At 63.3% G+C, this 114212-nt stretch carries 105 protein-coding genes (1 of these 105 only partly in view); 61 read left to right on the top strand and 44 right to left on the bottom strand.

The genetic code is table 11. From position 1 onward, the window contains the following. Positions 1-40: 40 nt before the first annotated feature. The 3 genes from NL532_RS12705 to NL532_RS12715 form a co-directional block, all read right to left on the bottom strand. Entirely contained in the window at positions 41-550 is a 510-nt protein-coding gene (locus NL532_RS12705; protein ID WP_023829157.1) for a hypothetical protein, read from the bottom strand. Between the two features lie 452 nt (positions 551-1002). Beyond that, positions 1003-1983 (bottom strand): cell division protein FtsZ, encoded by a 981-nt coding sequence (gene ftsZ, locus NL532_RS12710; RefSeq protein WP_031198409.1) that lies wholly within the window; start codon positions 1981-1983, stop codon positions 1003-1005. A gap of 229 nt (positions 1984-2212) precedes the next feature. Continuing rightward, entirely contained in the window at positions 2213-3244 is a 1032-nt protein-coding gene (locus NL532_RS12715; protein WP_081730987.1) for a LysR family transcriptional regulator, read from the bottom strand. A 74-nt stretch (positions 3245-3318) separates the two neighbouring features. Between NL532_RS12715 and NL532_RS32200 the strand changes: the two genes are divergently transcribed. Next, positions 3319-3474, top strand: a complete 156-nt coding sequence (locus tag NL532_RS32200) for a YjiS-like domain-containing protein (RefSeq protein ID WP_081730988.1) — start codon at positions 3319-3321, stop codon at positions 3472-3474. Positions 3475-3583: 109 nt separating this feature from the next. Beyond that, the gene (locus NL532_RS12720) at positions 3584-4723 is read left to right on the top strand and encodes a DUF930 domain-containing protein (protein ID WP_286488119.1); all 1140 of its coding nucleotides are present in this window, start codon (positions 3584-3586) and stop codon (positions 4721-4723) included. Between the two features lie 83 nt (positions 4724-4806). Here the strand turns inward: NL532_RS12720 and NL532_RS12725 are convergent, their stop codons facing one another. The 6 genes from NL532_RS12725 to NL532_RS12750 form a co-directional block, all read right to left on the bottom strand. After that, on the bottom strand, positions 4807-5550 hold the full coding sequence (locus tag NL532_RS12725; protein ID WP_023829162.1) for a ribonuclease activity regulator RraA: 744 nt from the start codon (positions 5548-5550) through the stop codon (positions 4807-4809). Positions 5551-5573: 23 nt separating this feature from the next. Beyond that, on the bottom strand, positions 5574-6737 hold the full coding sequence (locus tag NL532_RS12730; protein ID WP_023829163.1) for a mandelate racemase/muconate lactonizing enzyme family protein: 1164 nt from the start codon (positions 6735-6737) through the stop codon (positions 5574-5576). Between the two features lie 31 nt (positions 6738-6768). Next, positions 6769-7866, bottom strand: coding sequence for an ABC transporter ATP-binding protein (locus NL532_RS12735; RefSeq protein ID WP_023829164.1), 1098 nt, complete (start codon positions 7864-7866; stop codon positions 6769-6771). Between the two features lie 124 nt (positions 7867-7990). Beyond that, positions 7991-8881, bottom strand: coding sequence for a carbohydrate ABC transporter permease (locus NL532_RS12740; protein WP_031203174.1), 891 nt, complete (start codon positions 8879-8881; stop codon positions 7991-7993). Then, positions 8878-9837, bottom strand: a complete 960-nt coding sequence (locus NL532_RS12745) for a carbohydrate ABC transporter permease (RefSeq protein ID WP_031203176.1) — start codon at positions 9835-9837, stop codon at positions 8878-8880. Before NL532_RS12745 ends, NL532_RS12740 begins: the two co-directional genes overlap by 4 nt. An 81-nt stretch (positions 9838-9918) precedes the next feature. Next, positions 9919-11397: an ABC transporter substrate-binding protein gene (locus NL532_RS12750; RefSeq protein ID WP_023712166.1), complete on the bottom strand. Its 1479-nt coding sequence runs from the start codon at positions 11395-11397 to the stop codon at positions 9919-9921. Between the two features lie 205 nt (positions 11398-11602). Here NL532_RS12750 and NL532_RS12755 point away from each other — a divergent pair, with 205 nt between their 5' ends. The 5 genes from NL532_RS12755 to NL532_RS12775 are packed head-to-tail and all read left to right on the top strand — an operon-like array spanning position 11603 to position 16534. Then, positions 11603-12313, top strand: coding sequence for a GntR family transcriptional regulator (locus NL532_RS12755; protein WP_023739522.1), 711 nt, complete (start codon positions 11603-11605; stop codon positions 12311-12313). Between the two features lie 54 nt (positions 12314-12367). Further along, complete coding sequence (locus NL532_RS12760) at positions 12368-13534, top strand: mandelate racemase/muconate lactonizing enzyme family protein (protein WP_023739521.1); 1167 nt, start codon at positions 12368-12370, stop codon at positions 13532-13534. Between the two features lie 56 nt (positions 13535-13590). Next, on the top strand, positions 13591-14949 hold the full coding sequence (locus tag NL532_RS12765) for a mandelate racemase/muconate lactonizing enzyme family protein (RefSeq protein WP_286488120.1): 1359 nt from the start codon (positions 13591-13593) through the stop codon (positions 14947-14949). Between the two features lie 47 nt (positions 14950-14996). After that, positions 14997-15323, top strand: a complete 327-nt coding sequence (locus tag NL532_RS12770) for an NIPSNAP family protein (RefSeq protein WP_023704650.1) — start codon at positions 14997-14999, stop codon at positions 15321-15323. A gap of 8 nt (positions 15324-15331) precedes the next feature. After that, positions 15332-16534, top strand: a complete 1203-nt coding sequence (locus NL532_RS12775; RefSeq protein WP_023754434.1) for a mandelate racemase/muconate lactonizing enzyme family protein — start codon at positions 15332-15334, stop codon at positions 16532-16534. Between the two features lie 74 nt (positions 16535-16608). Here NL532_RS12775 and NL532_RS12780 read toward each other — a convergent pair whose 3' ends face one another. Then, the gene (locus NL532_RS12780; RefSeq protein WP_023829168.1) at positions 16609-17247 is read right to left on the bottom strand and encodes a MarR family winged helix-turn-helix transcriptional regulator; all 639 of its coding nucleotides are present in this window, start codon (positions 17245-17247) and stop codon (positions 16609-16611) included. Between the two features lie 116 nt (positions 17248-17363). Here NL532_RS12780 and NL532_RS12785 point away from each other — a divergent pair, with 116 nt between their 5' ends. Continuing rightward, on the top strand, positions 17364-18893 hold the full coding sequence (locus NL532_RS12785; RefSeq protein ID WP_023829169.1) for an MDR family MFS transporter: 1530 nt from the start codon (positions 17364-17366) through the stop codon (positions 18891-18893). Between the two features lie 67 nt (positions 18894-18960). Beyond that, on the top strand, positions 18961-19797 hold the full coding sequence (locus NL532_RS12790; protein WP_286488121.1) for an amidohydrolase family protein: 837 nt from the start codon (positions 18961-18963) through the stop codon (positions 19795-19797). 49 nt (positions 19798-19846) lie between these two features. Here NL532_RS12790 and NL532_RS12795 read toward each other — a convergent pair whose 3' ends face one another. Beyond that, positions 19847-20632, bottom strand: a complete 786-nt coding sequence (locus tag NL532_RS12795; protein ID WP_023691366.1) for an SDR family NAD(P)-dependent oxidoreductase — start codon at positions 20630-20632, stop codon at positions 19847-19849. A gap of 82 nt (positions 20633-20714) precedes the next feature. Between NL532_RS12795 and uxuA the strand changes: the two genes are divergently transcribed. The 5 genes from uxuA to NL532_RS12820 all read left to right on the top strand — a co-directional run bounded on the left by uxuA (position 20715) and on the right by NL532_RS12820 (position 28732). Next, complete coding sequence (uxuA, locus tag NL532_RS12800) at positions 20715-21899, top strand: mannonate dehydratase (RefSeq protein WP_023687892.1); 1185 nt, start codon at positions 20715-20717, stop codon at positions 21897-21899. Positions 21900-22779: 880 nt separating this feature from the next. Further along, a complete protein-coding gene (locus NL532_RS12805; RefSeq protein ID WP_023754429.1) occupies positions 22780-24069 on the top strand; it encodes a D-arabinono-1,4-lactone oxidase in 1290 nt (429 codons plus the stop codon). Continuing rightward, the gene (locus tag NL532_RS12810) at positions 24066-25238 is read left to right on the top strand and encodes an alanine racemase (protein ID WP_023829171.1); all 1173 of its coding nucleotides are present in this window, start codon (positions 24066-24068) and stop codon (positions 25236-25238) included. Before NL532_RS12805 ends, NL532_RS12810 begins: the two co-directional genes overlap by 4 nt. A gap of 79 nt (positions 25239-25317) precedes the next feature. Continuing rightward, positions 25318-27030: an aldehyde dehydrogenase family protein gene (locus tag NL532_RS12815; RefSeq protein ID WP_286488122.1), complete on the top strand. Its 1713-nt coding sequence runs from the start codon at positions 25318-25320 to the stop codon at positions 27028-27030. A gap of 49 nt (positions 27031-27079) precedes the next feature. After that, on the top strand, positions 27080-28732 hold the full coding sequence (locus tag NL532_RS12820) for an FAD-binding dehydrogenase (protein WP_023754426.1): 1653 nt from the start codon (positions 27080-27082) through the stop codon (positions 28730-28732). Positions 28733-28971: 239 nt separating this feature from the next. Here NL532_RS12820 and dgoD read toward each other — a convergent pair whose 3' ends face one another. Together dgoD and NL532_RS12830 are read right to left on the bottom strand one after the other, a co-directional pair. After that, a complete protein-coding gene (dgoD, locus tag NL532_RS12825) occupies positions 28972-30120 on the bottom strand; it encodes a galactonate dehydratase (RefSeq protein ID WP_023754425.1) in 1149 nt (382 codons plus the stop codon). A gap of 8 nt (positions 30121-30128) precedes the next feature. Then, a complete protein-coding gene (locus NL532_RS12830) occupies positions 30129-30818 on the bottom strand; it encodes a FadR/GntR family transcriptional regulator (RefSeq protein ID WP_245259915.1) in 690 nt (229 codons plus the stop codon). Positions 30819-31063: 245 nt separating this feature from the next. Between NL532_RS12830 and NL532_RS12835 the strand changes: the two genes are divergently transcribed. The 4 genes from NL532_RS12835 (at position 31064) to NL532_RS12850 (ending at position 35402) form a co-directional block, all read left to right on the top strand. Further along, positions 31064-32053 (top strand): arabinose ABC transporter substrate-binding protein, encoded by a 990-nt coding sequence (locus tag NL532_RS12835; protein WP_023829173.1) that lies wholly within the window; start codon positions 31064-31066, stop codon positions 32051-32053. Between the two features lie 70 nt (positions 32054-32123). Continuing rightward, complete coding sequence (gene araG, locus NL532_RS12840; RefSeq protein WP_023712137.1) at positions 32124-33635, top strand: L-arabinose ABC transporter ATP-binding protein AraG; 1512 nt, start codon at positions 32124-32126, stop codon at positions 33633-33635. 11 nt (positions 33636-33646) lie between these two features. Further along, entirely contained in the window at positions 33647-34597 is a 951-nt protein-coding gene (gene araH / locus NL532_RS12845) for an L-arabinose ABC transporter permease AraH (protein WP_023687901.1), read from the top strand. A 25-nt stretch (positions 34598-34622) separates the two neighbouring features. Then, the gene (locus NL532_RS12850) at positions 34623-35402 is read left to right on the top strand and encodes an SDR family oxidoreductase (protein WP_023829174.1); all 780 of its coding nucleotides are present in this window, start codon (positions 34623-34625) and stop codon (positions 35400-35402) included. A 62-nt stretch (positions 35403-35464) separates the two neighbouring features. Here NL532_RS12850 and NL532_RS12855 read toward each other — a convergent pair whose 3' ends face one another. Then, entirely contained in the window at positions 35465-36412 is a 948-nt protein-coding gene (locus NL532_RS12855) for a GlxA family transcriptional regulator (protein WP_023685300.1), read from the bottom strand. 86 nt (positions 36413-36498) lie between these two features. On the opposite strand from NL532_RS12855, the gene NL532_RS12860 reads away from it, so the two are divergent. The 7 genes from NL532_RS12860 to NL532_RS12890 all read left to right on the top strand — a co-directional run bounded on the left by NL532_RS12860 (position 36499) and on the right by NL532_RS12890 (position 43669). After that, a complete protein-coding gene (locus NL532_RS12860) occupies positions 36499-37206 on the top strand; it encodes a DJ-1/PfpI family protein (RefSeq protein WP_023691357.1) in 708 nt (235 codons plus the stop codon). A gap of 121 nt (positions 37207-37327) precedes the next feature. Then, positions 37328-38062, top strand: coding sequence for a FadR/GntR family transcriptional regulator (locus NL532_RS12865; RefSeq protein WP_023691356.1), 735 nt, complete (start codon positions 37328-37330; stop codon positions 38060-38062). Continuing rightward, on the top strand, positions 38059-39255 hold the full coding sequence (locus tag NL532_RS12870) for a PLP-dependent transferase (RefSeq protein WP_023691355.1): 1197 nt from the start codon (positions 38059-38061) through the stop codon (positions 39253-39255). The genes NL532_RS12865 and NL532_RS12870 overlap by 4 nt, the downstream gene beginning before the upstream one ends. 25 nt (positions 39256-39280) lie before the next feature. Next, entirely contained in the window at positions 39281-40558 is a 1278-nt protein-coding gene (locus NL532_RS12875; protein ID WP_023687906.1) for an ABC transporter substrate-binding protein, read from the top strand. 268 nt (positions 40559-40826) lie between these two features. Continuing rightward, positions 40827-41750 carry a carbohydrate ABC transporter permease gene (locus NL532_RS12880; RefSeq protein WP_023829175.1) on the top strand — a complete coding sequence of 308 codons (924 nt, stop codon included), beginning with the start codon at positions 40827-40829 and terminating at the stop codon, positions 41748-41750. Then, a complete protein-coding gene (locus NL532_RS12885; RefSeq protein WP_023687908.1) occupies positions 41750-42598 on the top strand; it encodes a carbohydrate ABC transporter permease in 849 nt (282 codons plus the stop codon). Before NL532_RS12880 ends, NL532_RS12885 begins: the two co-directional genes overlap by 1 nt. 3 nt (positions 42599-42601) lie before the next feature. Next, entirely contained in the window at positions 42602-43669 is a 1068-nt protein-coding gene (locus tag NL532_RS12890) for an ABC transporter ATP-binding protein (RefSeq protein ID WP_023687909.1), read from the top strand. A 2-nt stretch (positions 43670-43671) separates the two neighbouring features. On the opposite strand, the gene NL532_RS12895 is transcribed toward NL532_RS12890, so the two are convergent. Beyond that, complete coding sequence (locus NL532_RS12895; RefSeq protein ID WP_081725414.1) at positions 43672-44514, bottom strand: AraC family ligand binding domain-containing protein; 843 nt, start codon at positions 44512-44514, stop codon at positions 43672-43674. A 246-nt stretch (positions 44515-44760) separates the two neighbouring features. Here NL532_RS12895 and NL532_RS12900 point away from each other — a divergent pair, with 246 nt between their 5' ends. The 6 genes from NL532_RS12900 (at position 44761) to NL532_RS12925 (ending at position 53751) form a co-directional block, all read left to right on the top strand. Further along, positions 44761-46227 (top strand): alpha-glucosidase/alpha-galactosidase, encoded by a 1467-nt coding sequence (locus tag NL532_RS12900; RefSeq protein ID WP_023687911.1) that lies wholly within the window; start codon positions 44761-44763, stop codon positions 46225-46227. 98 nt (positions 46228-46325) lie between these two features. Further along, complete coding sequence (locus NL532_RS12905; protein ID WP_023725460.1) at positions 46326-48437, top strand: ABC transporter substrate-binding protein; 2112 nt, start codon at positions 46326-46328, stop codon at positions 48435-48437. 99 nt (positions 48438-48536) lie between these two features. Further along, positions 48537-49544 (top strand): ABC transporter permease, encoded by a 1008-nt coding sequence (locus tag NL532_RS12910; protein WP_023668135.1) that lies wholly within the window; start codon positions 48537-48539, stop codon positions 49542-49544. After that, complete coding sequence (locus tag NL532_RS12915; protein WP_023687914.1) at positions 49545-50681, top strand: ABC transporter permease; 1137 nt, start codon at positions 49545-49547, stop codon at positions 50679-50681. Positions 50682-50691: 10 nt separating this feature from the next. Further along, complete coding sequence (locus tag NL532_RS12920) at positions 50692-52359, top strand: ABC transporter ATP-binding protein (RefSeq protein WP_031203182.1); 1668 nt, start codon at positions 50692-50694, stop codon at positions 52357-52359. A 21-nt stretch (positions 52360-52380) separates the two neighbouring features. Further along, positions 52381-53751: an alpha-glucosidase/alpha-galactosidase gene (locus NL532_RS12925; protein WP_031203183.1), complete on the top strand. Its 1371-nt coding sequence runs from the start codon at positions 52381-52383 to the stop codon at positions 53749-53751. Positions 53752-53780: 29 nt separating this feature from the next. On the opposite strand, the gene NL532_RS12930 is transcribed toward NL532_RS12925, so the two are convergent. Both NL532_RS12930 and NL532_RS12935 read right to left on the bottom strand, forming a co-directional pair. After that, entirely contained in the window at positions 53781-55427 is a 1647-nt protein-coding gene (locus NL532_RS12930) for an acetolactate synthase large subunit (RefSeq protein ID WP_023829178.1), read from the bottom strand. Between the two features lie 107 nt (positions 55428-55534). Continuing rightward, entirely contained in the window at positions 55535-56422 is an 888-nt protein-coding gene (locus tag NL532_RS12935) for an AraC family transcriptional regulator (protein ID WP_023704666.1), read from the bottom strand. 147 nt (positions 56423-56569) lie between these two features. Here NL532_RS12935 and NL532_RS12940 point away from each other — a divergent pair, with 147 nt between their 5' ends. Together NL532_RS12940 and msuE are read left to right on the top strand one after the other, a co-directional pair. After that, on the top strand, positions 56570-57226 hold the full coding sequence (locus NL532_RS12940) for a glutathione S-transferase family protein (protein ID WP_031203184.1): 657 nt from the start codon (positions 56570-56572) through the stop codon (positions 57224-57226). A gap of 134 nt (positions 57227-57360) precedes the next feature. Next, a complete protein-coding gene (msuE, locus tag NL532_RS12945) occupies positions 57361-57921 on the top strand; it encodes an FMN reductase (protein ID WP_023685284.1) in 561 nt (186 codons plus the stop codon). 297 nt (positions 57922-58218) lie between these two features. Here the strand turns inward: msuE and NL532_RS12950 are convergent, their stop codons facing one another. The 9 genes from NL532_RS12950 to pcaQ all read right to left on the bottom strand — a co-directional run bounded on the left by NL532_RS12950 (position 58219) and on the right by pcaQ (position 67770). Beyond that, a complete protein-coding gene (locus NL532_RS12950) occupies positions 58219-59250 on the bottom strand; it encodes a hydroxyacid dehydrogenase (RefSeq protein ID WP_023829181.1) in 1032 nt (343 codons plus the stop codon). Between the two features lie 256 nt (positions 59251-59506). Then, positions 59507-60952 (bottom strand): aldehyde dehydrogenase, encoded by a 1446-nt coding sequence (locus NL532_RS12955; protein ID WP_023829182.1) that lies wholly within the window; start codon positions 60950-60952, stop codon positions 59507-59509. Positions 60953-61046: 94 nt separating this feature from the next. Continuing rightward, positions 61047-61832 (bottom strand): coniferyl-alcohol dehydrogenase, encoded by a 786-nt coding sequence (locus NL532_RS12960; protein ID WP_023833950.1) that lies wholly within the window; start codon positions 61830-61832, stop codon positions 61047-61049. Between the two features lie 2 nt (positions 61833-61834). After that, positions 61835-62899: a branched-chain amino acid ABC transporter permease gene (locus NL532_RS12965; RefSeq protein ID WP_023829184.1), complete on the bottom strand. Its 1065-nt coding sequence runs from the start codon at positions 62897-62899 to the stop codon at positions 61835-61837. Continuing rightward, the gene (locus NL532_RS12970; protein WP_023829185.1) at positions 62896-63792 is read right to left on the bottom strand and encodes a branched-chain amino acid ABC transporter permease; all 897 of its coding nucleotides are present in this window, start codon (positions 63790-63792) and stop codon (positions 62896-62898) included. The genes NL532_RS12965 and NL532_RS12970 overlap by 4 nt, the downstream gene beginning before the upstream one ends. Then, positions 63789-64517, bottom strand: coding sequence for an ABC transporter ATP-binding protein (locus tag NL532_RS12975; protein ID WP_023696244.1), 729 nt, complete (start codon positions 64515-64517; stop codon positions 63789-63791). Before NL532_RS12975 ends, NL532_RS12970 begins: the two co-directional genes overlap by 4 nt. Next, positions 64514-65188, bottom strand: a complete 675-nt coding sequence (locus NL532_RS12980; protein WP_444848975.1) for an ABC transporter ATP-binding protein — start codon at positions 65186-65188, stop codon at positions 64514-64516. The genes NL532_RS12975 and NL532_RS12980 overlap by 4 nt, the downstream gene beginning before the upstream one ends. An 89-nt stretch (positions 65189-65277) precedes the next feature. After that, positions 65278-66576 (bottom strand): ABC transporter substrate-binding protein, encoded by a 1299-nt coding sequence (locus NL532_RS12985; protein ID WP_023739488.1) that lies wholly within the window; start codon positions 66574-66576, stop codon positions 65278-65280. Between the two features lie 276 nt (positions 66577-66852). Next, a complete protein-coding gene (gene pcaQ / locus NL532_RS12990) occupies positions 66853-67770 on the bottom strand; it encodes a pca operon transcription factor PcaQ (protein ID WP_023685275.1) in 918 nt (305 codons plus the stop codon). 92 nt (positions 67771-67862) lie between these two features. Between pcaQ and pcaD the strand changes: the two genes are divergently transcribed. The 6 genes from pcaD to pobA are packed head-to-tail and all read left to right on the top strand — an operon-like array spanning position 67863 to position 72681. After that, the gene (gene pcaD, locus NL532_RS12995; RefSeq protein WP_023687922.1) at positions 67863-68672 is read left to right on the top strand and encodes a 3-oxoadipate enol-lactonase; all 810 of its coding nucleotides are present in this window, start codon (positions 67863-67865) and stop codon (positions 68670-68672) included. Beyond that, the gene (gene pcaC, locus NL532_RS13000; protein WP_023685273.1) at positions 68665-69078 is read left to right on the top strand and encodes a 4-carboxymuconolactone decarboxylase; all 414 of its coding nucleotides are present in this window, start codon (positions 68665-68667) and stop codon (positions 69076-69078) included. The genes pcaD and pcaC overlap by 8 nt, the downstream gene beginning before the upstream one ends. After that, positions 69068-69823 carry a protocatechuate 3,4-dioxygenase subunit beta gene (gene pcaH / locus NL532_RS13005; protein ID WP_023685272.1) on the top strand — a complete coding sequence of 252 codons (756 nt, stop codon included), beginning with the start codon at positions 69068-69070 and terminating at the stop codon, positions 69821-69823. Before pcaC ends, pcaH begins: the two co-directional genes overlap by 11 nt. Next, entirely contained in the window at positions 69823-70437 is a 615-nt protein-coding gene (gene pcaG / locus NL532_RS13010) for a protocatechuate 3,4-dioxygenase subunit alpha (protein WP_023685271.1), read from the top strand. The genes pcaH and pcaG overlap by 1 nt, the downstream gene beginning before the upstream one ends. Before the next feature lie 19 nt (positions 70438-70456). Then, positions 70457-71509: a 3-carboxy-cis,cis-muconate cycloisomerase gene (locus NL532_RS13015; protein WP_023685270.1), complete on the top strand. Its 1053-nt coding sequence runs from the start codon at positions 70457-70459 to the stop codon at positions 71507-71509. Further along, a complete protein-coding gene (pobA, locus tag NL532_RS13020; RefSeq protein ID WP_023829188.1) occupies positions 71509-72681 on the top strand; it encodes a 4-hydroxybenzoate 3-monooxygenase in 1173 nt (390 codons plus the stop codon). The genes NL532_RS13015 and pobA overlap by 1 nt, the downstream gene beginning before the upstream one ends. A gap of 13 nt (positions 72682-72694) precedes the next feature. On the opposite strand, the gene pcaF is transcribed toward pobA, so the two are convergent. From pcaF to NL532_RS13035, 3 genes are read right to left on the bottom strand one after another with little or no spacing between them, the layout of a single operon-like run. Then, the gene (pcaF, locus tag NL532_RS13025) at positions 72695-73900 is read right to left on the bottom strand and encodes a 3-oxoadipyl-CoA thiolase (RefSeq protein ID WP_023687925.1); all 1206 of its coding nucleotides are present in this window, start codon (positions 73898-73900) and stop codon (positions 72695-72697) included. Between the two features lies 1 nt (position 73901). Further along, positions 73902-74690: a CoA-transferase subunit beta gene (locus tag NL532_RS13030; RefSeq protein ID WP_023685267.1), complete on the bottom strand. Its 789-nt coding sequence runs from the start codon at positions 74688-74690 to the stop codon at positions 73902-73904. After that, the gene (locus tag NL532_RS13035) at positions 74687-75544 is read right to left on the bottom strand and encodes a CoA transferase subunit A (RefSeq protein ID WP_023829189.1); all 858 of its coding nucleotides are present in this window, start codon (positions 75542-75544) and stop codon (positions 74687-74689) included. Before NL532_RS13035 ends, NL532_RS13030 begins: the two co-directional genes overlap by 4 nt. A 116-nt stretch (positions 75545-75660) precedes the next feature. On the opposite strand from NL532_RS13035, the gene NL532_RS13040 reads away from it, so the two are divergent. The 12 genes from NL532_RS13040 to NL532_RS13095 all read left to right on the top strand — a co-directional run bounded on the left by NL532_RS13040 (position 75661) and on the right by NL532_RS13095 (position 87420). Beyond that, positions 75661-76431, top strand: a complete 771-nt coding sequence (locus NL532_RS13040) for an IclR family transcriptional regulator domain-containing protein (RefSeq protein ID WP_023829190.1) — start codon at positions 75661-75663, stop codon at positions 76429-76431. 209 nt (positions 76432-76640) lie between these two features. Then, positions 76641-77366 (top strand): GntR family transcriptional regulator, encoded by a 726-nt coding sequence (locus tag NL532_RS13045; protein WP_023687928.1) that lies wholly within the window; start codon positions 76641-76643, stop codon positions 77364-77366. Between the two features lie 3 nt (positions 77367-77369). Further along, positions 77370-78404 (top strand): ADP-ribosylglycohydrolase family protein, encoded by a 1035-nt coding sequence (locus tag NL532_RS13050; RefSeq protein WP_023829191.1) that lies wholly within the window; start codon positions 77370-77372, stop codon positions 78402-78404. Continuing rightward, positions 78401-79375, top strand: a complete 975-nt coding sequence (locus NL532_RS13055) for a PfkB family carbohydrate kinase (RefSeq protein ID WP_023829192.1) — start codon at positions 78401-78403, stop codon at positions 79373-79375. The genes NL532_RS13050 and NL532_RS13055 overlap by 4 nt, the downstream gene beginning before the upstream one ends. A gap of 33 nt (positions 79376-79408) precedes the next feature. Beyond that, positions 79409-80470, top strand: coding sequence for an ABC transporter substrate-binding protein (locus tag NL532_RS13060; protein ID WP_023687931.1), 1062 nt, complete (start codon positions 79409-79411; stop codon positions 80468-80470). 66 nt (positions 80471-80536) lie between these two features. Beyond that, a complete protein-coding gene (locus NL532_RS13065) occupies positions 80537-81406 on the top strand; it encodes an ABC transporter permease (RefSeq protein ID WP_023702159.1) in 870 nt (289 codons plus the stop codon). Further along, positions 81406-82194: an ABC transporter permease gene (locus tag NL532_RS13070; protein WP_023687933.1), complete on the top strand. Its 789-nt coding sequence runs from the start codon at positions 81406-81408 to the stop codon at positions 82192-82194. Before NL532_RS13065 ends, NL532_RS13070 begins: the two co-directional genes overlap by 1 nt. Beyond that, on the top strand, positions 82194-83261 hold the full coding sequence (locus tag NL532_RS13075; RefSeq protein WP_023829193.1) for an ABC transporter ATP-binding protein: 1068 nt from the start codon (positions 82194-82196) through the stop codon (positions 83259-83261). Before NL532_RS13070 ends, NL532_RS13075 begins: the two co-directional genes overlap by 1 nt. Before the next feature lie 101 nt (positions 83262-83362). Beyond that, complete coding sequence (locus tag NL532_RS13080; RefSeq protein WP_286488123.1) at positions 83363-84451, top strand: Gfo/Idh/MocA family protein; 1089 nt, start codon at positions 83363-83365, stop codon at positions 84449-84451. Between the two features lie 54 nt (positions 84452-84505). Then, positions 84506-85420 carry a sugar phosphate isomerase/epimerase family protein gene (locus tag NL532_RS13085; protein ID WP_023705643.1) on the top strand — a complete coding sequence of 305 codons (915 nt, stop codon included), beginning with the start codon at positions 84506-84508 and terminating at the stop codon, positions 85418-85420. 16 nt (positions 85421-85436) lie between these two features. Further along, on the top strand, positions 85437-86531 hold the full coding sequence (locus NL532_RS13090) for a fatty acid desaturase family protein (RefSeq protein ID WP_286488124.1): 1095 nt from the start codon (positions 85437-85439) through the stop codon (positions 86529-86531). Positions 86532-86616: 85 nt separating this feature from the next. Next, entirely contained in the window at positions 86617-87420 is an 804-nt protein-coding gene (locus NL532_RS13095) for a 3-methyl-2-oxobutanoate hydroxymethyltransferase (protein ID WP_023682254.1), read from the top strand. On the opposite strand, the gene NL532_RS13100 is transcribed toward NL532_RS13095, so the two are convergent. Beyond that, positions 87421-88929: an HAL/PAL/TAL family ammonia-lyase gene (locus NL532_RS13100; protein ID WP_023829196.1), complete on the bottom strand. Its 1509-nt coding sequence runs from the start codon at positions 88927-88929 to the stop codon at positions 87421-87423. It lies immediately after the preceding gene. Continuing rightward, positions 88926-89927: an ornithine cyclodeaminase family protein gene (locus NL532_RS13105; protein ID WP_023829197.1), complete on the bottom strand. Its 1002-nt coding sequence runs from the start codon at positions 89925-89927 to the stop codon at positions 88926-88928. The genes NL532_RS13100 and NL532_RS13105 overlap by 4 nt, the downstream gene beginning before the upstream one ends. Before the next feature lie 109 nt (positions 89928-90036). Here NL532_RS13105 and NL532_RS13110 point away from each other — a divergent pair, with 109 nt between their 5' ends. The 7 genes from NL532_RS13110 (at position 90037) to NL532_RS13140 (ending at position 99214) form a co-directional block, all read left to right on the top strand. After that, the gene (locus NL532_RS13110) at positions 90037-91470 is read left to right on the top strand and encodes a DHA2 family efflux MFS transporter permease subunit (protein WP_023829198.1); all 1434 of its coding nucleotides are present in this window, start codon (positions 90037-90039) and stop codon (positions 91468-91470) included. Positions 91471-91742: 272 nt separating this feature from the next. Further along, positions 91743-92729: an ABC transporter permease gene (locus tag NL532_RS13115; RefSeq protein ID WP_023668176.1), complete on the top strand. Its 987-nt coding sequence runs from the start codon at positions 91743-91745 to the stop codon at positions 92727-92729. 60 nt (positions 92730-92789) lie between these two features. Further along, positions 92790-93815, top strand: a complete 1026-nt coding sequence (locus tag NL532_RS13120; protein ID WP_023668177.1) for a sugar ABC transporter substrate-binding protein — start codon at positions 92790-92792, stop codon at positions 93813-93815. An 80-nt stretch (positions 93816-93895) separates the two neighbouring features. After that, positions 93896-96019, top strand: coding sequence for an ABC transporter permease (locus tag NL532_RS13125; protein ID WP_023829199.1), 2124 nt, complete (start codon positions 93896-93898; stop codon positions 96017-96019). After that, a complete protein-coding gene (locus NL532_RS13130; protein ID WP_023829200.1) occupies positions 96016-97065 on the top strand; it encodes an SMP-30/gluconolactonase/LRE family protein in 1050 nt (349 codons plus the stop codon). The genes NL532_RS13125 and NL532_RS13130 overlap by 4 nt, the downstream gene beginning before the upstream one ends. Beyond that, entirely contained in the window at positions 97065-98561 is a 1497-nt protein-coding gene (locus NL532_RS13135; protein ID WP_023741755.1) for a sugar ABC transporter ATP-binding protein, read from the top strand. Before NL532_RS13130 ends, NL532_RS13135 begins: the two co-directional genes overlap by 1 nt. Positions 98562-98806: 245 nt before the next feature. After that, positions 98807-99214 (top strand): carboxymuconolactone decarboxylase family protein, encoded by a 408-nt coding sequence (locus NL532_RS13140; RefSeq protein ID WP_023823204.1) that lies wholly within the window; start codon positions 98807-98809, stop codon positions 99212-99214. 45 nt (positions 99215-99259) lie between these two features. On the opposite strand, the gene NL532_RS13145 is transcribed toward NL532_RS13140, so the two are convergent. From NL532_RS13145 to NL532_RS13200, 12 genes are all read right to left on the bottom strand, one after another. Further along, on the bottom strand, positions 99260-100147 hold the full coding sequence (locus NL532_RS13145; RefSeq protein ID WP_023829201.1) for an amidohydrolase family protein: 888 nt from the start codon (positions 100145-100147) through the stop codon (positions 99260-99262). After that, positions 100147-101283 carry a vWA domain-containing protein gene (locus NL532_RS13150; protein ID WP_023829202.1) on the bottom strand — a complete coding sequence of 379 codons (1137 nt, stop codon included), beginning with the start codon at positions 101281-101283 and terminating at the stop codon, positions 100147-100149. The genes NL532_RS13145 and NL532_RS13150 overlap by 1 nt, the downstream gene beginning before the upstream one ends. A 234-nt stretch (positions 101284-101517) precedes the next feature. After that, the gene (locus tag NL532_RS13155; protein WP_023829203.1) at positions 101518-102399 is read right to left on the bottom strand and encodes an AAA family ATPase; all 882 of its coding nucleotides are present in this window, start codon (positions 102397-102399) and stop codon (positions 101518-101520) included. Between the two features lie 7 nt (positions 102400-102406). Further along, the gene (locus tag NL532_RS13160; protein WP_023829204.1) at positions 102407-103411 is read right to left on the bottom strand and encodes a xanthine dehydrogenase family protein molybdopterin-binding subunit; all 1005 of its coding nucleotides are present in this window, start codon (positions 103409-103411) and stop codon (positions 102407-102409) included. Between the two features lies 1 nt (position 103412). Next, positions 103413-104780: a xanthine dehydrogenase family protein molybdopterin-binding subunit gene (locus NL532_RS13165; protein ID WP_023829205.1), complete on the bottom strand. Its 1368-nt coding sequence runs from the start codon at positions 104778-104780 to the stop codon at positions 103413-103415. 11 nt (positions 104781-104791) lie between these two features. After that, positions 104792-105274, bottom strand: coding sequence for a (2Fe-2S)-binding protein (locus NL532_RS13170; protein WP_023746979.1), 483 nt, complete (start codon positions 105272-105274; stop codon positions 104792-104794). A 60-nt stretch (positions 105275-105334) separates the two neighbouring features. Beyond that, positions 105335-106129: an FAD binding domain-containing protein gene (locus NL532_RS13175; RefSeq protein WP_023753578.1), complete on the bottom strand. Its 795-nt coding sequence runs from the start codon at positions 106127-106129 to the stop codon at positions 105335-105337. Between the two features lie 16 nt (positions 106130-106145). Next, positions 106146-106589: an SRPBCC family protein gene (locus NL532_RS13180; RefSeq protein WP_023753577.1), complete on the bottom strand. Its 444-nt coding sequence runs from the start codon at positions 106587-106589 to the stop codon at positions 106146-106148. A 113-nt stretch (positions 106590-106702) separates the two neighbouring features. Then, the gene (locus NL532_RS13185; RefSeq protein WP_023829206.1) at positions 106703-107530 is read right to left on the bottom strand and encodes an AraC family transcriptional regulator; all 828 of its coding nucleotides are present in this window, start codon (positions 107528-107530) and stop codon (positions 106703-106705) included. A 176-nt stretch (positions 107531-107706) separates the two neighbouring features. Beyond that, positions 107707-108477: an SDR family oxidoreductase gene (locus tag NL532_RS13190; RefSeq protein ID WP_023829207.1), complete on the bottom strand. Its 771-nt coding sequence runs from the start codon at positions 108475-108477 to the stop codon at positions 107707-107709. Between the two features lie 39 nt (positions 108478-108516). Beyond that, positions 108517-109515: an ABC transporter permease gene (locus NL532_RS13195; RefSeq protein ID WP_023673048.1), complete on the bottom strand. Its 999-nt coding sequence runs from the start codon at positions 109513-109515 to the stop codon at positions 108517-108519. Between the two features lie 41 nt (positions 109516-109556). Then, a complete protein-coding gene (locus NL532_RS13200; protein WP_023682237.1) occupies positions 109557-110297 on the bottom strand; it encodes an ATP-binding cassette domain-containing protein in 741 nt (246 codons plus the stop codon). A gap of 466 nt (positions 110298-110763) precedes the next feature. Between NL532_RS13200 and NL532_RS13205 the strand changes: the two genes are divergently transcribed. Both NL532_RS13205 and NL532_RS13210 read left to right on the top strand, forming a co-directional pair. Then, on the top strand, positions 110764-111753 hold the full coding sequence (locus tag NL532_RS13205) for a sugar-binding protein (protein ID WP_023673050.1): 990 nt from the start codon (positions 110764-110766) through the stop codon (positions 111751-111753). 179 nt (positions 111754-111932) lie between these two features. Beyond that, entirely contained in the window at positions 111933-112715 is a 783-nt protein-coding gene (locus tag NL532_RS13210) for a FadR/GntR family transcriptional regulator (protein ID WP_023712091.1), read from the top strand. Positions 112716-112733: 18 nt separating this feature from the next. Here NL532_RS13210 and NL532_RS13215 read toward each other — a convergent pair whose 3' ends face one another. Then, positions 112734-113672 (bottom strand): NAD(P)-dependent oxidoreductase, encoded by a 939-nt coding sequence (locus tag NL532_RS13215; RefSeq protein WP_023682235.1) that lies wholly within the window; start codon positions 113670-113672, stop codon positions 112734-112736. Positions 113673-113789: 117 nt separating this feature from the next. Here NL532_RS13215 and NL532_RS13220 point away from each other — a divergent pair, with 117 nt between their 5' ends. After that, on the top strand, positions 113790-114212 hold the start of the coding sequence (locus NL532_RS13220) for an NAD-dependent epimerase/dehydratase family protein (RefSeq protein WP_023712090.1). It continues 468 nt past the right edge of the window; only the first 423 of its 891 coding nucleotides appear in the window; its start codon is at positions 113790-113792; its stop codon lies off the right edge, out of view.

Consider the following 114212-nt stretch of genomic DNA (forward strand, 5'->3'; position numbering starts at 1 on the left):
ACAAACACCACATTCATTACCCGCTCAAAGCACGCTCTTTTCAGAACCATAGGGTTTGAAACGCAAGCAGAGTAACGCCGGCCGCAGCGACGATGGCATTTATGAATGCGATCATAGTCGCTGCAGTGGTCAGGTACGCCAGGAGAGGCCCAGTACGAAGAGAAGGTTCGGCGTCATTTTCGGGCCAGCGACCGAATTCCTTGGAAAACTGGAAGGCAGCCTCGTCGCCCAAAGTTCGATAGTAGGCTCTGATCCGGGCAATGCCGATATGGGCCTGCATGTTCTCAGCGGCGATGTCGACCAACCTCAAGACGGTAAAGGCACCCAGTAAAAAGACCGATGGCAGCACAACCGCGACAAACGGCAGGAAGAACTCGGAGGACTGCGTAACAAAGCCCGTTGCCACCAGAGCGCTCGACAGAGACATAATGTAGATGGTCGTTCGCGACGCCATTTCACTTATGGACGTGCTGATCGCTGTCTGCTGCACGAAATGCTCTGTCGTCAGGGCCGCGAGAAACGAAGCATCGGGTGTCGGCGTGTCGGCCATGGAGTATGCTCCTGTCGGGTCGACCTGAGTTTTTCTTCGATATAGTGCTTGCGAGGCTGGCCGCCACTGGATGCTCCCGACGTCTGACCCATGCCGGTTTTATTGTGCCATATCCAGCGAGCCCGCATCACCGATCAAAAAGGGCCGATCATGTGGTCAGCAGATGCTGGCCATATCGCAGGCGAAATGTCTGCCGTGGTCAATCTGTGTGGCCTTTTGGGGATCCGGGTCGAAGCGCATTCGCGGCGCGGTTGCAGTTGGGAGCGGTTCCGCGGCGGCGCTGATGCGAATTCGCGCATTCGTGGCAGCGGCCTCGAAACAAATTCGGTCCCTAGGCCGGCAACGCGAATTCACCGGCAGGTTCAATGGTGCGGGCTTGCGGGCCAAACTTTTCGGTGGCGAAGCCCATGACCACGTCCACCAGACTCATAAATCAGCAGCCCGGATCCTGCCTACTGCGGCATCTCCAGTCCCTGCCGCAATCCTGTCGCCACGACTGAGACCCTGAACTTTCCGGCGAGTGCCCGGTCGAATATGGCGCCGACGATGATGTCGGCGTCGGCGTCGACCTCCTCGCGGATGCGGGTGGCGGCCTCATCGACTTCGAACAGCGTCATGTCCATGCCGCCCGAGATCGAGACCAGGACGCCCTTGGCGCCGATCATCGAGGCTTCGTCGAGAAGCGGGTTTGCTATCGCCGCTTCGGCGGCCTTCCTGGCGCGGTCCTCGCCCGTGGCTTCCCCGGTACCCATCATTGCGCGGCCCATGTCGCGCATCACCGACTTCACGTCGGCGAAGTCGAGATTGATCAGCCCCTCCTTGACGATGAGATCGGTTATGCAGCCGACGCCGGAATAAAGGACGCGATCAGCCATGGCGAAGGCGTCCGCGAAAGTCGTCTTTGCGTCGGCGATCCTGAAGAGGTTCTGGTTCGGAATAACGATCACGGTATCGGCGCATTCGCGAAGCTGCTCAATGCCCTCTTCGGCGGCTTGCATGCGGCGCTTCCCTTCGAAGGTGAACGGCTTGGTGACGACCGCCACCGTCAGGATGCCGGCTGCCCGTGCAGCGTTCGCTATGACAGGCGCGGCACCGGTTCCAGTTCCGCCTCCCATGCCGGCGGTCACGAAGCACATATGGGTTCCCGCAAGGTGGTCCCTGATCTCGTCGATCGATTCCTCGGCTGCCGCGCGGCCGACCGCGGGCAGCGACCCGGCGCCCAGGCCTTCCGTGACATGGGCGCCCAGCTGGATCAGCCGCGATGCTTTCGACATGGTCAGTGCCTGGGCATCGGTGTTGGCGACGATGAACTCCGCACCCTGCAGATTTTCGGCAATCATGTTGTTGACCGCGTTGCCGCCGCCACCGCCGACACCAATAACGGTTATCTTCGGCCGCATTTCAGAGATGACGGGCCTTGCCGCGGTGCTCATCGTCTTGTTCTCCTTGGAATTGGTCGACAAAAGGTTCCCGGAACGCGCCGCTTGAACACGCCAGGTGCAAGAATCAGGTTCTATCGCCTTGGCACAGGGAATCAGAGGGTGAACTTTGCGGCAAGACAAGATGTGGGACTTGTACCATATACGCCTGCACGAACCGACCTTTTGAATGGGTCTCCAGTCCGATGTTCCGGAATTCGCTCGGCCGATCGACTCCTGAGACTTACCGGATCGGCATCTTGCCGCCAAACAATGGCTGATGGGCCCGCATCAGGGCGGCAATCCGGTCGGCAACCTTTCGTACCGGCGGGGAGTGGCGTTCCTCATGATGGGTGACAATCCACTGGTCGGTTTCGAGTTCGGGGATAGGCTGAGCGACGCGAACCAACCGCGGATCGCTGTCACCGACAAAGCACGGAAAGACGGAAAGGCCGGCGCCGGCGGCCACCAGTTCGCGCACTGAATGGGTGTTGTTGCCGCGCACGGCGATGCGATCGCCGTGATGGGCTTGCAGCCAGCGCGCCGAGGCAATGTTTGCCCCTTCGCCGGTGACGCCGACGAACAAGCCGGCGGCGATGCCGTTGATCAGGTGGCGTCCGGAATAGATGGCATAGGCGACCTTGCCGCTCTGGCGGCCGGCCAGCCACTGTTCGGTTGGGCGCTCGCTGCGGATGCCGATATCGGCGGCGCGGCGACCGATGTCGACCCGGTCGGTGGTGGTGACGAGTTCCACCCTGATGCCGTCATCGACGGTCCAGATTTCGCCGATATGGGCCGAAACGAAGGCCGAGGTCCAAGGCCCGGCCGAGACGCGGACAATGCGGTCGGGCAGGTTTCCCTCGCGCCAGCGGGTTAGCGACTGCATTGCTGCTTCGACGTCTTCGGCGCGCCGCAGCAGTTCTTCACCGACCGGGGTTAGTCGGTAGCCGGTCTGCTGACGTACGAACAGCGCTTCGCCGATCTGCTTTTCGAGCGCGGTGACGCGTCGTCCGAGTGTGGCTGCGCTGAGGCGCGTGGTTGCCGTAGCCGCGCTCAGGCCACCCAGCCGCGCAACGTGGAGAAACAACCTCAGATCGTCCCAGCCAATATCCATTTTGCAGAAATGAAAAACTCCTTGCGACCGTGGCTGTAGCGCGAAGCGGACATCATGCGCAAGTATGCAGCCATTGGAGGGTTGGATAATCCTGCCCTGGCAGGAAAATGACAGGCACGCCTCGGTGGCCAGGAAGTCAGCCCAATCCGTTCGATCGTGCATACGCTTTGCGCGATTGCTTTGCGTTTTCGACCAACTCAAGAGCGTGAGGTATTTCGCTCACCAAGGAGACGATCATGTTGCATGCACTTCGACACCGTTTCGCCCGATGGCTTGCCTATCGCCAGACGCTTGCGAGCTTGAGGCGGCTTCCAGACAGCATATTGGCGGATGCGGGCCTTCCTCGCGAAGAGATCCGCGAGCGTGCCCGCGACGCCAGCCTGCGTCGCTGAGATTGGAGGCGGGCATGCAGAGAATGGAGCCGGCGGCGAGAAGCAATCAGGCGTCGTCTCCTCACTGCTGAGCTGCGGCTGAATTGTGCCAATGCAGTGGCCATGCTTGATGCGGCCGCAGTTTCGCTCCACATCGAAAGGGATGAAGACCGAGACATCCGAGCGGCGGCGGACTTTGCTGTGGGCCTTGCCCGCATCGCTGGTCCTGCACGCGCTTATCACTGCGTTCCTGGTCTACGGCCTGCCCATTCCTCCCGAGCAGCCGCAGGAGGAGCAACCGGTGAACGTCGCGCTCGTGCCGCCGCCCGAACCACCTGAAGCGCAAAAGCAACCGGAATCGAAAGTAGAAGAGCCTGTAGCGGAAAAGCCGCCGGCGCTCGAGGTGCTGAAACCTGTATTCCAGTTCGGCGACAAGGATACCGGCCCCAGGAAATCCCTGGATGGAGCCAGCGCGCAGGATAATTCGCCGACACCGGTCAAGGACAAGGATACGAAGCCGCCAGGTGAGGCGAAGGACGTCGAGAGCAAACCCGCCGCGTCGCCAGACTCCGGGGAGCCGGCGGGTACGACCAAGACCGAGGAGAAGCCGGCAACCGCAGCCTCCGAGCCGACCCAGGAGAAGCAGGCAACCGAGGACGCGAGCAAGCAGGGCGCAGACAAACAAGAGCCGCAAGATGCTGACAAGCAGGCAGCCGCGACGCCGTTGGCCGCCCCCGGCGACGATGGTGAGATCGAGCTTCCTGCATCAGCCCAGGCGCCGAAGGCCAGGCCCGAAAACGCGCCGAAGCGCAGCCCTGCAAAGGTCTCGAAGCCTGGAAGCGGAGGCGCCAGGAAGCCTAGCTCCACGGAGGTGGCCTCAGCCGGGGCTTACTCGGGCCTTCCGGGCGTCCGCGAGCTCTTCTCGCACGGCGCTACCGGCAATGCATTCGGCACCACCGCGACTGACGGCATGTCTCGCGGTGAGCGCGTTGCCACACTTTGCGCCAACGTGTTGGCCGAGGAGCTGAAGGGCGCCGAGTTTTCTCCCGAGTGGCTACCAATGAGACCGCTGAAGTCGGGCAATATTGTTATAGATCCGGATGCGGCCTTTCGCGCAACGATCGGATGGTACCATGTGAGCTTCCGGTGTGAGGTCGACACCGACGCGACGCGAGTGTTGTCCTTCGACTCCCGTGTCGGGTCTGCCGCCTCGCCAGCCGAAAGCGCTCAGCTTGAACAGGAACTTCGCCGGCAGCATTCGGGGGGATAGCCTGCGCGTTATCATGCCCACGCGCTGGGCGACTGGTTTATGTAACACCAAGGCGCTGTGATTGGGTGCCTCGTGGTTGCATCTCAATCCGCCGGGCGGTTGGCCTTGCGCCACTCCTCATATTCGCCGCGGGCATCGTCATGCAGCGGATAGTAGCGCTGCAGCGGTGCGCCCTGCATCAGCTTCTCTCGCGAGAACTCTTCCCAATCATGATGCTTCTGGGATTCTTCGATCACCTTTGCGGCCATTGCGACGGGAAGCACAACCGCCCCGTCGTCGTCCGCCACTATGATGTCGCCGGGGATCACCGTGACACCGCCGCAGGCGATCGGAACGTTGACGGCGTTCGGATAGATGCTGGTTTGCACATGGTAGTTGGGCGTCCAGCCGCGCAGCCATAGCGGCAGATCGAGCTTTTCCACATTCGGCCGGTCGCGCATGCATCCATCAATGACGATGCCCGCGCCGCCTCTGCCCTTGAAATATGTCGACATCATATCGCCGAAGACGCCCGAGCTCATGTCACCGCGCGCGTCGACGACGACCACATCGCCTTCCTGCGCGTGATAGAGCACGTGCCGGTGCAGTTGCGTTTCCGGGTCGGCGTATTCTCCCTCGCTGAAGAGGTCCGGCCGCTGCGGCAGGAACTGCAGCGTCAGCGCCGGCCCGACGATCGACTTCCCACGGTTCTGCGCCACCGGACCGACCATGTGGGGATTGCGGAAACCCATATGGCCAAGCGTGCCGGCAACCGTCGCGGCGCCGATTTCCCTCAGGGCGTCAATGAGGTCTTTGGGCGGCCGCGTGATGTCAGGGGTATGCGTCATTGTGGACTCCGGATGAAAGGGGACTACCAGTTCGTAACAGACCCGTCGCGGCGCTTCAGGTGAGGCGCTTCCCAGAAACGAAAAGCCTCCGCCTGGACCGCCGCTTCGTTGACCTCGACGCCAAGCCCCGGCAGGTCGCTGACCGGATAGTAGGCGCCATCGAGCCGTGGCTGCACGGGGAAGAAGTCGGAATTGTCGAAGCCCAGCTTCGTCTCGGGTTCCCTGGTCTCGAGCCACGCGAAGTTGGGTACCGCGGCGGCGAGATGCAGGGTCGCGGCCGTGCACACCGGACCAAGCGGATTGTGCGGCATCAGGTCGACATAGTGCGCCTCGCTCCAGCCGGCGACTTTCATCGCCTCGGTGAGCCCGCCGACATTGCAGACATCGAGACGGTTGAACTGATGGATGCCGCGCTCGATGTAGGGCAGGAACTGCCACTTGCTGGCAAATTCCTCGCCGATGGCAAAGGGAATGTCGGTCATCCTGCGCAGGGATTCGTAGGCTTCAGGTGTCTCGTCGCGGATCGGCTCCTCGAGAAAATCAAGCACGCCGCGGCCGAGCTTGTTGCAGAAGCTCGCCGCCTCTGCCACCGACAGCCGATGATGATAGTCGATGCCGAGGACGACGTCGTCGCCCAGCGCCTCGCGCGCCTTGTTCAGCATGCTCGCGGTAGCGCCGATCGACTCTCGGGGTTCGAAGATGTCCCTGCTGCTTTGCCCTGCGGGGAAGAAGCGGATCGCCTGCCACCCCCGTGCGCGCAGCTCCCGGGCTCGTTCGATGGCGACGTCGCCCTCGGCCTCGTCTCCGGTCGAGGCGAAGGTGGGGATGCGGTCGCGCTGCTTGCCGCCCAGCAATTCGTAGACAGGCACCCCCAGCGCCTTGCCCTTGATGTCGTGCAGGGCGACGTCAATGGCGGAAATCGCCGCCTGCAGAACGCGCCCGCCTTCGAAGTACTGGCTGCGATATGCCTCCTGCCAGATCCGCCCGATCTGCATGGGGTCGCGGCCGATGAGAAACTCACGATAATGCTCGACCGCGCCGGCAACGGCCTTTTCGCGCCCGCTCAAGCCGCTCTCGCCCCAGCCGAAGACGCCTTGGTCGGTCTCGATCTTGACGAGCATCTGATTACGCGTTCCAACCCATACAGGATAGGGTTTGATCGCGGTGATCTTAAGCTTTTCAGTCATCCCCAACGTTCCCAATGAACCCCGTCTTGTCTCAGCCGGCCTTGAGGGCCAGTTCAGTTTCGCCATCGAACAGATGCAGCCGCTCCTGGTCGAACTCGAGCCAGATCTGCTCGTCAGGTGCGACGGCGATGTTGGGGGACACGCTGATGTTGACGATGGCGCCTGACAGCAACGCCTGCACGAAGGTGACGTCTCCGGTCGGCTCCACTGTATAGGCCTTGGCCGGGACGCTGCCTGACACCGCGCTCTTGTGGAGCCTGATGGTCGAGTGACGTGCGCCGAGCACGACTTTCCTCGACGTTGCCCCCGCAACCTTCCGGGCGTTGAGCGGCGAGAGCTCAAGGCTCCAGCCCTCCGCGCCGGTCAACGCAGTGTTGCCGTTTGCTGTCGATGCCTCCAGTGGAACAAGGCTCATCGCCGGGCTGCCGATGAAGCTGGCGACGAACATGTTCACCGGATGGGCAAAGACCTGCGCCGGAGAATCGTATTGCAACAGGTAGCCGCCGTTCATCACCGCCATCTTGTCGGCCATGGTCACGGCTTCGAGCTGGTCGTGCGTGACATAGATGATGGTCGCCTTGAGGTCCTGGTGGAAGCGCTTGATCTCCGAGCGCATCTGGACGCGCAGTTTGGCGTCGAGGTTGGAGAGCGGCTCGTCCATGAGGAAAACGGCAGGGTCGCGGACGAGGGCGCGCCCCAAGGCGACACGTTGCTGCTGCCCGCCTGAAAGTTCGCGCGGCTTGCGCTCGAGAAGGTGCGTCATGTCGAGCACGCGCGCCGCTTCCTTGACCTTCCTGTCGATCTCGTCCCTGGGCAGCTTGCGCATCTGCAGCGGGAACGCCAGGTTCTTGTAGACCGATTTCTGCGGGTAGAGCGCGTAGTTCTGGAACACCATCGCGATGTCCCGGTCCTTGGGGTCGAGGTCGTTGACCACGCGGTCGCCGATGACGATGTCGCCCGATGTGACCGGGATCAATCCCGCGACAAGATTGAGCGTGGTTGTCTTGCCGCAGCCCGAAGGGCCGACGAGCGCAACGAACTCGCCGTCATTGACCGTCAGCGAAACGTCGTTGACAGCTTTGAAGCCGCCATAGGTCTTGACGAGATCTCTCAGGACCACGTGGGCCATCGGCAACTCCCTACGGCATGATGCCGAAAAGTGTGAAGCGGTTTTCGGACGACATCATGCTCTATCTCTTTGATTTAGAGGCGGATTCAGATTTCAGGTCGAACAGACCTGACATCATCCGGCTCTAGTGTTTGACCGCGCCTTCTGTAAGGGCGCGTACGAAGTATCGTTGCAGGAGGAGGAACAGCACCACGACGGGCACGCTCATCATGAAGCTGGCCGCCATCAGGCCCGGAAAGTCCGTCGTATTCTCCGAGAAGAAACGCTGTATGCCGACCGGCAGGGTCAACTGCTCGTTCTTGGAAAGGAAGGTGTAGGCATAGATGTACTCGTTCCAGGCGCCAATGAAGGAATAGATCGCGGTGGCGATGATTCCGGGCGTCGAGAGAGGCATCACGATCAGGATGAAGGCCTGGAACCGGGTCGCCCCATCGATCCGCGCCGCCTGCTCGAGCTGCACCGGAATGTTGTCGTAAAAGCCCTTGAGCAGCCAGATCGCCAGCGGCAGGCCGAAGGTGAGATAGGTGAGAATGAGCGAGCCATGCGTGTTCACCAGCCCGATCGCGCGCATCAGGATGAAGAGCGGCACGAGAAAGATCACCGCCGGGAACATGTTGCGCAAAAGCACGGTGAAGAACAGGAAGTTTCGACCGGGGAAACGAAAGCGCGAAAAGGCGTAGGCCGCAGGAACGGCCACGATCACCGAAAGGATTGTGGTGACCGTCGACACGTAGAGGCTGTTCCAGAAAAAACGCAGGAAGTCTTGGCCGACGCTGTTTTGCGGATCGAGCAGCTTCTGGTAGCTGGCCAGGGTAGGCTCTTCCGGCCACCATTGCGGCGGGAACTGCATCGCCGCGAAGCCGGACTTGATCGAGGTGATCAGCATCCAGATCATCGGCAACGCGGTGTAAAGCAGCATGAACACGAGGAAGATGCGCCCGGCCCAACGCCATCCGTCGATGCGCATGCGGCGCCGGGCCGGACGTTGAGGGACTGTCCCGACGATCGTGCTCATGCGCTCCCCTCGTTGCGCTCGTTGCCGGCCAGCGCACGGACGTAGAAGTAGCCCAGCACCATCAGCATGAGGAACAGGAGTACCGAATAGGCCGATGCGACGCCCCATCGCTGCCGGCCGAAGGCGAGCTCATAAATGTGGGTGATCCAGATGTGCGAAGCGTTCGACGGCCCGCCACCGGTCATGATCCACGGGATGATGAAGGAATTGAAATTGGCCACTGCGAGCAGCAGGATCGTCACCGTCGAGACGTTGCGCAGATGCGGGAAGGTGACGTGCCAGAAACGCTGCCATGCATTGGCCCCGTCGACTTCCGCGGCGCGCAGCAACTGGTCGGGGACCGTCTGCAAACCGGCCATCATCATGATCATGGCAAACGGAAACTCGCGCCAGATATTGACGACGATCAAGGAGGGCAGCACCGTGCTGACGTTGTCGATGAAGTTCGGCGGCCGGTCGGCCAATCCGAGGCCGACCAGCACCGCGCCGATGATGCCGAAGTCCGAATGGTAGATCCACTTCCAGATATAGGAGGCGGCAACCGCGCTGATGACCCAGGGAATGATCAGGATAGCGCGCAGGACACCCCGGCCGATAAACTCGCGGTGGAGGGCCAGCGCAGCGGCAAATCCCAAGGCAAAGGCAACGAAGGTGGATGCGATCGTCCAGATCAGGGTGTTCAAGGTGACTTTCCAGAACACCTGACTGGTGAGGATGGCCGTGTAGTTGTCCAATCCGATGAAGGTCTTGTCGCGGAGCTGCAGGCCAGGCGGCGTTTTAAAGAACGACAGCTCGACCGTGTAGTAGATCGGATAGGCGATGACGATGAGCATCACGGCGATCGCTGGAAGCACGTAAGCGTAGTCGGCGCGATGCTCCCAGATATTCCGCAGCACGCCGGAGCTACCTGGTTGCAATCTTCGGCGAGCCTCGGCCTTGCCGGTCACGATCGTCACGATGGCGTGCCCTTGTTGTTAGGAGCAAACCGGCTGCACGCACTGTCGGCGCAGCCGGTCGGATCGCAGGTCAGGCCCGGACTAGAGTCCGTCCATCAGGTTCTTCACCTTCTCGGCCGCGTCGTCCGCTGCCTGGTCGACGGTCATCGCTCCGGTCAGGGCGTTCTGCAGCATGTCCGGGACGATGATATTCATGATCTCGGGGGATTGCGGCAGCGCCGGGAACGGAATGCCATATGGCAACATCGAGGTGGTGACATCGAGGAACTTGATGTTGTCCAGACGTTCCTTCATCCATTTGGTCTTGAAGCCGTTGAGGTTGCCCGGGTTCGAGCCGGCATACGCCATCTTCAGCGACCATTCAGGGCTCGTCCACATGCAGATGATGGCCTTTGCAGCCGGCTCGTCCACCTTGCCGCCCTCGACATATTCGGGCTTCAGGATGTGAATGTTCGAGCCGCCAAACACGACGGCGCGCTTGCCGTCGGGGCCGGTCGGGATCAGGCCGTAGCGCATGTTGTCGATGACGGTCTGCGCCTTCTCCTTGTCGGCGCCCGTTGCCTTCTTCTGCAGGTCGAGCATGACGTTATAGTCGGACGGGTGCGAGACCATCATGCCGAGTTGGCCGGCGACGAACAGGGGCTGGTTATCGGCCTGCTGGTTGGTGAGGGCCGAAACCGGAACCGACTTGTCGCGAACATACATGTCGTAGGAGGCTTGCAACGCCGCCTTGCTCTGCGGGCTATTGAGCTCGACCTCCTTATAGGTCGGGTTCGCGGAGGCTTCGTCGAAGACACCGCCGCCATAGGCCCATAGTTGCGGCATGAAGCGGTACGGCGTGTTGCCGGCGTTCTTTCGCGCCACGAGGCCGTAGCCGGCAATGCCGAGCTTGTCATGGATCTGCTTGGAATATTTGACGACGTCGTCCCAGGTCGCCGGAGCCTTGTCCGGATCGAGGCCCGCACGCTTGAAGATGTCGGCGTTCCAGATGAACGCCATCGTCTCATTGTTGGTGGGAATGCCGTAGGTCACGCCATCCCAGGTTACCGCCTTCATGGCGCCGGGCCAGAAATCCTCCGTGGGATAGCCCACATCTTCCGGCTTGAGCGGCTGCAGATAACCCTTCGAGGCGAACTCGGTTCCACCCAGGATTTGCAGGCGGACCGCCATCGGCGCGGCATTGCCCAGCAGCGCCGTGCGGAACTTGTCGAGAAGGTCGTTGTAGGTGAGGGCCTGATCCTCGAGCTGGATGTTCGGATAGGTCTTGCGGAAGGTCTCGAAGAAATCCTTGTAGTACTGACGCAGCAGGTCGGGGTCGCCCTCGAACACGCCCTGATACCAGAACGTCAGTCGCCCCTTGTAGTCGAGCGGAGTGACCTTGCCGCAATCGGCGGCCGTGTCGAAATCCTGTGTGCCGGCGATGGAGCGCACATATTCCGGCGACCACTTGCTCAAATCGACTGGCGGCGAACCCAGCGCCGATCCCGACATGAGCGACGCCATCAAAGCAGTGGCGACAGTGCCGCGCAGGACGGCACCGCCGAGTGTAATCCTCGTCATAGTATCCTCCCAGATTCTCCCATGCCGCTGTGCGCCAAGGGGCTCGTCCGACCGTGCGGGATGCGTCCTTCTGCTCAATGTATCCCTTCGATCATCTGGTACGTTTTCAGATCGTGGATTGCCTGTCAACGCACCCGATCGTACATTGTTTGCAAAACGCGTGTATGATATCGAGCATGCGATGTACTAATCGGGGGAGCCGGCTTTGGCCGAAACAAGTGATTTCAAAGCAGAGCCACCCGTGGGGATTGATCCCATCGGGGCGTCCAGCGAGGGCGCCTCGCTTTATGAGCTGATCCGGGAAGACATCATCGAGGGACGGCTCGCCGCCAACGAACGGCTTGTGGTCACCGATCTCGCCCGGCGTCACGGCACCTCGACCAACCCCGTACGCGAGGCGCTGCAGCTGTTGCGAGGGGAGGGCTTCGTCACCTTTGTCGCCAACCGTGGCGCGCGCGTCCGGCCCATAGACCAGGATTTTGTCCGGGATATCTACGAGATCGGAGTCCTGATCGAGCCGGCCCTGACGCGATGGTTCGTGAACATGGCGACCGGCGAGGACATCGCCGAACTCGAACGCATCCAGGCTCTGATCGAAGAGAACAACTTCACCGACACATTGCGGCACAGTGAACTGGATACCGCCTTCCACACCGTGATGTACCAGCGCCACTACAACCGCCATGCCGCCGAGCTTTGGTGGAAGCATCGCGAAGTGCTGCGAGCCGTGAGCCGGCGTTTCAATTTCACGCTCGCGCGGCGGGCCGCCATTATGCGTGAACACCGCGAGCTCATCGCGCATATCAGAGCGGGAAATGCCGACGAGGCGGCCGAACTCATTTCCCGCCATGTCGAGGGTTCCGGTCGGCACGTCCTCGAACAGATGCGTGCGCGCAATGCCGCTCGGGCCGGATAGAGTTTCCAGCCCAGAACATCATTGGTCCAGCCATCAGACAGAGGTAGTTGAGAGATGAAAATCACGAGCGTTCGGCCGTGGCTGATCAAGTCCGATGCTTCCTATTGGGGAGAGTTCCTGTTCGTCGAGGTGACGACCGACGAAGGGGTGAGTGGCTGGGGGGAAATCACCACCACCACAAGGCTCGCCAACCGCGCGCTGTGCACGATCCTGCGGCAGATCGGTGTTGCCGTCACAGGTGAGGATCCGGCGCGCATCGAGCATCTCTGGCACAAGATTTTCCGCAGCTTCACCTATATGGGCAGCCGCGGCGCCGCAGTCGAATGCGTGAGCGCTATCGACATAGCGCTCTGGGACATTCGCGGCAAAGTTCTAGGCAAGCCGATCTACGAGCTGCTGGGCGGACCGGTGCGCGATGAAATCGCGCTCTATACCCATCCCAACCAGGCCAAGTTTACCAGCAAGGAGGCTGTGGTCCGCGAAATTCGAGACATCGTCGAATCCGGACACACCGGGCTGAAGTTCGATCCTTTCCCCCACCAAGGCCGCATCGCCGATGGCTTGGCGCGCGAACAGCGGGACGGCTACCTCGATGGCAGCATGACCCGCAAGGACGAGCGCGAGGCTGCCGAACTAACGGCTTTGATCCGTGAAACGGCGGGGCCCGGTGTCGACATTCTCATCGACGCGCATGGCCGCTTCGACGTCCCCACCGCCATTCGCCTCTGCCGAAGCCTCGAGGAAGCCGGCCAGATCGACTGGTTCGAGGAGCCATGCCCGCCAGAAAGCCTCAATGCTCTCAAGCAAGTGCGTGAGAAGGTCAGTGCCGCCATCTCGTGGGGCGAGCGCGGCCACACCAAATGGGATTTCGTGCCGGTGCTCGAGAACAGGCTTGCGGACTACATCATGCCGGACGTTACCTGGACCGGCGGCATTACCGAACTGAAGAAGATTTCCGCCCTGTGCGAAGCCTACTACATCCCGGTCTCGCCCCATGACGCCGCGGGACCGATCAATGTGGTTGCGGGAGCGCAGGTGATGATGACGGTTCCCAACTTCTACAAGCTCGAAACGTCGGAGTGGAACCTGGACAAATATAATCACCTCATCGACGAGCCACTCGATGTCTCGAACGGCAGCCTCAAGCTGGCGTCGAAGCCGGGTCTCGGTGTCGAGATGAACCGAGACTACCTGCAGGCCCACGAGATAGAGCTTGGCTAGCAACGCTTATGCAGGCCGGGGGTGCGGGGCGCCACCAATCAGAACGAGGATAAGCCATGGCAAAGACGGGTAGCGCCGGCGAGGCGCTCAATCGGGTAAATACGAACTCCAGGCCGAGCGACCTGCGCATCACCGACCTGCGCGTTGCCGAGATCGTCGGCGCGCCGTTCACCTCCGCGCTGGTCAAGATCTACACCAACCAGGGCATTGTCGGCCTGGGCGAAGTGCGCGACGGCGCCAGCGCGACCTATGCGCTGATGCTGAAGAGCCGGTTGCTGGGCGAGAACCCTTGCGACGTCGACCGGCTGTTCCGCCGCATCAAGCAATTTGGCGGCCATGGGCGGCAAGGTGGCGGTGTCTCGGCAATCGAGATCGCGCTTTGGGACCTCGCCGGCAAGGCGTATGGCGTGCCGATCTACCAGATGCTGGGAGGACGGTTTCGCGACAAGGTGCGTGTCTATTGCGACACCGACGCGGACAAGCCCAGCGGCACCGAGACCGGAAAGCGGCTCAAGGCGCGGATGGATCTCGGTTTCACCTTCCTCAAGATGGATCTCGGTCTGGCGCAGATTTTGCACATATCGGGCGCAGTGGTGGCGCCGGCCGGCGTGCTCGACGGTTTCCGCAGCCATGCCGCGCGCGGTCCGGCACGCACGCTGGACGAGCGCCGGGCGCGTAATGCCGCCTATGATGCGCAGAACGTGCCGCATCCCTTCACCAGCCTCCATTTCACCGAAAAGGGCCTCGACCTGCTCGATCAATATATTCACGAGGTCCGCGAGGTGATCGGCTACGAGGTCCCGCTCGCCATCGACCATGTCGGCCACATCTCGCTGCAGGACGGCATCCGTCTGGCCCGGCGGATCGAGAAGTATGCACCGGCCTGGCTCGAGGACGTGATCCCCTGGCAGTACACCGAGCAGTATCGGCAGTTGCAGCAGGCGACCTCGGTGCCGATCTGCACGGGTGAGGACATCTACCTCAAGGAAGGCTTCGAGCCGCTGCTCAACGCCGGCATCTCGGTCATCCATCCGGATCTGCTGACCACCGGCGGCATTCTCGAGACCAAGAAGATCGGCGACGCGGCGCAGGAGCATGGCGTCGCCATGGCCATTCACATGGCGGAAAGCCCGATCGCGGCAATGGCCGCCGCGCATGTCGCGGTGGCGACGGAAAACTTCATGGCGCTCGAATATCACAGCGTCGAAGTCGACTGGTGGGACGATATCGTCACCGGCCTGCCCAAGCCGCTGGTCAAGGACGGCTTCATCACCGTGCCCGACAAGCCTGGTCTGGGCATCGACGACATCGTCGACGAAGTGATCAGCCAGCACCTGCAGCCCGGCGTCACCGGCATCTGGCAACCGACCGATCACTGGGACGACGAATACTCCTGGGACCGCACCTGGAGCTGACTCTACACTTCTCTCCTCGGAGGGAGAGGTGAACAGAAGGATGGACCATGATCTACGAACTTCGCATTTACGACTGCGTGCCGGGCCGGCTGCCGGCGCTGCTCAAGCGTTTCAACGACCATACCTTGGCGCTGTGGGATAGACACGGCATCCGCCAGGCCGGGTTCTTCACCACGGTGGTCGGCGAAAACAGCAATCGACTGATCTATTTCGTCGCCTGGGAATCCCTTGCCGAGCGCGAAGTGAGATGGAAGGCCTTCACCACCGATCCGGCATGGCTCAAGGCCCGCGACGAGTCCGAGCGCGATGGCCCGATCCTAGCCAATATTTCCAGCCAGTTTCTCGCGCCAACCGCCTTCTCGTCGGTGAAATAGAGGACATCATGAAGATCACCGATCTCAGGTGCGCCGTCATCGGCAGGCACCCCATCGTGCGCATCGTCACCGACGAAGGCCTCCATGGCCTCGGCGAGGTCGAGTACACCAAGCCTTATCTGAAACCCTGGGTGCTGCATTTCCGCGACGCGCTGATCGGCGAGGACCCGACCGATGTCGAACGCGTGATGTTGAAAATCCGCCAGCGCGGCTCGTTCAAGCCCTACGGCGCCGCCGTTAGCGCTATCGAGCATGCTCTGTGGGACATCGCCGGCAAGGCGGCAGGCGTTCCGGTCTACAAGCTGCTCGGCGGCAAGGTGCGCGACAAGGTGCGGGTCTATAACGGTTCCATCCGCAAGAAGCGCACCGGCGACAGGCCGGAGGATTACGCGGCCGACGTCAAATGGATGATGGAGCGGCCGGAAGGTTTCTTCATGGTCAAGCAAGGCATCAGCTTTCATTCCAACATGAAGACCAGCGTCCCCGACTTCCACTACGGCGTGCGTCAGCCGCCGACCTATCACGGCGCGATGGACCAGGGGCAGATCAGCGAGCGCGGCATGGCGCATATGATCGAATGCGTCATCGCCATGAAGGATGTGCTCGGCGACACGGTCTCGCTGGCGTTGGATTGCGGCCCCGGGTGGTTCCTGCCGGACGCCATCCGCTTCGCTCAGGCGGTGGAAAAATACAATCTGATGTGGCTGGAGGACATGCTGACCGGCGACTACGTGCCATGGGTCAATCCGCAGGCCTACCGCGAACTCACGACATCGACGTCCACCCCCATCCACACCGGCGAGCAGATCTACCTGCGCCATAACTTCAAGGAACTGATCGAGACGCAGGCGGTTCGCGTCATCGGTCCGGATCCCGCCGACATCGGCGGCATCGCCGAGCTCAAATGGGTGGCCGAGCACGCATACATGCACTCGATCATGATGGCGCCGCACGGCACGGCGAACGGTCTGCTGGGCCTCGGTGCGCTGATCAATGTCTGCGCCACGCTGCCGGCCAACTACATCGCCTTCGAATATCCCAGCGCCTCCGACCCGTGGTGGGAGGACATCGTCATCGGCCTGCCCAAGGGGCAGATCGTCAGGGAAAGTATGGTGGACCTGCTCGAAGCTCCGGGACTCGGCCTCGACATCGACGCCAAGGCAGCGAAGAAATACCTGGCGGAAGAGGACGCCGGTTTCTTCGACCGATAACGATCCGACGCGACCTGAGCGTCAAGGGCTATCGAACGGCTCGCACACATGGGTGAGCGTCCACGCCGTGCCGCCTATTTCGTTTCGGGCAGCATCTCGTCCATCAACTGCTTGACGGCCTTGGCGGATCTTTTCATCCCGGCTTCGTCCATGGCCCAACCGGCGAAGCGTTCCAGCAAGGTGGCGAACCTTACTAGGTCCTGCTCATCCCACTGTGCCAGCGATCCGGCGAAAATCCGCCATTTGGTCTGGCGCACCGCCGCCACGAGGCGCTCACCCTTGGCGGTGAGTTTGAGGCAGATGCGGCGGGCATCGCGTTGCGATGCGACACGGCAGGCATAGCCGCGTTCGACGAGGTCGGCCGCGATGCGGCTGGCGCGCGACGGATCGATCTCGAGGCGCTCGGCGATGACGCCAACCGTCACCTCATCCTGCTGGGTAGCGCTGAAAAACGGATTGTTCGCGATGGCGCTGATCGCATCGAGATGGCTCACTTCCAGCGAAGGGTCTACGCGCGCCAGGATCATGCGGCCGAAGTCGCGGCGCTTGATCGAGCGGCGCACCTTGCTCATTACCGCATCGATGGCGGCCACGGCCTCGGCCGCCGGTTCGGACAGGCCGCTGCCGCGCGCCAGATCGGCGAGATCCCGGTCGCCGCTTGTCTGGAACAGGGCTGGAAATCGGTCCGGACTGCCGGATGCGTTGCTGCTCATCCATAGCGCGTTAGCAAGAATATATGCTGATGTCAATTATATGCTACGCGCACATATCTGATTGACACCTCTTGGTTGTGGGGACATAAATCGCGCCCCAAGCTACGGAGACACCGATGACTGTCGAGCAGACGCTGCCGGACACAGCGCCCGTGGAGGCCCAAGTCAGGCCCGACCTTACGACCTTGATCGTCTATTTCGGCGCGCTGATCGCCATGTTCATGGCAACCATCGACATGCAGATCGTCGTCACCGCCTTGCCCACCATTGCCGGCGAACTCGGCAATCTGCATTTGTTCGGCTGGGTCGGTGCCGCCTACCTGCTCTCGACCGCCGCGGTCTCGCCATTCTACGGCAAGCTTGGCGACATGTATGGCCGCAAGAATGTCGTGCTGACGGCGATCGGCCTGTTCCTGCTGGGCTCGCTGGTCTGCGGCATGGCATGGTCGATGGAGAGCTTGATCGCCGCGCGCGTGCTGCAGGGTATCGGCGGGGGTGGGTTGATGGTTTCGGCCTTCGCCATGATCGGCGAACTGTTTTCGCCGCGCGACCGCGCCAAATATCAGGGCTACAGTTCGGCGGTGTTCGCGCTGTCGTCGGTGCTCGGCCCGCTGGCCGGCGGCTACATCACCAGCGTGTTCGGCTGGCGTTGGGTGTTCCTGGTCAATTTGCCGATAGGGATCATCGTGCTGGCGGTGCTGGCCTTCGCCATGCGCAGCCGGTTCAACGAAAAGCGGCACCGCATCGACTATCTCGGCGGCGTGCTGCTCGCCACCGGCACGACGGCGATCGTTTATTGGGGCTACCACGTGCTCGACCCCAGCGGACCGGACCTCATCACCTTCGCGCTGCCGCTGCTGGCACTAGTCGCCATCACCTTGTTCGTCATGGTCGAGCGCCGGGCCGAAGAGCCGATCGTACCTCTGCGGCTGTTCGGCAATTCGACGGTCAGCATCGTCTCGGGCGTGTCGCTGGTCGCCGGAACGGTGACGCTGGGCATGTTCTTCTATTTCGCCCTCTACATGCAGACGCTGACGGGTCTCAGCCCGGCCGAAGTCGGCTTCCTGTTCCTGCCGGCGTCACTGACATCGATGGTCATCTCGATCGTCGCCGGGCGGGTAATTGCCGCAACCGGACGCTACAAATGGATGCCGGTTGTGGCGATGGGCATTGGCGGGCTCCTGATGCTGGGCTTCGTCCTCACCAGCCAGCACACGCCGATCTGGGTGCTGGCGACGATGATGGCTGTGTTCGGGATCAGCATGGGTCTTCAGTTCCAGGTGCTGATTGTGGCGATCCAGGCGGCGGCACCCCTGCAGGATATCGGCGCGGTGACATCGCTGATCACCCAGGCGCGGACGCTCGGAGCATCGCTCGGACTGGCGCTGAACGGCGCGGTGATGATCTGGGCGCTGAACCGGCAGACAGCCGAGCTTCCCACTGAGGCCGCCGTATTGTTGCCACAGGGCCTGAATGGATTGACCCCGCACCTCGCATCGAGCCTGCCGGACGCGATCCGTGAGGTGGTGCTCGACCACTACTCCAGTGGCTTCAACGTGATGTTCATCTGGGTGGCGGCGCTCTATTTCGTCGCCATGGGGCTGACGCTGCTGCTCGAGGACAAAGAGATCCCGAAGCGGGCCTGAGCCAGAGTATGTCATGCGCTGGGTTTAGGCATTTGGCGATGATCTGAAATCACCGAGGAGGACAGCCATGATCATCGACACTCATCTGCACCTGATCGACCTGTCGGCGCTGCGCTATCCCTGGCTCAGCCGCGAGCCGGCGCTCAACCGCGATTTCCCGCACGCAGAATATGCGATCCAGGCCCGCCGGGCCGGCATCGAGGCCGCGCTGCATATGGAGGTCGACGTCGATGAAGCCGACATCCAGGCCGAGACCAGCCATGTGAAGGCGCAGTCGCTGGAGAAGGGCAGTCTGTTGCGCGGGGCGATCGCCTCCTGCCGCCCGGAGGAGGCCGGTTTCGCCGCCTATCTCGAGCGCCAGCAGGCCGATCCCTTCGTCAAGGGGTTCCGTCGCGTGCTGCATGTCATGCCGGACGAGCTTTCGGACAGCGCGCTGTTTCGCGAAAACATCGAGCGGCTTGCCGGCACCGGCCTGACCTTCGACCTCGTCGTCCTGCCGCATCAGATTCCAAGGGCGGTTGCGCTCGCCGATCTGGCGCCGGATGTGCAGTTCGTGCTCGACCATTGCGGCGTGCCCGACATCAAGGCCAGTGCGGAACATCCGTGGCGCGAGCATATGACCGAGATCGCGCGGCGTCCCAATGTTATCGGCAAGATCTCCGGTGTCGTCGCCTATGCCGATGCCGGCTCATGGACCGTCGAGACCTTGCGCCCCTATGTCGAGCACACGATCGGCATTTTCGGCTGGGACCGCGTCGTGTGGGGCAGCGACTGGCCGGTGTGCACGCTTGGCGGTGGCCTTGCGACCTGGGTGGCGGCGACGCATGCGTTGATTGCGGGAGCCAGCCCTGAGGAGAGGACGAAATTGCTGTCGGGCAATGCCAAGCGGATGTGGAAGCTGTAGCGCGGTCGGACACCGATTGCCTGCAAGCGCGCAGAACGCCATCATAGCGCTACTTCACGCCAATACCTGCCGTCAGGCCGCCATCGATCCTGTAGTCCGCGCCGGTGCAGAAGCCGGCCTTCGACGAGCAAAGGAAGGCGATGAGTTCCGCCACTTCCTCCGGTTCGCCGATGCGGCCGAGCGGATGCGCCGCGCCGAAGCGCTTGTAGGCCTCTTCGACATCGGCATCGCTGCCGCCGTCACCGCGCGCAGCCTTCTCCAGGATCGGCGTGCGGATCGAGCCCGGGCTGACCGAATTGACGCGGATGCCTGATGCCGCGTAGTCGAGCGCCAGCGAGCGCGTCAGCGTGTGGATGGCGCCCTTGGTCGTGGCATAGGCGGCGACGTTCTGCTGGCAGGCAAAGCCCTGCACCGAGGCGACGTTGACGATGGCGCCGCCTCCGCGCTTGATCATTTCCGGAATGCCGAAATGCGCGGTCAGGTAGATCGAGCCGACATTGACCGTCATCGTTCGGTTCCAGGTTTCCCAGTCGGTGGTCGTCGCCGTGCCATAGGGATGGACGGCGGCCGAGTTGACGATGACATCCAGGCCGCCGAACTTCGCGACGCCAGCCGCGACCGCGTCGCGCACCTGATCGGAGACGGACACATCGGTGTCGATGACCAGCACCGCGGCACCAGCACTTTCCAGTTGCGCTTTCATCGCCGCGTTGGCGGCGCGGTCGATGCCGCAGGCGATGATTGCGGCGCCACCGGCCGCAAGGCGTGTGGCGGTTGCCAGGCCGATTCCGGTCGTCCCGGTCACCAGGGCGACCTTGCCGTCGAAATCCGTCATTTCTAAAAACTCCTCCATTTTCTATCGACTCCCATCGGGGTCCAACAATAAGTTGCCAACCTGTCGCAGAAGGAAAGCCGAAATGGAACAATGCTGGCGCTGGTATGGGCCCGATGATCCGGTGACGCTCGATCATGTCAAGCAGGCGGGCGCCACCGGCGTGGTCTCGGCGCTCCACCATATCTATGACGGCCGGGCGTGGCCTGAGGCCGAAGTGCTGGAGCGCAAGCGCATTATCCAGGAAGCAGGACTGACCTGGTCGGTCGTCGAGAGCATTCCGGTCCACAATTCCTTCAAGATCGGCGCGCAGGAACGCGAGCGCTATGCCGGCTATTACCGCGATTCGATCCGCGCGCTGGCCAGGGCCGGCATCGCCACGATCTGCTACAATTTCATGCCGGTGGTGGACTGGACCCGCACCGATCTAGCCTACCGTCTGCCGACGACAGGCTACGCCCTGCGTTTTGATGCCGTTGATTTCGCCGCCTACGATCTGTTCGTGCTGAAGCGCAAGAACGGTGCTGACAGCTATACGCCGGCGCGTATTGCGCAAGCGGAAGCGCGGCTGAAGGAATTGTCGCCAGAGAAGATGGACCAGATCGAGCGCAATCTGATCGCCGGCCTGCCGGCTACAGAGCGCAAGTATGACCGCGACAGTTTTCGCGAGGCGCTTGCGGACTATGACGGAATCGGGCCGAAGGAGTTGCGCGGCAACCTCGCGTGGTTCCTGCGCGAGATCATTCCGGTGGCGGAAGAGGAGGGGGTGCGCATGTGTATCCACCCCGACGATCCGCCGTTTTCGCTCTACGGCCTGCCGCGCGTCGTTTCGACCGCCGAGGATGCGCGTTTCATTCTCAATGCCGTCGACAGCCAGGCCAATGGGCTGACGTTCTGCACCGGGTCCTACGGCACGCGCGCCGACAACGACATCGTCGCCATGGTCAAGGAATTCGGCGACCGCATCCACTTCGCCCATCTGCGCAACATCACCATCGAGGATGACGGCTCGTTCTACGAGGCCGAGCATCTCGAAGGCGGCACCGACATGGCGCATGTCATCCTGGCGCTGATGCAGGAGGAGGCGCGCCGCCGCAAGGAGGGCCGCGCCGACTGGCAAATCCCGATGCGGCCGGACCATGGCCACCTGCTCGCCGACGATATCGGCAAGACAAGGATCAATCCCGGCTACTCGCTGATCGGCCGCCTGAAGGGTTTGGCCGAATTGCGCGGCATCATGCGGGCCGTGGAAACGTTTGGGCTGGCTTGAAGGGGCAACGAACTGCGTTCAATGCCGACGCCGGCTCAGCGTGCGTCGCTGTAGATAATGCGGCCGGCGCGGAATGTCGTCCGATGACAATCAGATACCACGCTCGATCACGATCGCCCGGTCGCGGTGAGGCTCGTGATACAGCCGGTTGCCCTCATGGATTTGCACGGCCCTTAGTACGGCGCGCGGCTCGCTGACGGACGAGGAACCTAGCCGTTCGCCCCACGACCTGGCGGCGTGCTATTGTGTAGTGAAGTTCCGTTGCCCCGAGGTGAGCTAGAGGGGTACTCGGAAATCAAGTATGAATCATGAATAATGCAGTATTGATTTACGTTCGTGCAAGCAAAGGAACTGTAGTGATGGATGGGCACGACGGTCGTCGGAATGCGTTAAAGAAACTATACGTTTTCTCGATGCTTTTCGTTTTATTCACTTCAACATTGGTTATTTACGGAATTGGCGGATGGGTGGTTGCGTTTGGCAGCAGTGACTTCCGAGAAAGCCATGGTAGGAGGGTATTTTTTTGGTTTTTTGTTAGCATGCTGCATGTTTTATGGATATATAAGGTATGACGAACATGAAACAAAAATCAGAATAAAACGGGATGAGCGCAAAGCTCTTGTGGTGAGATTTAAGCAGATTGTTTTAATTATATTTGTGTCCTTGTTTGTCCTTTTAATTGCCTAGAGATAATCTCACTATCGGAATGCGAACAATCACGGCGAAAGCCATGCACTTGAACACGGGACCACACAAGACACCTCCGATTGCCAGGTTGACAGAAAGCTGACAATGTATCATATCCGAAAAGCTGAGTATGTATCATATTATTCAGCGCTAGGAGAAAGACCGGCAAAGCCGGCGTCCCAGGGAGGCAATTTTGGGAGAGGCTATCAGCCAGTGGAGCAATTGGTCGGGCTATGTCACGGCCACGCCGCAGGCTTTTGCCGAACCGCAGAGTCTCGATGAGCTGAGTGGTGCCATTCGCAACGCGCCGGGACCAGTTCGATTCGCTGGCACGGGCCATTCCTTCACGCCGCTGGTCAAGAATGACGGCACCATCCTGTCGCTCGACCGCTTCGAGGGCCTGAGGTCGCACGATCCCGAAAAACTGACGGCGCGGGTCGGCGCCGGCACCAAGATCGGCGCGCTGGCAAAGCTGTTGCACGGCGTCGGCCAGGCGCTGCCGAACATGGGCGACATCGACAAGCAGGCGTTCGGCGGGGCGCTGGGCACCGCCACCCACGGCTCGGGCATCACGCTCGGCGCTTACCATACCCAGCTCGAGGCGATGCAGATCGTCGACGGGCGTGGCGCCGTGAAAGAGTTCGACCGTGCCAAGAGCCCCGACATGATCGAAGCCATGGGCGCTTCGCTCGGCGCTTTCGGCGCCGTCACCGAAGTGACGATCCGCAACGTGGCGAGTTACCGGATGCGGCACCGCCGCTGGACGGCGCCGATTGCCGATGTGCTTGCGCAATTCGAAAGCACCATGACGGCGCATCGTTCGGCCGAGTTCTACTATGTGCCGTTTTCCGGCCAGGCGCTGCTGATTGCCAGCGACATCACCGAGGCGCCGGCGACGGTGCGTCCGCCGACGGAAGACGACGATGCGGTGACGACGCTGAGAAAACTGCGCGACTATCTCAGCTGGCTCCCTTGGCTGCGCCGCCGTCTCATCGGCTCGGCCTTCGCCAAGGTGCCGGCCGAGGATTATGTCGAGGAGTGGCTGAAGGTCTTCACCTCCGAGCGCAACGTCAAGTTCAACGAGATGGAATACCACCTGCCGTTCGAGGAAGGGGCGCCCGCACTCAGCGAAATCATTGCGCTGCTCGAGACGCGGTTTCCAGAGGTCTATTTTCCGATGGAGGTGCGCGTCGTCGCGCCCGACAATGTCTGGCTCAGCCCCTTCTACAAGCGCCCAACCTGTTCCATCGCCATCCATCACGGCGTCGAGCGCGATCCGATGGCGTTCTTCAACGCCGCCGAGCCGATCTTCAGGAAGCGCGGCGGCCGCCCGCATTGGGGCAAGATGCACAGCCTGACATCAAGGGAATTGAGCGCGCTCTATCCGCGCTGGAACGATGCGATGGCGGTCCGCCGCGAGATGGACCCGGACAACCGCTTCGTGTCGCCCTATATTGCCAAGCTGCTCGGCGTCGCGGCATGAGCCTGACCGACACCTATTTCGCGGAAATGTCGGGCGCGCTCAGGGCAGCCGGGATCTTTCAGCCTTGCCTGGTGCTCGATCTCGACCGGCTCGATCACAACATCGCTGCGATCAAGGCGAAGTTCGCCACGGGCCTCGATCTGCGCCTCGTCGACAAGTCGCTGCCATGCCTGCCGCTGATCGACTATATCCGCGCGGCGTTTGCGACCGACAGGCTGATGACCTTTCATCTGCCGATCAGCGCCGAGATGCTGAAAGTGTTTCCCCAAGTCGATCTCCTGTTGGGCAAGCCGATGCCGGTTGCCGGCGCCAGGCACGCGCTGACGAAGGGCGATCTCGCCGGGCTCGGCGAAGCTACGTCGCGCATCGTCTGGCTGATCGATACCGAGGAGCGGCTGGCCGCCTATGGCTCGCTTGCCGCCGAGCTCGACCGCGAGCTGCGCGTCTGCTTCGAGGTCGATGTCGGCCTTCATCGCGGCGGTATCAGCGATCCCGACTCACTGGCCCGGGCAGTTTCCGCGTTGGCGAATTACCCGCGGCTGAAATGCGAAGGCGTCATGGCCTACGAGGCGCATATCGGCCATATCCCCAAACTGCTGGGAGGACCGGCCAAGGCGCGCGTCAAGGCGATCAGCCTGTTTCGCCAGTATGTCGCTTGCCTTGCCGCCGACCAGCGCAAGATCCTCAATCTTGGCGGCAGCAGCACCGCATTGCTCTATGACAGCTGGGTCGGCGCCAATGAATTGTCCATCGGATCGGCTTTTATGCTGCCGACCGATTTCGATGTGCCGAGCCTCAGCCAATTGCGGCCTGCCGCATTCATCGCGACGCCGATCCTGAAAGTGGTCGATGTCCAGGCGCCGGGCCTCGACCAGCGCTCCTGGCTGCTGCAGAAGCTCGGGCTGTTGCCGCGGCGCGGCTGTTTTCTCTATGGCGGAAAATGGATGGCGAAGCCCGTCCATCCCGTGGGGATGAAGACCGACAAGACGTTCGGCTTTTCGACCAATCAGCAATTCATGGCGCTGCCCGACAACGTCAATGTCGGGCCTGACGACTACGCCTTCCTGCGTCCGACGCAGAGCGAATTCGTGCTACAGCAGTTCGGTTCGATCCAGGTCTATTCCGGCGGGAAATTCGTCGAGCAATGGGCCGCACTGCCGTTTTCGTAGAGCAATTCCAGGAAAAGTGTGAAGCGGTTTTCCCACAGGAATTGCGTCAAACAAAGAGATCGAAGTGGAGGAGGATAGGATGGTTGCCAAGGCAGTCAAAACCCAGCCCGTGCAGCCTGAATGGGCAGCCGAACTCGACCTCGCGCTCACCGATCTCGACGCCAGGAAGGACGACTGGGCGCAGACCTCGAATGGCGAGCGGATCGCCTTGCTGCGGCAGGTCAAGGATCACATCCGCGAGGTCGCCGAGGCGTGGGTCAAAACCGCGACGCGCAAGAAGGGCATCCCGACCGGCTCGCCGCTGGAAGGTGAGGAATGGCTGGCTGGCCCGGCGGCGCTGATGGATGGCTGCAACCAGTTCATCCACACGCTCAGCCTGATGGAGGGCAAGAAGTTCCTCGACAGACTGCCGGTCCGCACCTTGCCTAGCGGACAGGTGGCGGTGACGGTGGTTCCGAATTCGCTTTGGGACAAGGTGCTGTTCACCGGGCTGAAGGCAGAGATCTGGATGCAGCCCGGCGTGACCAAGGCGAACCTCGCCGCAAACACCGCATCGGCCTATGACGCGCCGCGCACCAGCCGCAAGGGCAAGATCGGGCTCGTGCTCGGCGCCGGCAACGTCGCCTCGATCGCGCCGCTCGACTGCCTGCACAAGCTGCTCGTCGAACATCAGGTCGTCCTGCTCAAGATGAACCCGGTCAATGATTACCTCGTTGATTTCCTGCGGCCGGCGCTGCGGCCGCTGATCGAATTCGGTGCGCTGCGCATCGTGCGCGGCAGCGCCGATGTCGGTGCGTATCTGTGCAACCACGATCTCGTCGACGACATCCACATCACCGGTGCCGCGGCCTCGCATGACGCGATCGTCTGGGGGCCTGGCGAGGAGGGCCGCAAGAACAAGGCGGCGGGCAAGCCGCGCAACAGCCGGCGTATCACCTCTGAGCTTGGCGGCGTGGCGCCGACCATCGTGGTGCCCGGCCCATGGTCGAATGCCGACATCGCCTACCATGCCGAACTGATCGCCACACAGAAGCTCAACAATTCCGGTTTCAACTGTATCGCCTGCCAAATGCTCGTGTTGCCCGAAGGCTGGGACAAATCCGACGCGCTTCTGGCGGCCCTCGAAAAGGTGATGCAGAAAGCCCCGTCGCGCCCGGCCTATTATCCCGGCGCGACCGAGTGCCTCGCCGCCTTCGAGGCGCATGCCGACAGCGTACAGAAATTCGAGCGGCCCGGCGGGCCGGCCTGCGTGGTGGTGCCGTTCCGGCCGGGCACGGATACCTATCTCGAAAATGCCGAGGTGTTCGCGCCGGCGCTCAGCGTCATGCGGCTGCCGGCGGGCAATGCGGAATCCTATCTGCGCGCCGCTGTCGCCTACGCCAATGAAAAGCTGCACGGCACGCTTGCCGCCAACATCCTCATCCATCCCAGGACGATCGCCGAGATCGGCCGGCAGCGCTTCGAGGAAATCATTGCCGAACTGCGCTATGGCGGCATCGGCATCAATTCCTGGAGCGGCGTTCTGTTCGCGCTGCTGCGCCCGACCTGGGGTGCTTTCCCTGGCCACACGCTCGACGACGTGCAGAGCGGCATCGGCGTCGTCCACAACACCTATTTGTTCGACAGACCGGAACGCAGCGTGCTCGAAGCGCCGTTCCGCATCATGCCGAAGCCGGCCTGGTTCCTGACCCACAAAAGGGCACACATGGTCGGCCGCCTGATCACCGAGTTCAACTACCAGCCGAGCCTCCTGAAGCTGCCGCGCATCATCTGGAACGCGCTGCGCGGCTAGCAACGAGCATCCGATCTCGAAAACAAAAGCCGGCACAGGAGCTACGACAATGGCTGACGCGGACGCAATCATCGTTGGCGGCGGGCTGGCCGGCCTGGCCGCAGCCGCGGAACTCGGCGATGCCGGCAAGCGCGTGATCATCGTCGAGCAAGAGGGTGGCGGTTTTCTCGGCGGCCAGGCATTCTGGTCGCTCGGCGGCCTGTTTTTGGTCAACACGCCCGAGCAGCGCCGCCTGCGCATCAAGGACAGCCGCGACCTCGCCTGGCAGGATTGGCTGGGTTCTGCCCAGTTCGACCGGCCCGAGGACCATTGGCCAAGGAAAGTGGCGGAAGCCTATGTCGATTTCGCCGCCGGCGAGATGCGGCCGTGGCTCTACGCCATGGGCATGCGCTGGTGGCCGGTGGTCGGCTGGGCCGAGCGCGGCGGCGCGCTGGCCAATGGCCACGGCAATTCAGTGCCGCGCTTCCACCTGACATGGGGCACTGGGCCGGGCGTGGTCGCGCCGTTCGAAAGGCGCGTGCGCGAGCACGTCGCCAAAGGGCTGATCACTTTGAAATTCCGTCATCAGGTCAGCCGGCTGATCAAGACCAACGGCGCGGTCACCGGCGTCGCGGGCGAAATCCTGGAGGCATCCGATGTCGAGCGCGGCAAGCAGTCGAGCCGCACGGCCGTCGGCGATTTCGACCTTTCGGCCGGTGTCGTGATCGTCACCTCCGGCGGCATCGGCGGCAATCATGAGTTGGTTCGCAAGGTCTGGCCGGTCGGGCGGCTGGGGCCAGCGCCGAAGCGTATGGTTGCCGGCGTGCCGCACCATGTGGACGGCCGCATGGTGGCGATCACCCAGGACGCCGGCGGGGGCGTCATCAACGCCGACCGCATGTGGCACTATGTCGAGGGGATCAAGAACTGGAATCCGATCTGGCCGAACCACGGCATCCGCATCCTGTCGGCGCCGTCGCCGCTATGGTTCGATGCTCTGGGACAACGCATGGAGGCGCCGTTCTTCCCGAGCTTCGATTCGCTCGGCACCTTGAAGCGTATCCTGTCGACGGGACACGATTATTCCTGGTTCGTGCTGAGCAAGACGATCGCTTCGAAGGAGTTCGTGCTGTCGGGTTCGGAGCAAAACCTAGACTTTACGGCCAAGGATTGGCGGGCCGTGCTGAAGAACCGGCGCGGCGGCAAGGCGCCACCATCGGTGGCAGCGTTCCTGGAAAAGGGCGAGGACTTCGTCGTCCGCGACAACCTGGCCGACCTGGTCACCGGCATGAACGCGCTGTCAGGCGACAATCTGCTCGACTACGACCGGCTCAAGGCGCAGATCGTGGCGCGAGATCGCGAGGTCGAGCATGCCTATACCAAGGATGCGCAGGTCACAGCCGTCCGCGGCGCCCGCAACTACATTGGCGACAAGATCTTCCGGGTGACCAAGCCGCACAAGATACTCGATCCCAGGCACGGGCCGCTGATCGCGGTGCGCCTCAACATCCTGACTCGCAAAACGCTTGGCGGCCTGCACACCAATCTCAATTCGCAGGTTCTCGACGGCAATGGCGAACCCATTGCCGGGCTCTATGCGGCAGGCGAGGTGGCCGGCGGCGGTGGCGGCGGCTATCACGGCTACAATGCGCTGGAAGGGACATTTCTCGGCAGCTGCATCTTCTCCGGCAGGAACGCAGGCCGGCACGCCGCGGGCAGGTGACGCGGCTGGCGGGCCAAGAAAAGGTCGATGAGAACAGGACATCCGCCATGTTCCATGGATAGCGACTGCTTTCGATCGCTTGCGGCAACCCAGGCGGTCAGCGAGTTGCGGCTTGCCGGCGCCGACGGCTCCCATGCGCTGGTGCTCGGCGCTGCGGCCCATCAGAGGCCTGCGTTACGCTGGCGCCACCGCGAAATTGAGCTTGAGGTCCTGAAGGCCTGGCCGCAAGGTCGGCCGGGCTACCACTCGGCGAAGGAGCCGTCCTTGTGACGCCAGACCGGGTTGCGCCAGCGGTGGCCTTCCTTGGCCCTTTCCTTGACGTAGTCCTCGTCGATTTCGACGCCGAGGCCGGGACCACCGGGGATTGCGACATAGCCATCCTCGTAGCGAAAGACGTCCTTGTTGGCGGCATAATCGAGCAAATCGTTTGCGGCGTTGTAGTGGATGCCGAGGCTCTGTTCCTGGATGAAGCAGTTGTAGCTGACGGCATCGAGCTGCAGGCAGGCGGCGAGCGCGATCGGGCCGAGCGGGCAGTGCGGCGCGACCGCAATATCATAAGCCTCGGCCATCGCCGCGATCTTGCGGCATTCGGTGATGCCCCCGGCATGCGACAGGTCCGGCTGGATGATGTCGACGGCGCATTGTTCGAACACCGACTTGAAATCCCAGCGGCTGTAAAGCCGCTCGCCGAGCGCGATCGGCGTCGAGCCCAGCGCTGCGATCTCCTTCAGCGCCTCGCGATTTTCGCTGAGCACCGGCTCCTCGATGAACATCAGCCGGTAGGGTTCGAGCTCCTTGACCAGCATGCGCGCCATCGGCCGATGCACGCGGCCGTGGAAATCGACGGCGATGCCAATGTTGGACCCAACGGCCTCGCGCACCATGGCGACGCGTTCGACAGCCGCATCTATTCTGTCATGGCTGTCGACGATCTGCAGTTCCTCGGTGCCATTCATCTTCAGCGCTTGAAAACCGCGCGCCACCACTTCCCTGGCGCCATCAGCCACTTCCGCCGGCCGGTCGCCGCCGATCCAGGAATAGACCTTGATGCTGTCGCGCAGCTTGCCGCCGAGCAGTTCGTGGACAGGCACGCCGAGCGCCTTGCCTTTGATGTCCCACAGCGCCTGGTCGATGCCGGCAATGGCGCTCATCAGGATCGGCCCGCCGCGGTAGAAGCCGCCGCGATGCATCACCGTCCAATGGTCCTCGATCAGGCGCGGGTCCTTGCCGATCAGATAATCGCCAAGTTCCTTGACCGCTGCCTCGACCGTCAGCGCACGGCCTTCGACCACAGGCTCGCCCCAGCCGGTAACGCCGGCATCAGTCTCGATCTTCAGGAACAGCCAGCGCGGCGGGACAATGTAAGTGGTGAGCGAGATGATTTTCATGCGAGGTCTCAGTTGTTCTTGAGTTTCTTGGCGCTGACCAGGTCGCGCGCTGCAAGGTCGAGGATCCGGCCTGCCGCCGCACGCGCCGCCGCGGCATCGCGCATGCGCAGTGCCTCCACCACCTCACGGTGCGCCGCCACTGCTTCCATGCGCCGGGCGAGCGAAATGGTCGCCGTTGCTTCAAGCGAGAATTTCAGCCCGGTGTCGATCAGATTGCCGATCTGGCGGAAGATCGGGTTGTGGCTCGCGGCATAGACGATCTGGTGGAAGGTGATGTCCGAGCGCGAGAAGGCGGCGAGATCCTCGCCGGCATTGGCCATGCCGCGCCAGGCGGCTTCGAGATCGGCGATCTCCTGCAGCGTCGCACGAGTCGCCGCCAGTTCAGCTACCAGAGGTTCGATGGCGCGGCGCGTTTCGAGGATGGCGTCGAACAATTTGTCGTCCAGCGCATGCGGCGCGTGCCAGGCCAGCACCTGCGGGTCGATGATGTTCCAGTTGTCCTGTTCACATACAACCGTGCCGATGCGCGGTCGCGACAGCACCAGCCCCTTGGCGGCCAGCACCTTCAGCGCCTCGCGGATGACGGTGCGGCTGACGCCATATTCGACGCCGAGTTCGTTTTCGGTCGGCAGGGACGAGCCGGCGGGATAGCGTCCGGAAAAGATGTCTGAGGCAAGCGCCTTGGTCACATCGGGCATGACGCGCGGGCGGCGGGTGTCGCCTGATGCCTTCTTCGAAGTTTCGGTCACCTCAGCCCTCCTCCAAGGCGGCGAAACCACTGATCTCGCGTCCCCGGCCTTACCGGATGCGGATGATTTGCGCCAGCGATCCCTGGTCAGAGCATGTAGCCCAATTATCATACCAGATCAATTGACGAGTATGATAAAAACAATTAGAGACTCTGCATCCGGGCTGAGCGCCCGGCCATCGCTGGGAGGTAATCATGCGACTTCTGAAGACCGCGCTCGTCGCGGGCGCCCTTGCCGTGCTGTCCGTCACGACCATCGCAGCATATGCTCAGGACACCAAGATAGGTTTTATCGTCAAACAGCCCGAGGAGCCGTGGTTCCAGGACGAATGGAAGTTCGCCGACCAGGCCGCCAAGGAGAAGGGTTTTACCCTGGTCAAGATCGGCGCCGAGGACGGTGAGAAGCTGATGTCGGCGATCGACAATCTCGGCGCGCAGGGCGCGCAAGGCTTCATCGTCTGCACGCCTGATGTTAAGCTCGGCCCCGGCATCGTCGCCAAGGCCGCCGCCAACAATCTCAAGCTGATGACGGTTGATGACCGTCTGGTCGGCGCAGACGGGAAGGCGCTGGAAGACGTGCCGCATATGGGCATTTCGGCGACCAAGATCGGCGAGGCCGTCGGCCAGGCGATCGTCGACGAAATGAAGGCGCGCGGCTGGAAGGCCGACGAGGTCGGCGCCATCCGCGTCTCCTATGATCAGTTGCCGACCGCCGTCGACCGGGTCGAAGGCGCCATTTCGGTGCTGAAGGCCAACGGCTTCAAGGCCAAAAACATCTTTGACGCGCCGCAGGCCAAGACCGATACCGAGGCTGCGCTCAATGCGGCGACGGTGGTACTCAACGCCCATGCCGACATCAAGAAGTGGGTCTCCTTCGGCCTCAACGACGAAGCCGTTCTCGGCGCCGTGCGCGCTTCCGAAAGCGTCGGCATCCCGGCCGAAAACGTGATCGGCGTCGGCATTGGCGGCGCGGATTCGGCGATCAACGAGTTCAAGAAGCCGACCGCCACCGGCTTCGTCGGCACGGTGATCATCTCGCCGAAGCGTCACGGCTACGAGACTGCGCTCAACATGTATGACTGGGTCGCCAACAACAAGGAACCCGAGAAGCTCATCCTGACCGCCGGTGCGCTGGCCAAGCGCGACGACTACCAGACGGTCCGCAAGGGTCTCGGCATCGAATAATCCTCCCTGTACAAACAGGCGGCGGCTCACAGTCGCCGCCTGTTTGGCATGGCAAAAGGATAGGCGCCCCATGTCCTTTCTCGACTTCTCGGAAATCACCAAGACCTATCCGGGCGTCAAGGCGCTGTCGGACGTCTCGTTCGGCGTCGACAAGGGCGCCGTGCACGGCCTGATGGGCGAGAACGGCGCCGGCAAATCCACGCTGATCAAGATCCTGTCCGGCGACCAGCATGCCGATGACGGCGAGATCCTCATCGACGGCAAGATGCAAGCCTATGCAACGACGCGAGATGCCTTCGACAATGGCGTCATCGTCATCCACCAGGAACTGCAGCTGGTTCCCGAGCTCACTGTTGCCGAAAACCTCAGCCTCGGCCGCTTCCCCGCCAACGCCGGCATCATCGCCCGTGCCAGGATGCTGGACGATGTTGGCGCCAAGCTGAAATCAGCCGGCATCGACATCGATATCAGCCGCAAGGTCAAGACGCTGTCGATCGGCGAGCGCCAGATGGTCGAGATCGCCAAGGCGATCATGCTCGACGCGCGCGTCATCGCTCTGGACGAGCCGACCTCGTCATTGTCGTCGCGCGAAAGCGAAATCCTGTTTGCCCTGATCGACCGCCTGCGCGGCGAGGGCAAGGTCATCATCTATGTCTCGCACCGGCTGGACGAAGTGTTCCGCCTCTGCGACAGCCTGACCGTGCTGCGCGACGGCAAGCTCGCGGCGCACCATGCGTCGCTGAAAAACGTCACACGCGACCAGGTCGTCGCCGAAATGGTCGGCCGCGAAATCTCCGATATCTGGGGGTTTCGCCCACGCCCGGCCGGCGATGTCCGGCTGAAGGTCGACGCTGTTTGCGGAGTAAAACTGACGACGCCCGCCAGCTTCGAGGCGAGGGCGGGCGAGATCGTCGGCTTCTTCGGCCTGATCGGCGCGGGGCGCTCGGAACTGATGCGGCTGGTGTTCGGCGCCGACCCGCGCTCAGGTGGCACCATTACCGTTGATGGCAAGGTCGTGCATGCCACCGATCCGCATGACGCGATCCGCGCCGGGATCGTTTTGTGCTCGGAAGACCGCAAGCATGACGGCATCATCCAGGGCCGCTCGATCGAGGAGAACATCAACATCTCGTCGCGGCGTCATCACACACGCTTCGGAATCCTGAACCGCGCTAGCGAGATCGCCACCGCCGAGACCTTCATTAAGAAGCTCAAGGTGCGCACGCCGTCGCGCAAGCAGGACATCATCAACCTCTCCGGTGGCAACCAGCAGAAGGTCATTCTCGGCCGCTGGCTGTCGGAGCAGGGCGTGCGCGTGCTTATCGTCGACGAGCCGACACGCGGTATCGATGTCGGCGCCAAAGCGGAAATCTACGAACTGCTCTACCAGCTTGCCGAAGACGGCATGGCGATCGTCGTCGTCTCGTCCGAACTGCCGGAAGTGATGGGCATTTGCGACCGCATCCTGGTGATGTGCGGCGGGCGCATCAGCGCCGAACTCGCGCGCGACCAGTTCGCCGAAAAAGCGATCCTGGCCGCCGCTCTTCCCGATCAGAAAACCCCCGACGCGATCGCATCCTGAGGATCTTTGCCATGACCGATCAGTTGAAGAAGATCCTGCTCGGCGAACAGGGCCTCGTCGTCATCTTCATCGTCGCCTTCGTGCTGGTGTCGCTGCTGGTGCCGAACTTCCTCACCGACCGCAACATGCTCGGCCTGCTGCAGTCGGTGGTCACCGTCGGCATTGTCGCCTGCACGATGATGTTCTGCCTTGCCGCGCGTGACTTCGACCTCTCGGTCGGCTCCATCGTCGCCTTTGCTGGCATGGTCGCGGTAATGGCGTCGAACTATACCGGTTCGATCCTGCTCGGGCTTCTCGCGGCAATCGCCTGCGGCGCCTTCGTCGGCTTCATCAATGGCGTCGTCATCGCCAAATTCCGCATCAACGCGCTGATCACGACGCTTGCCACCATGCAGATCGTGCGCGGCCTTGCGCTGATCGCATCCGATGGCCGCGCCGTCGGCATCAACAGCCCGGATTTCTACCAACTGGCGCTATCCAAGCTGTTCGGCATTCCGACGCCGGTCTGGGTCCTGGCCGTGCTGTTCTGCATCTTCGGTTTTGTCCTCAATCGTACCGTCTTCGGCAAGAACACGCTGGCCATCGGCGGCAACCCGGAGGCCTCGCGCCTGGCGGGCGTCAATGTCGACTGGACGCGCATCTGGATCTTTGCTCTGCAAGGCGTGGTCTGTGGCATCGCCGGCATCCTTTTGGCCTCGCGCATCACGTCGGGCCAGCCCAATGCGGCGGTCGGGCTTGAACTCTCGGTCATCTCGGCCTGCGTGCTCGGCGGCGTCTCGCTTGCCGGCGGCCGCGCCACCATGTCGGGCGTCATCGTCGGCGTGCTGATCATGGGCATTGCCGAAAACGCCATGAACCTGCTCAACATCCCAGCCTTCTACCAGTACATTGTGCGCGGCGTGATCCTGCTGCTTGCCGTTTTGCTCGACAATCTGCGTTCGTCGGCACTGGGCCGGCGCTGATCCGTCTTCCAGTGGAGTGACAGCCATGGCTGAGCGCCTGTCCGGCAAACGCATCTTCCTCACCGGCGCCGCGCAAGGCATCGGGGTTGCCATCGCCGAGGCCTGCCTGGCCGAAGGGGCAAAGCTGTTCCTGGTCGATCGCGACGGCGCGCTGCTGGACAAAACGGTCGCCGGCCTTGCCGCACCGCGGGGCCATGTCGGACATACCGCAGCCGACATCAGCGACGGGGCCGCGATTGCCGCTGCCGTCAGCCGGGCGACCGACGCGATCGGGCCGATCAACTCGCTGATCAACAATGCGGGGATGAATGTGTTCTCGACGCCGCTCGAGGCGACCGAGGAGGAGTGGAACCGCAATTTCGACGTCAACGTCAAGGGCGCCTGGAACTGCGCCAAGGCGGTGCTGCCAGGAATGATCGCAAATGGCGGTGGCGCGATCCTCAACATCGCCTCGACGCACAGCTTCACCATCATCCCTCATACCTTCCCTTATCCCGTGGCCAAGCACGCGCTGCTTGGGCTGACCAAATCGCTGGCGCTGGAATATGCCGGGCAGGGCGTGCGCGTGAACGCGCTGGCGCCCGGTTATGTCGAGACGCAGAAGGCGACCGACTATTGGAACAGTTTTGCCGATCCGGTTGCGGCGCGCGCCAGGACGCTGGCGCTGCATCCCGGCGGCCGCATCGCCTCGGCGCGCGAGATCGCGCTGGCCGCTGTGTTCATGATTTCTGAGGAGTGCCCGTTCATGAACGCGGCGACCCTCGTCGTCGATGGCGGGCTCAGCCAGCTACAGCATCCCGCCTGAACGCTAGAGAGGCTCTATTTCTACCGCATCGACCGCCGGCCTAATGGAGCAAGCAGTCGCGATCAGAAACGCTCGCGATAGGCGCGCGGATTGGTGCCCAGCACGCGCAGAAAGCCGCGCCGCATGGTTTCTTCCGAGCCGAAACCGCAGCGGCGGGCCGTCTGGTTGACGGGCTGGCCCCGCTCCAGCATCCGCCGCGCCGCCTCGATCCGGATCTCCTCGATCGCGCGGGCAGGTGTCCGGCCGGTGGCCTCGCGATAGCGCCGCGAGAAGCTGCGCGGGCTCATATTGGCGTGGTCGGCCAACTGCGTGAGCGACAGGTCACCGGCCAGATTTTCGAGGATCCAGCCATGCAGCCGGTCGAAGCGCCCGTCGCCTTGCTGCAGCTTGAGGGTCTGGCTGAATTGCGCCTGGCCACCGGGACGTTTCAGGAAGACCACCAACTCGCGCGCCACGCCGAGCGCCGTGTGCCTGCCAAGGTCGGCCTCGACGAGGGAGAGGGCGAGATCGATCCCCGCCGTTACGCCGGCGGATGTCCAGACATTGCCGTCGCGGATGAAGATCGGATCGGGTTCGAGCCGGACCGCGGGAAAGCGCCGGGCGAACTCCGCGCAGCGTCCCCAATGGGTCACCGCGCGGCGGCCGTCGAGCAGGCCAGCCGTCGCCAGCAGCATGGCGCCGCTGCAGACGGAAGCGGTTCGGGTGGCATCGCGCGAGCGACCGGCGATCCACTGGACCAGCACGGGATCGTCGCAGGCCGCGTTGACGCCCCATCCTCCGGGGACAAGCAGCGTGTCGATCTTACCTCCGTGGGTTGGCAGCACTGCTGCCTCCAGCACGAGACCGGCCGATGTCCGGATGCGCGGTGAGGCGGCGACGACCACGACCTCGTAAGGAGCCGGTTCGCCGGCCTGCCTTTTGAAATCATTGGCGCTGGCAAAGACCTGCAGCGGTCCGCTGACGTCGAGGAGCTGGATGTCGGGATAGGCAAGTACTTCGATACGGCGCATTGGTTTGGCCCGAAGCGAGGGATGAATGGCAATCGTGCCAAACCATGATGCCGTAGATTGCCGGAAGTCAACCCACGGAGATTTCCATGCCCCTTCGTTTCGGCATCCTCGTATTCCCCGACGTCCAACAACTCGACCTCACCGGCCCATACGAAGTCCTGGCATCGGCCAAGGATGCCGAGGTGGAACTGATCTGGAAGGATCGCAACCCGGTGACGTCATCGACGCGCCTCTCGCTGACGCCAACCGCGACCTTTGACGATTGCCGGCCCCTCGACGTGCTGTGCATTCCTGGCGGGGGCGGGGTCAACGCGCTGCTGGAGGACCAGACAGTCCTCGATTTCGTGTGGGAGCGCGCGGGGCAGGTGCGCTACATCACCTCCGTTTGCAGCGGTGCCCTGGTGCTTGGGGCGGCCGGACTGCTGAGGGGCAAGCGCGCGACCACGCACTGGTATGCGCATGATTTCCTTGAGGAGTTCGGAGCGATCCCGGTCGACGAGCGTATCGTCGAAGACGGCAAGCTCATCACCGCCGGCGGCGTCACTTCGGGGATCGACTTCGGCCTGGCGCTGGTTGCGAGGCTGCTTGGACAGGAGGAGGCCGAGATCGTGCAGCTCTCGCTCGAATACGCCCCGGCTCCTCCCTTTCGGTCCGGCACGCCCGCCGAGGCGTCGCCTGCGGTGCTGGCGCAGGCAAAAAAGCGCCTCTCTGGTTCGAGGCGGGTTCGCGAGGCAATCTTCGCTCGCTGGCGCGAGGCTCGCGCCGCCGCTGCGCCGGCGCGCATCCACGGCTGAAGCAGCAAGGCCGAAGGTGCATCCCCTGGCCCTTCGGCCTTGCTGCGTTTCCACTGTTGACAGGTCCCTTCGTCTGTGCAGAAATTGGTTGGACCATTGAACCACTTCGGTAATAGCCCCGGTGACCCAATTCAGCCTTCCGCCGATCCAGACGACGGCCCGCGACGACGCGGTGCTGAAGGCGTTGGCCGGCTTCGTCATGCGCGAGAAGCTGGAACCCGGTGAGAGGCTGCCGACCGAACGCATCCTCGCTGAGCGTCTGAAGGTCAGCCGCAATACGGTGCGCGAGGCGCTGACGCGCTGGGAAGGGCTTGGCCTGGTCGAGCGCCGGCAGGGCTCGGGCACCTATCTCAAGGCCGCCGTCTCGCTCGACATGCTGCACATGCCGCTGACGCTTGCCGGCGGCAATGATTTCACCGGCCTGATGCGCACGCTGGAAATCCGCCGCGCGCTGGAAGCGGAAGCCGCCGCCCTTTGCGCCATTCGTGCCGACAGGGACGACCTCGCCGAGATCGAGCGCAAGCTCGACATCATGGAGGAAGAGTTTCTCAGCCGCGCCGGCATGTCGTCGGAAGAGGACTGGGAATTCCATCAGGCGATCTACCGCGCCTGCGGCAATCCGCTGTTCGAGCAGATTATCGCCGCCATGCACGAACTGTTCCACCGCTTCTGGGAACATCCGCTCGGCGTGCGCGATTTCGGCCACGCAAGCTTTCCCTACCACCGCACCATGTTCGACTGCATCGCCGCGCACGATCCGGAAGGCGCCCGGGCCGAAGCGCTGAAACTGATCGCCACGGTCGAGGACGATTTGAAGCGCGGCGCCGCCAACCTCAAACTTTCGGTCCGCACATGAACGAGCACAGCTTCGACCCAGGCATTTCCGGCAGCGACTATCTCGCCGAGGCGGCGACGCTTCTGGCGCATGACGACCCGTTCCCTGGCAATGCGGTGGTGCCGCCGATCTACCAGACCTCGCTGTTCACCTTCGCCAGCTATGCCGACATGGCCGACACCTTTGCCGGGCGCAGGAAGCAGCCGATCTATTCGCGCGGCGACAACCCGACGGTGATGGAATTCGAGTCACGCGTCGCAGCGCTCGAAGGTGCGGAAGCCGCGCGCGGATTCTCCAGCGGCATGGCGGCGATCAGCGCGACATTGCTTGCCTTTGTCGGCGCCGGCGAGCGCATCGTTGCGGTGCGCAACTGCTATGGTGACGCCTACCGACTGTTCGAGCGGTTGTTCCCGCGCCTGCACATCAAGGTAGACTATGTCGACGGCTCCGATCCGGATGCGGTGGCCGCGGCTCTTCCCGGCGCCAAACTGCTCTACCTGGAAAGCCCGACCTCGATGACGTTCGAGCTGCAGGATCTCGAACATCTGACGCGGCTGGCGAAAGAGCAGGGCATCGTCACCACCATCGACAATTCCTGGGCGACGCCGGTGTTCCAGAAGCCGATCCTGCACGGCGTCGATCTGGTGCTGCATTCCGCCTCGAAATATCTCGGCGGTCACAGCGACACCGTCGCCGGCGTGGTGGCCGGCTCGGCCGCTCACATCAAGCATATCAACGACCAGACCTATTCGCAGCTCGGCGCAAAGCTGTCGCCCTTCGAGGGCTGGCTGCTGTTGCGCGGCCTGCGCACGCTGCCGCTGAGACTGCCGCATCACATGAAGAGTGGGCTCATCATCGCCGAGCGCTTGAAGGCGCATGACAAGGTCGAGCGGGTCAATCATCCCGCCTATTCCAACCATCCCGGCAAGAAGACGCTTGCCGGCTATGCCGGGCTGTTCTCCTTCGAGGTGACGGAGGATGTCGACATTCCCGCTTTCGTCGATGCGCTGAAATTTTTCCGCATCGGCGTCAGCTGGGGCGGTCATGAAAGCCTGGTCGTGCCGGCAAAGGCCTCGCTCGAGCAGACACCGGGTCTCAATTCGATGGCGCGCTTCGGCGTCAGCCCCCGAACCATCCGCTTCAATGTCGGATTGGAAAGCGTCGAAGACCTCTGGGCCGACATCGGCCAGGCCTTCGACAAAGCAAAAAAATGACTGGGTTCAAATGGGAGTTCTGAACATGAAACGACTGAGCATCATGCTTGCCACCGCTGCCGGCCTGGCGATGTCCGCCAGCGGCGCGCTGGCCGATACCACCCTCAAGCTGGTCGAGGTCATCACCAGCCCGCAGCGCACCGAATTCCTGAAGAAGCAGATCGCCGAGTTCGAGGCCGCCAATGCCGGCGTCAAGGTCGAGGTGGTCTCGCTGCCCTGGGGGCAGGCTTTCGAGAAATTCCTCACCATGGTGCAGGCCGGCGATACGCCCGACATCGTCGAGATGCCGGAGCGCTGGATGGGCCTGTACGCCACCAACGGCCAGCTCGAGGATCTCGGCCCTTACATGGCCAAATGGGACGACGCCAAGACGCTGGGCGACCGCGCCAAGCAATTCGGCTCGACCGTCAACAACACCCAGTTCATGATCCCGTACGGCTACTATGTGAATGCGCTGTTCTGGAACAAGAAGTTGTTCAAGGAGGCCGGTCTCGACGGCCCGCCGGCGACACTCGACGACTTCATCGCCGACTCCAAGAAGATCTCCGCCATTCCAGGCAAGTACGGCTATTGCCTGCGCGGTGGGCCGGGCGCCTTCAACGGCATGCACATGTTCATGAACATCGCCGCTGGCAAGGGCGGCTACTTCAACGAGGACGGCACCTCGACCATCAACGAGGAGGGCTCGGTCAAGGGCCTGCAGATGCTGGCCGACATGTACAAGGACGGGCTGGCGCCCAAGGATGCGGTGAGCTGGGGCTTTAACGAGACCGTCACCGGCTTCTATTCCGGCACCTGCGCCATGCTCAACCAGGATCCGGATGCGCTGATCGGCATTGCCGACAAGATGAGTGCCGACGATTTTGCAGTGGCGCCGCTGCCTGTGGGGCCAAGCGGCAAATCCTATCCGACGCTGGGCTATGCCGGCTGGGCGATGTTCGCCAACTCGCAGCACAAGGACGATGCCTGGAAGCTGATGGCGACGCTGTTGTCGCCCAAGGACAATCTCGAATGGGCCAAGGAAGTCGGCGTCGTGCCGATCCACAATGGCGCCGACCAGGATGCCCACTTCAAGACCGAGCAGTTCAAAGGCTGGTTCACCGAACTCAGCGACGCTTCCAAATATGAAATGGTGACGCCGCCGACACATCTGGAGAACCTCGGCAATTTCGTCGACCAGGTGGCGATCAAGAATTTCCAGGAAGTGCTGCTCGGCCAGAAGTCGGCCAAGGACGTTGCCGATCAATGGGCCGCGTTCCTGACCAAGGAACAGCAGGACTGGCTGGCCAAGAACAAGAAGTAGTTCTTCCACCTTCTCCCCGTTTACGGGGAGAAGGTGGCCCGAATGCATGTCGCCCAAAAGTGCGTAGCGGTTTTGGGACAACGACATGCACAGACAGGCCCGGATGAGGGGCAGCTCGAGCACCCCAAGGCTGGCGCCGCCCCTCATCTGCCTGCCCGTCCTCCGCAGCAGCTGTGCTGCAGCTACGGAGGGTGGACCGGCATCTGTTCCCCAATGAACGGCGACGCTTGTTGCCAATCCGCTCCTCCAGGAGACGATCCAGAAGCCAATGACCTACGCCGTACCCGAAATACGATCCGCAGGCCGACCGCGAAAGAAGCGGCTGACGCATGCAGCAATCGAGCCCTGGCTTTATCTCAGCCCGGCGATCGTTCTGCTGGGCGTGGTGCTGCTGGTGCCGCTGATCATCGGCATCAGCTATTCGTTCCGGAAGTTCTCCGCCTTCAAATCCGAATATGTCGGCCTCGGCCAGTATCAGGCGATGCTGACCGACCAGGTGCTGGGGCAGGCGCTGGTCAACACGCTCTGGTGGACCGTCGCCAGCCTGTTCTTCCAGTTCTTCCTCGGCCTGGGTCTGGCGTTGCTGCTCGACAAACCGTTTGTCGGGCGCAAGTTCGTGCAGGCGGTGGTGTTCCTGCCCTGGGCGGTGCCATCTTTCCTGTCGGGCCTGACCTGGGCGTGGCTGTTCAATCCGATCATCGGACCACTGCCGCATTGGCTCTTCACGCTCGGGCTGAAGGCCGAGCCGACCAATGTGCTGTCCGATCCGGCCACCGCCATGTGGGGGCCGATCATCGCCAACATCTGGTTCGGCATTCCGTTCTTCGCCATCACGCTGCTGGCGGCGCTGAAGTCGATCCCGTCGGAACTGCATGAGGCGGCCGCAATCGACGGCGCTTCGCCTTGGCAGCGCTTCACCAAGGTGACGCTGCCGTTCCTGGCGCCGACCATCGTCATCACCGTCATGCTGCGTACGATCTGGATCGCGACCTTCGCCGATCTGATCTTCGTCATGACCGAGGGCGGGCCGGCAGGCTCGACCAGCACGGTGCCGGTCTACATCTATGTCAGTGCCTTCAAGTCGCTGGACAAGGGCTATGCCTCCGCGGTGGCGGTGCTGCTCTTGATCTTGCTGATCGCCTATGCGATCGCGCTGATCGCCATCCGCCGCTTGCTGGTGAGGCACGTCTGATGATTGCCGGACGCTCCACCTCCTCGCGCATCTTCAGCGGCATCGGCCTCTACGCGGCGATTGCCGCCTATATGATCTTTGCGCTGTTTCCGATCTTCTGGACGCTGAAGATTTCGGTAACGCCGGAGCGGCTGCTCTATTCCGAGGGCATCACGCTGTGGCCGTCGCAGACCTCCTTCCGCAACTTCATCACTGTCCTGGAAGCCTCTGACTTCCCCCGCTATTTCCTCAACAGCGTTATCGTCTCGGTGTCGACGGCGGCCCTGGTGACAGTCATCGCCACGCTCGCCGGCTACGCCATGTCGCGCTTCACCTTTCGCGGCAAGGCAACGCTGGCGATCATGCTTTTGCTGACGCAAACCTTCCCGCTGGTGATGGTCATTCCGCCGATCTACCGCGTCATGGGCGAGCTTGGCCTGACCAACAGTCTGGTTGGTCTGATCATCATCTACACCGCCTTCAACACCGCCTTCGCCACCTTTCTAATGCAGTCCTTCTTCGACGGCATTCCGAAGGATCTGGAGGAAGCGGCGATGATCGACGGCTGCACGCGGGCGCAGGCGATGCGCAAGGTGATCGTGCCGCTGACCTTGCCCGGCATGGGCGCCACGCTCGGCTTCGTCTTCACCGCCGCCTGGAGCGAATTGCTGTTCGCGCTGATGCTGATCTCCAGCGACGACCAGAAGACCTTTGCCGTCGGCCTGCTCACCTATATCGGCAAGTTCGCCGTGGACTGGGGGCAGATGATGGCGGCGTCGATCCTGGCGCTGATCCCGGTCTGCATCTTCTTCGCCTTCCTGCAACGCTATCTCGTCACCGGCCTCACCGCCGGCGCGGTCAAAGGATAATCGATGGCTTCCGTCACGCTGCAAAACGTCGAGAAGGATTACGGTTCGCTGCGCATCCTGCACGGCGTCGACCTCGAGATCGCCGATGGCGAGTTCGTCGTGCTGGTCGGCCCGTCCGGCTGCGGCAAGTCGACCCTTTTGCGCATGATTGCCGGGCTGGAGGAGGTGTCGGGCGGCGAGATCCATATCGGCGATCGGCTGGTCAACGATGTCGCGCCGAAGGACCGCGATATTGCCATGGTGTTCCAGTCCTACGCGCTCTATCCGCACATGGATGTGTCGTCGAATATGGGTTTCAGCCTGCTTTTGAAGAAGGCGGAGAAGACGACGATCGACGGCAGGGTAGGGGCGGCGGCCAAGCGCCTCGGCCTCGACAGTTTCCTCGGCCGTCTGCCCAGGCAACTGTCCGGCGGCCAGCGCCAGCGCGTCGCCATGGGCCGCGCCATCGTGCGCGATCCCAAAGTGTTTCTGTTCGACGAGCCGCTCAGCAATCTCGACGCCAAATTGCGCGTGCATATGCGCGCCGAGATCAAGGCGCTGCACCAGCAGCTCAAGACCACATCGGTCTATGTCACCCACGACCAGATCGAAGCCATGACCATGGCCGACCGCATCGTCGTCATGCATGACGGTTACGTCCAGCAGGTCGGCCATCCGCTCGAACTCTACGATCGGCCGATCAACACCTTCGTCGCCGGCTTCATCGGCTCGCCCGGCATGAACTTCTTTCCGGCGACAGTGGCCAAGGGCGGCAAGGTGGACGCGGTGCTGGCCGACGGCCAGAAGCTGCGGTTGCCTGATGGCTTGCCGTTGAAGGATGGCGATGTGCTTACTGTCGGGCTACGGCCGGAGCACATCCAGCTTGCCGACGATGGTCCGCTCAGGGCAGAGGTCGAGGTGGTCGAGCCGCTCGGCCTGTCGACGCAGTTCTATGTCCGGCTCGCCAACCAGCTGGTTTGTGTCTTCGTCATGGGACGCAGCACTATCCGGCCTGGCGATAAGGTGCGGCTGTCTGCCGATCCGGCGGCGCTGCATCTGTTCGATCCCGCAAGTGGCAACCGCATCGGGTAATCCTATCGAAGGCTGCCCAGGCTGGCATACATGCCGGTGGTGCGGAACTGCGTCGGGTTGATGCCGTAGAGCCGGCGGAAGACTTTCGAGAAATAGTTGGCGTCCTCGAAGCCGCACAGGATGGCGACCTCCTTGACCGGCAGGAAATCGGCTTTGGTTAGCAGCTTCGCCGCCCGCTGCAGCCGCTGCTGCAGCACGAACTCGGCCGGCGGAACGCCTTCGCTCTCGGCGAAGCAGCGCGAGAAATGGGCGCGGCTGAGGCCGCTGATCTGGACGAGCTCGGCCACGGGCAAGGGCTTGTCGAGATTGGCGTTGATATGATCGATGACCGGCTGCATGACGCTCTGTTTCTCAGTGAAGGCGTGCGAGCCGAAGACATCGTCGTAAAGCGCCATCGCCGCCTCATAGGCGATTGCCGAAGCAGCGCCAGGCGAAGCGCCGCCCTTGATCAAGCGCAGGCTGCAATCGGCGAGATGATCGATCGTCTCCGGCTGCAGCCGAAACACCGGGCCGGAGACGCTGAGTATGGATTTGTGGACGCGCAGCGCCTCCTCGCCATTCATCGAGATCCAGAAATATTCCCAGCGGTCGCCCTTCTCCAGCCAGTAGCGATGGTTGTGTGGCACCAGCACCAGCAGCGTGTCGTTGGCCTGCAGGCGGTAGTTGCGGTTCTCGTAGCGCAGCTGGCCGGTGCCGCTGATCGTGTGCTGCAGCACGGTGAACGGTGTCTGGCCGCGCTTGCGCCCATCCCAGTCATAGGTCACGCCCTCGCGTACTTCATAGCCGGTGCTGGTTGGCATGGCATGCAGGCGCTGGCGGCCGCGCGGCAGCGAGATGGTGCGCATCAACTGTCCGTTGGCGATCAGATCATGCAGCACAAAATTACCCTCGAAAGCATAATCGTTCTCTGGCCGCGCCCTGGAATAACGGCATAATCCAAATCCTGAGAACGCGAAAGACCCGCGGTCGAGGAGCGGGCGGGGAGGAGAACGAGCCGGAATTCCGGCTCGAATGGCATGCGCGCCGAGGCGAGCCGCCATTCCCTTTCCTGTTGCTCCTTACCCGGCATTCGAATGCATCGAGGTGAGGTGATGAGTTTCAAAATCGCTATTATCGGCGCCGGCAGCGTGGGCTTCACCAAGAAGCTGTTCACCGATATTTTGTGCGTCCCGGAATTCAGCGACATCGAATTCGCGCTGACCGATCTCAGCGAACACAATCTGCAAATGATCAAGGCGATCCTCGACCGCATCGTCGAGGCCAACAAGCTGCCGACCAGGGTGACGGCGACGACCGACCGCCGCAAGGCGCTGGAAGGCGCGCGCTACGTCATCAGCTGCGTGCGGGTGGGCGGGCTCGAAGCCTATGCCGACGATATCCGCATTCCCTTGAAATACGGCATCGACCAGTGCGTCGGTGACACGATTTGCGCCGGGGGCATCCTCTACGGCCAGCGCAACATCCCGGTCATCCTCGACTTCTGCAAGGATATATTGGAGGTCGCCGAGCCAGGCGCCAAATTCCTCAACTATGCCAACCCGATGGCGATGAACACCTGGGCGGCGATCGAATATGGCAAGGTCGATACGGTCGGCCTCTGCCACGGTGTCCAGCACGGCGCCGAACAGATCGCCGAAGTGCTCGGCGCCAAGTCGCACAGCGAACTCGATTATGTCTGCTCCGGTATCAACCACCAAACCTGGTTCATCGATTTGCGGCTCAACGGCCGCAAGATCGGCAAGGACGAACTGGTGGCTGCCTTCGAGGCGCATCCGGTCTATTCGCAGCAGGAAAAGCTGCGCATCGACGTGCTGAAGCGCTTCGGCGTCTACTCCACCGAAAGCAACGGTCATCTCTCCGAATATCTGCCCTGGTATCGCAAGCGGCCGGACGAAATCACCCGCTGGATCGACATGTCCGATTGGATCCATGGCGAGACCGGCGGCTATCTTCGCTACTCCACGGAAACCCGCAACTGGTTCGAGACGGAATATCCGCAATTCCTCGAAGCGGCGTCGAAGCCGCTCGACGTATCGAAGCGCTCGAACGAGCATGCCAGCCATATTCTCGAAGCGCTGGAGACGAACCGCGTCTATCGCGGCCACTTCAACGTCAAGAACACCGGCATCATCACCAATCTGCCGCAGGACGCGATCATCGAATCGCCCGGTTTCGTCGATCGCTTCGGCATCAACATGGCGTCAGGCATCACGCTGCCGGAAGCCTGCGCGGCCACCTGCATGGCTTCGATCAACGTTCAGCGGATGTCGGTGCATGCGGCTGTTACGGGCGACATTGACCTGCTCAAGCTCGCGGTGCTGCACGATCCGCTGGTGGGTGCGGTGTCGACGCCGGAAGAGGTCTGGCAGATGGTCGACGAGATGGTCGTCGCCCAGGCGCGTTGGCTACCGCAATACGCCGATGCCGTGCCGGCCGCCAAGGAGCGGCTTTCGAAATCGATGGTGAAAACCCGCGACTGGGCGGGTGCGGCGCGGCGCAAAGTGCGCTCGATCGAGGAACTGCGCGCCGAAAAAACGGCCCTGAAACAGGCCGGCTGAGAATGCTGGCAGGCGGACAGCGGGAGGCCGGTTCGCCAATCAGCCGTCATGAATAGATGCGAGCAGCAGCAGACGTCGAAACATCTGGGAGGAACACAATGAGGAACTTTCGTGGAATTGGCATTCTCGCCGGGCGAAGAATTGGCATTCTCGCCGGGCTGGCGCTGAGCGTCTCGGCATTGGCGCTTGGCAGTGCATACGCGTCCGAGCCGACCACGCCGCCGGCGCCGGCGGCGTTTCCCGCCGAGGGCAAAATCAAATACGTCGCCCGCGATTCCATCCTGGAGTTCAAGGCGCTGCCCGAATATCACGAGCCCGAGTGGGTCACCGAGAAATACGTCAAGACTGGCAAGCTGCCGCCGGTCAAGGATCGCCTGCCGAAGGAGCCGCTGGTGTTCAAGACCGGCAACATGCCGGACGGCATCGGCGTTTATGGCGACACCATGCGCCACGTCATTGGCGGCCGGCCGGAAGGCTGGAATTATGGCGCCGGCCAGACCCAAGGATGGGGCGGCATCGACATCGGCCTTTCGGAATGCCTGACGCGCACCGCGCCTTTGTTCCAGGTCGAGGCCAAGGACACCGAGCCGCTGCCCAACCTCGCCAGGAGCTGGGACTGGTCGAAGGATGGCCACACGCTGACCATGCACCTGGTCGAAGGCGCCAAATGGTCTGACGGCGTTGCCTTCAATGCCGACGATGTCATGTTCTACTGGGACGATGAGGTCGTCGACCCCAATGTCTCGCCGTTGAACGGCGCCACAGCGGAAACCTTCGGTGTCGGCACGACGCTGAAGAAGGTCGACGACTACACCGTCGAGTGGACCTTCAAGGACGCTTTCCCCAAACAGTATCTCTACGCCATGGCCTACGGCACCTTCTGCCCCGGCCCGGCGCATATCCTGAAGCCGCAGCATCCGAAGTACTCGAAGAATACCTACGAGCAGTTCAAGAACGCGTTCCCGCCGGAATATATGAACATTCCGGTGATGGGTGCCTGGGTGCCGGTGGAGTATAGGCCCGACGACATCATCGTCTTGCGCCGCAATCCCTACTACTGGAAGGTCGACGAGAAGGGCAACCAGCTGCCCTATCTCAACGAACTGCACTACAAGCTGTCGACCTGGGCCGACCGCGACGTGCAGGCGGTGGCAGGGGCCGCCGACTTCTCCAACCTCGAGCAGCCGGAGAATTTCGTCGCTTCGCTGAAGCGAGCGGCGGACAAGGACGCGCCGGCCCGGCTCGCCTTTGGCCCGCGCCTGATCGGCTACAATCTGCGCATGAACTTTTCCGCCAATGGCTGGGGCAATCCCGACGAACGCGGCCAGGCGATCCGCGAGCTCAATCGCAATGAGGACTTCCGCAAGGGCATCACCATGGCGCTCGACCGCAAGGCGCTCGGCGACTCGCTGGTCAAGGGGCCGTTCACCGCCATCTACCCCGGTGGCTTTTCCTCGGGCACCAGCTTCTATGACCGCAACTCGACCGTCTACTATCCCTTCGACATCGAGGGCGCCAAGGCGGAACTGGCCAAGGCTGGTCTCAAGGATACGGATGGCGACGGCTTCGTGAACTTCCCGGCCGGGACCGCCGGCGGCAAGAATGTCGAGATCGTGATGCTGGTCAACAATGACTACGGCACAGACAAGAGCCTCGCCGAAGGCGTCGTCGGCCAGATGGAAAAGCTTGGCATCAGGGTCGTGCTCAACGGCCTCAACGGCACCCAGCGTGATGCCTCGCAATATTCCGGCCGCTTCGACTGGCTGATCAGGCGCAACGAGCAGGAGCTGACTTCCGTCGTGCAGAATACCGTGCAACTCGCGCCCGTCGGACCCAAGACCAGCTGGGATCACCGCGCGCCCGAAAGCGGCGTGGTCGACCTGATGCCGTTCGAAAAGGAGCTTGTCGACATCGTCAACAAGTTCGTCTCCTCGTCAGACAATGACGAGCGCGCCAGCCTGATGAAGACGTTCCAGAAGATCTCGACGGAGCATGTCTACAATATAGGACTGACCGAATATCCCGGCGCCCTGATCATCAACAAGCGCTTCTCCAACATCCCGCAGGGAACGCCGATCTTCATGTTCAACTGGGCCGAGGATTCGATCGTGCGCGAACGCGTCTTCGTCGCCGCCGACAAGCAGCAGAAATACGAACTCTTTCCCGACCAGCTTCCCGGCAAGCCCGGCGACAAGGGTCCGACGAACTGAGTTTCCTCCCCTGGCTGACGCCCGGCCGCGCTGCGCGCGCGGCCGGGACGGAGTAAGGTCAGCGGCAACAGATTAGATCCAAGGAGGAGAAACGGTCCGATGCTGCGATTCCTGGCCATGCGCATAGCATCGGCGGTGCCGGTCATGGTCATCCTGAGCCTGGTCACCTTTGCCATCATCCAGGCGCCGCCGGGCGACTATGCCGACTATATCCGTTCGCAGCTCATCAACCAGGGCGGGGCGTCTTTTGCCGAAGCCGACGCGCAGGCGCAGGCCTATCGGGTCGAGCACGGCCTCGATAAACCGCTGCCCGTCCAGTACCTGAACTGGGTCGCCGGCATCATCACCCGCGGCGATTTCGGCTACAGCCTCTATTACAACAAGCCGGTCGCCGCAGTGGTCGGCGAGCGGCTGCCGCGCACGCTGCTGCTGGCATTGGTCTGCCATCTGCTGGCGTCGGTGCTCGGCATCACCTTCGGCATCTGGGCGGCGACTAGGCAATACACATGGATCGACTCGGTGCTGTCGGCCATCTCCTTCCTCGGCATGACGGTGCCGCGCTTCCTGATGGCGCTGATCATCGTCTATCTCCTGGTCTTCCAGTTCAACGTGTCGGAGATCGGCAGCTTCTTCTCGCCGCAATATGGCGGCGCGCCGTGGTCGTGGGCGAAATTCGCCGACCTCGTCAAGCATGTCTGGCCGGTGGTGGCGATCGCCACCTTCGGCGGGCTCGCCTACAATATGCGCGTCATGCGCGGCAATCTGCTCGATACGCTGAACGCGCAATATGTCGAGACGGCCAAGGCCAAGGGCCTGACCGGCAGCGCCGTCGTCATGCGCCATGCCGTGCCCAACGCACTGCACCCGCTCATCATGTATCAGGGCGTGGTGCTGCCCTACATGCTGACCGGCGAGATCGAGACGGCGATCATCTTTGCGCTGCCGACGGTCGGGCCCGCCATCGTCGGCTCGATGGCGGTCGGCGACGTTTATGTCACGGCGACCTTCATGATGGTGCTGTCGGCAACGCTGATCGTCGGCAACATCATCGCCGACATGCTGCTCGCGCTGCTCGATCCGCGCGTACGCCAGTTCAGGGAGAGCTAGATGCTGGCGCGTGACCCATCCCCGCCGCCGCCCCCGGCTGAAGCAACCGCGATTGCGACCCCACGCGGCAATGAGAGCTATATGGCGCTGGTCTGGCGCCGGCTGAGGCGCTCCTGGACCGGCATGGCCGGGCTGATCCTGGTCGTGCTTCTGGTGCTGATGGCGCTGTTCGCCGATTTCTTCGCGCCGATGGACCCCAAGGTGACCGATGTCGCTTTCGCCCCGCCGCAAGTGATGAGTTTTCACGACAGAGACGGGAATTTCGTGCTCCAGCCGCGGGTCTATGCGCTGGCGGATTCTGCAGACCTCGACCCGGTCACCTTCCAGCCGGTCGTCGGGCCGGATTACGAGCATCCGCGCCTGCTCGGCTTCTTCGTCAAGGGCGCCGACTACCGGCTGCTTGGCCTGATCCCCGCCAACCGGCATTTCTTCGCTTCGGCCGACGGCCAGCCGGTGCATTTTCTCGGCACCGACAAATTCGGCCGCGATGTGTTGTCGCGCGCCATCCAGGGCTCGCGCGTCTCGCTGATGATCGCGCTGACGGTGGTGTTCATCATCACCGTCATCGGCACCACGGTCGGCATGGTCTCGGGCTATTTCGGCGGCCGCTTCGACGTCTGGATGCAGCGCTTTGTCGAGCTGGTGCTCGCCTTCCCGCAATTGCCGCTCTATCTTGCGCTGACGACGCTGATCCCGGTGACCGCGCCGACCAACGTCTTCCTCGCCTTCGTCATCATCGTCATGTCGGCGCTGGGCTGGGCGCAGATGTCGCGCGAGGTGCGCGGCAAGACGCTGGCGCTGGCGCGGATCGACTATGTGCGCGCTGCCATGGCGGTCGGCGCCACCGACATGCGTATCATCATGCAGCACATTTTTCCCAATGTGATGAGCCACGTCATCGTCGCCGTGACGATCGCGATCCCGACGGTGGTACTGCTCGAAGCCTTTCTCGGCTTCCTCGGCTTCGCCGTGAAACCGCCGCTGATCTCATGGGGGCTGATGCTGCAGGACACGGCTACCTATTCGGTCATCGGCACCTATCCGTGGATCCTGTCACCGGTCGGCTTCGTGCTGATCACCGTCTTTGCCTTCAACGCGCTGGGCGACGGCCTGCGCGATGCCGTCGATCCCTATTGAGGTGGCCGGGATGACCGTAGCGCTCGCAGCCACCTTCGCACCAGCCGTCCGGCTCGACCATGCCGGCCGCCACGACCAACCCATCATCGATGCCCGCAACATCGAGGTCGCCTTCAAGGTCGAGCACGGCGTCGTCGACGCGGTGAAGGATGTCTCGTTCCAGCTCTATCGCGGCGAGACGATCGCCATCGTCGGCGAGTCCGGTTCCGGCAAGTCGGTGACGGCGCGCGCTGTCATGGGGCTCTTGTCGAAGCGGGCCACCGTGTCGCCGAACTCGACCATCGACTATTGCGGGCAGGACATATTGAAATTCCCCGAGAGCGCCCGGCGCAAGCTGCGCGGCAATCGCATCTCGATGATCTTCCAGGAGCCGATGAGTTCGCTCAACCCGATCTATACGGTCGGCAGCCAGATCGTGGAGGCGATCAGGGTGCATCGAAAGGTCAGCCGCAAGCAAGCCTGGGCGCGGGCGCTCGAGCTTTTGCGGCATGTCCAGATCCCCGAGCCGGAAGCGCGCATCAAGCAGTATCCGCACCAGATGTCGGGCGGGCAGCGCCAGCGCGTGATGATCGCCATGGCGCTCGCCAACGACCCCGATGTGCTGATCGCCGACGAGCCAACGACAGCGCTCGACGTCACGGTGCAAGCACAGATCCTCAATTTGATCCGCAATCTGCAAAAAGAACTCAGGATGGCGGTCATCCTGATCACCCACGACCTCACCGTGGTGCGAAAATTCTCCGACTATGTCTATGTCATGCAGCATGGCGAGATGTGCGAGCACAACGTCACCGAGCGGCTGTTCGCCGACCCGCAGCATGCCTATACCAAGCGGCTGCTCGCTTCAGAGCCGCACGGCAAGCCGCAGCCGCTGCCGGAAAACAGCGGCACCATCCTCGAGGCCCGCGATATGCGCGTCTGCTTCATGCTGCGCCATGGCAGCTTCCTGAAGCCGGACTGGCGCGAGCTGGTCGCCGTCGACGATCTCGGCCTGAAGCTTTGCCGCCACGAAACACTGGGGCTGGTCGGCGAATCCGGCTCCGGCAAGACCACGTTCGGTCTCGCCTTGCTCAAGCTCACCGAGGCCAAGCGTGGCGAGGTCAGCTTCGACGGCCAGCCAATCCACGGCCTGTCGCGCGCCGAGATGCGGCCGCTGCGCTCGCGCATGCAGGTCGTCTTCCAGGATCCGTTCTCCTCGCTCAACCCGCGCATGACGATCGGTCAGATCATCGAGGAAGGGCTGGTCGTCAACAGGATCGGCGCGACACGGCGCGAGCGGGTCGATCGGGTGCGCGACGCCCTGGTCAGCGCCGGCATGCCCGGCGATATCCTGTCACGGTTCCCGCACGAATTTTCCGGGGGCCAGCGGCAGCGCATCGCCATTGCCCGAGCCATCGCGCTGGAGCCCGAATTCATCCTGCTCGACGAACCGACATCGGCGCTCGACCTTTCGGTGCAGGCGCAGATCATCGACTTGTTGCGCAAGCTGCAGGACGAACGCGGCCTTAGCTATCTCTTCATTTCGCACGACCTCAAGGTGGTGCGCGCGCTCTGCCATCGCGTCATCGTCATGCAGAACGGCAAGATCGTCGAACAGGGGACTGTCGACGAGGTCCTCACCCATCCCAAGACCGCCTACACCGAACGGCTCGTCAGGGCCGCCTTCGACGTGGCGTAGCAAAGTGCCGGAGGTTTAATAGTGGCAAGACATCCCAGGATCACCTTCATTGGCGCGGGTTCGACCGTGTTCATGAAGAACATTGTCGGCGACGTGCTGCAGCGCCCATCGCTGTCAGGCGCGACGATCGCGCTGATGGACATCAATCCGCAGCGGCTGGAAGAGAGCGCCATCGTCGTCAACAAGCTGATCGCGACGCTGGGCGTGAAGGCGAAGGCCGAGACCTATTCCGACCAGCGCAGGGCGCTCGCCGGCGCCGACTTCGTCGTCGTCGCCTTCCAGATCGGCGGCCTTGAGCCCTGCACCGTCACCGATTTCGAGGTGCCGAAGAAATACGGCCTGCGCCAGACCATTGCCGACACGCTCGGCGTCGGCGGCATCATGCGCGGCCTCCGGACCGTGCCGCATCTGTGGAAGATCTGCGAGGACATGCTGGCCGTCTGCCCAAACGCGATCATGCTGCAATACGTCAACCCGATGGCGATCAACACCTGGGCGATCTCAGAGAAATACCCTGAGATCAAACAGGTAGGCCTCTGCCATTCGGTGCAAGGCACGGCGATGGAACTGGCGCACGATCTCGACATTCCCTACGAGGAGATACGCTACCGCTCGGCCGGCATCAACCACATGGCCTTCTACCTGAAGTTCGAGCACCGGCAGCCGGATGGCTCTTACCGCAACCTCTATCCGGACCTGGTCCGCGCCTATCGCGAGGGCAGGGCGCCGAAGCCGGGCTGGAACCCGCGCTGCCCCAACAAGGTGCGCTACGAGATGCTGACGCGGCTCGGCTATTTCGTCACCGAAAGCTCCGAGCATTTCGCCGAATACACGCCCTATTTCATCAAGGAAGGCCGCCCCGACCTGATCGAGAAGTTCGGCATTCCGCTCGACGAATATCCCAAGCGCTGCATCGAACAGATCGAGCGCTGGAAGGGCCAGGCCGAGGCCTATCGCTCGGCCGACCGCATCGAGGTCGAGCAATCGAAGGAATACGCGTCCTCGATCATGAACTCGGTGTGGACCGGGGAGCCTTCGGTGATCTACGGCAATGTCCGCAACAATGGCTGCATCACCTCGCTGCCGGACAATTGCGCCGCCGAGGTGCCGTGTCTGGTGGACGCCTCCGGCATCCAGCCGACCTATATTGGCGAGCTGCCGCCGCAACTCACCGCGTTGATACGCACCAACATCAATGTGCAGGAACTGACGGTGCAGGCGTTGATGACCGAAAACCGCGAGCACATCTACCACGCGGCGATGATGGACCCGCATACGGCGGCCGAACTCGATCTCGACCAGATCTGGGCGCTGGTCGATGAGTTGCTGGCGACACATGGCGACTGGCTGCCGACCTGGGCGCGTGGGAGCGCCAAGGTCCGGGCCGCCTGAGCGCTGCTGCGGCGGTATCTACTCCACCGTCAGGCCTCCGGTGGCGCCGGCAACCGGTGGCGCAGTTCCTCGACCAGCACGCGCTCGTTCTCCGAATAGTCGATCGGAACGACGACGAGATGGACGCCACCGCCGGCAAAAGCCTGTTCAAGCGTCGATTGTATTTCTGAGACGGCGCCGACCCTGGTTCCCTTGGCGCCATAGGCCTCGGCATAGCGGACGAAATCGGGATTGCCGAAGGTCATGCCGAAATCGGGGAACTGGTCGACCGCCTGCTTCCAGCGGATCATGCCGAAAGCATTGTCCTCGATGATCAGCACGACCAAATTGAGCTTCAGCCTGACGGCGGTTTCCAGTTCCTGGCTGTTCATCATGAAGCCGCCATCGCCGCAGATCGCCATGACGCGGCGTGCGGGATAGAGCATCGCGGCCGTCATCGCCGACGGCAGGCCGGCGCCCATCGTGGCCAGGGCGTTGTCGAGCAGCAAAGTGTTGGCGACGCGCGTGCGGTAGTTGCGCGCAAACCAGATCTTGTACATGCCGTTGTCGAGCGCCAGGATGCCATCGGCCGGCATCACCGCGCGCACGTCATGAACCAGACGCTGCGGCGTGAAACGGTCTTCGGTGGCGCGGGCGGCAATGCGGGTCAAAATGCCTTCGCGCAATGGCAGCAACGCTTGCGCGTTGGGGATCTTGCCCTCGATCCGGTCGGCAAGCAGCCTGAGCGAAGCGCCGATGTCACCGATCACTTCGGTCTGCGGGAAATAGACCTGCTCGACATTGGCTGGCTGGTAACCGACATGGATCACCTTCGGTCCCTTGTCGCCCATAATGAAGGGCGGCTTCTCGATCGTGTCGTGGCCGATGGTGATGATGAGGTCGGCCTGTTCTATCGCCTCATGCACATAGTCGCGCTCCGACAGCGCCGCTGTGCCCATGTAGAGTTCGGTGCCGCCGGGCACCGTGCCCTTGCCCATCTGGGTGGTGAAATAGGGAATGCCGGTTCTGATGACGAACTGGGCGAGGTCGGAGGTCGAGCGCGGCCGCGACGCGGCGGCGCCCAGCATCGCCAGCGGCCGCTGCGCCTTGATGATCATCTCAGCGGCACGGTCGAGCGCCAGCGGGCTGGCCAGCGGAAGCTCGACCGGATGCGGCGGGATCAGCGCGACATCGTCGCACTCCTCGGCCGCGATGTCTTCGGGCAGTTCCAGATGCACCGGCCCCGGACGCTCCTCCTCGGCAATCCGAAACGCTTCGCGCACCACGGCGGGAATGGTCTTCGCCGAGATGATCTGACGTGACAGCTTGGTCAACGGCTTCATCGCGGCGACGATGTCGACGATCTGGAAGCGGGCCTGGCGCGACGAGCGGATGCCCTTCTGCCCGGTGATCATGATCATCGGCATGGCGCCGAGCAGCGCATAGGCGGCACCCGTCGTCAGGTTCAGGGCGCCGGGTCCCAGCGTGGTGATGCACACACCTGGCTTGCCGGTGAGCCTGCCATGGGTGGCGGCCATGAACGCCGCCGCCTGCTCATGACGGGTGAGGATGAGCTGGATCGAGGATTTGCGGATGGATTCGACGACGTCCAGGTTTTCTTCGCCGGGAATGCCGAAGATGCGATCGACGCCCTCATTCTCGAGGGCGGCAACAAGCAGGTCAGAACCTTTGGGCACGAAGCATCTCCTGGGCAAAGCGGCGGCGAACCGCGTCGGGATATGATCAGACATAGTGCTGGCAAAGTCCTACCGCGAGGCGCGGCCGCCGCCAATATCGCTCTGCCTTACAGATCCTTCCGTTTCCTGAATTGGCCGGGCGAGACGCCGGCGTGGCGCCTGAAGGCGGTGGAGAAGGCGGCTTCCGAGCTGTAGCCGACCGCCTCGGCGACTTGGCCCAGGCTCTTGCCCTCGTGCAGCAGCCGGCTGGCCTGCCGCATGCGGCAGCCGAAGAGATAGGCCATGGGCGCTTCGCCGACGAGATCGCGAAAGCGGGCGGCAAAGGTTGCCCTGGAGAGCCCGACCGCGCGTGCCAGGGTCTCGATCGTCCAGCCGTGGCCATAGGCTTCATGCAGGGTCGCGAGCGCTCTGGCGATCGCGGGGTCCTGCAATCCCCTCAGCCAACCTGGATTGTCCATGCTTTCCAGACCGGAGCGCAAGGCGCGCGTGACGATGGCCCCAGACAGGCGAGCCATTACTACGTCGCTGCCGGGACCTTCGTCGGTCGCTTCCACCAGCAAGGCCTCGACATAGCCACGCAGCCATTTGGGCAGACGGCCATTCGATCCCCGGATGTGAACGATGCGCGGCAGGCCGGCAAGTGCCGGATGGTCGGCGTCGCGAAAGGCGAAGGCGCCGCACAGGATGACGGTCTTTTCGCCTTCGCCGCCGCTGCGAATACGCCCGGCTGCGGTTTGGGTCGCCAGTTCGGCGGCGGGGACGTTCGCGCTTTTGAGCGCGCCGGGCGACCGCAGCACATGCGGATCGGCGCGCGGTGCAATGATCAGGTCGCCGGCATCGAGAGGCTCGACATCTTCCTCACCGAACACCGCCTCGCATCGCCCCTTGATGACGACGTGAATGCCGCGAAGCCCAGCCTGGCTGAACGAGATCGCCCAGGGCGCGGCCAGTTCGAGGCGCCGGTACCCGGCGGCTGCGAAGTGCAATTCGCGCATGAGGGTAGCCAGGAGATCCACGCTTCGCTCCAGAAACAGACGATCGATAAATCAATCCAGACGCTGTCGAATAGCGCGCCGGCCTTACTGGACCTAGCTATGCCCGACAGGCCGCTTGCCGGCGATAACGAAACTCAGGAGTTATTCATGCCGCCAATCGAGTTTTTTGTCGCGCAGCTTTGTCCCTATGCGCACCGTGTCAGGCTCGCCCTTGCCGAGAAAGGCCTGCAGGCGACGGAAATCGAAATCGATCTGCGCAACAAGCCGGCGTGGTTCCTGAAACTCACGCCGACGGGAAAGGTGCCGCTGCTGCGCCATCAGGGGCAATATGTCAGGGAGTCGGCGATCATCTGCGAATATCTCGATGATGCATTCCCCGAACGGCCGATTTTCCCCAGGGATGCTCATGCCCGCGCTGAGGCGCGCATCTGGATCAGCTTCGCCGACACGCAGCTTTACGCCAGGACGGCAACCATGATGCACAGTTCCGACGCTATGGTTCATGAGCGGATCAAGGCCCAGCTTGCCGACGCCCTGCGCTTTGTGGAACAGCATGCCTTTGCGAGGCGAGGGGCGGACGAACGGTTTTTGCTGGGCTCGGAATTCAGCGCCGCCGACGTCGCCTTCTATCCCTGGTTCGAACAGCTGTGCGTGCTTGAGAAATATCTGGGCTTTGCCATGCCGGCCGAATGCAAGCGCCTGCTACGCTGGCAGGAAATGGTTGCTGCCAGGGAGGCGGTGCAGACCTGCGCCAGGTCAACCGGCTTCTATCTGGAATCCTATGGCCGGCTTCTCGCGGCCTGAGACGAGCGGGCAAACGGAAAAAAAATTCCTCGCTATGGTGCTGCAAGGTCAGTCATTTGCTTCTTGCTGCAGGCGCAAGCCTGTAAACATGCGGTATGAAGCGGGCCTGCCCGCCGCGCAAGAGGTGCCAGAATATGCCCAATCCAACCGTCGTCGGGTTTTCCGGCAATTTCACCAGGCCGTCCAAGACGCGCGGTTTCGTCGACCAAGTTGTCAGGGATATTGCGCGCCAGCATGGCCTGTCGGCGAGCACCTATGACATCGAAGACCTCGGCCCGTCGCTCGGCGCTGCCAAATGGGCGCGCGATCTCGACGGCCAGGCCCGGGCAGTCTTCGACAGCGTCGTCAATGCCGATGTGCTGGTGGTGGGGTCACCGACCTACAAGGGCAGCTACACCGGCCTGTTCAAGCACTTCTTCGACCTCTTCGATCCCGCTTCCTTGCGCGGCAAGCCGGTGGTGCTGCTTGCCACCGGCGGCAACGATCGCCACGCGTTGATCGTCGAGCACCAGTTGCGGCCGTTGTTCGGCTTCTTCGAGGCGCTGACGCTGCCGACAGGGGTCTATGCCACGGACAAGGACTTTTCCGACGGCGTGCTGCGGGCCGAACCCATCCTGAAGCGCGTCGATCAGGTTGTCGGCGAGGTCGGGCTGGTGCTGGCCAATCGCTCGGCAGCCGGCGTTGCTGCCGGATAGAGCGAGGCGGGCAGACCGCCTCCGGCTTTGCTCGGGAGTGAATAAAAAGGCCCGCCACCGACGCGAATCGTGACGAGCCTCCTTGGAGTAGGCCAGGCCTCCCACAGCCCGATTGCTTTCAAAATCAATACCCCGCCGGGTACGCCTGGCGGGGTATCGATAGTAGGATCTGGATCGAATGGGAGCGATCCGGCTGAAAAACGCCAATGCCGGAAGGTTCCCGGTCATCCTGAGCGGCGATGACAAAGGGGTTTTGGCCAACTGCGAAATCCATCTCAGGCGGATTTCTCGCGACAACTAGTTCCTGTCCGCCGGCTTCGAACGCATCCTTGACACCGTCTCGCGCTCGGCGCGCTTGGAGCGCAGAGGCGGCAGGCCGCGGTCAATCAGGTCCATGTCTTCCAGAACCATGTCGCCCATGCGCTTGAAGGCGATGTCAAGCGCACCGGCGCGGTGGGCGGAGCGCAGGAAGCCGGGGATCGTGCGGACCGGATGGTCCTGCGCCAGCGGCTCTTCAGGGAAGACATCGCTGGCGGCGACGATGTGGCCGCTTTTCACCGCCGCCATCAGGGCAGGGAAGTCGACGACGCCGGCGCGGCTGAGCAGGATGAAGGCGGCGCCCTTGCGCATACTTGCAAAGGCCTCAGCGCCGAGGAAACCCTGGTTCTCCGAGGTCACCGAAGCGACGACGAAGACGAAATCGCTTGATGTCAGCACCTCGTCCAGCGAAGCCCGCTTCACGCCATTGTCGATCAGGATCGACGGCGGCAGCCAAGGGTCGAAGACCTTGGTGCGGGTGCGAAAACCCGACAGCAGTCGGTTGAGCGCACGGCCGAGATCGCCGAAGCCGATGATGCCGACATCGGCGCCGGACAGAAGCCGCGCCGTCAAATTGCCGTCACCGCCCCACAGCTCCTCGCCTTTGCGGAAGGCGAGGTCGGCATCGACGATGTTGCGGGCGAGGTTGAGTGCCATGGCGAGGCCAAGCTCGGCCACCGGCTCGGCGAAGACGAGGCCGGTGGTGACGACATGGATGCCGCGCGCAAACAGCGTTTCATAGGGCATGTTGTTGATGAGGTTGGTCTCGACATTGAAGACGCAACGCAGCGCCTGCATCTGGTCCAAGGTCTCGGGCGAGATCGGCGGTTGGCCGATAATATAGCGGGCTTGGGCCAGCACGTCGGCGGGCAAGTTCGCCACGCCCTCGGCCGTCGTCTCGACGACGCGGTAATGCGCCTTGAGGCGCGCCAGCTGCGGTGGGGTGAAGATCAGGTCGAGCGTGCGTGGTTCCGGCGCGCTGATGACCAGCGGCAGGGCTTTGTTTGGCATAACGACTCCTCCCCGGCGCGATGCGTATCGCGTATTCTTGCTTTGCACTTGTGGTAGTCCCCAAAACCGCTTGCCGCCTTCCGGCGGCATGTGCTTGAGGGGTAAAATACCCACCATTAAACGATTTACAACTCCGGGAGGGGCCGCCGATCGCGCGGCTCGAGCCTTGCCGGGTTTTGATGCGGGAATCCGTTGGCTCGCCAGGCAACCGGCCCTGAGGGCTCCTTCCCTTCTCCCCCTGTCGGAGAAGGTGCAGTCAAAACGGATAGTGCTGCCCCGGATCCTCGATGGTTAGCCAGCGCAGGTCGGTGAACTCGGCAATCGAGGCCTTGCCGCCGAAGCGGCCGTAGCCTGAACCCTTGACGCCGCCGAACGGCATTTGCGCCTCGTCGCCGACGGTCGGGCCGTTGATGTGGCAGATGCCAGCTTCGATGCGCGCGGCAACCGCCATGGCACGGCGGATGTCGCGGCTGAACACGGCTGAAGACAGGCCGTATTCGGTATCGTTGGCGACACGTACCGCTTCGTCCTCGCCCTTGACGCGGATCACCGGCTTGACCGGGCCGAAGGATTCTTCCGAATAGACGCGCATCGCCGGCGTCACGTGGTCGAGCAATGTCGCCTCGACTACGGTTCCGGTGCGCTTGCCGCCGGCCACAAGCCTGGCGCCCTTGGCGACGGCGTCGGCAACCAGTTCTTCCATCTTGTCGGCGGCTTGGCCGCTGATCAGCGAACCGAGCACGACATGGCCGCGCGGGTCGCCGGCCGGCAGCTGCGCCGCGCGGACGGCGAGCTTGGCGACGAATTCGTCGGCGACCTTTTCATCGACGACCAGACGCTCGGTCGACATGCAGATCTGGCCCTGATGCATGTAGGCGCCGAAGGTCGCCGCATTGACCGCGGCGTCGATGTCGGCATCGTCGAGCACGACCAGCGGCGCCTTGCCGCCGAGTTCGAGCAGCGCCGGCTTCAAGTGACGGCCGGCGAGTTCGGCAATGATCCTGCCGACCTTGGTCGAGCCGGTGAAGTTGACACGCCTTACGGCCGGGTGCGCGACCAGTGTTTCGACGATTGCCGCTGCGTTCTTGGGGTCATTGGTGACGACATTGATGACGCCCTTGGGCAGGCCCGCTTCGACCAGCACCTGCCCGATCAGCCGGTGTGTGCCGGGGCACATTTCGGAGGCTTTCAGCACAACCGTGTTGCCGCAGGCGATCGGCATGGCGATGGCGCGGGTACCGAGGATGACCGGCGCATTCCACGGCGCGATGCCGAGGCAGACGCCGGCGGGCTGGCGGATCGCCATGGCGAGCGTGCCGGGTTTGTCGGAGGGGATGACCTCGCCCGAAATCTGCGTCGTCATGGCGGCTGCCTCGCGCAGCATTTTGGCGGCGAGCATGACGTTGAAGCCGGCCCAAGGGCCGGTGGCGCCGGTTTCTTCCATCATCAATTTGGTGAACTCGCCGACCTTGGAATCCATGACATCGGCTGCCCTGGACAGCAAAGCGCGGCGCTCGCCCGGTCCGGTCTTCGACCAGCTCTTGAAGGCAACGGCCGCGGCTTCCACCGCGGCATTGGCGTCGGCGATGCTGGCTGCGGCAGCGCGGGTCGCCAGCTTGCCGGTGAACGGGTCCATGCGCTCATAAGAGGCTGAGCCGGAGGCATCCCTTTTGTCGCCGTCGATCAGTAGTCCGATGTCCATTGTTCTCTCCCTCGCTCGCCGTCGAGCGTCTTTTCTATCTATTATCGACCACGATCTGATCCGAACACCGGCTCCCACTTTTCGGGATCATGGTCTAGAAGCCGAGTACCTCGGCATTGATCGATGCTTCAAGCCCACCGTCAACCGGCACATTGACGCCGTTGACCCAGCGTGCGCCGTCCGAGCACAGGAACAGCACGACAGGCGCGATGTCGCCCGAGGTTCCGGCGCGCCCGACCCTGGCGATGTCGCTGTCCACGCGGGCGTCACCCAGCACATTGCGGAACTGTTTGAGGATCGGCGTCTCGACCGGGCCGGGGCTCACTGCATTGACGCGGATGCCGCGGCTCCTGAACAGGTCCTGATGTGCGGCGCGCTGCGTCCACAACAGCAGCAGCTCCTTGGAAACGGGATAGCCTTCCTCGTTCTTCACCTGATGGTCGGCGATCATCTTCGCCACATCGGGAAAGCCTTCGATGCCGACCATCGATGCCGCGCGGTTGAGATTGGCGCGCCAGCCATAGCCGGCGATCGAGGCGACGTTGACCACGGCGCCGCCTTCACGAAGTCTTGGTGCGAGGCCTTCCGAGAGCGCGCGCAGGCCGTAGAAGTTGACGGCCAGTGTCGACACCGCACCGGTGTTGCCGGGGAGGCCGGCGACATTGCAGAGCGCATCGATGCGCTGCGGCAGGCGCCCGAGGAGATCGTCGACGCCGGCCTTGGATGAGATGTCAGCCTTGACGAAACTGCCGGCCGATGCTGCCGGTTCACGCACGTCGACGCCGATCACGTCAGCGCCCAGTTGGCCGGCAAGTTCGGCCGTGAGAGCGCCGATACCAGAGGCGACACCGGTGATGAGGATGGTCTTGCCGAACAGCATGGTCACGCCTTTTCTGGATGCGTTGCGGCCTGTTGCGGCGAGGGCGCCGCGTCACTATCGCCGGCGTTTGCCGGCAGCCTGACCCGGTAGCCGACCGGTAGCAGGCGCAGGCCAAAGCGCTCCTCCAGCGTTCCCCACAGGCCGCGCGGCAGGAACAGCGAGAACAGCACCGCCGTGGCGCCGAGGCCGATCAGATACCAGACGCCGGCGCCGCCGAACCAGGTCTCGATGAGGAAGAACAGCAGCGCACCCAGAATGGCGCCCTCGAAGGTGCCGATGCCGCCGACCAGCACCATGAAGATCATGTAGGCGGTCCACTGGACGTTGAAGTAGGTTTTCGGCTGGAAGGTGATCGACGTGGCCAACCACAGCGCGCCGGCCATGCCGATGCCGAAGGCGGCGAGCACGAAGAGCAGCCGCTTGGTTCCGGTGACGCGCACGCCGACCGATGCCGCGGCCTCCTCATTGTCCCTGATGGCGCGGATGGCCGCACCCGTGCTGTCACGCAGCAGGCTAAACAGGATGGCAAGAAGCGCCGTCATCGCGGCCAGCGCCAGCCAGTAGATCGTCGCCCGCCTGGAACCGGCGTCATAGATGTTGAGCGAGATCAGCGACGTCCCGGTCTCGCCTTGCACCAGCCGGTCGAGATTGACCAGCAGATGGGTGAGCGCCGCGATCACCCACATGCCGATGGCGAACTCGCCGTTCTTCAGCTTCAGCATGAACAGCGACATTGGCCAGGAGATCGCGCCGACAATGATCGCCGAGACAAACAGAGAAGCGAACGGGTTGAGGCCTGCATCGGCCAGGCGGATGGTGAAATAGGCGCCGAGGCCGAAGAACACTTGCTGTCCCACCGAAACCAGCCCGCCGAAGCCGGCCAGCGCATTCCACATCGCCGCCAGGATCACATAGATGAACAAGGCGGTCATGCGGTCGACGGCGCCGGCCGACAGGAAATGCGGCGCAACAGCGAGCAGCGCGATGATGACGACAACCGCAATCGCCGAGATGCGCGAGGCGGAGGTGCCGCGCTCGATAACGGGGGCGTTTAAAACCGAGCTCATGATGCTTTCCTCGCGGGCAGGCGCAGCAGGCCGCGCAGGCCGAGGCCGGAGGTGGAGAGCCGGATGAACAGCACGATCAGGAAGGCGACATGGCCGCCGATCAGAAAACCTTGCGGATGGATCTGCGCGCCGAGCGTCTGGGCGAGCGCCAGAACGATGCCGCCGACCAGCGTGCCCCATAGCGAACCGGCGCCGCCGATCACCGCCGCCTCGAAAGCGAACAGCAATTGAGGTGCGCCGGTATAGGGATCGAAGGTGGCGCGCATGCCGAGGAAGGCACCGGCAAGACCGACCGTGACCATGGCGATGGCGGCCGCGAGGGCGTTGGCGCGGCGCGCATCGACGCCGACGAGACCGGCCGTGTCGGGATCTTCCGACGTGGCGCGGATCGAGCGGCCAAGCCACGTGCGGGTGAGGAACAGCTGCAGTCCGCCAAGCAATATGACGGCGGCGGCGAACATGATCACGGCAAGCTTGCCGACATAGATGCTGCCCGGCCATTCCCAGGAATCGTAGGAGAGGCTGCCGATATAGGGCGCCAGCGAACGTGTGTCGGCGCCGAACTGCTCGAACAGCGCATTGTCGATGACGATGGCGAGGCCGAACGTGGTCAGGATCGGCAGCAGCGCGCCTCCGCGGGCGCTGCGCTCGAGCAGGAAGCGCTGCAGCGCCCAGCCGATGGCCGCCATCAGCGGCAGCACGATGAGCAGGCCGACGAAGGGCGAGATATGGAATTGCGAGGCGAGCCACCACAGCGCGTAGGCGGAAAACACGGCCAGGCTGCCATGCGCGAGGTTGATGATGCGCATCACCGAAAACATGAAGGAGAGGCCGCAGGCGATCAGCGCGTAGTAGCCGCCGAGCAGGATGCCCTGGACGATCTGGTTGCTCATGCCGGCACACTCCCGGCGCTTTTTCTGTGCAGGCCGAAATAGGCTTTCGTCACTTCATCGCGGGACATGCCCTTGCTCGGGCCTTCCAGCGCGACGCGTCCTTCGAGCATGCAGATGACCTTGTCCGAGACCGAGAGCGCGCGATTGAGGTCCTGTTCGACCAGGATGATCGTCGTGCCGGAGCTGATCAGCCCTTGCAGCGAAGCGTAGACGCGATCGACCACCAGCGGCGACAGGCCGAGCGAGACCTCGTCGAGCAGCAGCAGCTCCGGATTGCTCATCAACGCGCGGCCGATGGCGGTGGCCTGCTGCTCGCCACCGGAGAGATGCCCGGTCTTGGCGTGGCGGCGCGGCTTCAGATTGGGGAACGTGTCGAGCACCCTTTCCACGCTCCAGTCGCCGGGCCGGCCGGCGGTCTTGCCGAGCAGAAGGTTCTCCTCGACCGTCATCTGCACGAACAGCTTTCGTCCTTCCGGCACCAGCGCCACACCCATGCCGACGCGCTTGTGCGACGGCACGCCGGTGATGTCGGCGCTGTCCAGCAGCACACGGCCGGCAGTCGGCTGATGCGCGCCGGCGATTGCCCTGAGCAGCGTCGTCTTGCCGGCGCCGTTGGCGCCGACCAGCGCCAGCGTTTCGCGGCGCTCGATCGTAAAGCTCACACCGCGCACCGCCTGCAACAGGCCGTGGCGGACGACCAGATTCTCGATTGCGAGCAGGCTCATTTCGGGCCTCCACCGAGATAGGCGCGCACGACTTCGGGATCGGCCATCACGGCTTGCGGCTCGCCATCGGCAATGATCTTTCCGGCATCCATGCAGATCAGCCGCTCGGCCACCTGCAGCAGGATGTGGACGATGTGCTCGATCCAGACGATGCCGATCTTGCGCCGGCGCAATTCCTTGATGGTATCGACGAGTTCGCTCGCCTCGCCATCGGTCAGTCCGCCGCCGATCTCGTCGAGCAGAAGCAGGGTCGGCCTTGCGGCAAGCGCGCGGGCCAGTTCCAGCCGCTTGCGGTCGAGCAGGCCGAGTGTCTCGGCGCGTCGGTTGGCGACGCCCAGCATGCCGCACAGTTTCAGCGACGCCAACGCCGCTTCATAGGCCTCGTCGCGGGCGAGACCCGCCCCATGCGACGCGGCGACGAAGACGTTTTCGAACGTGGTCATGCCGCTGAACGGTTTCGGCACCTGGTGCGTGCGCACCAGGCCGAGACGACAGCGCGCCGTGGCCGGCAGCGCCGTCACGTCGCCGCCCTTGAAGGCGACCGTGCCGGCGCTCGGCGGGAAGGCGCCTGACAAGATGCTGAGCAGCGTCGTCTTGCCGGCGCCGTTCGGGCCGACGATGCCGACGGCCTCAGCGGCATTCATGGCGAAGTCGACATCGTCGAGCACCACCAGCGCGCCGAAGCGTTTCTGGATGCCGGCAGCGCGGAGGATCGCGGCGTTTGCTGAACCGTTCACGATGCGACCCCCGTAGCCGTCCGTCAGCCGTTATACGGCTGGAGCTTGGCCTCGACCGGAACCTTCGGGTCGGTGGCGTTCTCGGTCACGACGTAGTCGAGCGGGAATTTGCCGCCTTCCTTGGCCGCCACCCATTGGGTGCCGATGATCGGGCCGGGAGAGACATTGGCGACCGGGCCGCTGGTGAAGTCGACCTTGCCGATCATGGTCTCGGTGTTGAGCGTGCTCAGCGCCTTGGCGACGGCCGCCTTGTCCTTGGCGTCGGTGCTTGCCTTCAGGGCCTCGAAGCCGGCGTCGAGCAGCGACATCGAGGCGCCGAGCTGCTGCGTCCATTGCTTGCCGCTGGCGGCCTCATAACCGTCGGCCAGTTCGGTCCCCGAAACGCCGGTCAGCGGCGACTTGTAGGGGAAGGCCTTGTGCCAGTAAGCGGCGCTCGAAATCTTGTTGCCGAGATCGCCGAGCGCCTCGATGTCGGACGGGAACAGCCCGGTCTTGGCGACCTGGCAGATCTTGATCTGCTTGATCAGGCCTTGCTGCGCGGCCTGGCGCCAGAAGGCGGCGAAGTCCGGCGGGATCGGGAAGGAGTTGAAGATCTCGACGCCTTCCTGCTTGAACAGAGCGATCTGCGAGGAATAGTCGGTGGTGCCGGTCTCGTAGGCGCCGGGATCGACGATGGTGAAACCCTGCTTTGCCAGCAACGGCGCCAGATGGGTGCGGATGGCATTGCCGTCGGCGTCGTTGGGATACATGACGCCGACCTTCTTGTTGGTCTCGATCAGGTTCCATTGCGAGATGTAGGTCCGGAAGAACTCGTCGACGCCGAAGCCGAAATGATAGGTCCATTTGAACGGCGAGGGTTCGCCGGGCTTGGCGCCGCGGCCGAAATACCAGGCCTCCCACGGCATAACGGTGGAGAGGCAAGGCACGCCGGCGGCTTCGCAGGCGTCGGCGACCGGGTTGATCACCTCCGGCGTCGACACCGCCAGCATCAGGTCGACGGCCTGGTTGTTGATGAGGTCCTTGGCGAGCTGGCCGGCGCGCGACGGGTCGGATTGCGTGTCCTGGTCGATGATCTCGACACTGTATTTCTTGCCGCCGATGTCGAGGCCGTTGGCGAGCGCCTTGCGGGCGAGATCGAGCACATAGCCGTCGGTCTGGCCGAAGCCGGCGAGCGGCCCGGTGCGCGGGCTGACAAAGCCGACCTTCAGCGTGTCGGCGGCCTGCGCGAATGCCTGGCCGCGGCTGAGCGCAAGTGCCGCGCCGCCGGCGAGCGATGTGGCGATGAACTGGCGCCGCGAGACGCCGGATTTGCTTGAGGTCATGCTGGTATTCCTCCCTTTCCTGACGGCACCTGGAGGTCACCGCCGGCCTGCTCAAAATCGATGCCGCCCGTTCTTAAGATCGGAGATCGCCCCGGCAGGCCTTGAGGCGGCAGCGGAACGCCGCCAATGCCGATAACGGCACGATTTCGATCCTCCCATCGTCACAGTGCCCTAGGTGTTTGGTTTGGTAAAATGATATTTTGCGGTGTTTCGTTAACCAACAGGTTATGGAAATACGGCTGAAGGCCCGCTCTGCGCCAGATTGGCGAAAGGTGCTCAGGCGTTCTGGCTGGCCGCCTCGCGAATGGTCTGCAGCAGGATGGTGAAGGCCGGCGAAGGCGCAGTGTCGGTCCGCATCGTCAGGCCGACCGGCCCTTTGGTTTCCTCGGTGTTGACGGGCAAGGCGACGAAGGCGCCGCTGGAGAGTTCGTTGGCGACGACGCCTGTCGATATGATCCAGACCGCATTGCTTTGGCGCAGGAAGGCACGGCCGAAGGAATCCGAGACGGTCTCGATCTCGGTCGCAGGCGCCGTCATGCCGTTGGTGATGAACAGGCGGTCGACGAAGGGGCGGATGACCGACTCCCGCGTCGGCATCAGCACCGGGAATTCATCGAGCCGGGCGAAGATGTCCTGGCCCGGCTGCAGCAGCGGATGGCCGGCCCTCACCACGAACAGCACCGGTTCGGAATAGAGATGCTCGAAGAAGAAGCCGGTCATGTTTTCCGGCGCCGCAAGCCGGCCGACGACGAGATCGAGCGCACCGACGCGCAACTGTTCCAGCAGGACCGCGTTCTCGCCGGTGACGATCTTGATCGCAGCACCGGTATTTTCACTCAGGAACAGGCTTATGGCGCGTGGCATCACCTTGGCCGACACTGTCGGGAGCGCGCCGATGCGGATCGGATGCCGGTTGATGGCGCCGTCCTGGCGGACGGAATCGACGCCGCGCTTCAGTGCCGTGATCGCCGTGCCGGCATGGCCGAGAAAGATTTCGCCAAGCCGTGTCACCCTGATGCCGCGGCCGTCGCGTTCGACGACAGCGATGCCAAGCGCCTCCTCCAATTCGCGCAACGTCTTGGTCACGGCCGGTGGGCTGACATGGAGAAAGTCGGCCGCCCTCGCCACGCTGCCTTGCCGCGCTACCTCAAGGAATGCCTGCAGGTGACGGAACCTTATGCGGCTTTCGGACATGTTCTCATAACCTAGCAGTTAATGAAACGGCGTAAAATATCATTTTACCAAACCAAATGCCTTGTGCAATGTGAACACGGAGGATCGAAATCGTGCCATTCGTCAACATTGGCGGCATCACGCTGCACCATCGCCATATCAAGGCGAAGGGAAATGCGCGGCCGATCGTGTTCATCAATTCGCTGGGCACCGACTTCCGCGTCTGGGACGAGGTGTTGTCCGAACTGGGTGGCGAAATGCCTGTGTTGGTCTACGACAAGCGCGGCCATGGCCTGTCCGACATTGGTGGCGTCAGCTCGATCGACGAGCATGTCGATGATCTGTCGGGCCTGATCGATCATTTCGAACTGAACAATGCGGTGCTGTGCGGCCTGTCGGTGGGCGGCCTGATTGCGCAAGGGTTTTATGCCCGGCGCCCCGAAATCGTCGACGGCCTCATCCTGTGCGACACCGCCCACAAGATCGGCACGGCCGACAGCTGGAACACCCGCATCGAAACGGTCGAAAGCAAAGGTATCCAGGCCATCGCCGATGCCGTGCTCAAAATGTGGTTTACGCCTGCCTTCCACGCGGACCGTGTCGCCGAGCTCGACGGCTACTGGAACATGATGACCCGGCAAGCCGTCGCCGGCTATGTCGGCACCTGCGCCGCGGTGCGCGATGCCGATTTCACCGAGGCCGCGCAGGGGATCGCGGTACCCACGCTTTGCGTCGTTGGCGACCAGGACGGCTCGACGCCGCCGGATCTCGTCCGCTGGCTGGCCGATCTGATCCCAGGCGCACATTTCGAAATCATTCGTGACGCCGCGCACATCCCTTGCGTCGAACAGCCCAAGGCGCTGACCACCCTGATCCGCGATTTCGTCGCGGCGCTTCCCCTGAGAAAGCAGACCCATGGATGAACTGCCCAAAAACGAAACCAGATATCAGACCGGGCTGACCGTCAGGCGCTCGGTGCTCGGCGACCCGCATGTCGATCGCAGCGAGGATGCCGTCACCGATTTCGACCGGCCGTTCCAGGAGCTGATCACCGAGGCAGCCTGGGGCACTGTGTGGGCGCGTCCGGGCTTCAGCAGGCGCGAACGCTCGATCGTGACGCTGGCACTGCTGGCCGCCCTTGGCCATGATGAAGAGGTCGCCATGCATGTGCGCGCCACCGCCAACACCGGTGCGTCGCGCGACGATATCTGCGAAGCGTTCCTGCATGTCGCGATCTATGCCGGCGTGCCGGCCGCCAACCGCGCCTTCAGGATCGCCAAGGAGGTGTTTTCGGAAATGGACGGAAGCAGGGCTGGCCATGCCAGCTGATGCCGGCTCGAACCGCAGGCCCGAGAGCGGAGCCTTCTTCCAGCGCGACCGTGGCTGGCATCCGCCGGCGCTGACGCCCGACTACAAGACGTCGGTGTTGCGCTCGCCGCAAAAGGCGCTGCTGGCCTTCGACAACACGGCGTCCGAAATCACCGGTCCGGTGTTCGGCCACGCCATGCTCGGCGAACTCGACAATGACCTGATCCACAACTTCGCCAAGCCCGGCGAGAGCGCAATCGGCGAGCGTATCATCGTCTATGGCCGCGTGCTCGACGAGCGCGGCCAGGGCGTCTCCGGCGCGCTGCTCGAATTCTGGCAGGCCAATTCAGGCGGCCGTTACCGCCACAAGAAGGACGGCTATCTCGCGCCGCTCGATCCGAATTTCGGCGGCTGCGGCCGCACCATCACCGATGCCGATGGCGGCTATGCCTTTCGCACGGTGAAGCCCGGTCCCTATCCCTGGCCGAACGGGCCCAATGACTGGCGGCCATCGCACATCCATTTCTCGGTGTTCGGCCACGGCTTCGCACAGCGGCTGATCACGCAGATGTATTTCGAGGGCGACCCGCTGATCTGGCGGTGCCCGATCGTGCGCGGTATCCGTGACAAGGCGGCCGTTGAGACGCTGGTCGCGGCGCTCGACATGCAGGCGACGATCCCGTTCGACGCGCGCGCCTACAAGTTCGACATCGTGCTGCGCGGGCGCCGCGCCGCGCTGTTCGAAAACCGGCCGGAGGGCAATTGATGGCGCAATCGCTGACCCGGCTGAAGGAGAGCCCGTCGCAGACCGCCGGGCCCTACGTGCATATCGGGCTGACGCCGAATTTCGGTGGTATCGGCGGCGTCTATCCGACAGACCTCGGCGCGACGATGCTCAACGACAAGACCAAGGGCGAGCGCATCGGTTTGCGCATCCGCGTGCTCGACGGCACCGGCACGCCGCTCAGGGATGCCTTGATCGAAATCTGGCAAGCGGATGCCAATGGCTTCTACAATTCGCCGGCCGAATTGCGCGGCGATGCCGATCCGGATTTTCAGGGCTGGGGCCGTCAGCCGACCGACATGGAAACCGGCCTGTGCAGTTTTCAGACGATCAAGCCGGGACGCGTGCCGTATGGCGACGGCCGGCTGATGGCGCCGCATATCAGCCTGTGGATCGTCGCCCGCGGCATCAATATCGGCCTCCACACGCGGCTCTATTTCTCCGACGAGGCCAAGGCCAATGCCGAGGATCCGATCCTGGCCCGCATCGAGCACAAGGTGCGCGTGCCGACGCTGATCGCCGAGCGGCAAGGCGACAACTATATTTTCGACGTCCATCTCCAAGGGGAGAAGGAAACGGTCTTCTTCGACAGCTGACGGTCAGGAAACCAATGACATGACCGTATCGCCCTTCGACCATCCGCTGCTCTCCGGCCTGCTCGGCGACGAGGAGGCGGCTCGGCATTTTTCGGTGGATGCGGAAATCGCCGCCATGCTCGATTTCGAGCGCGCGCTGGCGCAAGCGGAAGCCGAAAGCGGGACTATCGGCACGGATGCCGCCGCGGCGATTGTACCTGTCCTGTTGTCATACAAGCCGGACACCGCGCGGCTGCGGGCCGGTGTGGCGAAGGATGGCGTGATCGTGCCCGAACTGGTGCGCCAGTTGAAGGCAGCGGTCGGGGCGCCGCACGACGCCGGCGTGCATTTCGGCGCAACCAGCCAGGACGTCATCGACACTGGCCTGGTGCTTCGGCTGCGCCGGCTCATTGAACATCTCGACCTGCTGCTGACTGAAAACATTCTGCGGCTGGTGGGGCTGGAAGAACGTTTTGGCAGCCGTGCATTGACAGCGATGACGCGCATGCAGCCGGCGATCCCAATTCAGGCGTCGGACCGCGTGGCGGTGTGGCGCACGCCGCTGCAACGGCATCAGCAGAGACTGTCGGAGCAATCCAAGCGTCTGCTCGTGGTGCAGTTTGGCGGCGCCGCCGGCACGCTGGAGAAGCTGGGCGACAAAGGACCTGCCGTGCGCGCGGCCCTTGCCGCAAAGCTCGGCCTTGGCGACGCGCCGCAATGGCACAGCCAGCGGGATGCGCTGGCCGAATTCGCCGGGCTGCTATCGCTCATCACCGGCAGCCTCGGCAAGTTCGGCCAGGACATTGCGCTGATGGCTCAAGATAGAACCGACATCAAGCTGTCCGGCGGCGGCGGCTCGTCGGCCATGCCGCACAAGCAGAACCCGGTGAAGGCGGAAGTGCTGGTGACGCTGGCGCGCTTCAACGCCACCCAGCTTTCCGGCATGCATCAGGCGCTGGTGCATGAGCAGGAGCGCTCCGGTGCTGCCTGGACGCTGGAATGGCTGCTCTTGCCGCAGATGGCGGTTGCGACCGCGGCTGCGCTACGGCTCGCCGCCGAACTCGCCGGACAGATCGAAAGCCTGGGACACTGATGCGCACCCGGATTGTCATTGTCGGCTCCGGACCGTCCGGGCTGCTGCTTGGCCAGCTTCTCGGCACCATTGGCGTCGAGACGGTGATCCTCGAACGTTCGAGCCGGGAGCATGTGCTTGGCCGGGTGCGGGCAGGGGTGCTCGAACAAGGCACCGTCGAGTTGCTCGAAGAGGCGGGCGCAGCTGCAAGGCTGCATGCCGAGGGCCTGCTGCATGCCGGCATCTCGCTTGCCTTCGGCGGCGGCCTGCACCGGCTCGACCTCACGGCACTGACTGGGGGAAAGCATGTCACCGTCTATGGCCAGACCGAAGTGACGCACGATCTGATGGACAAGCGCGAGGCGGCCGGGCTGACCACCGTCTATGAGGCGGCCAACGTCGCGCTGCATGGTTTCGATGGCGAAGCGCCTTACGTCACCTATAGCAAGGACGGCGTCGGCCATCGCATCGACTGCGACTTCATCGCCGGCTGCGATGGCTATCACGGCGTCAGCCGCAAATCGGTGCCTGAGCGGGCGCTGAAAACCTTCGAGCGGACCTATCCCTTCGGCTGGCTCGGCGTGCTGGCCGAAGTGCCGCCGGCCGATCACGAACTGGTCTACGCCAACCATGAGCGGGGCTTTGCGCTGTGCTCGATGCGCTCGACACATCGCAGCCGCTACTATGTGCAGGTTCCGGTTGATGAGAGCGTCGAGGCCTGGAGCGACGACCGCTTCTGGGATGAGTTGCGCCGTCGCCTGCCCGAGCAGACTGCCGCCGCCGTTGTTACCGGGCCGTCCTTCGAAAAGTCGATCGCGCCGCTGCGCTCCTTCGTTGCCGAGCCGATGCGCTTCGGCCGGCTGTTCCTGGTCGGCGACGCCGCCCATATCGTGCCCCCGACCGGCGCCAAAGGGCTCAACCTCGCTGCCAGCGACGTGCGCTATCTCTTTGCCGGACTTCGCGAATTCTGTCTGGACAAATCGCAGGCCGGGCTTGACGCCTATTCAGCCAAAGCGCTGGCTCGGGTGTGGAAGGCGGTGCGCTTCTCCTGGTGGATGACGACGATGCTGCACCGCTTTCCCGATACGGGCGAGTTCGGCCAGCGCATCCAGGAAGCCGAGCTCGACTATCTCGTGCATTCGCAGGCGGCGTCGACCGCGCTGGCGGAGAACTATGTCGGTTTGCCCTATTAAGGGCAGTGCGATCTCAAACCCGTTCGAGCGCCACTGCGATGCCCTGGCCGACGCCGATGCACATCGTGGCGAGCGCATAGCGGGCGCCGCGCTCGCGAAGCTCCAGCGCAGCCGTGCCTGCAATGCGCGCGCCCGACATGCCCAAGGGATGACCAAGCGCGATGGCGCCGCCATTGGGGTTGACGTGCTCCGCATCCTCGGCGATGCCGAGTTGGCGGAGCACGGCGATGCCTTGGGAGGCGAAGGCTTCGTTGAGTTCGATGACATCGAATTGGTGCGGTGTCAGGCCGAGGCGAGCGCAGAGCTTTTGTGTCGCCGGAGCAGGGCCGATGCCCATGATGCGCGGCGCCACGCCGGCGGCAGCGCCGCCGAGGATGCGGGCGATCGGCGTCAGGCCGTGTTTTTTCACAGCCGCTTCGGAGGCGATGATCAGCGCCGCCGCGCCATCGTTGACGCCCGATGCGTTGCCGGCGGTGACCGTGCCGTCTTGCCGGAACGGCGTCGGCAATTTGGCCAGCGACTCGACCGTGGTGCCGGCGCGGGGATGCTCATCCTTCGATACGATAGTCGCATCGCCCTTTTTCTGCGGGACCGTCACCGGGGTAATCTCCTTCGCCAGCCGGCCATTGGCCTGTGCCGCGACGGCCTTGTCCTGGCTGCGCACGGCAAAGGCGTCCTGGTCGGCGCGCGACACTGAAAAATCCTCGGCGACGTTCTCGCCGGTCTCCGGCATGGAATCGACGCCATATTGTTTCTTCATCAGCGGGTTGATGAAACGCCAGCCGATGGTGGTGTCATGGATCTCGGCATGGCGTGAAAAGGCGGTCTCGGCCTTGGGCATGACGAAGGGCGCGCGGCTCATCGATTCGACGCCGCCGGCGATCATCAACTCGGCTTCGCCCGCCTTGATGGCGCGGGCGGCAATGGTGAGCGCGTCCATGCCGGACCCGCAGAGGCGATTGACGGTCGAGCCTGAAATTTCCTTCGGCAGTCCGGCCAGGAGCAGCGACATGCGGGCTACATTGCGGTTGTCCTCGCCGGCCTGATTGGCGCAGCCATAGACGACGTCGTCGACAGCCTGCCAGTCGATGCCGGCATTGCGCTCGACCAGCGCCTTCAGCGGGATGGCGCCAAGATCGTCGGCCCGCACCGACGACAGCGAGCCGCCGAAACGGCCGATCGGGGTGCGGATGTAATCGCAGATGAATGCCTCGGTCATGTCATGCGGCCTTTTCTTTTCCGCTTCCCTCATGCGCCGCCTTGGTGCGGGCCTGCAGGTCACGCAATGTCGTCAGCTCGAGTTCCGTCGGCGCCGGCGTTTCGTCAAGCGCCTCGGCGAACTTTACGATCCAGCCGCAGCTGTCCTGCACCTGCTGCCGCGTCACGCCGGGATGCAGCGACACCACGGTGAATTCCTTGCTCATCGGGTCGGGCTTCCAGATGGCGAGGTCGGTGATCAGCAGCGTCGGTCCAGCGGTCTCGATGCCGAGGCGCTGGCGATGGTCGCCGCCATTGCCATGGCCGAAGGAGGTGAAGAAGTCGATCTTCTCGACCATGCCGCGCTTGGACTGCGCCATGGTGATGTAGATCTCCTTCGACGAGGTGGCGATCTCCGGCGCGCCGCCGCCGCCGGGCAGGCGGGTCTTGGGATGCGCATAGTCGCCGATGATGGTGGTGTTGATGTTGCCGAACTTGTCGAGCTGGGCGGCACCGAGGAAACCGATCGAAATGCGACCGCCCTGCAGCCAGTAGCGAAACATCTCCGGCACCGAGACGGTCGTGACGGCGGTGTCGCAAAGTTCGCCGTCACCGATCGAAAGCGGCAAAACATCGGGCGCGGTGCCGATGGTGCCGCTTTCATAGATCAGCGTGATGTCGGGCGCATGCGTCAGTCGCGCGACGTTGCAGGCGGCCGACGGCGCGCCAATGCCGACGAAGCAGACATCGTCGTTTTTCAGGGCTCGGCTGGCGGCAATCGTCATCATCTCATTGGGAGTAAAGCCGCTCATGCCGCGCTCCTCAGATGCTTTACGCGGCCGGCGAAATCGTCCGCCGTGCGCTCAAGGACATTGGCCTGCATCCAGGTCTGGAATTTTTCACGGTTGGCGGCGATGTCGTCCCATTCGAGATAGGCGGCGTTGTCCCTGGCATAGTAGCCGTGCGTGTAGGAGGGATGCGAACCGCCTGATACCACCGAGATCGCAGCGATGGTCCAGCGCGGCAGCACGGTGAGGTTGGGATGCAGGTCGTCGAAATTGTCGACGACTTCCTCTACCGTCACCACGGCGCGCTTGGCCGCGAGCACCGCTTCCTTCTGGATGCCGATAATGCCTTCGACCAGCACATTGCCTTTTTTGTCGGCCTTCTGAGCGTGGATGAAGGTCACGTCCGGTCGGATGGAAGGAACGGCGGCAAGCACCTCGCCGGTGAACGGGCAGGTGACCGAGCGGATGTTGGGATTGACTGCCGCCAGCCCGGCGCCGCGATAGCCGCGGAACACCGCGCAAGGCAGGCCGGCAGCTCCCGCCTCGTAGGCGTTGGCCATGCCGGCATGGCTGTGCTCCTCGATCTCGATCGACCGGGGGAAGCCGTTCTCGATGGCGTCGCGGGCGCGGCGCAGCAGGCCGACGCCGGGATTGCCGACATAGGAGAAGATGATCTTCTTGGCCATGCCCATGCCGATCATCTGGTCGTAGATCAGGTCGGGGGTCATGCGGATGAGCGTCAGGTCGCGAAAGCCCTGGCGGATGGCCTCATGCGCCGCCGCCGTCGGGATCAGATGCGTGAAGCCTTCGAAGGCGACCGTATCGCCATCATGCAGGTTCTCAGCCACGGCCTGTTTGAGCGGCAGGAAATTGACCATCGCCAAGAACTCCGAAGTTCAAAAAGTTCGTGTTGCGAACATTTGTTTTGTATGAGATATTTTTACATCGCGCCGCCGAGACGAGTCAAGGCGGCGCATTGTCTTGCGGAGGCCGCATGGAGGACGAGGCAACGACACGCGACCATGTCGGCTCGCTGGAGCGCGGCCTTGCAGTCATGGAGATACTGGCCCGGCATCCGGCCGGGATGACGCTGACCGAAATGGCGGAGGAGGCGGGGCTGACCCGCGCCGGCGCGCGTCGCTTCCTGCTGACGCTAACCGCGACCGGCTATGCCACGCAATCCGGCCGGCAGTTTTCGCTATCGCCGCGCCTGCTCACCATCGTGCGCTCCTGGCTCGGCGGCGCCTCGCTGTGGACATTCGCCGCACCCATCATGCGCGACGTGGCCGCCCAGTTCGACGAGGCCTGTAACGCGGCGGTGCTGTCGGGCGAGGAAGTCGTCTATGTCGCGCGCATTCCTGGCCGCCGCATCCTCAGCGTTTCGCTCGATGTCGGCACCAGGCTGCCGGCGCATTGCACCTCGATGGGGCGCGTCCTGCTTGCGGGGCTGGGCGCGGATGAGCTGAAGGCCTTGCTTGCAGAGGCGAGGATCGAACGGCGCACGCCGAAGACGATCACCAGCCGCGCCGCGCTGGCCAAGGCCATCGACGCGGCGAGGGCGGATGGCTTTGCCGTCGTCGATGAAGAGCTGGAACTTGGCCTGCGCTCGATAGCGGTGCCGATCTATGACCGCGCCGGCAAGACCGCGGCGGCGATCAACGTCTCGACGCAGTCGGCGCGGTTCTCCGTCGAGGCGATGGAGCGGGATATCCTGCCAGCGCTGCGGACGGCCAAGCAACGGATTGAGGAATTTTTCTTCGTGTGAGCGCAAGGCTAATCGCCTGAGGGAAGCGCTGCCCCCGCTCTGTCTCGGAGACGGGACGCCCTGCGCGGTTAGCGTCGCCATGCGAACAAACGATGCCCGGGGCACCTCCTGAGCACAACGCATATGCGTGAATCCAAATATATCGTTGACGTCGCCCTTCAACTCCAATATCGAACAGGACTATACAGGTTTATTGAACAGGTACCCATATGAAGCGGCGCGCGGTTCAACTTTCTCCCGGCACGGGCAAGCCCGAGCAGATCGCCACCGTTCTCGAACATGAGATCCGCTCCGGCGTGCTTGGCTTCGGCGACCGCCTGCAAAGCGAGAACGAACTCGTCCAGCGCTTTTCCGTCAGCCGCAACACGGTCCGCAAGGGCCTCGAGGAGTTGTCCAGCCGTGGGCTGATCACGACCAAGGTCGGCATCGGCTCCTTCGTCACTTTCGACGGCAAGCCGGTCGATGACAGCATTGGCTGGTCGCGGGCGCTGGCCAATGCCGGCGCCAATGCCGAGACGCGGACGCTGCGGCTTGAAGTGATCGAGGATGCCGATCTTGCCGCGCTGCTTGGCATCGAAAGCCCGTTCTTCATCGCCGTCGACCGGGTGCGCACCAATGCTAGCGACGGCCATGCGATCTCCATCGAACGCAGCCGCCTGCCGCTGTCGCCCGAACTGGAGGACGTGCCGCTGCGCGGTCTGCGCGAAGGCTCGCTGCACCAGACGCTGCGCGGCGCCGGCCTCATCCCAGACCATGGCGAGGAATGGGTCGGCATCGAGATGCTGAATGCCGAAGACGCCGCCATTCTCGGCTGCCCGCAAGGCACGCCGTTCCTGCGCGGACGCCGGCTGACGCGTGCGGCCGACGACCGGCCGATCGAATATGTAACCAGCCTGCTCAACCCGGCGCATTTCGCGCTGCATATGAGGTTTTGAGCGATGCCGGACAGAACCAACGACACGCTCGATCGCGCCATGGGCGCGCTTGTCGGTGGGGCGCTCGGTGATGCGCTGGGCATGCCGACGCAGCTTCTGTCGCCGGCGCGGATCGCCGAGCTATACGGCCATGTCGAGGATTTCGTGGCGCCGTTTGCCGATCATCCGGTGTCGAAGGGGCTCGTTGCCGGCACCATCACCGACGATACCGAACAGGCCCTGCTGCTTGGTCGCATTCTCGTCGAGTCCGGCGACCGCTTCGATCATGCGCGCTGGGTGAACGCACTGCTCGACTGGGAGCGCGAGGTCAAGGCGCGCGGCAGCTATGACCTGCTGGGACCATCGACCAAGCGCGCCATCGACGCCATCAATGACGGCGTGCCGGCGGAAGAGGCGGGAAGCCGGGGCGACACCAATGGCGCGGCCATGCGCATCGCGCCGGTCGGCATCATGATGCCGCTGGAACCGCTCGACGCTTTCGTCGCCAAGGTCGCCGAAACTTGCCGTGCCACGCACAACACCTCGATCGCCATCGCTTCGGCCGCAGCAGTTGCCGCCGCCGCCAGCCACGGCGTCGCCGGTGGCGACTGGCGTGCCGCCTCCGACAGCGCGGTAGCAGCCGCGCGGCGAGGCGCCCGGCTCGGACATTGGGTGACTGGTGGCGATATCGCCGCGCGTATCGCCTGGGCGCAGGAGCTCGTGCGCGGCAAGACCATGCGGGATGCGATCGGGCTCATCACCGATCTCGTCGGCACCGGTGTGGCCAGCCAGGAGTCCGTGCCGGCAGCTTTCGCCGTGCTTGAAGTCGCGCAGGGCGATCCCTGGCAAGCGGCAATCATCAGCGCCAATCTCGGCGGCGACACCGACACGATCGGCGCGATTGCCTCAGGCATGGCCGGCGCCTGCGTCGGCTTTTCGCAACTTCCGCAACAACACATTGCCAGGCTCGTCGGCATAGATATGGCGGGGGTGCGCTCGCTTGCCGAAGACCTCGTCGCGGCGCGCACGGCAAAGGCCAGCAAGGATGCCGCGGCATGAGTGGGCGTCTGGTCCATATCGGCAGCGCCGTCGTCGACTATGTCTACCGCATCGACGCCTTGCCGGCGCCGGGCTGCGAGAAGACCGCGTCGAGCTTTGCGCAGGTCGCCGGCGGCGGCTTCAACATGATGGTCGCGGCCAGCCGCACCGGCATGACGGTGGTGTTCGGCGGCCAGCTCGGCAGCGGACCGAATGGCGATTTCTTGCGCGCCGCATTTGCGGCCGAAGGCATCACAACGCTGACGCCGCCATCGCCGGTCATGGACAGCGGCAATTGCGTCGCCATGATCTCCGGGGATGCCGAGCGCACCTTCGTGTCGTGGCCCGGTGCGGAGAGCATTCTCAGCCTCGAGATGATGAGGCCCGTGGTGGTCGCGCCTGATGATTGGGTGTTCACGTCGGGCTATACGCTGAGCTATCTCGGCAGCCGCGACGCGCTGACCGACTGGATCGAGGCGCTGCCAGAAAACATTCCCTTCGTTTTCGATCCAACGCCGGTCATCGCGGATATCCCACGTCCCATCCTGTCGCGGGTGCTTGCCCGTACGACATGGCTGAGCTGCAACATGACGGAAGCGGTCGAGATCGCTGGGCAAGGCGATGTCGAGGCACTCGCCGCCCGGCTGCTCGCCGACCACTGCCCAAAGGCCGAAGGCGTCGTTATCCGCGCCGGCGCCAAGGGCTGTTTCGTGAGGTTGGTCAATGGCGAGACGCAGACCATTGCCGGCTTCAAGGTCGATGCCATCGACACCAATGGCGCCGGCGACACCCATATCGGCGGTTTCGTCAGTGCACTCTCGCGCGGCGTGCATCCCTTCGAGGCGGCGCGCTATGCCAATGCGGCGGCAGCACTTTCCGTCACCCGCCATGGCGGCTCATCGGCGCCGACCGACAGCGAGATCCAGACTTTCCTGAGCCAGGCCGCCACGGGCGAGCCGGGCCAGAACCAGAAGGCCCATCAGACAGCCTGACCCGCCAAGCGGGCAAACAAGAGAGGAACGAACATGCGCATGCCAAGACTGACTGCCCTGCTGACGGCGACCGCCGTCATCACCTCCGCGCTCACGCTGGCCGCCAGTGCCGCCGAAGTGCATGTGCTCAACTGGAAGGGCTACGGCGCCGACGAGCCGTGGGCGATCGAAGCCTTCGAAAAGGCGACCGGCAACAAGGTCGTCAACGACTTCTTCAATTCCGAACAGGAAATGCTGACCAAGATCCGCACCAATCCGGGCCTCTATGACGTGGTCATGATCAACGCCGCCTTCAACGATCAGGCGATGGCGGAAAAGCTGATCCAGCCGATCGATGTCTCGAAGCTGCCGAACTATGCCGACATCAGCAAGGACAAGGCGCAATCGCCGATGCTCGACCATGACGGCAAGGTCTATGGCGTGCCGTGGGTGTGGGGCCTGACGGCGCTGGCAATCAACGAAAAGTCCTTCGACAAGCCACCGACCTCGATCGCCGAAATGTGGGACCCAGCGCATAAGGGCCGGGTCGTCATTCGCGACGACGCTGTCGAAGCGGTGCAGTTCGGCGCCATCGCCACCGGTCAGAATATCAACGACATCAAGGATATGGAAGCGGTCAAGGCGAAGCTGACCTCGCTGATGCCGCAGATCAAGACGTTCTGGAGCTCGGAGAACGACTGGAACCAGATGGTCGCCTCCAACCAGATCGACATCGGCACCTATTGGAGCGGCTCGGCCGACCGTGCCAAGACGCATTTCAAGCTGCCGGTCTCGCTGGTCGTTCCGCAGGAAGGCGCCGTCGCCTGGCTCGACGCGTTCTCTATTCCCGTGGGCTCGAAGAATGTCGAGGGTGCGCAGGCCTTCATCAACTGGATGATCGATCCGAAATTCTATGTCGAATGGGTCACCAAGGTCGGCGCGCCGGTGTCGGCCAACACCAAGGCGGTGGAAGCGCTGCCTGAAGACTCCTTCAACCGCAAGGTGATGGGCGATCCCGAGGTGGCCAAGCGCATCCAGTTCCAGGCGCCGATCACCGACGCGCAGCGCGAGGCCTATCTGGCGCTGTGGCAGCAGCTCAAAGTCGACGTGAAGTAACGCTCACGTCCGGACCAGCCGGCGGTTGGCGCCGGCTGGCCCTTCAATCCTGGGGAGGAGGGTATCATGGCAGTACAGGGTGCGGTCGCGTCGCGCAGCGGGCTGAGATCGGCCCTGCCGCTGCTGGCGCCGGCCTATCTCTGGCTGACGGTGGCGATCTTCCTGCCGCTCTCGGCCATGGTATTCTTCTCCTTCATGACCGACCTGCCGCTGTCAGGAAAGCCATGGGCGTTCACCCTTGGCAATTACGCCGCCTTCTTCTCGCAGAGCCTGTACCTGACGCTGCTGCTCGCTTCGCTGCGGCTCGGCCTCGAAGTGACTTTGTGGTGCGTCGTCATCGGCTACCCCGCCGCCTATGTGCTGGCCAAGGTGCTGAAGGGGCGCAGCCGCGAGGCGATCTTCCTGCTGGTCATCCTGCCGTTCTGGTCGAACGGGCTGGTGCGCATCTTCTCCTGGGCGATGGTGCTGCGCGAGGGCGGCATCCTCGACACGGCGCTCAACGCCGTGCTGCCGTTCAAGATCAACATCGACCTGATGTATTCCTATCCCGCAATCATCATCGGCCTGGTGCACTCCTACGTGCCCTATATGGTGCTGACCTGCTATCTCACGCTGCAGGCAATCGACGACTCGCTGATCGAGGCCGGGCGCTCGCTCGGCGCCTCGCGGCTGCAGGTGCTGAAGCGGGTGATCATCCCGCTGTCTATGCCCGGCCTGGTGGCAGGTGCGGCACTGATCTTCGTGCCGGTCGTCGGCTCGTTCATGGAGCCGCGCATTCTCGGCGGTCGCACCGGCACCTTCTACGGCACGGTGATCGAAGACCAGTTCGTCGCCGTGTTCAACTGGCCGCTTGGTGCGGCATTGTCGTTCATCCTGCTCGCCGTCGTGCTGGTCATCCTCGCAGTTGCCTCGCCGGTGCTGAAGAGGGCCGCGTGATGAAGACCACCCGCATCCTCCAAGGGCTGGGCCGGTTTTACATCTTCCTGCTGCTCGCCTTCCTCTATCTGCCGATCATCATCATGGCGCTGATGTCGTTCAACGTCTCGCCCTTCTACCAATTGCCGTTCGAATGGACGACGGAATGGTATGCCTCGCTCTGGCAGAACGACCAGCTGATCGCGGCCACCTGGAACAGCCTCGAGATCGCGGTCATCACCACGCTCATCTCAGTGGTGCTTGGCTCGGCCGCTTCGCTAGCGCTGTTCCGCTATGATTTCCGCGGCAAGAAAGTGCTGCAGGCGCTGCTGTTTCCGCCAATCGCCATTCCGTGGCTGATCACCGGCACGGCGATGCTGATCTTCTTCTTCGGCGTCGGCATTGGCCGCGGCCTGTTCGCCATCCTGCTCGGCCATGTGGCGCTGGCGCTGCCCTATGTCATCGTCGTCGTCTCGGCCCGGCTGCAGACTTTTGCACCGGAGCTGGAAGAGGCGGCGCGCTCGCTCGGCGCCAACCAGTGGCAAGTGACGAGGCGTGTGACGCTGCCGTGGATCATGCCCGGCGTCATTGCCGGCGGCTTGTTCGCATTTGCCGTGTCGTTCGACCAGTTCGTCGTCTCCTACTTCCTGGCGACGCCGGGCCAGACGACGCTGCCGGTCGAAATCTACGCCGCGATCCGCAAGGGGTTCACGCCCGAGATCAACGCGGTCTCGACCATCATCATCGTCGTGTCGATGGCGCTGATGCTGCTCACGGCGCGCTTCTTCAAATTCGGCGGAGAGAAATAATGGCCGGCGTGCAGGTATCGAACGTCTCCCGCAGTTTTGGCGCGCACAAGGCGCTGGACGACGTCTCCATCGATTTCGCCGATGGCGGTTTCTATGGGCTGCTTGGCCCCTCGGGCAGCGGCAAGACCACGCTGCTGCGCCAGATCGCCGGCTTCGACTTTCCCGATACTGGCCGCATCACCATTGGCGGTGAGAGTGTGGAACGCGTGCCGGTCGAAAAGCGACGCATCGGCATGATGTTCCAGAACTATGCGCTGTTTCCCAATATGAGCGTCGCCGATAATGTCGCCTTCGGCCTGTCGGTGCGCGGCGAAACGAAAGCGACGATCGCCACTGAAGTGCAGCGCGCGCTCGATCTCGTCCAACTCGGCAAGCTCGGCGAGCGCCGCCCGCACCAGCTCTCCGGTGGCCAACGCCAGCGTGTGGCGCTGGCACGCGCCATCGTCACCAAGCCGCGCGTGCTGCTGCTCGACGAGCCGCTCGGCGCGCTCGACAAGGCGCTGCGCGTCGACATGCAGATCGAGCTGAAGCGCATCCAGCGCGAGATCGGCATCACCACCATCTTCGTCACCCACGACCAGGAAGAGGCGCTGACGATGAGCGACCGCATCGGCATCCTGCGCGATGGCAGGCTCGTGCAGGAGGGGCCGCCGGAGGAGATCTATGACCGACCGAAGAGCGAGTTCGCCGCCACCTTCCTTGGCGACGCAAACATTTTTCGTGGCGATGCGACCGGCGACGGCATCCGCCTGCCTGACGGCACGGCGATCGTTGCCGGCGTAGGCGACAGGCTTGCCGCCGGCGCGAAGGCGAGCTGCGCGGTGCGACCCGAACGCATTCGTATCGCCACCGCTGCCGGGGTTGCGGATGCGGCCAATGCCAACGCGCTGAAGGGCCAGGTCTCCCAGCGCATCTTCGCCGGCAACAACAGCACCTATTTCGTCGAGCGCGCCGGCCAGACGCTGAAGGTCATCGTCCAGAATACCGGCAATGACCGGCTGGCCGAGGGCCAGGATGTGGTGCTCAGCTGGTCGCCGGAAAGCACCGTGCTGATTGCCGCAAACTAGTTCGCACCGTCACCCCGTCATGGTTCTGATGGGAATTGATGGAGCGGACCTTGGCTGATCGACGGGCCATGGCGTTATATCCGTCCTCCAGGGAGGAATGGATGGCAGGCCAGGGTTTCGAGCCGGATGTAAGGGTTCGCACCAGCGAATACCGGATCGGCTGCATCGGCGCCGGCATGATCATGGCCGAATGCCATCTTGCCGCCTATGCGCAGGCCGGTTTCCCAGTCGTCTCCATCGCTTCGCGCACCAAGGCCAGCGCCGAGAAGGTAGCTGCACGCTGGAGCATTCCGACCATCCACGACACACCGGAACAGCTGATCGAGGATTCCGAGGTCGAGATCGTCGACCTTGCCTTTCCACCCGACCAGCAGCCGGCGCTGATCCGCCATGCGCTGAAGCAGCCCCACATCAAGGCGATCCTGGCGCAGAAGCCACTGGCGCTGTCGGTCGATGAAGCCGTGAAGCTGCGCGACGAGGCAGCCAAGTCCGGCAAGATACTCTCGGTCAATCAGAACATGCGCTACGACCAATCGATGCGCGTCTTGAAGCAGATCATCGACAGCGGCGCACTCGGGGACATCGTCTTTGCGCAGATCGACATGCATGCCATCCCGCACTGGCAGACTTTTCTTCAGGACTACGACCGGCTGACGCTCGCCAATATGAGCGTGCATCATCTCGACGTGCTGCGCTTCCTGTTCGGCGATCCCTCGGAAATCACCACGCTGACACGCAAGGACCCGCGCACGACATTCGAACATACCGACGGCATCACCGTCTCGACGCTGCGCTTTCCCTCCGGCGTGCTCGCCGTGTCGCTGGAGGATGTCTGGTCCGGCCCACGTCAGGAGGGCTATCTGGACGACCAGCACATCAACTGGCGCGTCGACGGCACCAACGGTGTCGCCAAAGGCACGATCGGCTGGCCGAAAGGCGTGGCCTCGACGCTGACCTATGCCTCGACCGAGACGACGGATGGCAAGTGGGTCAGCCCGAGCTGGGACACGATGTGGTTCCCGCATGCCTTCATCGGCGTGATGGAGCAATTGCAGCATGCGGTAAAGACAGGCGCGCCGCCGGCATTATCGGTTGCCGACAACGTCAAGACGATGGCGCTGGTCGAGGCCGGCTACCGCTCGATGGCGCAAGGCCGCACCGTCAAGCTGTCCGAGATATCGATCGACTGAACATGCCGCCGAATAGCGTGGCGGCTGAATCGCTTACCGGGAGGAGTTCACATCATGATGCAGGCAGGTATCTTCACCGGCTATTTCCCCTATGAGCTCGCGGAGGCCGCCCGCCGCATCCGTGCACTCGGCTTCAACACAGTGCAGCTCGACATGCATTTCAGGGATGTCGATCTCACGGCCGGGCAGATCACCGGGGACAAGGCGAGGACAGTGCGCGACACGTTTCGCGACCACAATCTGCCGGTCTGCTGCATCTCGGGCTACACCAACATCATCCATCCCGACAAATCCGAGCGCGAGAAGCGCGTCGGCTATCTCAAGGAAATCATCCGCAATGCGCGCGACTTCGGCTCGCCCTACGTGATCTCGGAGACCGGCACCTACAACACCGAATCCGACTGGGTGCATCATCCCAAAAACAAGACCGAGGAAGGCTTCGAGGAATGCCGCAAGGTGATCTCGGATCTTGCCCAGACGGCTTATGACCATGGCGCGGTGTTCCTGCTCGAAACCTATGTCAACAATGTCGTCGGTTCGGTCGAGGAGACGGTCAAAATGTTCGCGCAGGTCGACCATCCGGGCCTCGGCCTGCTGATGGATCCGACCAATTATTTCGAGGCGCACAATATCGACCGCATGGACCAGGTGCTGAACCAGGTGTTCGACACGCTGGCCGACAAGATCCGCATCGCGCACGCCAAGGACGTCAAGCGCTCAGGCAGCGACAAGACCGAGAAGCATGCCGATATCGGCGACGCGGACGCGCATGAGGGGCTGACCTTCCGCGGCGTCGGCGAGATCGAGCTGCCGGCGCCCGGGCTGGGATCGCTGAATTACGATCTCTATCTGCAGCGGCTCAGTGAGAAGCACCCGAACATCCCTGTCATCATCGAGCATCTGACCGAGGACGACGTGCCGCGGGCGAAAACATTCCTCGACGGGAAGTTCCGCGCCAACGGGCTTTGAGGTAGGCGAGACGGTGATGGCGACGGCGGCCAAGACAAAGCGCGATTACGGCCTGGTCGGCGAAAGCACCCGCCGGGCGATCGAGACCGGGCTGGCCTCGGCCGAGTGGTATCACACCGACGTGCCGCGCAAGGCAATGAAGGAAATGATGCAGCGCTCCGACGGGTCGGCGATCCGCGATACCATCATCTGGATCGCAGCCATCCTGGGCTCGGCCGCCGGCATCGTGTGGTTCTGGGGCACGTGGTGGGTGGTGCCGTTCCTGCTCGTCTATGGCGTGCTCTATGGATCGTCGAGCGATTCGCGCTGGCACGAATGCGGCCATGGCACCGCCTTCCGCACACGCTGGATGAACGATGCGATCTACGAAATCGCCAGCTTCATGGTGGTGCGCAATCCGGTGCAATGGCGCTGGAGCCATGCGCGGCATCACACCGACACGATCATCGTCGGCCGTGACGCCGAGATCGCGGTAATGCGGCCGCCAAATCTGGTCAAGGCGGCGCTTGCCTTCACCGGCATTCTCGATTTCCGTTATTCGCTGCCGATCCTGGCGCGCCAGGCGTTGGGCAAGCTGTCGGACGACGAAAAGAGCTACATTCCTGAGACCGAACAGGGCAAGGCCATCACGGCGGCGCGCTGGCATGTCGCCGTGTACGTTGCGACGATCGCCCTCGCGATCGCGCTGGGTTCATGGCTGCCGCTGGTGCTGATCGGCCTGCCGCGTTTTTATGGCAGCTGGCACATGGTTCTGACCGGCCTGCTGCAGCATATCGGGTTGGCCGACAATGTCGTCGACCACCGGCTGAACACGCGCACCGTCTACATGAACCCGGTCAGCCGCTTCATCTACTGGAACATGAATTACCACGTCGAGCATCACATGTTTCCGATGGTGCCCTACCATGCGCTGCCGAGGCTGCACGAGCTGGTCAAGCACGACCTGCCGGCGGCGAACCCGTCCATGTGGCATGCCTATCGCGAGGTCTGGCCGGTGCTGCTGAAGCAGCTGCGGTACGAGGATTATTTCCTCAAGCGCGAATTGCCGCCGACGGCGCGGCCCTATCGCGGTGAATTTCACGAGCTCGATATGTCGGCGGCGGCCGAGTAGCGAATAAACCACCCGCCTTCTATCCGGCCTGTTACGGGGCCGGTAAGGTGACCGGGAAAAGCAACCAGCCAACAGGGACATCCCGATGAGCCGAAAGAGACCGACCGTCGCCGATCTGCGCGCCATGAAGGGCAAGCGCCAGCTGACCATGCTGCGCGTCCTGACCATGGACGAGGCCGAGGCTGCCGAGCGGGCAGGGGTCGATATCGTCTCGGTGCCGCCCGAGCTGGTGCTCAACCCTGAGTATCGCGATGCGGCGCCCAGCCTGTTCACCATGCCGGGCGAGAATTTTTATGAGATCGGCACGGCGGACGATTTCCTGCGCTGGGCGTTCCGGCTCTACAAGGCCGGCGCCGACGCCGTTTATTGCAGCGCCGGTTTCGCCACCGTGAAGCGGCTCGCCGACGACGCGATCCCCGTCATCGGCCATGTCGGCCTCATCCCGTCCCGCGCCACCTGGACCGGCGGCTTCAAGGCCGTCGGCAAGACCGCCGACACCGCCATGCAGATTTTTGAGGCGGTCAAGCAGTATGAGGCCGTTGGAGCTCTCGGCGCCGAGATCGAAGTGGTGCCGATCGAGGTGGCGAAGGCGATCTCGGAACGGACCTCGCTGATCATGCTGTCGATGGGTGCGGGCACCGGCTGCGACGCGCAATATCTGTTTGCCGACGATATTCTTGGCCAGAACCGGGGCCACATGCCGCGCCATTCCAAGGTCTACCGCAACTTCGCCGCCGAGTACGATCGTCTGCAGGCGGAACGCGTCGCGGCGTTTTCCGAGTACGTTGCCGACGTCGATAGCGGCGCCTATCCGGAAGACAGGCATGTCGTGCGCATGGATCCGGCCGAGCTCAGCCTGTTCATGAAACGGGTGGACGCAAAGGGCTAACTACTCGGCCTCCTTGCCGATCATCGCTGCACCTTGCCATGTTCCGTCAGCGAGCATGGCATGGAGCACCTCGGCATCCGTTCCCAGCGGCCGGTCCTCCCTGAGCATCGCTACATGCGCGCGCACCGCGGTATGGACCGCTGCTGTGCCGGGCGCCAGCTTGAGACCGTCGCGCAGGTCCACGGCCTGTGCGGCGGCCATCAGTTCGAAGGCGATCAGCCGTCGCCACAGCGCGATCATCCCGGCGCATTTCGACACGGCAAGCGGCGTCTGCGTGGCGTGGTCCTCTACGCCTTCGGACACGGCCAGGAAATCCAGCATCACCGGATTGGCCTTGTGGCGGATGCCGGCCAGGATTGCCGTTGCGGTCTTTTGCAGCGGCACGAAACCGGCCGAGGCGCCGCCGACCGGTGACAAATATTTTGGCAGGCCGTTGCGGCCGGAGCCGGTCAGCTGGATCAGGCGGGCAGCACTTGCGGCGGCGCATTGCGCGATCGCCAGGCCGAGCGTCTCGAAGGCAAGCGCCAGCGATGCGGTGTGGAAATTGCCGGTCGACAGAACCAGCCCGTCATCGCCCAGCACCAGCGGATTGTCGGCGGCGGCATTGAGTTCGATCTCCAGCGCCAGCCGCGCCTGATCGATCGCCTGGATCAATGCACCATGGATCGACGGCATGCAGCGGATCGACAACGGGTCCTGCAAGGTGGTCGGCGCCGGCTCCTCGTCACGGGCAAGCAGGTCGCGCAGGCCCTTGGCCGCGAGTTGCTGGCAGGCTGCCGACCGCGCCAGATGCAGGCGCGGATCGAGGATGGTGCGGTTGGCGCCAAACCCTTCCATGGTCAGCGCGCCGGCCTGCTGCTGTTGCGCAAAGGCCGACAGCGCGTCGGCCAGTACCAACGCGCCAGTGCCGGCTGATACCGCCGAGGCGTTGATCAGCGACAGGCCGTCTTTCGGCGCCAGGCTGATCGGAGCCAACCGCGCCATCATCAACGCCTTGGCCGCCGGCATGCGCCGACCCTGATAGTCAGCTTCGCCGTCGCCGGTCAGCAGACGGGCGAGCGCCGCCATCAGCACGAGATCGCCGGCGCCGATCGAGCCCAACTGCGGCATTACCGGATGCACGCCTGCATTGAGCGCATCGACAAGGGCGGTGAAAGCCGCCGGCGAAATGCCGGAGCCGCCGACTGCCAGCATCGCTGCGCGCGCAAGCATGGTCGCCCGCACCGCCTCTTGGGGCAACGGTTCGCCGACAGCGCCGCTTCGCCCTTCCAGCAACTGGCGCTGGAAGGCGCTGGCATCGCCCTCGACCGATGTGCCGAGATTGGCGCCGAGCCCGGTGTTGAGCCCATAGATTTGCTGACCGGACGCGGCGACCTGATCGAGCACTTTTCGCGCTTTGTCGAGCCTCTCGATGACTGTCGGTTCAACCTCGACCTTGCGGCCGCCGCGGGCGACCTGCGCAACGTCCTCGACGCTGACGCCGGCGCCGGTGAGGACGAGCGCGCTCATGCGAAGCGCAGCCTCTGGCCGATGCCTTTATCAGCAGCCTTGGCCAGCATCGCCTTGCCCAGCGCAATGTCGGACAGCGACAGGCCGCGATGCCAGAACAGGATCGTCTCGTCGTCGCTCTGGCGTCCCGGCTTGAGACCGGCAGCGATCTGGCCGAGCTCGGCGTGCAGCGTCGCTTCGCCCAGCCGCCCGGTCTCGACATGGGCGCGCAGCGAGCCGAACTTGCCGCCTTTGCACTGGCCCCAGTCGTCGACGACCATTTTCTGCATGATGTCGGTCAATGACAGCTCCACCGCGCTCATCGTACCATAGGGCACGACCAGCGCACCGGGCTTGATCCATTCGGTCTTGAGCAGCGGCTGCGGCTCCGGCAGCCGCGAGGCCTCGACGACGATGTCGGCGCCCTTGACGCAGCTCTCCCAGTCGGCAACCGCGGTAACTTTCTTGCCGAGATCGGCCGAGAGTTTGGCAGCGAAGCCGTCGCGGCTTTTCGGGCGGCGCGAATGAACGCGGATCTCGTCGAAGTCGAAGAGATGGTCGAGCAGGCGGACATTCCAATAGGCGGTGCCACGTGCGCCGATATGGGCCAGCACCTTGGAGTTCTTGCGCGCCAGATGTTTGGCGCCGATAGCGGTGACGGCGCCGGTGCGCATGTCGGTGATGACGGTGGCGTCGAGAATGGCGCGCGGCGTGCCGGTGCGCGGATCGAACAGGTTTAGAATGCCAAATTCTGAAGGGAGCCCGTGCAGATAATTGTCGACATAGTCGCCGACGATTTTCACGCCCGCCGTATCGAGCGGCGCAACGTAGCCGCGCAGAACGTTGAAATGGCCATGGAAGGAAGGGTCGGGTTCAAGATGGACGCGCGGCTCGATCACCGTCTGGCCATTGCCTTGCGCGATAAGCCCGGCTTCGACAGCGGCAATGATTTCGCCGTCGGTCATCTCCAGGGCTTCGATATCTAGGGCATTGAGGTAGTCGATATAGATAGGCTTCATGCAATGTCCTTGGCCGCCCGCCCATCCATAACAGGCTGCGAGCCGACACGGAAGTTTGTTGGATAAGCTCTGGACGGGGCCAGCCATATGCTGTTCAACGCGGTTCGCTATGACTGCCGTTCCCGACACCGAGGCCTCCGCCGCAACCGCCAGCAATGCGCGGCGCGTGGCGTTGATCGTTGCCATCGCGTTTTTCATGCAGCTGCTGGATTCGACGATCATCTCGACCTCGCTGCCGCAGATGGGACAATCCTTCGGCGTGACGGCGGTGGCGATGAGCATCGGCATCACCGCCTACATGCTGACCATGGCGGTGTTCGTGCCGCTGTCGGGCTGGCTTGCCGACCGCTTCGGCGCGCGCAACATCTTCCTGCTGGCGATTGTGCTGTTCACGCTGGCCTCGCTGGCCTGCGGCTTCTCGCAAAATCTGCCTCAGTTCGTTGCCGCCCGTGTCGTGCAAGGCCTGGGCAGCGCGCTGATGACGCCGGTCGGGCGCATTCTGGTGCTGCGCAATGCGTCGAAGTCGGAGCTGCTCAACGCCACGGCGCTGATCACCTGGCCGGCGTTGTTTGCGCCCGTGGTCGGGCCGGTGCTTGGCGGCTTCATCACAACCTATCTCTCCTGGCACTGGAATTTCTTCATCAACATCCCGCTTGGGCTGGTCGGGCTGGCGCTGGTCGCGCGCTTCATTCCGGGCGACCGCGCGGCCGATCCCAAGCCGCTGGATTGGCCGGGGTTTTTCCTCACGTCGCTGGGGCTCGCGCTGCTGCTCTACGGCCTTGAGCGCATCGCACATCCGGAAGACGGCGCCTTGCCCGCCGTGCTGCTGGTTGCCGCCGGCATCGTCATCGGCTGGCTGGCGGTGCGGCATCTCCGGCGCGCGCCGCATCCGCTGCTCGATCTCAGCGCGTTCAGGGTGCAGACCTTCGCCATCTCTACGCTTGCCGCCGGCACCATTTTTCGCGTGGCGATCAACGCCACGCCGTTCCTTTTGCCGCTGCTGTTTCAGGTCGGCTTTGGCCTTTCGCCGGTCGATGCCGGCTTGATGATCCTGGCCTATTTCCTCGGCAATCTCGGCATGAAGACGGTGACGACGCCGACGCTGCGGCGCTTTGGTTTTCGCACGGTCATGGTCGTCAACGGCCTGATCGCCTCGGCCTCGATCATGGCCTGCGCGGCGATCTCGCCGGAGACGCCGCAGGCGCTGGTGGTAGCGCTGATGCTGATCGCCGGCCTGACGCGCTCGATGCAGTTCACAGCGCTGAATACTCTGGCCTTCGCCGATATCGATGCGGCGCAGCGCAGCTCGGCGGCAACTTTGTCGTCCATGCTGCAGCAGATGTCGATGCTGTTCGGCGTAGCGGTGGCGGCTGCCATTCTGAACCTGTCGCAGATCGTCAGGCACCGGCCGGCGCTCGACCTCGTCGATTTTCGCATCGCCTTCCTGGTCATCGGCGCCATCGGGCTGGCGGCGGCGTTGCGGTTCCTCGTGCTGCCGCCCGGTGCAGGCGCCGAAGTTTCAGGCCACACGTCCAGGACCTGAATTCGCAATTTTCGCCGCTCAGGCGGCAATTAATTCCGCCTTGTGCTTTCGCCTCAGAACGGCACCTTCGCGCATACGCGCAATGGTGCAACCAAATGCCAAAAGCGCAGCCTTTTCCTAGGATTGCGCCAGTTCTAGCAATCGGTGCGTCCACTGGAAGATTATCACTGCCAACGGGTGTTCCGAGCGCGGATTCATTTGACGAAGCGGCGCCGAGCCGATTAGCTTTCTTCGGAAGGGGTGGCAGAGCTGCCATCGGGGCGAATGCAGACATGAACACGATTGGCTGGCCAAATGTCAGGAGCCTGAATCAGGAAGGCATTGTCTTTGCCATCGCCGTGGTGCTGTTCGTCGCCGCTGCCATTGGGCTGCCTGGTTTCATCGCTGCCAACAATCTCGTTGCCATCGTCCGCTCGGTGTCGGTGCTGGGCATTTTGGCGCTCGGCATGGCGGTCGTCATAATCGGCAGGGGCATCGACCTGTCGGCGGTGGCGATCATGGCGATGTCGGTCGCCTGGTATCTACAATTGCTCAACGCCGGAACGCCTGATGGGCTCGCCTTCGCCTATGTGCTGGCAGGCGTGCTCGCCATCGGCCTGCTCAACGGTTTTCTCGTCGCTTATGCCGACGTGCCGGCGATCTTCGTGACGCTGGCGACCGGCTCCTTCGTCTTCGGCTATGTCCGCTCGCAACTGATCACACAGGATGCGGTGCCGGTGCCTCAGGGCCATTGGGTGGAGTTGCTCGGCGGCCTGCGTTTCCTCGACATTCCGATCGAAGTGTTCGTCTTCGCCGGGCTCGCCTTCCTGTTCTTCCTGTTCCTGCGCTACACCAAATGGGGCCGCTACATCTATTTCGCCGGCGACAATCCGGTCGCCGCGCGCAACATCGGCATTCCGGTGCGGCCAATGCTGGTGCTGCGTTATGTGGTTTCGGCCTTCGTCGCGCTGATCGCCGGCCTGCTGACGGCGTCGAGCCTGCACTCGATCAACACCCGCGTCGTCAACTCGACGCTGCTCTATGACATCGTGCTGGTGGCGGTGATCGGCGGCATCGGCCTGTCCGGCGGGCGGGGCGGAGTGCGCAATGTGCTGGTGGGCGCTGCACTGATCGGCATCCTGTCGAACGCGATGACCATCATCGACATTCCGCTGCTCTATCAAAACCTGATCAAGGCGGCGATCCTGCTCGGAGCCATCATCGTCGACGGCATCATCAATCCGCGTGACGAACAGACCGCGCAGCAGGGCGACATCTAAGGGGTACCCGACCGGGTCATGCCGACCGGCCGGCAATAAGTGAAAAACAGAGGATGTGACATGAAACTGATCAGAACACTGATGGCGGCCGCCACGGCGCTTGCCGCTACCGCCTTCGTCGCGCCGACCTTCGCCGCCGACGATCCGGGCCCGGCCGCATACGCGCAGGCGCTCAAGGGCAAGCGCGTCATGCTGGTGCCGCTGGCGATGGGCTTCGACCTTGCGCAGGGCTGGTCGCACTATCTGAAGACGGAAGTCGAGGCCTGGGGCGGCACCTTCGAAACACGCGATCCGAACTGGGTCGTCGATGCCGGTGCACAGGCGATCACCGACGCGATCTCGTCCGACACAAGGCCGGACGTGTTGATCATCCATGCGCCGGACCTCAACTCCTATTCCAAGCTGATGAAGAAGGCACAGGCCGCCGGAACCTACGTCATACTGGTCGACAACCCCGCCAACTTCCCGGCCGACGCCTTTGTCGGCAGCGACTGGGACCGGCTTGGCCAGCTCGAAGCCGAAGCGGCGATCAAGGGCTGCGGCGAGAACTCGTCGAAGAAGATCGGCCTTGTGCAGGGTGATCAGGCCAACTCGTCCAGTCTCTACCAGTATGCCGGCATCATGAAGGTGCTGGAGAAGCACCCCGACTTCAAAGTCGTGGCCAAGCCCGACTCCAACTGGGATCCGACGACGTCGCGCAACGTGACGACGACAATGCTGCAGCAGAACCCCGACATCTGCTCGATCATCGACTTCTGGGATGGTGACGCCACCGGCGCATCCGCCGCCATCCGCGACGCCAAGCTCGACGGCAAGGTCTTTTTGGTCACCACCGGCGGCGGCGAGAAGGCGGCCGATTGCGACAAATTGCAGGACGGAACTTACGGCGCCGTGGTGATGACCGATCTGGCTCGCCAGTCCGGCGACATGAACGCTATCATCAAGTTCCTGCTGCAGAGCGGCCAGCCGGCCGGCACGTCGCACACCTACATCTACACACTGGAGAAGGCTACGACCAAGGCCGACCTCAAGCCCGACAGCTGCTGGGACCTGAAGGCGCTGCAGGCCGAAGCGGCGGCGAAGTAAGCCGCGCTTTTTTCGACTGAAACAAACGAGGTGACTGGACAATCCGGTCACCTCGTTCCCTCATGGAATAGCAGCCGCCGATGTCCTTTCGCGAACGCCTCCAGTCCTGGCGCTACAATCTCGTGCCCGACCATCTGGTCGGCGAGATCCTGACAAAACGCTGGACCGACAACGCCATTCCGTTCCTGGCGCTGGTGGCGACGCTCAGCGTGTTCGGCTCGATCATTCCCGGCTTCTTCAAGCTGACCTCGCTGCAGGAATCGACCCGCCAGCTCGGCGAGTTCTCGATGGTAGTCACCGGCATGACGGTGGTGATGCTGGGCGGCGGCATCGACCTGTCCGTCGGCTCGATCTTCGCGCTGTCCTGTTTCTCCGCCGTCTATGTCTTCTTCATTCTCGAACAGTCTATCTGGCTGGCGCTGGCGGCATCGCTCGCCACCGGCCTGATCTTCGGCGCCGTCAACGGCTACCTCGTCGGCTACCTCAGGCTGCGCGCCTTCCTCACCACCCTGGTGACGTTCATCTTCGGCCGGGCGCTGTTCGATATTCTCGTCACCACCTACGCCGCCGACGTGCAGCTTTCCCAGGCGACATCGGATGTGCTCGACTTCATCGGCGACAGCACCTTCTGGGGGCTTTCGGTCTCGGTGTGGCTGGCGATCATTCTTGCCATCGTCACCCATATCGCGCTGACGCGCTCACGGCCGGGCTGGCATGTGCTGGCGGTCGGCGGCTCCAGGCGCTCGGCGCACAATGCCGGCATTCGCGTGCGCCGCACCGTGTTCATGACCTATGTCTTTTCCGGCTTCTGCGCCTCGATCGGCGGCTTCCTCATCGCTTGCCGCCTGAGTGGGGCAGGGCCGGGCACCGGCCTCAACCTGGAGATCATGGCTCTGACGGCGGCGGTGGTTGGCGGCGTCAGCCTGGGTGGTGGCCGCGGCTCGGTCATCAAGGGGCTGATGGGCGCCATCATCGTGCTGACCATGACCAACGGGCTGATCCGGCTGGGCTATGGCACCGGCACCAACCAGATGGTGCTGGGCATCATGCTGGCGGTGGCGGTGACGATCGACATCCGCTGGCTGAAGAACCGCCATAAGGTGCTCAACGAAGTCTATGTCGCGCCGGTCTATCTCAAGATGGGCGAGACACAGTCTGCGGTGCCGGGCTCAGGCACGCCCTACGCGCTCGACAACCGGCTGTCGGCGGCCGACCATATCGGGCTCGGCGAGTTGGAAGGGCCGGAAGACGTCATCCTCGACCGCGACGATCACCTCTATTGCGGCACGCGCCATGGCGAGATCGTCCGCTTCTTCGCGCCGGATTACGTTAAGTCGGAGGTGTTTGCCCATATCGGTGGTTTTCCGCTAGGCCTGGCCTTCGACAAATCGGGCAATCTGATCAGCTGCGTCGGCGCCATGGGGCTCTATTCCGTCTCACCGGATCGGGAAGTGAAGCGCTTGTCGGCCGAGACGTCACGCTCCTGGACCTCGATCGTAGACGATGCGCGGCTGCGCGACCCCAATGATTGCGACATCGCGCCGGACGGGCGCATCTATTTCACTGACTCCACCAAGCGCTATGACGCGCACGATTGGGCGCTGGACTCGATCGAGAACCGCGCCACCGGCCGGCTGCTGGTCTATGACCCGAAGGACGGTTCGACGAAGACACTGCTCGACGGCTACCGCTACACCAATGGCGTGTGCATGGCGCATGACGGCAAGTCGCTGTTCTTCGCTGAGAGCTGGGCCTGCCGCGTGCATCGCTACTGGCTGGAAGGGCCGAAGGCGGGCGCCGCCGAATGCGTCATCCGCGACATGCCGGGCTATCCCGACAACATCAACCGCGCCTCCGACGGCAATTACTGGATGGCATGGCTCGGCATGCGCACGCCGAGCTTCGACCTGTCGCTGCGCCATCCCGATATGCGCAAGCGCATGACGCGCCGGCTGCCGCAGGACGAGTGGCTGTTCCCCAACATCAACACCGGCGGCGTGGTGAAATTCAACGACAAGGGCGGCATTGTCGAGGCGATGGGCGACCTCACCGGCGGCGCGCATCCGATGGTCACCTCGATGCGCGAGCACAAGGGTTTCCTGTTCGTCGGCGGCATCCTTAACAACCGCATCGGCCGCTACAAGATTGCGGTCGCCGACCCGAACTGGACCAGTTCCGCTTCTTATTGGGGAGCGAAGCCATGATCCTCGATCCTGTGCTCGACCTGTTTCGTGGCAAGGCGGTGACCATCCCACCGCTCGACGGTGCCTTCCGTCCCAACACGCGGCTGGACGAGGCGCCAGTGTTCGCCGATTTGACGGAGCCCGACAATCTTCTGGTTGCCGATGGCCGGCTGCTCGTTTCCAGCGGCAATGCGGTATATTCGCTTGCCGCAGGGGTGGAGCCGAAGGTTGTCGGGACCTTTCCTTCCCCCATCACGGCGCTGGCTCTATCACTGTCGGGCGAACTGACGGTGGGGTTGGAAAGCGGCAAGCTGCTGGTTGCCGGCAAGGAGGTTTCGCTGCCGGCCGGCGTCAGCTGCATCACCGCGCTTGCCTATGCAGACGACGGCACGTTGTGGCTGGCCAATGGCTCGGCTGAGCACACGCCGTCGCAATGGGCCGCCGACCTGATGAAGAAGGGCGCGTCCGGTTCGCTTTGGAGGCGGGACGCGGCCGCCGCCGAGTTCCGCAAAGTGGCCGGCGATATCGCCTTTCCCTTTGGGCTGCATCCCATTGGGCGGGATGTGCTGGTCAGCGAAAGCTGGCGCCATCAGCTCGTTCGCTTCGATGGTGCGACCGGTAGCCGCTCGACCGTGCTGACGCATCTGCCCGGCTATCCCGCGCGCCTCGCGCCGGCCGGCGATGGCGGCGCGTGGCTGGCTCTGTTCGCGCCACGCAACCGGCTGATCGAATTCGTTCTCCAGGAAACCCACTATCGGCGCGACATGCTAGACCAGGTGGCGCCGGCCTACTGGATCGCGCCGGCTTTGGCCTCCAATCGCAGCTTCCTCGAACCGCTGCAATGCGGCGGCATCCGCACCATGGGCATCCACAAGCCCTGGTCGCCGAGCCGCTCCTATGGGCTGGTGGTCAGGCTCGATCAGAACATGCAGCCGCAATTCAGCCTGCACAGCCGCGCCGACGGCACGCGCCATGGCATCTGCAGCGTGGCGGAAACGGACGGCCGCCTGTTCATCGCCTCCAGGGGCGGCGATTGCGTGCTGGCCATCGACGCAGGAGGTCTCTGATGGAACCGATCGTGCGCCTGGAAAATGTCACCAAGAACTATCGCGGCGTGCCCGCGGTCAGACAAGTCAGCTTCGAACTGCGCAAGGGCGAAATCCACGCGCTGCTCGGCGAGAACGGCGCCGGCAAATCCACGCTGACCAAGATCATCGCCGGCGTCGTCGACGCCACCTCAGGCAAGATGTTCCACAAAGGCCGCGAGATCGCTTATGCGTCGCCGCATGCGGCGCTCGAGGCCGGCATCGCCATGGTGTTCCAGGAGACCAGCCTGGTGCCGTCGATGACGGTGGCGCAAAACCTCTATCTCGGCACCGAAAAATTCCTCAACCGGCTGCGCGGCACCTACATTTCGGCGCAGCAGTTTTTGCAGTCGCTGAACTTTCCGGTCGACCCCAACGCCATGGTGGCGACGCTGGGCGCGGCCAAGCGTCAGATGGTCGAGATCGCGCGCGCCGTTCACCACAATGCCGAGATCATCATCTTCGACGAGCCGACGGCGACGCTGACGCCGGAGGAGAAGCGGCACTTCTTCGCGCTGATCCGGCGGCTGAAGGCGAACGGCGTCTCGATCGTCTTCATCAGCCATGCATTGGAAGAGGCGCTGATGATCGCCGACCGCATCACAATCCTGCGCGATGGCGAGCTGGTCATAACCGACGACACATCGGCCTTCGATCGCGACAAGATCGTCGCCGCCATGGTCGGGCGTACACTGTCGGGACAGATCTATCGCCAGCGCGACGAGGCCAGGCTGCGCAAGGCCGGCAAGAAGGTGCTGTCGGTGCAGGACATTTCGATGAGCAATGTCGTGCGCAACACCTCCTTCTCGATCTTCGAGGGACAGATCACCGGCGTGTTCGGGCTGATCGGCTCCGGCCGCACCGAGACCTTCAAGATCGTCTCCGGCATCTACAAGCGCGATTTTTTGCGCGGTGGCGCGATTGAACTCGACGACAGGCCGGTGCGCTATCTCGTGCCCAGTGAGGCGGTCGCCGACGGCATCGTCTATGTTACCGAGGACCGCAAGAGCGAGGGCATTTTCGAGACGATGGGCATCGCCGAGAACCTGTTCGGCGGGCTGCTGGCGGCGGGCCGCGAAAAGGCCTGGGTGATCAACCAGCAGGAGATGCGCACGCTTTCCGCTGAATGGACGAAGACGCTGAACATCAAGGCGATCAACGACAATGCCCGCGTGGTCGAGCTTTCCGGCGGCAACCAGCAAAAGGTGGTGATCGGCAAGGGGCTGGTGCAGCAGCCGCGTATCGTGATCTTCGACGAGCCGACGCGCGGCGTCGATGTCGGCGCCATCGCCGAGATCCACCAGATCATCAACCGGCTGGCCGACGAGGGGTTGGCGGTGGTGGTGATCTCGTCCTACCTGCCGGAAATCATGAACCTGTCGGATCGGATTCTGGTGTGCCGACAGGGGCGCATCGTGGAGGAGTTCTCGCCGGCGGAGGCGACGGAGGAGAAGATCATGTATGCGGCGGTTCATTAGGTTTCTGGTCGGTGTTTGAGGGTGCGCATACGTCGCCAATTGGCGAAGGCCTCAGCGCCTTCGTCATCCTCGGGTCTCCGCGACGGCGCTTCGCGCCTGCTTCGCACGTGAATGAAGCTGAGATGCTTCGGCCAATCGCCATGGTTCTGTCAGCATCAAAAACTGAATCGGAATAGCCGGTTAGCCGCCCTTGCTCGAGACCTGATTCAACCACCTGATCCACCGATTCAACGAAAGGAAACGCCATGGCCGCCACAAAACTCCTCAGCGATGCTGAGGTCGAAAAAATCCCGGTTGCGAAGGCTGTGTTCGATGACATCCGCGCGACGCGCAAATCGGATTTCGTCAACAATTTCTGGCGTGGGCTCGCCAACGATCCGGCCTTGCTGAAACGGACATGGGAACAGGTGAAGGTGGTGATGGCCACGGAGAGCGCCATCGACCCGCTGACCAAGGAAATGATCTATATCGCGGTGTCGACCGCCAATGGCTGCTCCTACTGCGTCCACTCGCATACGGCAGCTGCCCGCGCCAAAGGCATGACCGATGCGCAGCATGGCGAGATGGTGTCGATCATCGGGCTGGCCGGGCAGACCAACCATCTGGTGACGGCGATGCAGATTCCGGTCGATCCTGAGTTTGAAGTGAAGTGAGGGGCGGCTTTCCCTTCTCCCCTGTGGGAGAAGGGAAAGCGTGCGCTATGCCGGTCTGTAAACCTTCTCTGCTGTATTCCAAAAGATATCCGCTTCCGCCACCGGACCGTGCTTCGCCACGGCTGCACGATGCGCCTTGATCAGTTCGGCGTGGCTGGTCCAGAGCTTCTCTATCGGGAAGTTGGAGCCGAACATCAGGTGGTCAGCGCCCAGAATGTCGATGGCATTGTCGACGATGTAGGCAATCAACGCCGGATCGTTGCGGTGGGCGAAGGTGCCGAGGCCCGACAGCTTGGCGTAGAAGTTCGGCGCTGTTGATAGAGTACTCAGCCCGGCTTTCCAGGCCTCGGTGGTTTCCGGCTCCATGCCGGTCAGCATGCCGGCATGGGTGAGGATGAAGTTGATCTGCGGGTTCTCGCCGACCAGCGTCAGCCCGTCCTTCATTTGGGCAGGGAAAAGCTGCAGGTCGAAGGACAGGCCATAGTCTTTAAGCCGCGCGACATTGGCCCGCACCTTGGGGTCGATGACCTGATCGGCCGAGGCAGCGAAGCGGAAGGCCGGCGTCTCGTGCCAATGCAGCTGCATGCGCACGCCGCGCAGCAGCGGGTACTTTTTCAATCGATCGATCTGGGGCCGGACATCGTCGACAGTCATGTCGGAATAGCCGACGATAGCGTGCGGCCAGCCGGTCTCGTCGGCAGTCTTCTGCAGGAAGGCAACTTCTTTTTCGAAATCCTCCTTGGCCCAGTTGGTCTGGACATAGACGGCCTTCTCGACACCTGCGCCTTGCTGATCGGCGAGAAATTCCTCGATCGGATAGTCGCGGCGGATCGGTTCGTAGGGGCCGAAAATGCGCGGCACCATCGGCCCGACCAGCCATGGCTGGTCCTGCTGGCGCCAGATGTGGAAATGCGCGTCGATGGCTTTCTGCATCACGATACCCTTTTCCAGATTGCCGACGCCGCCGGGGCGGGGCGGGCGAGCGACAGGACGAAATCGGTGAGGCTCCCGAGCGACGAGCCGTCGATGAGATCGTCGAGATCGGGCAGGATGGCGCGGAGTGCTGCCGTGGCGGGAAGGAAACGCGGGTCACCGGCCAGCGGTGTGGCCAGCGACAGGCGAAAGGCGCGGGCGCTCAGCCGGCGCATTGCGGTCTCGAGATCGGCATGGTCGCCGCGCTCCAGCGCGTCCGACAGGATGATCACAGCGGCACCGCGGGCGAAAGCTGAGAAACGTGGCACCGAGAGGAAGGCGAGCAAGGTCGGTCCCATGCGCGTGCCGCCGTCCCAGTCGTCGACGAGTGCCGCCGCGCGGGCGAGAGCCTGGTCGCGATCGCGGATACGCAGTGCGGACGTGATGCGGGTGAGCCGCGTGCCGAAGGTGAAGATTTCGGCACGGTCAGCACCTTGTACGGCGGCGTGCGCCAGTTTGAGGTAGTCCGCCGTGTGCAGCTTCATCGAGCCGGAGACGTCGATCAGGATCAGCAGTTTGCGCGCCACCGTCTGGCGGCGGCGCAGCTGCGGCGAGGGGATATCGCCATCGCCGCTGACGATTTCCCTGAGCGAGCGGCGCAGATCGAGCTTGCCGCGCGAATGGGTGCGCACGGTGCGGAATGAGCGGCGCGCGGGGAGGGCTGAAGCGAGCTTGCGTCGGAAGGGCCCAAGGCCATCGTCGTCGCGGAGGAAGTCGCGGCTGCTGAGCTGTTCGATTGCCGACGACAGCTCGCCGCCTTTCTCCTGGCGCATGGTCTCGCTCTCCTTCTCGCGCGTGCCGCCGTCGTCCTTGATGCGGGTCTCCTCGTCTTCCTCGCCTTCGATGGAAGGTTGGCCATCGCCATGGAAGTGATTGCGAAAATGCGCCTCGAATTCGCCGCGGCGATCGGGCGGGGGGGCAAGCGTTGCGAGCGCCGCCTCGCGGATGTCGGCCATCGAGCGGGGGCCGAGCAGGGTGACCGCCTGCATGAAGCTGCAGACCTGCTCGGGGGCGACGGCAAAGGCGTGGCGGCGCAGCAGCCGGGCGAAGTGGAGGAAGGGCGCGGAGGCGAGAGGAAGGGTTCCCTGACGCATCATTCCTTCGCGCCCCCCTCTGTCCTGCCGGACATCTCCCCCACAAGGGGGGAGATCAGCAGCTTTGGCGCTTCGGTTCTTTCTGCGCCGCTGGAGATTGGCGAAAGCCAGGATGACGGCTGATCTCCCCCTTGTGGGGGAGATGTCCGGCAGGACAGAGGGGGGCGCTGTCCCGCCAGCGTTGCAGAGTGCCCAGGTGAGGCCACCTCGCTATGAACGAGCTGTTGACCTCACACGTCACCCCAGCGCCTCCTCGACAATCTGGCCAAGCTCCGGCGCGATTGCGGACAAATCCTCCTCGTCCTTGATAAGCACACCGATGGCTCGGCGGAAGGCTTGCGGCCATGGGCTGCCGCCTTTCTCCAGTATGGTGGCGGCGTTGGCCCATTCGACGGCCTCGGAGATGCCGGGCGGCTTGGCCAGTGGCCGCGCGCGGATCGACTGCACGGCATTCGCCACGGCGCGCGCGGTGGTCTCGGCGACATTGCCGGCGCGCAGCATGATGATGGCGGCTTCGCGCTCGGCGTCGGGATAGCCGATCCAGTGATAGACGCAACGCCGACGCAGCGCCTCCGCCAGTTCGCGGGTTCGGTTCGAGGTCAGGATGACGATCGGCTGCGCCTCGGCGCGGACCGTGCCGCGCTCAGGGATGCTGATTTGGAAATCGGAAAGGAATTCGAGAAGCAGCGCTTCGAATTCGTGGTCGGAGCGGTCGATCTCGTCGACCAGCAGCACGCGCTGCTCCGGCGCCCGCAGCACCTGCAGCAATGGCCGCGCGATCAGAAAGCGGTCGTCGTAGATGTCGATCTCATGCTCGCCGGCATGGCGGATGGCGAGCAGCTGGCGCTGGTAGTTCCATTCGTAGAGCGCGTGTGCTGCGTCGATGCCTTCATAGCATTGCAGCCGCACCAGATCTCGGCCGAGGAGCTGTGCGACCGCCTTGGCAGCTTCGGTCTTGCCGACGCCGGGCGCGCCTTCCAGCAGCAGCGGCTTGCCGAGCCGTATCGCCAGGAAGATGGCGGTGGCCAGGCTGTCGTCGGCGAGGTAGCGCGAAGCAGCGAGATGCTGTGCCACTGCCTCCGGCGAGGTCGCGACAGTCACGGCATTCGGCTCCTGCATGTCGTCCTCAGTTCGCCGCTTGCGCCTTCAGCGCGCGCAATATGCGCTCCGGTGTGATCGGCAGCGTGTCGATGCGCACGCCGACGGCGTCGAAGACGGCATTGGCAACCGCGGGGATCTGCGGGTTCGCGCACATTTCGCCTGGTCCTTTGGCACCGTAAGGACCATCCGCCGACGGCCGCTCCAGCACGATGATCTCGGTTTGGGCGAGATCGCCCGGTCCCGGCATCAGATACTGGTTGAAGTCGGTGCCGCCTTGGTCGCGGTTGGGATAATAGGGCTCGGTCGTTTCGTAGAGCGCGTGGCTGATGCCCATCCAGGAACCGCCGACCAGTTGCTGCTCGACCATTTTCGGGTTCAGCGCGCGGCCGATCTCAAAGACGTTCTTCACGGTCAGCACCGTAACCTCGCCCGTCTCGTCATCGACCTCGACTTCGGCCACCGTGCAGGCATGGGCGTAGCAGGTCGACGGCTTCATCGCGCCGGTCTCTTTCTCCGGATAGGAGCGCGGGATCAGGAACATGCCGCGCCCGGATATCGAGCGCCCGCGCTTGAAATGCGCCGACAAGGCGACATCGAAGATCGAGATCGACTTTTGCGGCGCGCCCTTGACCAGAATATTGCCCTGGCCGTCAGTCTCAAGGTCGGAAGCGTTGACCTCCAGCTCTTCCGCCGCCACTTCCAACATCACCTGGCGCGCTTCCTTGGCCGCCTGGATGACGGCATTGCCGGCGCGGTGGGTGCCGCGCGAGGCGAAGGTACCCATGCAGTGCGGACCGGTGTCGGTGTCGGCGGTGTCGATGGTAACCCGGTCCGTCGGCACGCCGATGGTCTCGGCGCAGATCTGCGCCATGATCTGCTTCAAGCCCTGACCGAGATCGACGCTGGAAAGCGTCACCATGAAATTGCCGGTCGGCGTCGAATGCACCAGCGCCTGCGTCGGGTCGCCGCCAAGGTTCATGCCCGTCGGATAGTTGATCGCGGCGACGCCGCGTCCGCGCCTTAGCGCCATCTCAAGCTCCCTTCTTGTAGGAGGACATCGCCATATACTTCTCCGCCACAGGCCAGTTGGAGGCGCGCGACGCCTCCTGCATGCACTCGATCAGCGCCGCTCCTTCGGTCGGCTGGCGATGCGCCTTCATGTCGCCATCGCGATAGGCGTTGATGAAGCGGAATTCGAGCGGGTCCATGCCGATCAGCCGCGCCAGCTTGTCCATCTGCACCTCAAGCGCGAAGTCGCCGATGGTGACGCCGAAGCCGCGCATGGCGGAGGAGGGGGTGCGGTTGGTGTAGACGCAATAAGTGTCGATCCAGACATTGGGAATGGTGTAGGGGCCGGGATAGTGCGCCGCTCCCTTCTGCGCGCCATAAGGCGAATGGCGCGAATAGGCGCCGGCATCGGTATAGCCGGTCACCTTGCGAGCCACGATGCGGCCATCGTTCATCACGCCGTCCTTGATGATTATCTTTTCAGCGGCGCGCGGCGAGGAGATCTGCATCTCCTCTTCGCGGCTGTAGATGAAAGAGACGGGACGTCCTGTCAGCTTGGCGCCAAGAATGGCGATCGGCTCGACGATGACGTCGACCTTGCCGCCAAAGCCGCCGCCGACAGTGCCGCCGACGAAATGCAGTTTTGAGCCGGGCATCTGCAGGATGATCGAGGCGTTGTCGAGGGTGAAGAACATCGCCTGGGTGTTGGTGTAGCAGGTGAAGCGATCATTGCCTTCGGGCACCACGACGCAACCGGTGGTCTCGGTCGGCGCATGCTCGATCGGCGAGGATTGATAACTCTGTTCCAGGATGTGGTCGGCGCCGGCGAAGCCCGCCTCGACATCGCCGAAGCGCACCTTGCGGCATTCGCCGCTGTCATAGAGATAATAGTTCTGGCCGTGATATTCATTGACCAAAGGCGCGCCGGGCTTCAGCGCTTCTTCCATGTCGAAGACGGCCGGCAGCACCTCATAACCGACCTTGACCTTGGCTGCCGCTTCCTGAGCCGCGCGCTCGGTCTCGGCCAGCACCGCCACCACCGCCTCGCCCTTCCAGCGTACCTTGCCGTCGGCCAGCACCGGCTCGTCTTCCGGTCCGACCTGGATCAGGATCAGGATGGTGTAGACATTGTGCGGCACATCCTTGGCGGTGAGGATTTTCACCACGCCGGGATGCTTCTCCGCTTCGGAAGTGTCGATCGAACGGATGCGGGCATGGTGGTGCGGACTGCGCACCATTTTCAGGTGAAGCATATTCGGGACGTTGCGGTCGGCGAAATAGGCGGTCTTGCCCGTCACATGTCCCGGCGAATCCAGCCGCGGCCGCCCATGGCCGATCTCGTGCAGGCCGTCCTTGCGCTGATCGGCGAAATAGTTTTTGCGCAGTTCCATTCTTTTGGTCCTTAGGCCGCGTTCTGCGAATTGGCTCGGGCCGCCGTCAGCACCGCCTGGATGATCGGCTCGTAGCCGGTGCAGCGGCAGATGTTGCCGGACAGCGCCTCGATCACGTCCTCGCGGCTCGGATTGGGCGTGTGGTCGAGCAGCACCTTGGCGGCCATGATCATGCCCGGCGTGCAGAAGCCGCATTGCGTGGCGAAGGCATCGAGGAAGGCACGCTGCAGCGGGTGCAGCACGCCGGCCTCAGCGAGGCCCGATGTGGTGCGGATGTCGGCGCCGCTGCAGGTCTCGGCCAGGGTCAGGCAAGAGAGCCGGAGTTCGCCGTCGATGATGACCGAACAGGCGCCGCAGGTGCCCTGGTGGCAGCCGCCCTTGGGCGAGGTGTCGCCGATCTTGTCGCGCAGCGCGTGCAGCAGCGTCGTGCCGCTGTCGACAAATTCGGCCTTCTCCGAGCCGTTGAGCGTGAACTGAACCGGAACCTTTGCCATGTTTTCCTCCCAGCGCGCCTGCCCGATTGATCGGACAGACGCGCGCCCCCCAAGCGGTGGTTAAGTAAGCAGCAGCCGGCCGAGATGGACCGGCAGAACCTCGGCGCGATACCAGGCGCTGGCGATCGGGTCGGTGATTGGCGAAGCGCCTTCACCGGCTGCAGCCAGCGCCGCTGCGACGCCCTCCTGCTCGAGCCTGCTGCCGATCAGTGCCTTTTCCGCAGCACGGGCGCGCATCGGCCGGTCTGCCATGCAGCCGAGCGCGATCCGCGCCGAGGAGACAGTGCCGTCGCCGGCCTGTTCGAGAACGGCGGCGATGCTGAGTACCGAGACGCCCTTCGGCTTGACCCGCGACACTTTCAGGAAGCGGAAATTCTCGGTCTTCGGCAACGCGAAGGCGACTGACGTGACGATGGCGCGGCTGTCGTCCCGCCTGGCCAGAAAATCCTCGATAGGCAATTCCCCATCATCGGTGCCGACCGTCGCATCCAACGCCAGCAGGGCGACAGCGAAATCACCGTAGGGCGCGGGTGCGAACAGATTGCCGCCGACAGTCGCCATATTGCGGATCGCCGGGCCGCCGACGGCGCGCGCAGCCTTGGACAGCGCCGCAAGCTCGGGATGGCGGGCGATAGCCGCCATCGTCACCGAAGCGCCTATGCGGACCTTGCCGCCGGCAACGGTGATCCCGGAAAGGGTCGGATCGGTCGAGCGGACAAGGCCGGAGACGGAGATATCGCCTTCATTGGCGGCGCGCACGACCAGTGTGCCGCCGCCGAGATAGCGGGTGCCGGGCGCCTTCAGCGCCGCGTTGGCATCCCTGACGGCCGAAAAGGTCTGGAGGGCAAGCGCCATGGCAGTCTCCCCTGACTCAGCTCTGGCCAGAAAAATGGCTCTTCAACGCATTGAAGCCACCCTGGAAGACATTGGCGGCCATGCCGGCGGCGATCTTGTCGGCCTCGTCGGGTGCCGCGTCGAAGCTCGCGGTCCATTCGGCATAGGTGCGGTCGCCGTCTGTCACGCGGCGCAATTGCAGCGTCGCCTTGTGATTGGTCAGCGGTTGCGGCGTTTCGAGGATCGAATAGCTGACGCGGAAATCCGCATCGGAGAAGTCGAGCAGTTTTTCGCGGATACGCGCGCCGCTGGCGAGCTCGAAATTACGCACGCAGCCGATGGTTTCGGCGCTCTTGCCGTCTTCGATATGGCTCTTGACCATGCGCGGATGCCAGCCCGGCAGGCCGTTGAAGTCGCGGATGCGCACCCAGACCTTTTCGACCGGCGCGTCGATGACGCTGGAGACGGTGACTTCAGCCATATGATCATTCCCCTACGAATTCGATACGCTGCAGGGTAGGGCGGCGGCCGGCGCTGCGCTTATCAATGGGTCTTGCGGCCCTATCAAGGAGTCTGAAAAACGAGCGGCTTGGCTCAGGCCATGGCCCGCGCCGCCTCGCGGTAAAGCGTCGGCGGCACCCCGACATGGTCGCGGAAGAAGCGCGAGAAATTGCCCTGGGTGGTGAAGCCGAGATTGCAGGCGACCGAGATCAGCGGCTCCTGCGACCACTGCAGCTGCCGCACGGCTTCCTCCATGCGCAGCGTGTTCCAGTAGACATTGGGCGTCAGATTGGTCTGTTCCTTGAATAAAGCAAAGAAGTGCGGCCGCGACAGGCCGACGCTGCGGGCGACGTCGTCGAACGAGATGCGTTCGCAGACATTGGCCTTCATCAGCTGGATCGCCTTGCGGACGCGGAAATCCTGCATGGTGTTGACGCGGATGCGCGCCTCCTGCGGCGCCGAGGCGTCGGCAGCGTCAAGCACGCTATCGATGAAGCGCTCGATCTCGTAATTGGCGACGTCGTCGATGCTTTCATTATCGCTCAAATGATCGAGCAGGTTGGCGGCGGCCTGGTGCAGCCATGGTTCGAGCGTGATCGCAGCCTGTGCAAACAACGGCGCCGACGAAGGCAGGTCGCGGCGCCGGCGCGCCCAATCCGGATCGATGTAGAAAGCGAGGAACAGGCCGGGCCTGCCGTTCTGCGACAGAATGTGGCTGTGTGGCTGGTAGGAATTGATGCCGGCGGCGGTGCTGGGACCCAGCGGCACCGTCTCGCGGCCGACGGTCATCTCGCCGGCCGTGCCCTCCAGCCAGATGATGATGTGGGCCTCGACATGCGCATGGGTGACGAAGTCGCTGGCGACATTCAGGACAGAAACATGTCCGAACCGGCCCCAATAGAGCCTGATCGCGTCCTTCATGGGTATACCTCCCGCAGACGACTGGCCTCCCTTCGCCTGCAACGGGATTGTGCGGCTGAGTTCGGGGTCGCGTCAAGGCTGGGAGGTGTGGTGAGCTTGGGGGGCCGCTTATGCCGACGGATTTTCAGACTGAGCGATAGGGCTTCCCCTTCTCCCACAGGAGAAGGGAAGAACCGTCAAACCGAAGCCGTCATGCCGCCGTCGACATAAAGCGTATGGCCGTTGACGAAGGACGAGGCGTCGGAGGCGAGGAACACGGCGGCGCCGATCAGTTCGTCGACATACCCCCAGCGGCCGGCCGGCGTGCGCTTTTCCAGCCAGGCGGAGAATTCCTGGTTGTCGACCAGCGCCTGGTTCATCTCGGTGCGGAAATAGCCGGGGGCGATGGCATTGATCTGCAAGCCGTGTTTCGCCCAGTCGGTGCACATGCCCCTGGTCAAATTGCGGATTGCGCCCTTGGTGGCCGTATAGGGCGCGATGTTGGGCCGGGCGAGTTCGCTCTGCACCGAGCCGATGTTGATGATCTTGCCCTTGCCGCGCGCGATCATATTGCGGGCGACCGCCTTGCCGGCATGGAAGGCGCCGGAGACATTGGTCTTGAACAGCCGCTCCCACTGCTCCTCGGGAAAGTCCTCGAGCGGAGCGCGGAACTGCACGCCGGCATTGTTGATCAGGATGTCGATGGCGCCGATCTCGGCCTCGACGCGGGCGACATCGGCATCGACCGCGCGAAAATCCGTCACGTCGAAGGTCGAGGGGTGCGCTTTGAAGCCGGCATCGCGCAAGCCGGCGACGGCACCGGCAACCTTGCCGGCATCGCGGCCGTTGAGCACGACACTTGCGCCATGCTCGGCAAGGCCGCGCGCTAGCGCCAGGCCGATGCCCTGGCCGGAGCCGGTGATCAGCGCCAGCCGGCCGTTGAGCTCGAACAGGGATTTCGATGTCAAGGCAACGGTTTCCAGCCGAAAGGTTCAGTCCAAAAACATTCAGTCATTGCGCCTGAAGTTGCGGATCCGGTCGAACAGCACCGCGAGCAGGATGGCGCCGCCGATGAACACGCCTTGCCAGAAAGCATTGATGCCGAGCAGACCAAGGCTGTTGCGGATCACTTCGATGAGCGCGGCACCGACAATGGCGCCGAAGGCGGTGCCGACGCCGCCGGCGAGATTGGCGCCGCCAATGACCGTGGCGGCGATGACCTGCAGTTCCATGCCGGTTCCGAGATTGGTGGTGACGGCGCCCAGCCATCCGGTCTGGATGATGCCGGCAATGCCCGCCGCCAGCGCCGAGATCATATAGACGGCGACCTTGATCTGCTTGACGGGAACGCCGGTCAGCGTCGCCGCGTGCTCATTGCCGCCAATGGCGAAGATGTGGCGGCCAAACTTGGTCCAGCGCAGCGTGAAGCCGGTGATCAGCGCCAAAAGGATCATGTAGAGCACCGGATTGGCGATGCCGAACACCCAGGCACCGCCGCCCAGCGCCAGAAGCTTGTCGTGATCCGGGCCGAATTGGAAGACGACGGTGTTGTTGGAGGCGACCATGGCGAGGCTGCGGGCAATCGACAGCATACCGAGCGTCACCACGAAGGGTGGAAAGCCGAGATAGGCGATCATGATGCCGTTGAAGGCGCCTATGGCGAGCGCGGTGGCGATCGAGGCGAGGATGCCGACCTCGATGGAGTAGCCGGCATGCATGGTGACGGCCAGCACCATTGACGACAGGCAGAGCACCGAACCGACCGACAGGTCGATGCCACCGGTGATGATGACGAAGGTCATGCCGAGCGCGATGATGGCGACGAAGGTGATGTTGCGGGTGATGTTGTAAAGGTTCTTCGACGTTGCGAAGGCGTCGGTGGCAAAAGACAGGAACAGGCAGGCCAGGATGACCGCGATCACCACCCAGAAGGTCTGGCTGGCAAACAGTCTTGCCGGCAAGGATTGCTGCTTTTGTTCGATCGGCTGGTCAATTGTCAGTGCCATCGTCGACCTTCATCTGCTGTGCGTGGTGAAATTCGCTGAGATCAAACCTGTTCGATGGCGCCGGTGATCAGCCCGGTGACTTCCTCGGGCGAACTTGACGCAATCGTCTTGTCGGCGACCTTGCGGCCGCGCCGCATGACGATGACGCGGTCGGCGACGGTGAACACGTCAGGCATGCGGTGGCTGATCAGCACCACTGCGATGCCCTGGTCGCGCAAATGGCGGATCAGGTTCAGCACTTCGGCGACCTGGCGCACCGAGATCGCGGCCGTCGGTTCGTCCATCAACACGATCTTGGCCTGCGACAGCATGGTGCGCGCGATCGCCACCGCCTGACGCTGGCCGCCCGACATCTGCTTGACGAGGTCGCGCGGACGGGTCTCGGACTTCAACTCGGCGAATAGCTGGCCGGCGCGCTTGTACATGGCGGCATAGTCGAGGATGCGTAAAGGGCCGAGGCCGCGGCGCAATTCACGGCCGAGATAGACATTGGCGGCAGCGGTCAGATTGTTGCACAGCGCCAGGTCCTGGTGGACGATCTCGATGCCGTGCTGGCGAGCTTCCGCCGGCTTGTGCAGGATCAACTCCTTGCCGTCCATCCGCATGACGCCATGGCTGGGGCGGAAATTGCCGGCGATCATCTTGACCAGCGTCGACTTGCCGGCGCCGTTGTCGCCCATCAGGCCGACCACCTGTCCGGGCTCGATCGACAGCGATACGTCGTTGACCGCCTGGATTGCGCCGAAATGCCTCGAGATATTGGTGAGTTCGAGAACCGCCACCAGTCTTTGCCTCCCCGTGTTTTGCGACCCGCTGCTGTTCCCGGCGTGAATGCCGGCGCTGCTTTGGCCCCGCTCTCCCCATCTCCTCCCGGAAACAGCGTCAGCGTTGTTTTACGCAAAAGCCGGCGCTCGTCAATCAATTGTCGGACGAATTGAAGCGTTGGTTATCCAAAAATCCGTTTTGTAGGACAAATAGCATTGACGTTGGCCGCAAGCCGATATTAGCTAAGCGTCGGAGGAGATTGTGCCGATGTCGCTGGCGGTTAGCCGGGCGGAATCGGCGGAGGTTTATCGGTCGAGGTTGCGGCGCCACCCATGTGTTGAGCCGGGCCAATGCCGCATCTGGAAATGCTTATCGATCTGTCTTGGCGACACGAGTGCTCGTGAAACGAACCTCGGTCATTAAGCATCCGGTCGATCTGTGTGGCGGGCACGCCGTGTCCGTCTGTTTCAAGGGAGGACTGACATGAGGAAAACACTTTTGCTCGCCGCCGTCGCCGCCATGGCGCTGGGCGCCGGGCCGGCTTTGGCCAAGAAACAGCTCGTAATCGTGGTGAAGGGTCTCGACAATCCATTCTTCGAAGCCATCCACCAGGGCTGCGAGAAATGGAACAAGGAAAATGCCAGCTCGGAATATGAATGCTTCTACACCGGCCCGGCATCGACTTCCGACGAGGCGGGCGAGGCGCAGATCGTTCAGGACATGCTGAGCAAGGCCGACACGGTGGCAATGGCGATCTCGCCATCCAACGCGCCGCTGATCGCGCAGACGATCAAGACCGCCAATCCGACGATCCCGATCATGACGCTCGACGCCGATCTCAGCAAGGAAGATGCCGCGCTGCGCAAGACCTATCTCGGCACCGACAACTATTTGATGGGTCACAAGATCGGCGAGTACATCAAGAAGGGCAAGCCGAACGGCGGCACGATCTGTACCATCGAAGGCAATCCCGCGGCCGACAACATCCTGCGCCGGGCGCAGGGCATGCGTGACGCGCTGTCGGGCAAGGAAGGCCTGGCGGCACTTGCCGGCGAAGGCGGCTGGACCGAAGTTGCCGGTTGCCCGGTGTTCACCAATGACGACGGCGCCAAGGGCGTGCAGGCGATGACCGACATCCTCGCCGCCAATCCCAAGCTCGACGCCTTCGGCATCATGGGCGGCTGGCCGCTGTTTGGCGCACCGCAGCCCTATCGCGACCTGTTCGGGCCGCTCAAGGACCGCATCGCCAGCAACGACTTCGTCATCGGTGCCGCCGATACGATCGGCGATGAAGTGGCGATCGCCCGTGACGGCCTTGTAACTGCTCTGGTTGGTCAGCGGCCGTTCGAAATGGGCTACAAGGCACCATCGGTGATGATCGATCTGGTCGAAGGCAAGGCCGTCGCCGATCCGGTGTTCACCGGCCTCGACGAATGCACCAAGGACACGGTCGACACCTGCATCCAGAAGTAGGTTCTCGATTTCGGGGCGCCCTTTGACGGGCGCCCCGTCTCTTCCCGGACGGACGCAACGGTTGGGGCAGCAGGCTCCGGCTTTGACGCGTCTGTAGTTTGGATTTTCGGCAACGAGATCGGCGCGCCGTGCAGGTTCGGACCAGTCCGGACGCAGACGGCCGACGCATTGGAACGTGAATGCCGGACGAGAAATCAAAGAAGCGAGCCGAGCGGGCCAAGGCACAAGCCAGCCGCGGTCCGGCTGTCATGCGCAGGGCCGGTGCCGCGCATTTTCCGGGAGCGAGCGTCCATGTCTCGCTGGCCGGCGAGATCGGCCTCAGAATCGTGCGAGGCGATTATCCGCCCGGCACGATTCTGCCCAACGAGGCCAAATGGGCCGAGACCTTCGATGTCAGTCGTTCGGCGGTGCGCGAAGCCATCAAGATGCTGATGGCCAAAAGCCTGCTGGCTTCACGGCCCAAGATCGGCAGCTGGGTCGAGCCCAGGGAACGCTGGAACCTGCTCGACCGCGATGTGCTGGCCTGGTACGCGACCGGGCCGGACCGGGAGGCCTTCCTGCGCACGGTGCAGGAGTTCCGTCACATCATCGAGCCGGAAGCGTCGGCCTTTGCCGCCACGCGGCGCAGCGACGAGCAGATGGACGAGATCAGCCAAGCCTGTCGTGAGATGGGCGAGGCTTTGAACCTGCAGGAGCGTATCCGCGCCGACACGCGTTTTCACCTCGCCATATTGCGCGCCTCGGGCAACGATCTGCTGGTGCCGCTTGGCGTTCTGATCGAGTCGGCGCTCGATCATCTCTTTGTCTTCGTCACACGCGAGACCAGCGATCAGCGGCGGGCGCAGGCGCTGCATGAGGCGATCGAGAAGAACATCCGCCTGCAGCGTCCTGCGGCCGCGCGCAATGCGGTGCACAAACTGCTCGCCAACACCGACGATGTTATCGGCCGGTCGAGGCGCTGACACAGGCTTTTCGCCACCTCAAATCGTCTGCTTCTTGCCATCCTTGCTGGGCATCAGGTCGACGCCGTTGACCTTGCCGATATATGTCGCCAGCATCGGCACGAATTGCTCGGCCGGGCCAGTGGCATGGGCACCGGCGAAGGAGTTCTTGGTGGCGTTGCCGAGCGGGTTGGCGATGCCGGCCGCACCCGCCATCGATTCCAGATAGGTCAGGTCCTTGAAGGCGTTGGCGATGGTGAATTTATGCGCGTCGCGGTCGCCCTCCAGCGTCCAGCGCATGAAGGTCTGGTAGAAGCCGCAATCCATGCGGCCGTTGCGGATGACGCTGTCGAAACGCGGTGGCGAGATGCCGACCTTCTCGGCCAGCGCCAGCGCCTCGGAATAGATCGCGGCATAGCCCAGCGAGATGAAGTTGTTGAGCAGCTTCATGCGGTGGCCGTCACCGGTATCGCCAATATGGACGATGCGGCCGGCCCAGGTTTCGATGACCGGCTTCACACGGGCAAACAGCGCGTCGGGCGCGCCGACCATGGCGTCGAGCGTGCCTTCCCAGGCTTCCTTCGGGGTGCGGCTGAGCGGTGCATCGACGAAGTCGACGCCGATCTCCTTCAGTTCCGCCGCCAGCGCTACCGTCGAGACCGGATCGGCGGTCGAGCAGTCGACGACAACCGAGCCTCTTTTCAGGCCCTCCTTGAGGCCGCCGGGGCCACGGATGATGGCTTCGACCTCGCGCGAGCCGGTGACGCAGATGAAGACGATATCGGATGCCGCTGCCACCTCACGCGAGGTGGCCACTTCCTTCGCACCGCGGCCAGCCAAGTCTTCCGCCGGCTTGCGGTTCTTGCGGCCGAGGAAGGTCAGGCCATAGCCCTTGTCCACGATGTTCTTGGCAATGCCGTGCCCCATCAGGCCAAGGCCGATAAAGCCGATCTTTTCGCTCGCGGCGGTCGTGGTCATGTCTTGAAGTCCTGTTGCGATGATTGATAGTGGGCGCCGCCGTCTGGCGGGCGAGGGTGGTTGCGGAATGCCATATTGTCTGACAATACACGGAAATCCTAGGCATTGGAGACGAAAATGACGAAGCGGATCATGTTCACCGGCGGCAGCGGCAAGGCCGGTCGCCATGTCGTGCAATATCTGGTCGAACAGGGCTGCCAGGTGCTCAACATCGACACCAGGCCGCTCGACAATCCCAAGGTACGCACGCTGATCACCGACATCACCGACAGCGGCCAGGTGTTCAACGCGCTGTCGAGCTATATGGGTCTGCACGAATTCGACCCGTCGCTGCGCCCGCAGCCGGTCGATGCCGTGGTGCACTTCGCCGCCATACCGCGCATCATGATCACGACCGACAATGAGGTGTTCCGCATCAATGCGATGGGCACCTACAACGTCATCGAGGCGGCGGTGAAGCTTGGCATCCCCAAGGTGGTGATCGCGTCCAGCGAGACCACCTACGGCGTGGTGTTCGCCAATGAACCGCGCGACCCCAAA

It is taken from the genome of Mesorhizobium sp. C120A, from assembly GCF_030323105.1.
Classification (GTDB): Bacteria; Pseudomonadota; Alphaproteobacteria; order Rhizobiales; family Rhizobiaceae; genus Mesorhizobium.

Excerpts from the sequence above, each read along its gene's own strand:
- NL532_RS12705 (WP_023829157.1), bottom strand. The coding sequence starts at position 550 with ATGGCCGACACGCCGACACCCGATGCTTCGTTTCTCGCGGCCCTGACG.
- ftsZ (WP_031198409.1), bottom strand. The coding sequence starts at position 1,983 with ATGAGCACCGCGGCAAGGCCCGTCATCTCTGAAATGCGGCCGAAGATA.
- NL532_RS12715 (WP_081730987.1), bottom strand. The coding sequence starts at position 3,244 with ATGCACGATCGAACGGATTGGGCTGACTTCCTGGCCACCGAGGCGTGC.
- NL532_RS32200 (WP_081730988.1), top strand. The coding sequence starts at position 3,319 with ATGTTGCATGCACTTCGACACCGTTTCGCCCGATGGCTTGCCTATCGC.
- NL532_RS12720 (WP_286488119.1), top strand. The coding sequence starts at position 3,584 with ATGCGGCCGCAGTTTCGCTCCACATCGAAAGGGATGAAGACCGAGACA.
- NL532_RS12725 (WP_023829162.1), bottom strand. The coding sequence starts at position 5,550 with ATGACGCATACCCCTGACATCACGCGGCCGCCCAAAGACCTCATTGAC.
- NL532_RS12730 (WP_023829163.1), bottom strand. The coding sequence starts at position 6,737 with ATGACTGAAAAGCTTAAGATCACCGCGATCAAACCCTATCCTGTATGG.
- NL532_RS12735 (WP_023829164.1), bottom strand. The coding sequence starts at position 7,866 with ATGGCCCACGTGGTCCTGAGAGATCTCGTCAAGACCTATGGCGGCTTC.
- NL532_RS12740 (WP_031203174.1), bottom strand. The coding sequence starts at position 8,881 with ATGAGCACGATCGTCGGGACAGTCCCTCAACGTCCGGCCCGGCGCCGC.
- NL532_RS12750 (WP_023712166.1), bottom strand. The coding sequence starts at position 11,397 with ATGACGAGGATTACACTCGGCGGTGCCGTCCTGCGCGGCACTGTCGCC.
- NL532_RS12760 (WP_023739521.1), top strand. The coding sequence starts at position 12,368 with ATGAAAATCACGAGCGTTCGGCCGTGGCTGATCAAGTCCGATGCTTCC.
- NL532_RS12765 (WP_286488120.1), top strand. The coding sequence starts at position 13,591 with ATGGCAAAGACGGGTAGCGCCGGCGAGGCGCTCAATCGGGTAAATACG.
- NL532_RS12770 (WP_023704650.1), top strand. The coding sequence starts at position 14,997 with ATGATCTACGAACTTCGCATTTACGACTGCGTGCCGGGCCGGCTGCCG.
- NL532_RS12775 (WP_023754434.1), top strand. The coding sequence starts at position 15,332 with ATGAAGATCACCGATCTCAGGTGCGCCGTCATCGGCAGGCACCCCATC.
- NL532_RS12780 (WP_023829168.1), bottom strand. The coding sequence starts at position 17,247 with ATGAGCAGCAACGCATCCGGCAGTCCGGACCGATTTCCAGCCCTGTTC.
- NL532_RS12785 (WP_023829169.1), top strand. The coding sequence starts at position 17,364 with ATGACTGTCGAGCAGACGCTGCCGGACACAGCGCCCGTGGAGGCCCAA.
- NL532_RS12790 (WP_286488121.1), top strand. The coding sequence starts at position 18,961 with ATGATCATCGACACTCATCTGCACCTGATCGACCTGTCGGCGCTGCGC.
- NL532_RS12795 (WP_023691366.1), bottom strand. The coding sequence starts at position 20,632 with ATGACGGATTTCGACGGCAAGGTCGCCCTGGTGACCGGGACGACCGGA.
- uxuA (WP_023687892.1), top strand. The coding sequence starts at position 20,715 with ATGGAACAATGCTGGCGCTGGTATGGGCCCGATGATCCGGTGACGCTC.
- NL532_RS12810 (WP_023829171.1), top strand. The coding sequence starts at position 24,066 with ATGAGCCTGACCGACACCTATTTCGCGGAAATGTCGGGCGCGCTCAGG.
- NL532_RS12815 (WP_286488122.1), top strand. The coding sequence starts at position 25,318 with ATGGTTGCCAAGGCAGTCAAAACCCAGCCCGTGCAGCCTGAATGGGCA.
- NL532_RS12820 (WP_023754426.1), top strand. The coding sequence starts at position 27,080 with ATGGCTGACGCGGACGCAATCATCGTTGGCGGCGGGCTGGCCGGCCTG.
- dgoD (WP_023754425.1), bottom strand. The coding sequence starts at position 30,120 with ATGAAAATCATCTCGCTCACCACTTACATTGTCCCGCCGCGCTGGCTG.
- NL532_RS12830 (WP_245259915.1), bottom strand. The coding sequence starts at position 30,818 with ATGCCCGATGTGACCAAGGCGCTTGCCTCAGACATCTTTTCCGGACGC.
- NL532_RS12835 (WP_023829173.1), top strand. The coding sequence starts at position 31,064 with ATGCGACTTCTGAAGACCGCGCTCGTCGCGGGCGCCCTTGCCGTGCTG.
- araG (WP_023712137.1), top strand. The coding sequence starts at position 32,124 with ATGTCCTTTCTCGACTTCTCGGAAATCACCAAGACCTATCCGGGCGTC.
- araH (WP_023687901.1), top strand. The coding sequence starts at position 33,647 with ATGACCGATCAGTTGAAGAAGATCCTGCTCGGCGAACAGGGCCTCGTC.
- NL532_RS12850 (WP_023829174.1), top strand. The coding sequence starts at position 34,623 with ATGGCTGAGCGCCTGTCCGGCAAACGCATCTTCCTCACCGGCGCCGCG.
- NL532_RS12855 (WP_023685300.1), bottom strand. The coding sequence starts at position 36,412 with ATGCGCCGTATCGAAGTACTTGCCTATCCCGACATCCAGCTCCTCGAC.
- NL532_RS12860 (WP_023691357.1), top strand. The coding sequence starts at position 36,499 with ATGCCCCTTCGTTTCGGCATCCTCGTATTCCCCGACGTCCAACAACTC.
- NL532_RS12870 (WP_023691355.1), top strand. The coding sequence starts at position 38,059 with ATGAACGAGCACAGCTTCGACCCAGGCATTTCCGGCAGCGACTATCTC.
- NL532_RS12875 (WP_023687906.1), top strand. The coding sequence starts at position 39,281 with ATGAAACGACTGAGCATCATGCTTGCCACCGCTGCCGGCCTGGCGATG.
- NL532_RS12880 (WP_023829175.1), top strand. The coding sequence starts at position 40,827 with ATGACCTACGCCGTACCCGAAATACGATCCGCAGGCCGACCGCGAAAG.
- NL532_RS12885 (WP_023687908.1), top strand. The coding sequence starts at position 41,750 with ATGATTGCCGGACGCTCCACCTCCTCGCGCATCTTCAGCGGCATCGGC.
- NL532_RS12890 (WP_023687909.1), top strand. The coding sequence starts at position 42,602 with ATGGCTTCCGTCACGCTGCAAAACGTCGAGAAGGATTACGGTTCGCTG.
- NL532_RS12895 (WP_081725414.1), bottom strand. The coding sequence starts at position 44,514 with ATGCGCACCATCTCGCTGCCGCGCGGCCGCCAGCGCCTGCATGCCATG.
- NL532_RS12900 (WP_023687911.1), top strand. The coding sequence starts at position 44,761 with ATGAGTTTCAAAATCGCTATTATCGGCGCCGGCAGCGTGGGCTTCACC.
- NL532_RS12905 (WP_023725460.1), top strand. The coding sequence starts at position 46,326 with ATGAGGAACTTTCGTGGAATTGGCATTCTCGCCGGGCGAAGAATTGGC.
- NL532_RS12910 (WP_023668135.1), top strand. The coding sequence starts at position 48,537 with ATGCTGCGATTCCTGGCCATGCGCATAGCATCGGCGGTGCCGGTCATG.
- NL532_RS12915 (WP_023687914.1), top strand. The coding sequence starts at position 49,545 with ATGCTGGCGCGTGACCCATCCCCGCCGCCGCCCCCGGCTGAAGCAACC.
- NL532_RS12920 (WP_031203182.1), top strand. The coding sequence starts at position 50,692 with ATGACCGTAGCGCTCGCAGCCACCTTCGCACCAGCCGTCCGGCTCGAC.
- NL532_RS12935 (WP_023704666.1), bottom strand. The coding sequence starts at position 56,422 with ATGCGCGAATTGCACTTCGCAGCCGCCGGGTACCGGCGCCTCGAACTG.
- NL532_RS12940 (WP_031203184.1), top strand. The coding sequence starts at position 56,570 with ATGCCGCCAATCGAGTTTTTTGTCGCGCAGCTTTGTCCCTATGCGCAC.
- msuE (WP_023685284.1), top strand. The coding sequence starts at position 57,361 with ATGCCCAATCCAACCGTCGTCGGGTTTTCCGGCAATTTCACCAGGCCG.
- NL532_RS12950 (WP_023829181.1), bottom strand. The coding sequence starts at position 59,250 with ATGCCAAACAAAGCCCTGCCGCTGGTCATCAGCGCGCCGGAACCACGC.
- NL532_RS12955 (WP_023829182.1), bottom strand. The coding sequence starts at position 60,952 with ATGGACATCGGACTACTGATCGACGGCGACAAAAGGGATGCCTCCGGC.
- NL532_RS12960 (WP_023833950.1), bottom strand. The coding sequence starts at position 61,832 with ATGCTGTTCGGCAAGACCATCCTCATCACCGGTGTCGCCTCTGGTATC.
- NL532_RS12965 (WP_023829184.1), bottom strand. The coding sequence starts at position 62,899 with ATGAGCTCGGTTTTAAACGCCCCCGTTATCGAGCGCGGCACCTCCGCC.
- NL532_RS12970 (WP_023829185.1), bottom strand. The coding sequence starts at position 63,792 with ATGAGCAACCAGATCGTCCAGGGCATCCTGCTCGGCGGCTACTACGCG.
- NL532_RS12975 (WP_023696244.1), bottom strand. The coding sequence starts at position 64,517 with ATGAGCCTGCTCGCAATCGAGAATCTGGTCGTCCGCCACGGCCTGTTG.
- NL532_RS12985 (WP_023739488.1), bottom strand. The coding sequence starts at position 66,576 with ATGACCTCAAGCAAATCCGGCGTCTCGCGGCGCCAGTTCATCGCCACA.
- pcaQ (WP_023685275.1), bottom strand. The coding sequence starts at position 67,770 with ATGTCCGAAAGCCGCATAAGGTTCCGTCACCTGCAGGCATTCCTTGAG.
- pcaC (WP_023685273.1), top strand. The coding sequence starts at position 68,665 with ATGGATGAACTGCCCAAAAACGAAACCAGATATCAGACCGGGCTGACC.
- pcaH (WP_023685272.1), top strand. The coding sequence starts at position 69,068 with ATGCCAGCTGATGCCGGCTCGAACCGCAGGCCCGAGAGCGGAGCCTTC.
- pcaG (WP_023685271.1), top strand. The coding sequence starts at position 69,823 with ATGGCGCAATCGCTGACCCGGCTGAAGGAGAGCCCGTCGCAGACCGCC.
- NL532_RS13015 (WP_023685270.1), top strand. The coding sequence starts at position 70,457 with ATGACCGTATCGCCCTTCGACCATCCGCTGCTCTCCGGCCTGCTCGGC.
- pobA (WP_023829188.1), top strand. The coding sequence starts at position 71,509 with ATGCGCACCCGGATTGTCATTGTCGGCTCCGGACCGTCCGGGCTGCTG.
- pcaF (WP_023687925.1), bottom strand. The coding sequence starts at position 73,900 with ATGACCGAGGCATTCATCTGCGATTACATCCGCACCCCGATCGGCCGT.
- NL532_RS13030 (WP_023685267.1), bottom strand. The coding sequence starts at position 74,690 with ATGAGCGGCTTTACTCCCAATGAGATGATGACGATTGCCGCCAGCCGA.
- NL532_RS13035 (WP_023829189.1), bottom strand. The coding sequence starts at position 75,544 with ATGGTCAATTTCCTGCCGCTCAAACAGGCCGTGGCTGAGAACCTGCAT.
- NL532_RS13040 (WP_023829190.1), top strand. The coding sequence starts at position 75,661 with ATGGAGGACGAGGCAACGACACGCGACCATGTCGGCTCGCTGGAGCGC.
- NL532_RS13045 (WP_023687928.1), top strand. The coding sequence starts at position 76,641 with ATGAAGCGGCGCGCGGTTCAACTTTCTCCCGGCACGGGCAAGCCCGAG.
- NL532_RS13050 (WP_023829191.1), top strand. The coding sequence starts at position 77,370 with ATGCCGGACAGAACCAACGACACGCTCGATCGCGCCATGGGCGCGCTT.
- NL532_RS13055 (WP_023829192.1), top strand. The coding sequence starts at position 78,401 with ATGAGTGGGCGTCTGGTCCATATCGGCAGCGCCGTCGTCGACTATGTC.
- NL532_RS13060 (WP_023687931.1), top strand. The coding sequence starts at position 79,409 with ATGCGCATGCCAAGACTGACTGCCCTGCTGACGGCGACCGCCGTCATC.
- NL532_RS13065 (WP_023702159.1), top strand. The coding sequence starts at position 80,537 with ATGGCAGTACAGGGTGCGGTCGCGTCGCGCAGCGGGCTGAGATCGGCC.
- NL532_RS13070 (WP_023687933.1), top strand. The coding sequence starts at position 81,406 with ATGAAGACCACCCGCATCCTCCAAGGGCTGGGCCGGTTTTACATCTTC.
- NL532_RS13075 (WP_023829193.1), top strand. The coding sequence starts at position 82,194 with ATGGCCGGCGTGCAGGTATCGAACGTCTCCCGCAGTTTTGGCGCGCAC.
- NL532_RS13080 (WP_286488123.1), top strand. The coding sequence starts at position 83,363 with ATGGCAGGCCAGGGTTTCGAGCCGGATGTAAGGGTTCGCACCAGCGAA.
- NL532_RS13085 (WP_023705643.1), top strand. The coding sequence starts at position 84,506 with ATGATGCAGGCAGGTATCTTCACCGGCTATTTCCCCTATGAGCTCGCG.
- NL532_RS13090 (WP_286488124.1), top strand. The coding sequence starts at position 85,437 with ATGGCGACGGCGGCCAAGACAAAGCGCGATTACGGCCTGGTCGGCGAA.
- NL532_RS13095 (WP_023682254.1), top strand. The coding sequence starts at position 86,617 with ATGAGCCGAAAGAGACCGACCGTCGCCGATCTGCGCGCCATGAAGGGC.
- NL532_RS13100 (WP_023829196.1), bottom strand. The coding sequence starts at position 88,929 with ATGAGCGCGCTCGTCCTCACCGGCGCCGGCGTCAGCGTCGAGGACGTT.
- NL532_RS13105 (WP_023829197.1), bottom strand. The coding sequence starts at position 89,927 with ATGAAGCCTATCTATATCGACTACCTCAATGCCCTAGATATCGAAGCC.
- NL532_RS13110 (WP_023829198.1), top strand. The coding sequence starts at position 90,037 with ATGACTGCCGTTCCCGACACCGAGGCCTCCGCCGCAACCGCCAGCAAT.
- NL532_RS13115 (WP_023668176.1), top strand. The coding sequence starts at position 91,743 with ATGAACACGATTGGCTGGCCAAATGTCAGGAGCCTGAATCAGGAAGGC.
- NL532_RS13120 (WP_023668177.1), top strand. The coding sequence starts at position 92,790 with ATGAAACTGATCAGAACACTGATGGCGGCCGCCACGGCGCTTGCCGCT.
- NL532_RS13125 (WP_023829199.1), top strand. The coding sequence starts at position 93,896 with ATGTCCTTTCGCGAACGCCTCCAGTCCTGGCGCTACAATCTCGTGCCC.
- NL532_RS13130 (WP_023829200.1), top strand. The coding sequence starts at position 96,016 with ATGATCCTCGATCCTGTGCTCGACCTGTTTCGTGGCAAGGCGGTGACC.
- NL532_RS13135 (WP_023741755.1), top strand. The coding sequence starts at position 97,065 with ATGGAACCGATCGTGCGCCTGGAAAATGTCACCAAGAACTATCGCGGC.
- NL532_RS13140 (WP_023823204.1), top strand. The coding sequence starts at position 98,807 with ATGGCCGCCACAAAACTCCTCAGCGATGCTGAGGTCGAAAAAATCCCG.
- NL532_RS13145 (WP_023829201.1), bottom strand. The coding sequence starts at position 100,147 with ATGCAGAAAGCCATCGACGCGCATTTCCACATCTGGCGCCAGCAGGAC.
- NL532_RS13150 (WP_023829202.1), bottom strand. The coding sequence starts at position 101,283 with ATGATGCGTCAGGGAACCCTTCCTCTCGCCTCCGCGCCCTTCCTCCAC.
- NL532_RS13155 (WP_023829203.1), bottom strand. The coding sequence starts at position 102,399 with ATGCAGGAGCCGAATGCCGTGACTGTCGCGACCTCGCCGGAGGCAGTG.
- NL532_RS13160 (WP_023829204.1), bottom strand. The coding sequence starts at position 103,411 with ATGGCGCTAAGGCGCGGACGCGGCGTCGCCGCGATCAACTATCCGACG.
- NL532_RS13165 (WP_023829205.1), bottom strand. The coding sequence starts at position 104,780 with ATGGAACTGCGCAAAAACTATTTCGCCGATCAGCGCAAGGACGGCCTG.
- NL532_RS13170 (WP_023746979.1), bottom strand. The coding sequence starts at position 105,274 with ATGGCAAAGGTTCCGGTTCAGTTCACGCTCAACGGCTCGGAGAAGGCC.
- NL532_RS13175 (WP_023753578.1), bottom strand. The coding sequence starts at position 106,129 with ATGGCGCTTGCCCTCCAGACCTTTTCGGCCGTCAGGGATGCCAACGCG.
- NL532_RS13180 (WP_023753577.1), bottom strand. The coding sequence starts at position 106,589 with ATGGCTGAAGTCACCGTCTCCAGCGTCATCGACGCGCCGGTCGAAAAG.
- NL532_RS13185 (WP_023829206.1), bottom strand. The coding sequence starts at position 107,530 with ATGAAGGACGCGATCAGGCTCTATTGGGGCCGGTTCGGACATGTTTCT.
- NL532_RS13195 (WP_023673048.1), bottom strand. The coding sequence starts at position 109,515 with ATGGCACTGACAATTGACCAGCCGATCGAACAAAAGCAGCAATCCTTG.
- NL532_RS13205 (WP_023673050.1), top strand. The coding sequence starts at position 110,764 with ATGAGGAAAACACTTTTGCTCGCCGCCGTCGCCGCCATGGCGCTGGGC.
- NL532_RS13210 (WP_023712091.1), top strand. The coding sequence starts at position 111,933 with ATGCCGGACGAGAAATCAAAGAAGCGAGCCGAGCGGGCCAAGGCACAA.
- NL532_RS13215 (WP_023682235.1), bottom strand. The coding sequence starts at position 113,672 with ATGACCACGACCGCCGCGAGCGAAAAGATCGGCTTTATCGGCCTTGGC.